The sequence below is a fragment of the Novosphingobium pentaromativorans US6-1 genome (assembly GCF_000767465.1).
Taxonomy (GTDB): domain Bacteria; phylum Pseudomonadota; class Alphaproteobacteria; order Sphingomonadales; family Sphingomonadaceae; genus Novosphingobium; species Novosphingobium pentaromativorans.
Map to the genome: position 1 here is coordinate 2,267,501 of NZ_CP009291.1, position 113,559 is coordinate 2,381,059.

106 protein-coding genes and 1 tRNA gene (1 of these 107 running past the window's edge) are annotated in these 113,559 nt (G+C 65.3%); 57 read left to right on the forward strand and 50 right to left on the reverse strand.

Translation table 11 applies throughout. The features are described 5' to 3' along the window. Positions 1-172: the end of a malonyl-CoA decarboxylase domain-containing protein gene (locus tag JI59_RS10530; RefSeq protein ID WP_007012751.1), read on the forward strand. The gene continues 1,190 nt to the left of window position 1, outside the view; the window shows 172 of its 1,362 coding nt (coding positions 1,191-1,362); the start codon falls outside the window, past its left edge; its stop codon occupies positions 170-172. 26 nt (positions 173-198) lie between these two features. Here the strand turns inward: JI59_RS10530 and JI59_RS10535 are convergent, their stop codons facing one another. The 6 genes from JI59_RS10535 to pepN all read right to left on the reverse strand — a co-directional run bounded on the left by JI59_RS10535 (position 199) and on the right by pepN (position 7,235). Then, entirely contained in the window at positions 199-735 is a 537-nt protein-coding gene (locus JI59_RS10535; protein WP_007012750.1) for an adenine phosphoribosyltransferase, read from the reverse strand. A gap of 84 nt (positions 736-819) precedes the next feature. Beyond that, entirely contained in the window at positions 820-1,656 is an 837-nt protein-coding gene (locus tag JI59_RS10540) for a cytochrome c1 (protein ID WP_007012749.1), read from the reverse strand. A 28-nt stretch (positions 1,657-1,684) separates the two neighbouring features. Beyond that, on the reverse strand, positions 1,685-2,968 hold the full coding sequence (locus JI59_RS10545) for a cytochrome b (protein WP_007012748.1): 1,284 nt from the start codon (positions 2,966-2,968) through the stop codon (positions 1,685-1,687). A gap of 23 nt (positions 2,969-2,991) precedes the next feature. Then, entirely contained in the window at positions 2,992-3,525 is a 534-nt protein-coding gene (gene petA / locus JI59_RS10550) for a ubiquinol-cytochrome c reductase iron-sulfur subunit (protein ID WP_007012747.1), read from the reverse strand. A gap of 265 nt (positions 3,526-3,790) precedes the next feature. Next, positions 3,791-4,567, reverse strand: a complete 777-nt coding sequence (gene pgeF / locus JI59_RS10555) for a peptidoglycan editing factor PgeF (protein ID WP_007012746.1) — start codon at positions 4,565-4,567, stop codon at positions 3,791-3,793. Positions 4,568-4,580: 13 nt separating this feature from the next. Next, complete coding sequence (gene pepN / locus JI59_RS10560) at positions 4,581-7,235, reverse strand: aminopeptidase N (protein ID WP_007012745.1); 2,655 nt, start codon at positions 7,233-7,235, stop codon at positions 4,581-4,583. Positions 7,236-7,315: 80 nt separating this feature from the next. Here pepN and JI59_RS10565 point away from each other — a divergent pair, with 80 nt between their 5' ends. Together JI59_RS10565 and JI59_RS10570 are read left to right on the forward strand one after the other, a co-directional pair. Continuing rightward, positions 7,316-8,632 carry a M48 family metallopeptidase gene (locus tag JI59_RS10565; protein ID WP_007012744.1) on the forward strand — a complete coding sequence of 439 codons (1,317 nt, stop codon included), beginning with the start codon at positions 7,316-7,318 and terminating at the stop codon, positions 8,630-8,632. After that, entirely contained in the window at positions 8,629-9,411 is a 783-nt protein-coding gene (locus JI59_RS10570) for a Rossmann-fold NAD(P)-binding domain-containing protein (RefSeq protein WP_007012743.1), read from the forward strand. The genes JI59_RS10565 and JI59_RS10570 overlap by 4 nt, the downstream gene beginning before the upstream one ends. On the opposite strand, the gene JI59_RS10575 is transcribed toward JI59_RS10570, so the two are convergent. Both JI59_RS10575 and JI59_RS10580 read right to left on the reverse strand, forming a co-directional pair. Beyond that, positions 9,388-10,305 carry a DMT family transporter gene (locus JI59_RS10575; RefSeq protein ID WP_007012742.1) on the reverse strand — a complete coding sequence of 306 codons (918 nt, stop codon included), beginning with the start codon at positions 10,303-10,305 and terminating at the stop codon, positions 9,388-9,390. The genes JI59_RS10570 and JI59_RS10575 overlap by 24 nt on opposite strands. After that, positions 10,302-11,297: a threonine aldolase family protein gene (locus JI59_RS10580; protein ID WP_038577465.1), complete on the reverse strand. Its 996-nt coding sequence runs from the start codon at positions 11,295-11,297 to the stop codon at positions 10,302-10,304. Before JI59_RS10580 ends, JI59_RS10575 begins: the two co-directional genes overlap by 4 nt. A 79-nt stretch (positions 11,298-11,376) precedes the next feature. Between JI59_RS10580 and JI59_RS10585 the strand changes: the two genes are divergently transcribed. After that, positions 11,377-11,667 carry a GNAT family N-acetyltransferase gene (locus JI59_RS10585; protein ID WP_007012740.1) on the forward strand — a complete coding sequence of 97 codons (291 nt, stop codon included), beginning with the start codon at positions 11,377-11,379 and terminating at the stop codon, positions 11,665-11,667. On the opposite strand, the gene JI59_RS10590 is transcribed toward JI59_RS10585, so the two are convergent. Genes JI59_RS10590 through JI59_RS10600 form a run of 3 tightly spaced genes read right to left on the reverse strand, consistent with a single transcriptional unit; the run spans position 11,664 to position 17,923 of the window. Continuing rightward, entirely contained in the window at positions 11,664-15,284 is a 3,621-nt protein-coding gene (locus tag JI59_RS10590) for a hydantoinase B/oxoprolinase family protein (RefSeq protein ID WP_007012739.1), read from the reverse strand. The genes JI59_RS10585 and JI59_RS10590 overlap by 4 nt on opposite strands. A gap of 26 nt (positions 15,285-15,310) precedes the next feature. Further along, complete coding sequence (locus JI59_RS10595; protein ID WP_007012738.1) at positions 15,311-16,528, reverse strand: M20 metallopeptidase family protein; 1,218 nt, start codon at positions 16,526-16,528, stop codon at positions 15,311-15,313. Positions 16,529-16,573: 45 nt separating this feature from the next. Then, positions 16,574-17,923 carry a lipopolysaccharide biosynthesis protein gene (locus JI59_RS10600; protein ID WP_038576002.1) on the reverse strand — a complete coding sequence of 450 codons (1,350 nt, stop codon included), beginning with the start codon at positions 17,921-17,923 and terminating at the stop codon, positions 16,574-16,576. Between the two features lie 149 nt (positions 17,924-18,072). Here JI59_RS10600 and JI59_RS10605 point away from each other — a divergent pair, with 149 nt between their 5' ends. Further along, positions 18,073-18,831, forward strand: a complete 759-nt coding sequence (locus tag JI59_RS10605; RefSeq protein ID WP_007012736.1) for a phosphocholine cytidylyltransferase family protein — start codon at positions 18,073-18,075, stop codon at positions 18,829-18,831. A 100-nt stretch (positions 18,832-18,931) separates the two neighbouring features. Here the strand turns inward: JI59_RS10605 and JI59_RS10610 are convergent, their stop codons facing one another. Continuing rightward, on the reverse strand, positions 18,932-19,357 hold the full coding sequence (locus JI59_RS10610; RefSeq protein WP_038576004.1) for an HIT family protein: 426 nt from the start codon (positions 19,355-19,357) through the stop codon (positions 18,932-18,934). A gap of 2 nt (positions 19,358-19,359) precedes the next feature. Continuing rightward, on the reverse strand, positions 19,360-20,496 hold the full coding sequence (locus JI59_RS10615; RefSeq protein WP_007012734.1) for a CDP-alcohol phosphatidyltransferase family protein: 1,137 nt from the start codon (positions 20,494-20,496) through the stop codon (positions 19,360-19,362). A gap of 163 nt (positions 20,497-20,659) precedes the next feature. On the opposite strand from JI59_RS10615, the gene JI59_RS10620 reads away from it, so the two are divergent. The 3 genes from JI59_RS10620 to JI59_RS10630 are packed head-to-tail and all read left to right on the forward strand — an operon-like array spanning position 20,660 to position 23,405. After that, a complete protein-coding gene (locus JI59_RS10620; RefSeq protein WP_007012733.1) occupies positions 20,660-21,703 on the forward strand; it encodes a diacylglycerol/lipid kinase family protein in 1,044 nt (347 codons plus the stop codon). An 11-nt stretch (positions 21,704-21,714) separates the two neighbouring features. Continuing rightward, positions 21,715-22,629, forward strand: coding sequence for a hypothetical protein (locus JI59_RS10625; RefSeq protein WP_007012732.1), 915 nt, complete (start codon positions 21,715-21,717; stop codon positions 22,627-22,629). Beyond that, positions 22,626-23,405: a nucleotidyltransferase family protein gene (locus JI59_RS10630; protein WP_038576007.1), complete on the forward strand. Its 780-nt coding sequence runs from the start codon at positions 22,626-22,628 to the stop codon at positions 23,403-23,405. Before JI59_RS10625 ends, JI59_RS10630 begins: the two co-directional genes overlap by 4 nt. Positions 23,406-23,480: 75 nt before the next feature. Here JI59_RS10630 and JI59_RS10635 read toward each other — a convergent pair whose 3' ends face one another. Further along, the gene (locus JI59_RS10635; protein ID WP_420798895.1) at positions 23,481-24,005 is read right to left on the reverse strand and encodes a DUF2141 domain-containing protein; all 525 of its coding nucleotides are present in this window, start codon (positions 24,003-24,005) and stop codon (positions 23,481-23,483) included. 342 nt (positions 24,006-24,347) lie between these two features. On the opposite strand from JI59_RS10635, the gene rpe reads away from it, so the two are divergent. Then, a complete protein-coding gene (gene rpe, locus JI59_RS10640) occupies positions 24,348-25,025 on the forward strand; it encodes a ribulose-phosphate 3-epimerase (protein ID WP_007012729.1) in 678 nt (225 codons plus the stop codon). A 4-nt stretch (positions 25,026-25,029) separates the two neighbouring features. After that, a complete protein-coding gene (locus JI59_RS10645; RefSeq protein WP_007012728.1) occupies positions 25,030-26,919 on the forward strand; it encodes a heparinase II/III family protein in 1,890 nt (629 codons plus the stop codon). A gap of 23 nt (positions 26,920-26,942) precedes the next feature. Here the strand turns inward: JI59_RS10645 and JI59_RS10650 are convergent, their stop codons facing one another. Further along, positions 26,943-27,551, reverse strand: a complete 609-nt coding sequence (locus JI59_RS10650) for an HNH endonuclease (protein ID WP_013831562.1) — start codon at positions 27,549-27,551, stop codon at positions 26,943-26,945. A gap of 167 nt (positions 27,552-27,718) precedes the next feature. On the opposite strand from JI59_RS10650, the gene gluQRS reads away from it, so the two are divergent. The 5 genes from gluQRS to JI59_RS10675 all read left to right on the forward strand — a co-directional run bounded on the left by gluQRS (position 27,719) and on the right by JI59_RS10675 (position 30,766). Then, positions 27,719-28,564, forward strand: coding sequence for a tRNA glutamyl-Q(34) synthetase GluQRS (gene gluQRS / locus JI59_RS10655; protein WP_007012726.1), 846 nt, complete (start codon positions 27,719-27,721; stop codon positions 28,562-28,564). Beyond that, entirely contained in the window at positions 28,561-28,794 is a 234-nt protein-coding gene (locus JI59_RS10660; protein WP_007012725.1) for an HIG1 domain-containing protein, read from the forward strand. Before gluQRS ends, JI59_RS10660 begins: the two co-directional genes overlap by 4 nt. Before the next feature lie 16 nt (positions 28,795-28,810). Further along, positions 28,811-29,380, forward strand: a complete 570-nt coding sequence (locus tag JI59_RS10665; RefSeq protein WP_007012724.1) for a cob(I)yrinic acid a,c-diamide adenosyltransferase — start codon at positions 28,811-28,813, stop codon at positions 29,378-29,380. An 86-nt stretch (positions 29,381-29,466) separates the two neighbouring features. Continuing rightward, positions 29,467-30,336: a 3-hydroxyacyl-CoA dehydrogenase family protein gene (locus JI59_RS10670; RefSeq protein WP_007012723.1), complete on the forward strand. Its 870-nt coding sequence runs from the start codon at positions 29,467-29,469 to the stop codon at positions 30,334-30,336. A gap of 112 nt (positions 30,337-30,448) precedes the next feature. Then, a complete protein-coding gene (locus JI59_RS10675) occupies positions 30,449-30,766 on the forward strand; it encodes a hypothetical protein (protein ID WP_007012722.1) in 318 nt (105 codons plus the stop codon). A 15-nt stretch (positions 30,767-30,781) separates the two neighbouring features. Here the strand turns inward: JI59_RS10675 and JI59_RS10680 are convergent, their stop codons facing one another. Both JI59_RS10680 and mutS read right to left on the reverse strand, forming a co-directional pair. Then, positions 30,782-30,976 (reverse strand): hypothetical protein, encoded by a 195-nt coding sequence (locus JI59_RS10680; RefSeq protein ID WP_238532504.1) that lies wholly within the window; start codon positions 30,974-30,976, stop codon positions 30,782-30,784. A 26-nt stretch (positions 30,977-31,002) separates the two neighbouring features. Beyond that, positions 31,003-33,606 (reverse strand): DNA mismatch repair protein MutS, encoded by a 2,604-nt coding sequence (gene mutS / locus JI59_RS10685; protein ID WP_174888127.1) that lies wholly within the window; start codon positions 33,604-33,606, stop codon positions 31,003-31,005. Between the two features lie 115 nt (positions 33,607-33,721). Here mutS and JI59_RS10690 point away from each other — a divergent pair, with 115 nt between their 5' ends. Then, positions 33,722-35,983: an NADP-dependent malic enzyme gene (locus JI59_RS10690; protein WP_007012719.1), complete on the forward strand. Its 2,262-nt coding sequence runs from the start codon at positions 33,722-33,724 to the stop codon at positions 35,981-35,983. A gap of 97 nt (positions 35,984-36,080) precedes the next feature. Here JI59_RS10690 and trmB read toward each other — a convergent pair whose 3' ends face one another. Continuing rightward, entirely contained in the window at positions 36,081-36,797 is a 717-nt protein-coding gene (gene trmB / locus JI59_RS10695) for a tRNA (guanine(46)-N(7))-methyltransferase TrmB (RefSeq protein WP_038576011.1), read from the reverse strand. 153 nt (positions 36,798-36,950) lie between these two features. Here trmB and JI59_RS10700 point away from each other — a divergent pair, with 153 nt between their 5' ends. Next, complete coding sequence (locus JI59_RS10700; protein ID WP_007012717.1) at positions 36,951-37,331, forward strand: CidA/LrgA family protein; 381 nt, start codon at positions 36,951-36,953, stop codon at positions 37,329-37,331. After that, on the forward strand, positions 37,328-38,020 hold the full coding sequence (locus tag JI59_RS10705) for an LrgB family protein (RefSeq protein ID WP_007012716.1): 693 nt from the start codon (positions 37,328-37,330) through the stop codon (positions 38,018-38,020). The genes JI59_RS10700 and JI59_RS10705 overlap by 4 nt, the downstream gene beginning before the upstream one ends. Before the next feature lie 16 nt (positions 38,021-38,036). Here the strand turns inward: JI59_RS10705 and JI59_RS10710 are convergent, their stop codons facing one another. From JI59_RS10710 to JI59_RS10725, 4 genes are all read right to left on the reverse strand, one after another. Next, the gene (locus JI59_RS10710; protein WP_238532503.1) at positions 38,037-39,224 is read right to left on the reverse strand and encodes a PepSY-associated TM helix domain-containing protein; all 1,188 of its coding nucleotides are present in this window, start codon (positions 39,222-39,224) and stop codon (positions 38,037-38,039) included. 174 nt (positions 39,225-39,398) lie between these two features. Then, positions 39,399-40,094 carry a response regulator transcription factor CtrA gene (gene ctrA, locus JI59_RS10715; RefSeq protein ID WP_038576013.1) on the reverse strand — a complete coding sequence of 232 codons (696 nt, stop codon included), beginning with the start codon at positions 40,092-40,094 and terminating at the stop codon, positions 39,399-39,401. A gap of 202 nt (positions 40,095-40,296) precedes the next feature. After that, positions 40,297-41,664 carry a putative O-glycosylation ligase, exosortase A system-associated gene (locus JI59_RS10720; protein ID WP_007012713.1) on the reverse strand — a complete coding sequence of 456 codons (1,368 nt, stop codon included), beginning with the start codon at positions 41,662-41,664 and terminating at the stop codon, positions 40,297-40,299. Beyond that, a complete protein-coding gene (locus JI59_RS10725; protein WP_007012712.1) occupies positions 41,657-41,845 on the reverse strand; it encodes a hypothetical protein in 189 nt (62 codons plus the stop codon). The genes JI59_RS10720 and JI59_RS10725 overlap by 8 nt, the downstream gene beginning before the upstream one ends. A 66-nt stretch (positions 41,846-41,911) precedes the next feature. Between JI59_RS10725 and JI59_RS10730 the strand changes: the two genes are divergently transcribed. From JI59_RS10730 to JI59_RS10745, 4 genes are all read left to right on the forward strand, one after another. Beyond that, a complete protein-coding gene (locus tag JI59_RS10730; protein WP_038576016.1) occupies positions 41,912-43,153 on the forward strand; it encodes a TIGR04063 family PEP-CTERM/XrtA system glycosyltransferase in 1,242 nt (413 codons plus the stop codon). A 27-nt stretch (positions 43,154-43,180) separates the two neighbouring features. Further along, the gene (locus JI59_RS10735; protein WP_007012710.1) at positions 43,181-45,385 is read left to right on the forward strand and encodes a hypothetical protein; all 2,205 of its coding nucleotides are present in this window, start codon (positions 43,181-43,183) and stop codon (positions 45,383-45,385) included. Positions 45,386-45,706: 321 nt separating this feature from the next. Beyond that, on the forward strand, positions 45,707-50,347 hold the full coding sequence (gene gltB / locus JI59_RS10740; protein ID WP_038576018.1) for a glutamate synthase large subunit: 4,641 nt from the start codon (positions 45,707-45,709) through the stop codon (positions 50,345-50,347). 21 nt (positions 50,348-50,368) lie between these two features. Then, positions 50,369-51,802, forward strand: coding sequence for a glutamate synthase subunit beta (locus tag JI59_RS10745; protein WP_007012707.1), 1,434 nt, complete (start codon positions 50,369-50,371; stop codon positions 51,800-51,802). 221 nt (positions 51,803-52,023) lie between these two features. On the opposite strand, the gene JI59_RS10750 is transcribed toward JI59_RS10745, so the two are convergent. Beyond that, entirely contained in the window at positions 52,024-52,713 is a 690-nt protein-coding gene (locus JI59_RS10750; RefSeq protein WP_038576020.1) for a uracil-DNA glycosylase, read from the reverse strand. Between the two features lie 92 nt (positions 52,714-52,805). Between JI59_RS10750 and JI59_RS10755 the strand changes: the two genes are divergently transcribed. Genes JI59_RS10755 through JI59_RS10765 form a run of 3 tightly spaced genes read left to right on the forward strand, consistent with a single transcriptional unit; the run spans position 52,806 to position 54,607 of the window. Further along, on the forward strand, positions 52,806-53,429 hold the full coding sequence (locus tag JI59_RS10755; RefSeq protein ID WP_007012705.1) for a ribonuclease D: 624 nt from the start codon (positions 52,806-52,808) through the stop codon (positions 53,427-53,429). Positions 53,430-53,435: 6 nt separating this feature from the next. Beyond that, positions 53,436-54,083 carry an LPS export ABC transporter periplasmic protein LptC gene (gene lptC, locus JI59_RS10760; protein ID WP_007012703.1) on the forward strand — a complete coding sequence of 216 codons (648 nt, stop codon included), beginning with the start codon at positions 53,436-53,438 and terminating at the stop codon, positions 54,081-54,083. Beyond that, positions 54,080-54,607, forward strand: coding sequence for an LptA/OstA family protein (locus JI59_RS10765; protein WP_174888123.1), 528 nt, complete (start codon positions 54,080-54,082; stop codon positions 54,605-54,607). The genes lptC and JI59_RS10765 overlap by 4 nt, the downstream gene beginning before the upstream one ends. 94 nt (positions 54,608-54,701) lie before the next feature. Here the strand turns inward: JI59_RS10765 and JI59_RS27650 are convergent, their stop codons facing one another. From JI59_RS27650 to JI59_RS10790, 5 genes are all read right to left on the reverse strand, one after another. Continuing rightward, positions 54,702-56,099, reverse strand: coding sequence for a sugar transferase (locus JI59_RS27650; protein WP_007012701.1), 1,398 nt, complete (start codon positions 56,097-56,099; stop codon positions 54,702-54,704). Between the two features lie 154 nt (positions 56,100-56,253). Continuing rightward, entirely contained in the window at positions 56,254-57,297 is a 1,044-nt protein-coding gene (holA, locus tag JI59_RS10775) for a DNA polymerase III subunit delta (RefSeq protein ID WP_007012700.1), read from the reverse strand. Further along, a complete protein-coding gene (gene lptE, locus JI59_RS10780) occupies positions 57,294-57,791 on the reverse strand; it encodes an LPS assembly lipoprotein LptE (protein ID WP_007012699.1) in 498 nt (165 codons plus the stop codon). The genes holA and lptE overlap by 4 nt, the downstream gene beginning before the upstream one ends. Next, entirely contained in the window at positions 57,788-60,307 is a 2,520-nt protein-coding gene (gene leuS, locus JI59_RS10785) for a leucine--tRNA ligase (protein ID WP_007012698.1), read from the reverse strand. The genes lptE and leuS overlap by 4 nt, the downstream gene beginning before the upstream one ends. Positions 60,308-60,381: 74 nt before the next feature. After that, entirely contained in the window at positions 60,382-60,846 is a 465-nt protein-coding gene (locus JI59_RS10790) for a DUF3576 domain-containing protein (RefSeq protein WP_038576023.1), read from the reverse strand. A 334-nt stretch (positions 60,847-61,180) separates the two neighbouring features. Between JI59_RS10790 and JI59_RS10795 the strand changes: the two genes are divergently transcribed. The 3 genes from JI59_RS10795 (at position 61,181) to JI59_RS10805 (ending at position 63,195) form a co-directional block, all read left to right on the forward strand. Next, entirely contained in the window at positions 61,181-61,939 is a 759-nt protein-coding gene (locus JI59_RS10795; protein ID WP_038577472.1) for a hypothetical protein, read from the forward strand. Positions 61,940-62,086: 147 nt separating this feature from the next. Continuing rightward, entirely contained in the window at positions 62,087-62,809 is a 723-nt protein-coding gene (gene phbB / locus JI59_RS10800) for an acetoacetyl-CoA reductase (RefSeq protein ID WP_007012695.1), read from the forward strand. Positions 62,810-62,955: 146 nt separating this feature from the next. After that, entirely contained in the window at positions 62,956-63,195 is a 240-nt protein-coding gene (locus tag JI59_RS10805; protein WP_007012694.1) for a ribbon-helix-helix domain-containing protein, read from the forward strand. A 64-nt stretch (positions 63,196-63,259) separates the two neighbouring features. Here JI59_RS10805 and JI59_RS10810 read toward each other — a convergent pair whose 3' ends face one another. From JI59_RS10810 to murA, 3 genes are all read right to left on the reverse strand, one after another. Beyond that, the gene (locus JI59_RS10810) at positions 63,260-63,463 is read right to left on the reverse strand and encodes a hypothetical protein (protein ID WP_007012693.1); all 204 of its coding nucleotides are present in this window, start codon (positions 63,461-63,463) and stop codon (positions 63,260-63,262) included. A 327-nt stretch (positions 63,464-63,790) separates the two neighbouring features. Next, complete coding sequence (locus JI59_RS10815) at positions 63,791-64,015, reverse strand: hypothetical protein (protein WP_007012692.1); 225 nt, start codon at positions 64,013-64,015, stop codon at positions 63,791-63,793. 67 nt (positions 64,016-64,082) lie between these two features. Further along, positions 64,083-65,366: a UDP-N-acetylglucosamine 1-carboxyvinyltransferase gene (gene murA, locus JI59_RS10820; protein WP_007012691.1), complete on the reverse strand. Its 1,284-nt coding sequence runs from the start codon at positions 65,364-65,366 to the stop codon at positions 64,083-64,085. A gap of 145 nt (positions 65,367-65,511) precedes the next feature. On the opposite strand from murA, the gene JI59_RS10825 reads away from it, so the two are divergent. Continuing rightward, positions 65,512-66,393, forward strand: a complete 882-nt coding sequence (locus tag JI59_RS10825) for a UTP--glucose-1-phosphate uridylyltransferase (RefSeq protein ID WP_007012689.1) — start codon at positions 65,512-65,514, stop codon at positions 66,391-66,393. Positions 66,394-66,463: 70 nt separating this feature from the next. Here the strand turns inward: JI59_RS10825 and JI59_RS10830 are convergent, their stop codons facing one another. The 4 genes from JI59_RS10830 to JI59_RS10845 all read right to left on the reverse strand — a co-directional run bounded on the left by JI59_RS10830 (position 66,464) and on the right by JI59_RS10845 (position 71,324). Further along, a complete protein-coding gene (locus tag JI59_RS10830) occupies positions 66,464-67,078 on the reverse strand; it encodes a lytic transglycosylase domain-containing protein (protein WP_038576026.1) in 615 nt (204 codons plus the stop codon). A 110-nt stretch (positions 67,079-67,188) separates the two neighbouring features. After that, positions 67,189-68,280, reverse strand: coding sequence for a phytase (locus tag JI59_RS10835; protein ID WP_238532502.1), 1,092 nt, complete (start codon positions 68,278-68,280; stop codon positions 67,189-67,191). Further along, positions 68,280-71,042, reverse strand: a complete 2,763-nt coding sequence (locus tag JI59_RS10840; RefSeq protein ID WP_007012686.1) for a TonB-dependent receptor — start codon at positions 71,040-71,042, stop codon at positions 68,280-68,282. The genes JI59_RS10835 and JI59_RS10840 overlap by 1 nt, the downstream gene beginning before the upstream one ends. 207 nt (positions 71,043-71,249) lie before the next feature. Continuing rightward, positions 71,250-71,324: transfer RNA gene (locus tag JI59_RS10845), tRNA-Thr, on the reverse strand. Positions 71,325-71,452: 128 nt separating this feature from the next. On the opposite strand from JI59_RS10845, the gene JI59_RS27380 reads away from it, so the two are divergent. From JI59_RS27380 to JI59_RS10890, 9 genes are all read left to right on the forward strand, one after another. Continuing rightward, on the forward strand, positions 71,453-71,614 hold the full coding sequence (locus JI59_RS27380) for a hypothetical protein (protein ID WP_162829758.1): 162 nt from the start codon (positions 71,453-71,455) through the stop codon (positions 71,612-71,614). A gap of 135 nt (positions 71,615-71,749) precedes the next feature. Next, a complete protein-coding gene (gene gpmA, locus JI59_RS10855; protein WP_007012684.1) occupies positions 71,750-72,442 on the forward strand; it encodes a 2,3-diphosphoglycerate-dependent phosphoglycerate mutase in 693 nt (230 codons plus the stop codon). A gap of 31 nt (positions 72,443-72,473) precedes the next feature. Continuing rightward, positions 72,474-72,929 (forward strand): 5-(carboxyamino)imidazole ribonucleotide mutase, encoded by a 456-nt coding sequence (gene purE, locus JI59_RS10860; protein WP_174888124.1) that lies wholly within the window; start codon positions 72,474-72,476, stop codon positions 72,927-72,929. Positions 72,930-72,987: 58 nt separating this feature from the next. Next, the gene (locus JI59_RS10865) at positions 72,988-74,046 is read left to right on the forward strand and encodes a 5-(carboxyamino)imidazole ribonucleotide synthase (RefSeq protein WP_007012682.1); all 1,059 of its coding nucleotides are present in this window, start codon (positions 72,988-72,990) and stop codon (positions 74,044-74,046) included. Positions 74,047-74,060: 14 nt separating this feature from the next. Continuing rightward, the gene (locus tag JI59_RS10870) at positions 74,061-74,546 is read left to right on the forward strand and encodes a dihydrofolate reductase (protein WP_007012681.1); all 486 of its coding nucleotides are present in this window, start codon (positions 74,061-74,063) and stop codon (positions 74,544-74,546) included. A gap of 11 nt (positions 74,547-74,557) precedes the next feature. Beyond that, entirely contained in the window at positions 74,558-75,490 is a 933-nt protein-coding gene (locus JI59_RS10875) for a bifunctional riboflavin kinase/FAD synthetase (RefSeq protein WP_007012680.1), read from the forward strand. A 203-nt stretch (positions 75,491-75,693) separates the two neighbouring features. Further along, entirely contained in the window at positions 75,694-78,561 is a 2,868-nt protein-coding gene (ileS, locus tag JI59_RS10880) for an isoleucine--tRNA ligase (protein WP_007012679.1), read from the forward strand. 8 nt (positions 78,562-78,569) lie between these two features. Beyond that, positions 78,570-79,076: a signal peptidase II gene (lspA, locus tag JI59_RS10885; protein WP_007012678.1), complete on the forward strand. Its 507-nt coding sequence runs from the start codon at positions 78,570-78,572 to the stop codon at positions 79,074-79,076. A gap of 4 nt (positions 79,077-79,080) precedes the next feature. Then, positions 79,081-79,497 carry a DUF3035 domain-containing protein gene (locus JI59_RS10890; RefSeq protein WP_007012677.1) on the forward strand — a complete coding sequence of 139 codons (417 nt, stop codon included), beginning with the start codon at positions 79,081-79,083 and terminating at the stop codon, positions 79,495-79,497. A gap of 104 nt (positions 79,498-79,601) precedes the next feature. Here JI59_RS10890 and JI59_RS10895 read toward each other — a convergent pair whose 3' ends face one another. Continuing rightward, complete coding sequence (locus JI59_RS10895; protein ID WP_007012676.1) at positions 79,602-80,936, reverse strand: hemolysin family protein; 1,335 nt, start codon at positions 80,934-80,936, stop codon at positions 79,602-79,604. Between the two features lie 195 nt (positions 80,937-81,131). Between JI59_RS10895 and JI59_RS10905 the strand changes: the two genes are divergently transcribed. The 6 genes from JI59_RS10905 (at position 81,132) to JI59_RS10930 (ending at position 86,526) form a co-directional block, all read left to right on the forward strand. Next, positions 81,132-81,806 (forward strand): YiaD family glycine zipper/OmpA-like lipoprotein, encoded by a 675-nt coding sequence (locus tag JI59_RS10905; protein WP_013831521.1) that lies wholly within the window; start codon positions 81,132-81,134, stop codon positions 81,804-81,806. A gap of 164 nt (positions 81,807-81,970) precedes the next feature. Then, positions 81,971-83,218 (forward strand): murein hydrolase activator EnvC family protein, encoded by a 1,248-nt coding sequence (locus JI59_RS10910; protein WP_007012674.1) that lies wholly within the window; start codon positions 81,971-81,973, stop codon positions 83,216-83,218. A 144-nt stretch (positions 83,219-83,362) separates the two neighbouring features. Then, a complete protein-coding gene (locus JI59_RS10915; protein ID WP_038577482.1) occupies positions 83,363-84,727 on the forward strand; it encodes a S41 family peptidase in 1,365 nt (454 codons plus the stop codon). A 28-nt stretch (positions 84,728-84,755) separates the two neighbouring features. Further along, on the forward strand, positions 84,756-85,262 hold the full coding sequence (locus tag JI59_RS10920; RefSeq protein WP_007012672.1) for a disulfide bond formation protein B: 507 nt from the start codon (positions 84,756-84,758) through the stop codon (positions 85,260-85,262). A 22-nt stretch (positions 85,263-85,284) separates the two neighbouring features. Beyond that, positions 85,285-85,809, forward strand: coding sequence for a demethoxyubiquinone hydroxylase family protein (locus JI59_RS10925; protein ID WP_007012671.1), 525 nt, complete (start codon positions 85,285-85,287; stop codon positions 85,807-85,809). Positions 85,810-85,929: 120 nt separating this feature from the next. Further along, entirely contained in the window at positions 85,930-86,526 is a 597-nt protein-coding gene (locus tag JI59_RS10930) for a hypothetical protein (protein ID WP_007012670.1), read from the forward strand. 109 nt (positions 86,527-86,635) lie between these two features. On the opposite strand, the gene fabI is transcribed toward JI59_RS10930, so the two are convergent. The 3 genes from fabI to JI59_RS10945 form a co-directional block, all read right to left on the reverse strand. Then, entirely contained in the window at positions 86,636-87,439 is an 804-nt protein-coding gene (fabI, locus tag JI59_RS10935; RefSeq protein WP_007012669.1) for an enoyl-ACP reductase FabI, read from the reverse strand. Further along, positions 87,436-88,419 (reverse strand): YihY/virulence factor BrkB family protein, encoded by a 984-nt coding sequence (locus tag JI59_RS10940; RefSeq protein ID WP_052117967.1) that lies wholly within the window; start codon positions 88,417-88,419, stop codon positions 87,436-87,438. Before JI59_RS10940 ends, fabI begins: the two co-directional genes overlap by 4 nt. Before the next feature lie 72 nt (positions 88,420-88,491). Beyond that, a complete protein-coding gene (locus JI59_RS10945; protein ID WP_007012667.1) occupies positions 88,492-89,451 on the reverse strand; it encodes a DnaJ C-terminal domain-containing protein in 960 nt (319 codons plus the stop codon). Between the two features lie 238 nt (positions 89,452-89,689). Between JI59_RS10945 and pdxH the strand changes: the two genes are divergently transcribed. Together pdxH and JI59_RS10955 are read left to right on the forward strand one after the other, a co-directional pair. Further along, the gene (gene pdxH, locus JI59_RS10950; RefSeq protein WP_007012665.1) at positions 89,690-90,316 is read left to right on the forward strand and encodes a pyridoxamine 5'-phosphate oxidase; all 627 of its coding nucleotides are present in this window, start codon (positions 89,690-89,692) and stop codon (positions 90,314-90,316) included. Between the two features lie 16 nt (positions 90,317-90,332). Further along, positions 90,333-91,274 (forward strand): cation diffusion facilitator family transporter, encoded by a 942-nt coding sequence (locus tag JI59_RS10955; protein ID WP_007012666.1) that lies wholly within the window; start codon positions 90,333-90,335, stop codon positions 91,272-91,274. A gap of 10 nt (positions 91,275-91,284) precedes the next feature. Here JI59_RS10955 and JI59_RS10960 read toward each other — a convergent pair whose 3' ends face one another. Next, positions 91,285-92,427, reverse strand: a complete 1,143-nt coding sequence (locus tag JI59_RS10960; protein WP_007012664.1) for a serine hydrolase domain-containing protein — start codon at positions 92,425-92,427, stop codon at positions 91,285-91,287. A 32-nt stretch (positions 92,428-92,459) separates the two neighbouring features. Here JI59_RS10960 and JI59_RS10965 point away from each other — a divergent pair, with 32 nt between their 5' ends. Then, positions 92,460-92,831 carry a hypothetical protein gene (locus tag JI59_RS10965; RefSeq protein WP_007012663.1) on the forward strand — a complete coding sequence of 124 codons (372 nt, stop codon included), beginning with the start codon at positions 92,460-92,462 and terminating at the stop codon, positions 92,829-92,831. Positions 92,832-92,843: 12 nt separating this feature from the next. Here the strand turns inward: JI59_RS10965 and mnmA are convergent, their stop codons facing one another. Next, positions 92,844-94,019 (reverse strand): tRNA 2-thiouridine(34) synthase MnmA, encoded by a 1,176-nt coding sequence (mnmA, locus tag JI59_RS10970; RefSeq protein ID WP_007012662.1) that lies wholly within the window; start codon positions 94,017-94,019, stop codon positions 92,844-92,846. A gap of 136 nt (positions 94,020-94,155) precedes the next feature. On the opposite strand from mnmA, the gene JI59_RS27385 reads away from it, so the two are divergent. The 6 genes from JI59_RS27385 to JI59_RS11000 all read left to right on the forward strand — a co-directional run bounded on the left by JI59_RS27385 (position 94,156) and on the right by JI59_RS11000 (position 101,592). Then, positions 94,156-94,488, forward strand: a complete 333-nt coding sequence (locus tag JI59_RS27385) for a hypothetical protein (protein WP_007012661.1) — start codon at positions 94,156-94,158, stop codon at positions 94,486-94,488. Between the two features lie 2 nt (positions 94,489-94,490). Further along, on the forward strand, positions 94,491-94,790 hold the full coding sequence (sciP, locus tag JI59_RS10980; protein WP_007012660.1) for a CtrA inhibitor SciP: 300 nt from the start codon (positions 94,491-94,493) through the stop codon (positions 94,788-94,790). Between the two features lie 302 nt (positions 94,791-95,092). Further along, entirely contained in the window at positions 95,093-96,292 is a 1,200-nt protein-coding gene (locus JI59_RS10985) for an efflux RND transporter periplasmic adaptor subunit (protein ID WP_007012659.1), read from the forward strand. A gap of 9 nt (positions 96,293-96,301) precedes the next feature. Beyond that, complete coding sequence (locus JI59_RS10990) at positions 96,302-99,742, forward strand: efflux RND transporter permease subunit (RefSeq protein ID WP_007012658.1); 3,441 nt, start codon at positions 96,302-96,304, stop codon at positions 99,740-99,742. A gap of 96 nt (positions 99,743-99,838) precedes the next feature. Further along, complete coding sequence (locus JI59_RS10995) at positions 99,839-101,059, forward strand: DUF445 domain-containing protein (RefSeq protein WP_007012657.1); 1,221 nt, start codon at positions 99,839-99,841, stop codon at positions 101,057-101,059. Beyond that, entirely contained in the window at positions 101,050-101,592 is a 543-nt protein-coding gene (locus JI59_RS11000; RefSeq protein ID WP_038576033.1) for a GNAT family N-acetyltransferase, read from the forward strand. The genes JI59_RS10995 and JI59_RS11000 overlap by 10 nt, the downstream gene beginning before the upstream one ends. An 83-nt stretch (positions 101,593-101,675) precedes the next feature. Here JI59_RS11000 and JI59_RS11005 read toward each other — a convergent pair whose 3' ends face one another. The 3 genes from JI59_RS11005 to sucC all read right to left on the reverse strand — a co-directional run bounded on the left by JI59_RS11005 (position 101,676) and on the right by sucC (position 104,790). Continuing rightward, positions 101,676-102,605: an electron transfer flavoprotein subunit alpha/FixB family protein gene (locus JI59_RS11005; RefSeq protein WP_007012655.1), complete on the reverse strand. Its 930-nt coding sequence runs from the start codon at positions 102,603-102,605 to the stop codon at positions 101,676-101,678. A gap of 2 nt (positions 102,606-102,607) precedes the next feature. Beyond that, positions 102,608-103,354: an electron transfer flavoprotein subunit beta/FixA family protein gene (locus tag JI59_RS11010; RefSeq protein WP_007012654.1), complete on the reverse strand. Its 747-nt coding sequence runs from the start codon at positions 103,352-103,354 to the stop codon at positions 102,608-102,610. Between the two features lie 236 nt (positions 103,355-103,590). Continuing rightward, the gene (sucC, locus tag JI59_RS11015) at positions 103,591-104,790 is read right to left on the reverse strand and encodes an ADP-forming succinate--CoA ligase subunit beta (protein WP_007012653.1); all 1,200 of its coding nucleotides are present in this window, start codon (positions 104,788-104,790) and stop codon (positions 103,591-103,593) included. 174 nt (positions 104,791-104,964) lie between these two features. Between sucC and JI59_RS11020 the strand changes: the two genes are divergently transcribed. Beyond that, positions 104,965-105,759 (forward strand): 3'(2'),5'-bisphosphate nucleotidase CysQ, encoded by a 795-nt coding sequence (locus tag JI59_RS11020; RefSeq protein WP_007012652.1) that lies wholly within the window; start codon positions 104,965-104,967, stop codon positions 105,757-105,759. Between the two features lie 17 nt (positions 105,760-105,776). Then, positions 105,777-105,956 carry a hypothetical protein gene (locus JI59_RS11025; RefSeq protein WP_007012651.1) on the forward strand — a complete coding sequence of 60 codons (180 nt, stop codon included), beginning with the start codon at positions 105,777-105,779 and terminating at the stop codon, positions 105,954-105,956. A 6-nt stretch (positions 105,957-105,962) separates the two neighbouring features. Here the strand turns inward: JI59_RS11025 and JI59_RS11030 are convergent, their stop codons facing one another. From JI59_RS11030 to JI59_RS11045, 4 genes are all read right to left on the reverse strand, one after another. Further along, positions 105,963-106,388: a 23S rRNA (pseudouridine(1915)-N(3))-methyltransferase RlmH gene (locus JI59_RS11030; protein ID WP_013831502.1), complete on the reverse strand. Its 426-nt coding sequence runs from the start codon at positions 106,386-106,388 to the stop codon at positions 105,963-105,965. Between the two features lie 123 nt (positions 106,389-106,511). Next, positions 106,512-106,910 carry a ribosome silencing factor gene (gene rsfS / locus JI59_RS11035; protein WP_174888122.1) on the reverse strand — a complete coding sequence of 133 codons (399 nt, stop codon included), beginning with the start codon at positions 106,908-106,910 and terminating at the stop codon, positions 106,512-106,514. A 113-nt stretch (positions 106,911-107,023) separates the two neighbouring features. Beyond that, positions 107,024-107,692, reverse strand: a complete 669-nt coding sequence (locus tag JI59_RS11040; RefSeq protein WP_007012648.1) for a nicotinate-nucleotide adenylyltransferase — start codon at positions 107,690-107,692, stop codon at positions 107,024-107,026. 29 nt (positions 107,693-107,721) lie between these two features. After that, positions 107,722-109,011: a glutamate-5-semialdehyde dehydrogenase gene (locus JI59_RS11045; RefSeq protein WP_007012647.1), complete on the reverse strand. Its 1,290-nt coding sequence runs from the start codon at positions 109,009-109,011 to the stop codon at positions 107,722-107,724. Between the two features lie 294 nt (positions 109,012-109,305). Between JI59_RS11045 and JI59_RS11050 the strand changes: the two genes are divergently transcribed. Further along, positions 109,306-110,442, forward strand: coding sequence for a M23 family metallopeptidase (locus JI59_RS11050; protein WP_007012646.1), 1,137 nt, complete (start codon positions 109,306-109,308; stop codon positions 110,440-110,442). A gap of 1 nt (position 110,443) precedes the next feature. Further along, on the forward strand, positions 110,444-110,854 hold the full coding sequence (locus JI59_RS11055) for a bactofilin family protein (protein ID WP_007012645.1): 411 nt from the start codon (positions 110,444-110,446) through the stop codon (positions 110,852-110,854). Between the two features lie 52 nt (positions 110,855-110,906). Here JI59_RS11055 and JI59_RS11060 read toward each other — a convergent pair whose 3' ends face one another. Both JI59_RS11060 and JI59_RS11065 read right to left on the reverse strand, forming a co-directional pair. Beyond that, a complete protein-coding gene (locus JI59_RS11060) occupies positions 110,907-112,592 on the reverse strand; it encodes an AMP-binding protein (protein WP_038576035.1) in 1,686 nt (561 codons plus the stop codon). A 129-nt stretch (positions 112,593-112,721) separates the two neighbouring features. Next, entirely contained in the window at positions 112,722-113,423 is a 702-nt protein-coding gene (locus tag JI59_RS11065) for a DUF1013 domain-containing protein (RefSeq protein WP_007012643.1), read from the reverse strand. Between the last annotated feature and the right edge of the window lie 136 nt (positions 113,424-113,559).

Sequence of the window (113,559 nt, forward strand, 5' to 3'; positions counted from 1 at the left end):
GGTCAATTACCTCTACGATCTCGACGAGATCGAGGCGAACTACTTCGCCCTGACGGAAGTCGGCACCGTCGCCCATTCGAAAGCGGTGCAGGCCCTGCTGGAAGAGACGGAAACCAAGAAGGGCGGCAAGAAGCGCAGCGGCGCCAAGGGCAAGGATTCCCTCCCTGCCTGACACGGGGGCCTTCGCCGGCGCGCCGGTCAGTGCCCGGGAAAGTCGAGCAGCGCCTCCACGGCCACGCCGGCTTCGCGCAGGCGTGAGGCACCGCCAAGCTCGGGCAGATCAACAAGGAAGAGTGCCTCCTCGACGATACCGCCCGCCTGACGGATCAGTTCGAGCGCAGCCATCGCGGTTCCTCCGGTCGCGATGAGATCGTCCATCAAGACAATCCGTGCGCCGTCAGCAATCGCACCCGGATCAACTTCAAGCGTATCGGTTCCGTATTCGAGGGCGTAATCGATCGCGAGCACCGGGACGGGAAGCTTGCCGGGCTTGCGCACCGGAATGAAGCCCACACCGCAGTGCGCCGCGACCGCCGCCCCAAAGATGAAACCGCGCGCCTCGATTCCGGCAATGGCTTGTGCGCCGGCAGCTTCAACGCGCTGCGCCAGCATCGCCACGGCAGCCGCAAAGCCCGGGCCGTCGCTCATGAGGGTCGTGACGTCGCGAAACAGGATACCCGGCTTCGGGAAATCCGGGATCGAGCGCACGAGCGCCTTGAGGTCATCGGGACTCACGGTTTTTCACTCCTTCAAATGCGAAGCGCCCCTGCCATCCGGAGATGGAGGGGCGCCTGCGTTCCGGTCCGGAAGACCGGGTTATCAGTGCTTCTTGTCGGCCCAGATGTTCCGGTACGACATGTAGCCCAGGATGGTGGCGAAGAGCAGGAAGCCGAGGATCGGCCAGCCGGTCTGCTTGCGCTTTTCCAGCTTGGGCTCTGCAGCCCAGGTCAGGAACGCCGCGACGTCCTTCGACATCTGGTCGACGGTCGACTTGGTGCCGTCGCCGTACTCGACCTGGCCATCGGCGGTGAGCGGCGGAGCCATCGCGAGGTTCAGGTTCGGGAAGTACGGGTTGTAGTGCAGGCCCGACGGCGTCTTGGCATCCGGGAACTCCTTCAGGAGTTCGGCGGGCTGGTCCTGGAAGCCGGTCAGCAGCGAGTACACATAGGCCGGGCCTTCGTGGCGCGCCTTGGTGATCAGCGAGAGATCCGGCGGAACCGCGTTGTTGTTCGCAGCGCGAGCCGCCACGTCGTTGGCGAACGGCGACGGGAAGTAATCCGTCGGCGCGCCCGGACGCATGGTGGATTCACCGGTGTTCGGGTCAACGCCCGGAACCGTGAAGCCGGCCGCGATCGCCTTCACTTCAGCTTCGGTGTAACCGAGCGCGGCAAGGTCGCGGAAAGCGACATGCTTGAGCGCGTGGCAGGCCGAGCAGACTTCCTTGTAGACCTGGAAGCCGCGCTGAAGCTGCTGGTTGTCGAACTTGCCGAAGGGGCCGTCGAACGAGAAGTGCACTTCCTTGGGCAGGAGGTGGAATTCATGCTCGGCCGTGGGCGGCGACGGATCAGTCGCAGCCGTGATGGCGCCGAGCACGAAGGACCAGGCCAGGGCTACCGTGAAGAACAGCCCGACGAGGATCGAGAGAATGCGTGCCATGTCTTTCGTCTTTCGTTCTAGCTGTTGATCACGCCGAGGGAGCGAGCTTGGCAGCCTCATCCTCGCCGAGAACGGACTCGGTGATGGAATAGGGCAGCGGCAGCGGCTTCTCGATGGCCGAGACGATCGGCAGGATGATCAGGAAGTGCGCGAAGTAGTACAGCGCGGCGATCTGGCTGAACATGACGTAGGGTTCTTCAGCCGGCGCACCGCCGCAGTAGAACAGGACCGCCATGGCCGGGATCAGACCGAACCAGAAGAACTTCTTGTACAGCGGGCGATAGGAGCCCGAACGCACCGGCGACTTGTCGAGCCACGGCAGGAAAAACCAGACCAGGATCGCGCCGAACATCGCCAGCACGCCCATGAGCTTTGCCGGGATGAAGAAGAAGTCCTGGGTGAACGCGCGCAGGATCGCGTAGAACGGCCAGAAGTACCATTCGGGAACGATGTGCGCGGGCGTGCTCATCGGGTTGGCCGGAATGTAGTTGTCCGGGTGACCCAGGGCGTTCGGGAAGAAGAACACCATCGCGCAGTACAGGAACGCGAAGACGCCGATCGCCCAGCCGTCCTTGGCAACGTAGTAGGGATAGAACGGAACGGTGTCGCTCTCGCTCTTCACTTCGACGCCGGTCGGGTTCGAGGAACCCGGGATGTGCAGTGCCCAGATGTGCAGGATCACGACGCCCAGGATCACGAACGGCAGCAGGTAGTGCAGCGAGAAGAAGCGGTTCAGCGCGGCATTGTCCGGCGCGAAGCCGCCGAGCAGCCACTGCTGCAGCGGTTCACCGACAAGCGGAATTGCGGAGAACAGGCCGGTGATGACCTTGGCGCCCCAGAAGCTCATCTGGCCCCAGGGAAGCACGTAGCCCATGAAGGCGGTCGCCATCATCAGCAGGAAGATCACGACGCCCAGCAGCCACACCATTTCGCGCGGCGCCTTGTACGAACCGTAGAAGAATCCGCGGAAGATGTGGATGTAGATGACGACGAAGAATGCCGAGGCGCCGTTGGCGTGCGCATAGCGCATCAGCCAGCCCCAGTTCACGTCGCGCACCGTCATCTCGATGGTGTCGAATGCCACCGCGGTGTTCGATGCATAGTGCATCGCCATCACGATACCGGTGACGATCTGCAGCACGAGGCAGAGCCCCGCGAGGAAACCGAAGTTCCAGAAATAGTTGAGGTTGCGCGGAACCTCGTAGCCGCTGCCGACAGCGTTATAGACGAGGCGCGGCAGGGGAAGCCGGTCGTCCATCCACTTCATGAAGGGATGGGAAGGCTTGTATTCCTTGGCCCAGGGAAAGCTCATGATCGTGATCCTCTCTCTTGGCCTTAACCGATCTTGACGACGGTATCGGAGGTGAATTCGTACTCCGGAACCTCGAGGTTCTTGGGCGCGGGGCCCTTACGGATGCGGGCGGCGGTGTCATAGGAAGAACCGTGGCAGGGGCAGAAGTAACCGCCGAACTCGCCGCGGTTCTCACCCTCGCCGGCACCCAGCGGCACACAGCCGAGGTGGGTGCAAACGCCCATGGTGATAAGCCAGTTTTCCTTGCCTTCCTTGGTACGCTCTTCCAGCGTCTGCGGATCGCGCAGGGTCGAGACGTCGACCGCGTTCGCTTCCTTGATCTCCTTGGGAGTCAGGTTGCGCACGAAGACCGGCTGCTTGCGGAAAATCGCCTTGATCGCCTGCCCCGGCTGGATCGCGGAGATATCGACTTCGGTCGACGAAGCCGCAAGAACGTCGGCCGATGCCGACATCTGGCTGACCAGGGGAATCACTACCCCAACGCCAGCGACACCCGCCGCGCTTACCGCGGCGATATTGATGAAGTCGCGCCGCCGCACGCCATCTACTTCTGCCATGTTTGCCCTTGCCTTGCTTTCGACAACCCACTGCCGGGGGACCGACAACGAGCCATCAGCTTACCAATGGTACGCTTGGTATCCCCCTTCGACGGCACGCAGTCCGGACGTGCTCCGGGCCGATACCGACTTGGCGGGCCTGATATACACGAAAGTCCGCCGTGCCAACCGCCTTTTTGGTCTGGCACAAGGCGCAGGAAACCTTGGCGGTTTTGATGCGCCCAGTCCCGCTGCAAGCTGGCTTGCTGCGGCAAGTGCCGCAGGTTCAGCCCAGCCCGATCAGCGAAAGCTCGCGCCCATAGGCGGGTTCGTTGCGGTGCGTGGCCAGGCGGAAGGAAAAGAATCGGTCCGGTTCGGCATAAGTATCGAGACGCAGACGCTCCACCGCGGCAAGCCCTGCAGCCTCGAGACGCGCGGCGACATAACCTTCCAGATCGAAATGATGATGCCTTTTCCGGCCCGCCACGAAGAATCGGACGTTTTCGGAATCGTCCTTGCAGAAGCGGTCGAAGAAGGACTGGTCCACTTCGTAGGACGCCTGGGCGATGCAGGGACCGACAGCAGCAACGATCCGGCCCGCCTTTGCCCCGAGCGTCTCCATGGCCTCCACGGTGCGGTCGGTGACGCCGCCGATGGCACCTTTCCAGCCGGCATGGGCAGCGCCGACGACGCCCGCTTCGCGGTCGGCCAGCAGGACCGGCGCGCAGTCGGCCGTGACGATCCCGAGCAGCAGCCCCGGACGATCTGTGACAAGGGCATCGGCATGCGGGCGGGCGTCATCCATCCACGGATCCCCGCCCACGACGACGCAGTCGGGCGAGTGGACCTGATAGACCGAGACCAGCCGCGCGCCAGGCTTGACCGCGGCGACGGAGCGCGCGCGATTCTCGGCCACGTCGTCCGGGTCGTCGCCCGAGCCGAGCCCGACGTTCAGCCCTGCAACCGCGCCACGACTCACGCCGCCGCGCCGGCCGAGGAACCCGTGCGGCAACCCCTCCAGCAGTGCAGCCCGGTTGACTTCGACCGCTGCGGCGCCGGTCATCTCTGGCTCGCTGTCAGCCAAGGCTCTTGGTCACCTGTTCGCGCACGTCGCGCGACAGATCCGGCAGCGATGCAATCTTCTCGAGCTCTGCCTTCATCAGGTGGGCGCGCTCCACTTCGATTCGCCGCCAGCGCCCCAGGGCCGGGACGAAGCGCGCCGCAGTCTGCGGGTTGATCGGATCGAGCCGGCGAATCAATTCGCCGATGGTGCGATAGCCTTCCCCGCCGGCATCGTGGAATGCCTTGGGATTGACCGCCGCAGACATGTAGAGCGCCCGCACCCGGTTGGGATTGGACATCGTGAAATCCGGGTGCAGCGCCAAGTCGCGGATGTGGTCGAGCACCAGCGGATGGGTGGATCCGGCCTGAAGCGCAAACCACTTGTCGATGACGAGCGCGTTGCCTTCATAGCGCTTGTGGAAGTCGTCCAGCGCCTGCTTGCGCTCGGGCACGTCAAGTCCGCACAGCACGCTCAGCGCACTCTGGCGATCGGTCATGTTGTCCGCCGCCCAGTACTGCGTATCGGCCCGGCGCGCCCCTTCGGCCGGATCGGCCGCGGCAATGTAGATCAGCGCCTGCGCCTTGCACTTGCGCGCGCCGCGCGCGCCGGCATCACGGCTGTATGGTATCGCGGAAACGCGGTCGTGCAGCGCCCGCAGCGAGGCGGAAAGCTCCCGGCCCAGCCATGCCTTGAGATCCTCGCGCGCCTCGTAAAGTGCGCTCGGGTCGGCGACCAGCAGCTGCTCGGCCAGGTAGGAGACCGGCGGCAGCATCAGCAGTTCACCGCGCATCAGGTCATCGAGGGCGACATCGTCGAGCACGGCGGCGAAGGCGCGCTTCACGGCGTTGCGCTCTGCGGCCTTGGCCGATGCGCTCATGGCGTCCGACACGGCCGCGATCAGGTGGCGAACGACAAGGCTCTGCATCGCCTCGTATCGTGCAAAGGGATCGTCGTCGCTGGCGGCGAGGAACACCAGGTCCTCGACCGGCCGCTCGACATCGAGGGCGATCGGCGCGGAGAAGCCGCGGTTGACTGAAAGCACCGGGGCCTTGGCATATCCCTCGAAGCGGAAAGTGTCGCTGGCCTTGTCGAGGATGATGAGCCGTTCGCCGTCGTGGCTGGCCGTATCGCGGTCGAACAGGGCGATCCGCAGGGGAATCGGCATGGGCTGCTTCATCGCCTGCCCCGGGGTGGAAGGAACGGCCTGGCTGACCGTGAGGGTCACGGCATCGCCTTCATGGGCCATGCGAACCTGCACTTGCGGCGTTCCGGCCTGCGAGTACCAGAGGCGGAACTGCTCGAGGTCCAGTCCGGCACCTTCCTCGATCGCCTTGATGAAATCCTCGCAGGTCGCCGCTTCGCCGTCATGGCGTTCGAAGTAGAGATCGGTGCCTTTGCGGAAGCGCTCCGGCCCCGCCATGGTCCGCATCATGCGGATGACCTCGGCGCCCTTGTTATAGACCGTCGCGGTATAGAAGTTGGAGATCTCCTGGTAGGAATCGGGCCGGATCGGGTGCGCCAGCGGGCCCGAATCCTCGGGGAACTGGGCCGAGCGAAGGACGCGCACGTCCTCGATCCGCTTGACCGGCTCCGACCCCATGTCGGCACTGAACAGCTGGTCGCGCAGCACAGTGAAGCCTTCCTTGAGCGAAAGCTGGAACCAGTCGCGGCAGGTGATCCGGTTGCCGGACCAGTTGTGGAAGTACTCGTGCCCGATCACGCCTTCGATCGCATCGTAATCGGCATCGGTCGCCGTGTCCGGATCGGCCAGGACATAACGGGTGTTGAAGATGTTGAGGCCCTTGTTCTCCATCGCCCCCATGTTGAAGTCGGAAACGGCGACGACATTGAACAGGTCGAGGTCGTATTCGCGCCCGAAGGTCTGCTCGTCCCACTTCATCGAGGCGATCAGCGAATCGAGCGCGTGCTGGGTGCGGCTCTCGTCTCCGGGACGCACCCAGATGTTCAACGCGACCTTGCGGCCGCTGCGGGTCGTGTAAGCGGCACTGTTGGCGACGAGATTCCCGGCGACGAGCGCGAAGAGATAGCTCGGCTTGGGCCAGGGATCGTGCCACTCGGCCCAGTGGGTACCGTTCTCCCCTTCCCCCTGCGCGGTACAGTTGCCGTTCGAGAGCAGGATCGGGAAAGCCGCCTTGTCGCCGGCCATGCGCACCGAATAGACCGAAAGCACGTCAGGCCGGTCGGGAAAGAACGTGATCCGGCGGAAGCCCTCTGCCTCGCACTGCGTGCACAACATCCCATGGGAAGCATACAGGCCCATCAGCTGGCTGTTGGCGATCGGCTTGATCAGCGTCTCGATCTCAATCTCGTGGGCCTGGCCGTGCAGTTCGATCAGCAGGTCCGGGCCGTCTAGCCGCCAGTCGTTGATCGCCTCGCCATCGACCCTCACCGAAAGCGGCGCAATCTGATCGCCATTCAGGCGCATCAGGTCCGATCCGTTCCCGGCCGGATTGCGCTGCACCGAAAGCTTCGAAGTGACGTGCGTCTCATCGACGCCAAGTGCGAACTCCAGCGCGATCTGCGGCACCAGCCAGGCGGGCGGCAGGTAGTCTTCGCGGTGGATGACCGGCGGCGCCTGTGGCGGCGGCGCGGCGTCGGCAACCTGCATGTTGGCTTCGGAGTCGGCGGGAGTGCTGGCGATGTCCATGCCCTAGATTTAGAGGCTTACCTTGCGATTGCCAGCCGTTGCGGTACGAATTTACCCGGAGTCTGGTGGGATAAGACCGAATGATGCATGGCAAGCGCGCAGTGATAATGCTGGTCGCGGGGTTGGCGATCCTTTCGGGCCCGGCCATGGCGGCAAGCGCGCCGCAGTCCGGGTTCGACGTCGACCTGGCGACGCGGCTCTGGCTCGACACGCTGCAAGGCCCCGCCCGCGCCCGGTCCGACGCCTATTTCGAAGGCGGTTACTGGCTACCCCTGTGGGGCACGCTGATCGCAGTGCTGATCGACTGGGCGCTGCTTCACTTGCGCCTGTCCGCCCGGTTCCGGGACTGGGGCAGCCGGATTTCGCAGCGCCCTTCGGCCATTGCGGCGGTAACCGCGCTGCTCTACCTGCTCGCCGGTTCCGTGCTCACGCTGCCCTGGACGATCTACAGCCAGTTCATCCGCGAACGCTCCTACGGACTGATGAACCTTTCATTCGGCGGCTGGCTGGGCGAACAGGCGATCTCCCTTGCCTTCAGCCTGGTAGTGGGAACCGCCGTGCTGGTCGCGCTCTATGCCGCGATACGGCGCTTCCCGCGCCGCTGGTGGGTACTTGGCACCGGCATCGTCGCTGTCTTTGCGTTTGTCGCGCTGCTGCTGGCGCCGATCTATCTATCGCCGCTGTTCAACACCTACAGGGAAATGCCGCAGGGCCCGCTGCGCGACCACATCGTCGCCATGGCGAACCGGTTCGATGTCCCGGCAAAGCACATCTACGTCTTCGACGCGAGCAAGCAGAGCGACCGGATTTCCGCCAATGTTTCCGGCATCGGTCCGACGATCCGCATCAGCCTCAACGACAATCTCCTCAACCGCTCGACGCCCGAGGAGATCGAGGCGGTGATGGGCCATGAGCTGGGCCACTACGTACTCGGCCATGCCTGGCGCAACATCGCCTTCTTCGTTGTCCTTGCCGCCCTGTGCCTGTTCGTCGTGGCGCGCATCGCCCCGTGGCTTATCGCCCGGTATGGCCAGAGTTGGGGTGTTCAGGATCTTTCCGATCCGGCATCGGTTCCGGTGATGATGATCTGCATCTCCATCCTCTCCCTGCTGGCGACACCGCTGACGAACAGCCTGATCCGGATCGACGAAAGCGAGGCGGACGCCTTCGGCCTCGACGCCGCACGCGAACCCGACGCCTTCGCCTCGGTAGCGATGAAGCTGGCCGACTATCGCAAGATCGAACCGGGCCACGTCGAGGAAATGCTGTTCTTCGACCATCCCTCCGGAGCGACGCGGGTGCGCATGGCGATGCAGTGGAAGAAGGACCATGTGCCCGATGCCCGGATGGTCCATCCCGCCCCCCTGCCCCAGCACTTCGGAGAACATCGCAAGTGAAGCGCCGCCTGTTCATCTTCGGCCTCGGCTATACCGCCGGTTACATCGCGGACCGGCTCGAAGCAGCAGGATGGGAAATCGTCTCCACCGGCCGCGACGGTACCCTCTCCTTCGAAGACGAGGGCAACGTGCGCATGGCGCTGGCCGACGCCGATCACGTGCTCTCCTCGGTCCCGCCGGGCAGCGAGGGGCTCGACCCGGTTCTGGAGCGCTATGGCGATGCCCTCGGCGCAAAGAGGCTGTCCTACCTGTCCTCAACCGGCGTCTATGGCGATGCCGAAGGCGCGTGGGTCGATGAAGGCGCGCCGACGGGAACCGGCCGCCGCGTCGCCAGGGCCGAAGCCGACGCCGCCTGGCTCAGGCGCGGCGCGCGCGTCTATCGCCTGCCCGGGATCTACGGTCCGGGCCGGTCGATCTTCGAACGGCTCGCCGAAGGGCGTGCCCATCGCATCGATCTGCCTGGGCAGGTATTCAGCCGCGCCCATGTGGAGGATATCGCCGCAGGGGTCATCGCCGGTCTCGATGCGGCCCCGGGGGCCTATAATCTCTCTGATAACGAGCCCTGCAGCCAGAACCGGCTCGTCGAGGAAGCCTGCGCGCTGCTCGGCATCGCACCGCCGCCGATGCAGTCGCTCGAGGAGGCGAACCTGTCGCCGATGGCACGCTCGTTCTATGCGGAGAACCGCCGGGTCGCCAACGGCAAGGCCAAGCGCGTGCTCGGCTGGCAGCCCCGCTATCCCAGCTTTCGCGAAGGCCTACGTGCGCTTCGCCCGCGCTGACAGCGCAAAGAGCAGGCCGACGAGTGCGAGCAGCGCGCCACCGCCGGCAAGGGCGGTCCAGCGATAGTCCTCGAAAAAGGTCGACAGCACCATGGCGACGACCGGAACGGCCACGCCGTTGTAGGCTGCCCGGCCCGCACCCAGCGTACGGATCAGCACGAAGTAGAGCGGGAAGGAGACCACCGACCCGAAAATCGCCAGATAGGCGATCCCGGCAAGATAGCCCCAGCGCATGTCGACCACCGGCGGCCCTGCCGTGACGATGCTGAACAGCGCGTCGGCAAGCGTGCCCCAGACCATTGCCCAGGCAAGCAGCGGCACGACTAGCTGGCGTCGCCCGGCGGGCGTGGCCTGCAGCACGTTGGCAGACGATGCACTGAACAATCCGGCGCAAGTCAGCGCAATGCCCAGTGCAATGCGGCTGTCGGGCGGCGCATCGCGAAATTCATGGATCAGCAGCAGGGCAATCCCCGCGATGGCGATCAGCGAGCCGAAGACGAAGCGCGGCTTCACCGTCTCCTTCAGGAACAGTCGCCCCAGCAGCGTATTGGGTACCATCAGCAGCGCATAAAACACGGCGACCAGCCCCGAGGTCAGGTGCATTTCAGCGCGGTACACGAACTGGAAGTTCAGGAAGAACTGCGAGAGACCCACGAAGACCGAGAGGATCATCCCCTCGCGCGAGAGGCGCAGCGGATCGCCGCGCAGCTTCGCGAAGATGAACATGCCGATGCAGGCGATGGCGAAACGGTAGGTGATCGACCAGCTGGCCGGAACGAGGCCGACCTGGTCCTTGATCACCAGCCATGTCGACCCCCAGATCGCAGTCACGATCAGGAAGGCGGCCACGACCTTGGCCTGCGAAGCGGCCGCTTCGGTATTGCTATCGCTCATAGTCCGGCAATCGCCCGGGCCAGCGCGGCAGCCGCTTCGGGCCGGGTGTCCCACGCGGTTACCAGCCGCGCCGCGTCCATGCCCCAATCGTAGAACTCGTAGCCCTGCGCGCGCAGCGCCTCTCGCTCGGCGGCGCTTGTCTTAAGAAACACTTCGTTGGCCTCAACCGGGTGAAGCAGGCGCCCCTCGGCCGCGGCAGCGATCTCGGCCGCAGCGGCATTTGCGGCCCGCGCATTGTCGAGCCACACATCGTTGTCGAGCATGGCAAGGATCTGCGCGGCAAGATAACGGCCCTTGGACTGCAGGTGCCCTGCCCGCTTGCGGCGATAGCGCGTCTGGCGCGCAAGCTCGGGATCGAAGAAGACGATCGCCTCCGCGCCCATGCCCCCGTTCTTGACGAACCCGAAGCTGAGCGCATCGGCGCCCAGCGCCGCCTCTGCCGGACTGCAGCCCAGAAACGCCACGGCATTGGCGAAGCGTGCACCGTCGATATGCAGCGCCAGCCTGCGTCCCCTGACATAGTCGGCAATCGCCGAAAGCTCGCCGGGCCGATAGGCACAGCCATATTCGCTCACCTGCGTGACCGAAACCGCATGGGGCTGGACCTGGTGAACATCGTCGCGGATCGGCTCGACGACCGCGGCAATCGCCTCCGGCGTCAGTTTCGCGCTTTCGCCCTCTGCCAGCATGAGCTTCGCACCGTGCATATAGAAGCCGGGCGCACCGCACTCGTCGACCTCGATATGGGCTTCCCGGTGGCAGACCGTGCCGCCGTGCGGGGGCACCATCGCCGAAAGGGCAAGGCAGTTCGCCGCCGTGCCGGTGGCCACCCACAGCGCCGCGCAGTCACGCCCGAACAGCGCGGAGAAGCGCGCGTCAAGCTCGCGGCTCAGTGCATCGTTGTCATAGGGCGCATCGGCCGCGTCCGCAGCCATCATCGCCTTCCAGACCGCGGGATGAACGCTGGCAGCATTGTCGGAGAGGAACTTCATGGCCATATGCCCTGCTTGGGCTCGCGCCCTGCGTCAAGCGCTTGCATGGCGCTGCCATTCACGCACCGGAGAATGCCGCATGGTCGGAGTGACCATAACCAAGCACGAGAAGGATACGCGCGGCGAATATGTCGCCCATGTCGCGGACAGCGATGCCGTCGGCCGCCTGACCTGGGTGGAGCGCGAGGGCGTCCATTTCGCCGACCACACCCTGGTCCCGCCGGAGATCGGCAATCGCGGCGTCGCCATGCGGCTGGTCGAGGCGATGGTGGCCGACGCGCGCGAAAACCAGTTCAAGGTCGCCCCGGTCTGCAGCTATGTCGTGGCCGCGTTCAACCGCCACCCCGACTGGAACGACGTTCGGGCCTAGTCAGGCCTGCCGTAACCGCCGCCGCCGGGTGTCTCGATCACGATGACGTCGCCGGCATCGACATGCGCCGAGCCGGTCGAGCCCAGATCCTCGACGCTTCCGTCAGTACGCTCCACCCGGGTTCGCCCGGGGGCCGCATCTTCACCGCCCGCGAGACCGAAAGGCGCAACCTTGCGCCGCTGGGCAAGGATGCCCGCCTGCATCGGCTCGAGGAAGCGCAAGCGGCGCGTCGCTCCGTCGCCGCCCTGGTGCAGCCCGTTGCCGCCCGACCCGCGCCGGATCGAGAACTCTTCGAGCAGTACCGGAAAACCGGTCTCGAGCACTTCGGGATCGGTCAGGCGGCTGTTGGTCATGTGGGTCTGGACAACGCTGGTGCCGTCGAAATCCGGGCCAGCCCCCGAACCGCCCGCAATCGTCTCGTAGTATTGCCGCCGCGAATCGCCGAAGGTGAAGTTGTTCATCGTCCCTTGAGACGCCGCCATCGCGCCGAGAGCCGCGAACAGCGCATCGGTGATGGCCTGGCTGGTCTCGACATTGCCGGCAACGACAGCAGCCGGTGCGCGCGGGTGCAACATCGATCCTTCGGGCACGATCAGCGCGATCGGGCGCAGGCACCCCTCGTTCATCGGCACCGCATCGTCGATCAGCGTGCGCACGACATAGAGCGCCGCTGCGCGCACGACCGGGAGCGGCGCATTGAAGTTGTCGGCAAGCTGTTCGCTGGTGCCGGTGAAGTCGATAGTCGCGCCGCGGGCCTTGCGGTCGATGCGCACAGTCACGCTGATCTGCGCCCCATTGTCCATTTGCACGCGGAACGAACCGTCGGCCAGCCTGTCGATCAGCGAGCGGACCGCAGCTTCGGCGTGGGCCTGTGCATGGGCCATGTAGGCGTCGACGATCCCGCGCCCCTGCTCGCGCGCGATGCGGCGCAGTTCCGAAGCGCCGCGCGTACAGGCGGCGACCTGCGCCCGCAGGTCGGCGATGTTCTGGTCGATCGCCCGCGAAGGATAGGGTCCCGAGGCCAGCAGGGCGCGCATAGCCGCTTCCTGCAACTCGCCGCGGTCGACCAGCAGCACGTTGTCGATCAGCACGCCTTCCTCGCCTAGCGAGCGACTGCGCGGCGGCATCGATCCCGGGCTGATCCCGCCGACGTCGGCATGGTGCCCGCGTGCCGCGACGAACCAGGCCGGGGCGCTCTCGTCATCATGGGCAAAGACCGGCATGACCACAGTGATGTCCGGCAGGTGCGTGCCGCCATCGTAGGGCGCATTGAGCACGTAGGCATCGCCCGGCAGCAGACCGCGCCCGTCCTTCGCATCGCCGCGCCGCGCCAGGATCGTGCGCACGCTCTCGCCCATCGAGCCCAGGTGCACCGGCATGTGCGGCGCATTGGCGACAAGGCTGCCCTCCCGGTCGAACACGGCGCAGGAGAAGTCGAGACGCTCGCGGATATTGACCGAGCTGGCGCTGAACTGCAGCGCTGCGCCCATCTCTTCGGCAATCGCCATGAACAGCGCGCCCATGATCTCAAGGCGCACCGGATCGCAGGCGGTGGTCCGCGCCTGCGCCACCTGCAGCGCGTTGACCCGGGTGAGCAGCAGATTGCCGAACCGGTCGACACGCACCTGCCAGCCGGGTTCGACGACCGTGGTCGAAACGTCATCGACCACGAGCAGCGGACCATCGGCCTCGAAACCGTCGGCCAGATCGGCGCGCAAGTAGAGCGGCACACGGTGCTGCGATCCACCGGTGAAGATATCGACATGATCGGCAGGTGGGCCGGAGTTGCCGGGAAGAGCCAGCGTCACGCCGCCTGCATCCTGCGCGGCGGAGACCGCCTCGATCCGCAAGGTCTCCGCGATCAGGTCGCTGCCCGCGCCGAAGCCGAAGCGGTTCAGCCAGCCTTCGCGGAAGGCTTCGCGCATGACGGCAAGGCTGCCCAGGCGCACCTCGATGGCATTCTCGCTGCCCTTGGGGCGCACCGCCAGGGTAGCCTCCAGAGTAATGGTGTCGAGCGCGACACCCTGCGCGACCAGATCGCCGCGTGCCTGCGCGCCAAGCGCCTCAACCGCGCGCCCGATATCGTCCATGCTGCGCGCCTCGAGCGGCAGCGCCAGCGTCCGCTCGTGCAGCACGCGCCGGTCGGCAAGGCCCATTCCATAGGCGGACAGCACACTTGCCAGCGGATGGCACAGAACCGTGCCGACCCCGAGCGCATCCGCCACCTTGCAGGCATGTTGCCCGCCGGCCCCGCCGAAGGTGACGAGCGCAGCGCGCGTCATGTCGTGCCCGCGGCGCAGGGAAACGGTCTTGATCGCATTGGCCATGTTGGCGACCGCAATCTCGAGGAAGCCTTCCGCCGCCTCTTCGCGCGACAGGGCCCTGCCGGTTGCTGCACGCACCTGCTGCAGCACTTCGTCCATCTTATGCTGCGCAGCATGGAGCGATAGCGGCTCATTCCCGTGAGGGCCGAAGACCCGGGGAAAATGCTGCGACCGAAGCTTGCCGAGCAGGAGGTTGCAATCGGTCACCGCCAACGGGCCGTCCCGCCGGTAGCAGGCCGGACCGGGCACGGCACCTGCGCTTTCCGGCCCGACGAGGAAGCGCGCCCCGTCGAAATGACAGATCGACCCGCCGCCCGCGGCAACGGTCTCGATCCGCATCATGGGCGTGCGAACGCGGACACCGGCGACGCGCGTCTCGCTGTCGCGCTCGTATTGTCCGGCATAATGCGAGACGTCGGTGGAGGTCCCGCCCATGTCGAAACCGATGACATGATCGAAACCGGCCTCGCGCGCGATTGCCGCCATGCCGACGATACCGCCCGCAGGCCCGGACAGGATCGCGTCCTTGCCGCAAAATGCTGCGCCGGTCGCCAGCCCTCCGCTCGATTGCATGTAGAGCGCCGTCACCTGCGGCCCGAGCCCCGCTTCGAGCCCCGCGACATAGCGGTCGAGCACCGGCGAAAGATAGGCATCGACGACCGAGGTATCCCCGCGCGCGATGAGCTTGATGAGCGGTGCGACCTCGTGACTGACCGAGACCTGCGTGAAGCCGACCTCGCGCGCGATCCGCGCCAGCGCCGCCTCGTGGGCGACATGGCGATAGCCGTGCATGAGGACGATGGCGATGGCGCGCAGGCCACGATCGAAGAAATGCTGCAGCCCTTGACGCGCAGCATTTTCATCGAGCGGCCGGTACACGGCCCCGTCCGCACCGACGCGCTCGTCGACCTCGATCACCGCGCCGTGCAGCGGTTCGGGCCTTACTATGTGCCGTGCGAAAATGTCCGGGCGCTCCTGCGTGCCGATGCGCAGGGCATCGCCGAAGCCGCGTGTGATGGCGAGCAGAACCGGCTCGCCCTTGCGTTCGAGCAGGGCGTTCGTCGCCACCGTGGTACCAAGCCGAAGCTGCGCCGGCGGCAGCTCACCCTCTCGCACGCCGGTCAGGCGGCGCATCGCCTCGACCGCAGCATCGTCGTAGGCGCCGGGACTTTCGGAAAGCAGTTTCAGGCGCTTGAACCGGCCGCCGGGCGCCCGGGCCACGACATCGGTAAAGGTGCCGCCCCGGTCTACCCAGAACTGCCAGAGACCGGCTTCCCGATTGCGATTGCTCATGACGTGGCGTCCGCAGCCCTGCTGCCTCAGGCGAAACCGCGATCGAGGAAACCCTCGGCGAGCCCGGCAAGGTAGGCCGCGCCCTGCGGCATGACGGTTTCGTCGACGATCATCCTGGTCGAGTGAATGCCGCAGCAATGCTGCCAATCCGCCCCTTCGTGCGCCACGCCGAGGAAGAACATCGCGCCGGGCACCTTTTCCAGCACATAGGCGAAATCCTCAGCCCCCATGATCGGATCGGGCAGGCGCAGGAACGCCTGCTCGCCGAACATCCGGCGCGCGACGTCTTCGCCGAAGCCGACCGCCTCTTCATGGCAGACCGTGACCGGGAAGCCCTCGACCGTGTTCAGTTGCGCCGTCATGCCGTGCGCCCCGGCGATACCGGACGCCAGCACGGCAAGGTCCTTCTTGAGGCGCGCCCGGTTCTCTGCCGAAAGGCTGCGCATCGTCCCTATCATTCGGGCCTCGTCGGCGATGACGTTGTGCGCGGTGCCGGCCTCGATCTTCGCGATCGTGACCACTACCGGGTCGAACACGCTGAACTTGCGCGCGACCATCGCCTGGATGGCAGTGACGATCTCGCAGGCGACCGGCACCGGATCGAGCGTCTGGTGCGGCATCGAGGCATGGCCGCCGCGCCCGGTCACCACGATCTCGATCTGGTCCGCCGCGGCCAGCAGGGGCCCGCTACGACCGCCGATCAGGCCGTGGGGGGCATTGGGCATGACATGCAGGGCAAAGGCGGCGTCGGGCAGCGGCCGGTCGAAACCCTCGCCGCCCAGCAGTCCGTCCTGCAGCATGAAGCGCGCGCCGTGATAGCCTTCCTCGCCGGGCTGGAACATGAAGCGCACCTCGCCTGCGAGGCTATCGGACTGGGCGCAGAGGATCTCGGCCGCGCCGGCCAGCATCGCGACATGGGCATCGTGCCCGCAGGCATGCATCGCGCCCGGCACTTTCGAGGCGAAATCGAGGCCGGTTTCCTCGGGCATCGGCAGGGCGTCCATGTCGCCGCGCAGCAGCACCGAGCGGCCCGGCCCCGCCCCGCCCTTCAGCGTGGCGACAAGGCCCGTCGTCGATGGGCCTTCCCTCCAGTCGAGCGGCAGGTGCGCCAGCGCTTCGCGGATCTTGTCGCGCGTCAGGGGCGTGTGCAGGCCGATTTCGGGCTCGGCGTGGATCGAGCGGCGCAGCGAAACGATGCGGTCGGAAATGCGGGCGGCTTCGGCAATCAGGGAACTGGGAGGCATGGTGCCATGATAGACATGGTCACCCGCCTGTCGAGCCGGCTTTACTCATGCTTCCGGCTTGTCGACCAGTTCGATTTCGTGGCGCCTCAGCTTCTGCAGCGTGCGCCAGGACATCAGGCCCATGGCGAGATAGGAGATCGCCCCGCCCAGCGCCACGGCCCATGCCGCGCCCGCAGGCCCGATGGGGATGAACAGGTAGAGCCCCACGGCCAGACCGGCGACGGCAAAGAGCCGTGCCACCAGCGAGAGGCGCGCCCGCCCGGTCGAATGGAGAACCGGTTCGAAGGCGACGCTGGCAAGATCGAAACTGGCCGCGATTGCCAGCGGCACGAGGATCGCCGCGCCCTGCTCGAAGTCGGGCCCGGCGATCAGCTCCAGCAACTGACGTCCGATCAGCAGAGCGATCACGACCACCACGAGGCCCGCAGCGCCCGCGATAAGGCTGGTCTGCAGCGCCAGCTTGCGGAATTCGGCAAATTCGGTCGAGACGCGGGCACGGGCGACTTCGGCATAGACCGAGCGCGTGAGCAGCGTCGAAAGCTTGCTCAGGGACTGCGATAGCTGCGAGGCAAGACGATAGAGACCGGCCGCGCGCGTGCCGACGAAGGCACCGACGGCAAGCAGCGGCCCGTTCTTCATGGTCGCCTCTATCGTCGCTCCGGCGTAAGTCACCATGAAGAAATGCCCGACGCCCTCGTTCTCGGCGAAGGCCTGGCGCCACTTGGCAAGGTTCGAAAGGCGCACGGCCTGCGGACAGAGGCGGCGGGCCATGGCCCAGTACAGAATCGCCTCGAGGACATCGATAGCGGCCCAGGCGAAGAGGAATCTTCCCACGCTCGGCCCGGTGGCCCAGATCGTGAGCGCCGCAATCAGGCGCCCGGTCGGCACGACCGCCTCGACATAGACCGCCATGTCGAAACGGTGCAACGCGCGCACGATCCCGGTCGGCGCCGATACCAGCGCCCACAGCGATCCGCAGGCAAAATAGAATGCGATGTCGATATAGGCGGGGTTGAGTTCGAGAACGCCGGAAAAGCCATAGATCAGGATCGCCGCCAGGCCGCAGCCGATGACCGCACCCACCGCGTCCAGCATCCCGCACAGCATGCCCAGGCGGCCGAACTTGCCCCAGTCCTCGGCATGCACATGTTCGCTGCCGTAGCGCACGACGACGCGCCAGGTCTGGAAGCCCGCAATCGCAATCAGCGCCTGCGCCGTTCCGAAGATCAGCGAGAAGTGGCCGAAGTCTTTCAGCCCCAGCGTTCGCGTCAGGATCGCAAGGTAAGCGAGGCCGCAGACGGCACCGAATCCCTTGCCGCCGAGCAGCCAGGCCGTGTTCTGAAGTATCCGCCGGAGGGGAGAAGCATTCTCGAGGCGGTCGCGTTTGGCGGACATCACGGGTGCATTTGGACGAGCACCGTTTCACTTGCAAGGTTTCACGAGATGCAAATAAGGCAAAGCGTGCCGCGATAAACCGGCACCTTTCTATTTTTCCCCTTTGGGGCTAGAGGGCGCGGCTTGCCCCAACCAGCCAAGTTGAAACCATGATCGAACACGCCATCCTCCTCAGCGCCGGCCAGGGCTCGCGCCTGCTTCCGCTCACGGCCGAGCGACCGAAGTGCCTGATCGACTTCTCCGGCAAGTCGCTGATCGAGTGGCAGATCGAAATGCTTGCCCGCGGCGGCGTGAAGCGGATCGACGTCGTCACCGGCTTCATGACCGACATGCTTGAAGAGCACCTCATGGCGATCCGCGATCCGCGCGTTGAAATCTCGATCCGCTTCAACCCGTTCTACAAAGTCGCGGACAACCTCGGTTCCTGCTGGATCGCGCGCGAGGCGATGCGCGGCGACTTCCTGATCCTCAACGGCGACACGCTGATCTCAGAGGAGATCGTCCAGCGCGTGCAGCAGGGCGCGACGGACAGGGACGGCAAGACCTGGCCCGTGGCCGTGACCGTCGACGTCAAGCCGGAAGGCTATGACAGCGACGACATGAAAGTCGAACGCGAAGCCGACGGCCGCCTCGTCCATATCGGCAAGACGCTGACCGCCGAGCAATCCAATTCCGAATCCATCGGCTTTCTCGCCTTCCGCGGCGAAGGCGCCGAACTGTTCCGCGAAACCGTGCGCCAGGCGATGCGCACCCCCGAAGGCGTGCAGCACTGGTACCTCAAGGTCATCGATTCGATTGCGCCCACCGGCAAGGTCGGCACGGTTTCGATCGAGGGCCTCGACTGGGCCGAGGTGGACTTCCTCAACGACATCGAGATCGCGACCAAGCTGACCGACACCTGGGCCTGATCGACTGGGGCCTGATCGACTGGGGCCTGATCCATCGGAGGCCTGATCCATCGGGGGCCTGCACTGAGGCGGGCCCCGTCCTCCGGAGCAAGTCCGGAGCCTAGAAGAAGCCCTTGAGCCAGCTTACCAGAGCGGCCAGATCCTCGCCTTCGAGCGCTACCGCGTGCCCGAGGTCGGGCACTTTCGGCCAGCCGCAGTCGACGAATTCACGGCCCTGCCATTCGCGCGATCCCTCGTAACGGGGGATCACGTGGAAATGGACGTTGGGATCCACCATCATCAGCATCAGGTAGTTGAGCCTGGCATATCCCACCGCCTTGCCCAGCGCCGCCTCGATGGCGCTTGTCGCCTGCTTGAGCTCGGCGTGGGCCGCGGCCGGCAGTTCGCCAAAGGCGGTAACCTCGGACTTGGCGGCCAGCACCAGCGAACCGAGCGTCGGCTGCGCCGCACGGGCAAGGACGACCCAGTGGTCGAACTCGGCGACCAGCGTTGCCGGGTAGCCGAATTTCTCCATCGTCACGTTCATCGTCAGTCCTCCGAAAGCCACGAAGTGATCGTACCGCCCCTGGCCCGCACATTCCATGCCTGCACGAGGCGGATCGCATGGACCAGGCAGGATAGCGCCGTCCACCAAGCCACCGCGATCAGGCCGATGTCGGGCCGCGCAAAGAGCATGGCGACGAAGAGGATCACCATGTTGGGATTGCGGCGCGCAGTGATCAGGCGGAACCGGCTGTCGAAGCGGCGCCACACGTGGATGTGCATCATGCCGTTCTGGCGCATGAACACGCCTTCGATCAGACGCTGGACGACATAACCGCCCTGGATGGCGCCCTGCACCCACCAGAAGGTCGCCGTGTCGTAGGCCAGGCCCCAGCTGGCAAGGCCGGTGGCCCAGAACCACCACCAGAACGGCGGATGAACGAGGTCCATGCCGTGATCGAAGATATTGCCCCAGTAGGAAGAGGTGATCGTGCACCGGGCGAGCTTGCCGTCCACGGTATCCAGCACCATGAACACCAGACCGGCCGCCATGCCCGACCAGTAATGGCCCTGTGCGAACAGGACCGTCGCGACCACGCAGAACACCGCGCCGACGAAAGTCACCATGTTCGGGGTGATATGCAGCCTGGCGCAGATGCGGGTCAGCACCAGGGCCCATTCCGGCCAGAGGTACTTGGTGAGCAGGTCGGTCACGCCCTTGTAGGCGCCGAAATAGCTGGCACGCTCGAGCTGGCGGACGGTATCCTTGCGCAGCGGGAGCAGGAAAGGCGTTTCGCGCTTGCGAAGCTGCTTGTTCTCGATGGTCGGCCCGGTCTCGAAAGCGACCACCGTCATCCCTGCGGTGTCGGCCAGCGGCACTCCCGCCGCCATGGCCTCGGCGATTCGGCGCGTCTGGTTCGCATCTGCAGCATGCGCGAGCGCCGGAACGCCCCCGAGGGTAAGCACCATGCCCGGCTGGGTGACGATGTGCCGGAACCATGCCGGGTCCCAGGCGAAGGCGGCCGCGGACAGGATCGCCGCCTCTTCGGGCACCGTGTCGGCAGGTGTGAGCCTGGAAGCCCGCGCAATCCGGGCCACGCGTTCGGAGACATCCAGTCCCCACAGCTTTACGGGGTTTTCGCCGATCGTGACGACCGGCAGCACTTGCGAATTTTCGACCATGGGGTCCCGAACTAGTCGAGGCCGCCGGGGCTGGCAATCGCCGTCGTCGCCAGCCGAGCGCATGCTCACGCGACGGTGCACCTTCGCCACAGAAGTGTAACTTTCCTGTGTCAAACCATGTTTCATAGTGATTTTCGGCTCGGGCGGCATTACATAGACGCCCGTGTACGGATCGATTTACGAGTTTGAATCGCTGCCGAGCTTCGGCAAGCAGGGAAGTGAGAGTCATTCTCGCTCCACTTCGCGCGTCCGCCGTGGACGTGCCGTCCCGCTGGTCGGGATCGTCCGGAATCCGCGCAGCCACCGCAACAAGGGCATCGCGCCGGAAATGGCAGATTGCTCCAACATCCTGACCGAGACGCCCCGCACCCGCGAGGATCTCCACCATACGCTCGCGGAATTTGCGCGGCGCGGCATAGACTACCTCGTGGTCGATGGCGGCGACGGTACCGTGCGTGACGTGCTGACCTGCGGCGCCGACATTTTCGGCAACGACTGGCCTACGCTGATGGTCCTGCCGAAAGGCAAGACCAACGCGCTGACCGTCGATCTCGGCCTGCCCAATCACTGGTCGCTGGCCGAAGCGCTTGCTGCAGCGCAGAACGGCAATACCGTGACCCGCCGGCCCCTGCGCGTCTCCCCGGCGGATGGCTCGGGCGGCTGCATCCAGGGCTTCATCTTCGGCACCGGCACTTTCTCGCTGGCGACCGAGGCAGGCCAGGAAGCGCATCGCCGCGGCGCCTTCAACAGCTTCGCCGTGGGCCTCTCGATCCTCTGGGCCGTCATCCAGGCGCTGTTCGGCGGCGCCGGCAACCCGTGGCGCGCATGCACCCCGACCCGCCTCGTCGACCGCTTCACCGGCCGCGCCCTGCCGCGCACAGGCCCGGGCAGGGACGACGAGCGGCTCATGACCTTTGCCACGACTTTCGAGAAGTTTCCTCTCGGCGCGCGGCCCTTCGGCAGCAATGTGCCTCCCGGGATGAAGCTGGCCGTGGTCGACTGGCCGGTACGCTGGGTGATCATGCTGGTCCCGGCCATGCTCTTCGGCTTCTACGGACGTTTCCTCAAGCGCGCGGGCGTACATCGTTTCTGCGCCAGCGACGTCGACATCGACCTCGGCGGAACGTTCATCCTCGACGGCGAGGCCTTCCCGGCCGGCCGCTATATCCTCGACGAAGGCCCGCAGCTTACCTTCGTCGTCCCGTGAGCCGCTGAGCAATGAGCGAGGATCTCGCTGGACGCGTGACGGCCGCTCTCAACCGGCCCGTCGAACCCGAAGTACGCGCCTTCGCCGAACGCCTTGGAAAAGAGGCCGGCGCACTGGCCGTCCTGTTCTACGGCTCCAACCTCAGGACCGGCTCGCTGGAAGGCGTGCTCGATTTCTACGTCCTGACGGCGGGGCCGCAGGTGGAGAAGATCTGGCCGCGCGTCAGCTATCACGAATGGGGCCATACCGGCGTCACGCTGCGCGCCAAGGTCGCGACGATGGCGCTCGAGACGTTTCGCGCCGCGGCTTCGGGCGAATTGCTCGATACGACGATCTGGGCCCGCTTCGTCCAGCCCAGCGCCCTGGCATGGCAACGCGATGAAGCGGCCGGCGCGGCCATGGCCGAGTCCATCGCCCTGGCGGCACGGACCGCCGCCCGGCTGGCGGTTGCCCTGGGTCCAGAGACCGGCACTCCCGAAGACTATTGGCGCGCCCTGTTCCGTGCGACTTATGCCGCCGAATTCCGGGTCGAAAAAGCCGGTCGCGAGGATTCCATCCTCTCTGCCAACCGCACCCATTTCGATGGCCTCCTGCCGCTGGCACTCGTGGCCGAACGGATCGACTTCGCCCGAGCTGCCGACAGCGTCATCCGCCCGGAACTGAGCGCCGCCCGCCGGGCCCGCCTGCTCGGCTGGTGGAAGAAACGGCAACGCATGGGCAAGCCCTACAACTTCATGCGCCTGCTCAAGGCCTCGACCACTTTCGACGGCGCAGCGCGCTATGCCGCCTGGAAGATCGAGCGGCACACCGGCATTCATGTCGCCCTTACGCCCTGGCGCGAGCGTCATCCGGTGCTTGCCGCACCCGGCGTGCTCTGGCAGGTTTGGCGTGCGAAAAAAGCCGCCAACGCCAAAGAAGCCGCGTGAGCATAACCCAAGCCCCTGTATCAGCCCTCATTCTTGCCGGATCGCGCCCCGGAGTGCCCGACCCGGTAGCCGGCGCCGAAGGCGTCAGCCACAAGGCCCTTGTCGAGATCGACGGCAGGCCGATGCTCGCCCATGTCGTCTCCGCGCTGCGGGATGCAGGCATCGCGCGCCTGGCCGTGGCGACGAACGATGCTCAGGTAATCGCCCTGGCGTCCGAGCTGGGCTGTGAGGCCGTCCCAGCCGCCGCCGGACCGAGCGCCAGCGTCGAAGCCGGTTTCGCGCAGCTGGGCGCACCGATGCTGGTCACGACTTCAGACCATGCGCTGCTGCGTGCGGAATGGGTTTCCGATTTTCTCGCCGATACGCCCGGCAATGCCGACGTCGCCATCCTGCTGGCCCGGCGCGAGGCGATCGAGCGCGCCATGCCCGGGAGCAAGCGCACCTACTTGCGCTTCGCCGATGGCTGGTGGTCGGGCTGCAACCTGTTCCTGCTCGCCCGAGACAATGCCAATGCCGCGATCCGGACCTGGAAAATGGTCGAGGCAGATCGCAAGCGTCCCTGGCGGATCGCCGCGAAACTGGGGATCGGCATGCTGGTGAACTATGCGCTGGGGCGCCTGACGCTGGCGGCGGCCATTGCCCGAATGGGCCGCCGGGTCGGCATCGAGGCCCGGCTAGTCGCCGCGCGCGACGGCCTGGCCGCGGTCGACGTCGACAAGCCTGCAGACCTCGCCGATGCCCGGGAAATCATGGCATCGCGAAAGATGGCGCAGTAAGCCGGGAAAAGCGCACCGTCCCGCCATACGGGGCAAGGAAACCTTGAAAAGTTTCGATCCGCGCAGGCACACCGATCACATGTACTTCATCTCGATCCGGATCGACTTCACGGTGTCGCCGACGGGAACGCCGACCTTGGTGTAGCTCGGCTTGCCGAGGTTGAAGATGTTGATCGACGGGTTGTTCGACATGCCGCCGCCGTCGCTCATGATGTCTGTCTTGCCGTTGCCGTTGAGGTCGTGGCGCACGGCAACGCCGTACGTGCCCGATTCAGGCACGGGCAGGCAGAAGGTCATCGTGCCCGCCTTGGCCGGAACCTCGATGCGCGAAAGCCACTTGCCCTTTGTCAGCCACTCCGACGAATTGGCCCGGTAGCTCTGGATGCGCAGCTTGCCCTGCGACGCCTTGACGCCATCGACGGTCACCATGACCGCCGGTCCGGAACCCGCAGTACAACGGCTCATATCGTTGTGAATCTCGTTGCGGTACTGCGCGATGGCCGGCGAAGCCGTCGCCAGGCCGATCGCGGCGAGAGCGCCGAATCCCGCAGTCAGTCGTTTCTTCATTCCGATCGATCCCTTCGGGAAGGTCGTGTTCATTTCCGCTTCCATGTAATGGACTGATTTCGCTCCATTCGCGGCGGTATTGCCGCAAGAGCAAGGCGATGTCATCTCCACCTTTTCTTGGGGCCAATCTGGCCTGTCCGCCGTGAATGCGAACTGAATTGTCGCGCAAGCCTCCAGACAGGCGGCAGTTTCGCGCAAGGACGCATCGCGAAGAAAAATCCGACCCGGCCCGCGAAGTTCCCATTTCGCATCGCGGCAACTGTCCCTATTCGGGCCTTGACCCAATATCGCGTGTGGAAAACGGGCTTCCTCGTCCTTGTCCGCACAATATCTGGTGCTTTATTCATCGTTATCCAAGGAGCCTCGATTTCCCTCATGACTGCCCCCCTGATCTCGCCCTCGATCCTGTCCGCAGACTTTTCGCGCCTGGGCGAGGAAGTGCGCGCCATTGACGAAGCGGGCGCCGACTGGATCCACGTCGACGTGATGGACGGCCACTTCGTGCCCAACATCACCATCGGCCCGGCCGTGGTGAAGGCGCTGCGTCCGCACACCGCCAAGACCTTCGACGTCCACCTGATGATCTCGCCGGTCGACAGCTACCTCGAGGCTTTCGCCGACGCCGGCGCGGACATCATCACCGTCCATCCCGAGGCAGGCCCGCACGTGCACCGCACGGTGCAGACGATCAGGAACCTCGGCAAGAAGGCCGGAATCTCGCTCAACCCGGCAACGCCGGCCAAGATGCTCGACTATCTGATCGACGAGATCGACCTCGTCCTGGTGATGAGCGTCAATCCCGGCTTCGGCGGCCAGAGCTTCATCTCCAGCCAGCTTCGCAAGATCGAGGCGGTGCGCAAGATGATCGACAAGTCGGGCCGCGACATCCGCCTCGAAGTCGATGGCGGGGTCGATGCGAAAACGGCGCCGCTGTGCGTCTCCGCAGGCGCCGATGTGCTGGTGGCTGGCTCCGCCACCTTCCGCGGCGGCCCCACGAAATATGCGTCCAACATCCGGACGCTGAAGGGCCTCGCCCCGGACAATACGGACTGACACGGTGACACTGGACACGCACAACGGTTCCCAGACCTGGAACCCGGATGAAGACCGGGCCATTCCACTGGCTGAAGCAACCGAAGTGGGTGTCGTGAACAAGACGGTGGACGAAACGCCTGCCCCTCAGCTGCGCGAGGACGCGCCCGTGGCGACCGGCGAGCAGATCGAGCCGGGGCGCGCCCTGGCGCTCGTCGACTTCTCGCCGCCGGCCCTGGGGGCAGGCGCACGCCTGATCCGGTTCGCCTATCGCCTTGGCGTGCCGGGCACGATGCTGACCGCACCGATGGGCAAGAAATCGAAGACGCGGTTGCTGGCCACGGTGAACAACACCGTACCGGGCAACCGCATCGCCGGAACGGCCCTGCGCGCGGGGCATTTCCTGGTCCACGGTGCCAAGACGCCGATCGCGCAGGTCGATTTCCATGGTGCCGCGCGGGTCACGCCGCCGCTGGAAGCGGTGGTCCACAGCTTCTCGTGGTTGACCGATCTCGAAGCCTGCGCCCCGCGCGAACAGGGCGTGCCGGTGGCCGAGCGGATCCTGACGTCATGGCTCCAGGCCAACCCCAAGCCGCCGGCCAAGCCCGGCAAGGGGCCTGCATGGAATGTCGGCCACACCGGCATGCGGTTGATGAACTGGCTGGTCCATGCGCCGCTGATCCTTTCCGGCGAGAAGGCCCTGCGCCTGCGCACCCTGCGCCACATCAACGAAACCGCGCGCTGGCTCGACCGGCAGGTCCACCACGCCGAGGACGGTCTTGCCGAAGTGGCCGGCTGGTGCGCGGTGATCGCCGCCGGTCTGCTCCTTCCCGACGGTCGTCCGCGCCGCCTCTACGGCGAAGCCGGCCTGATCCGTGCGCTGGGCGAACTGATGGGCGACGACGGCGGCGTGCTGTCGCGCAGTCCGCTGGCACAGATGGAAGCGATCGCGCTGCTGGTGCGCCTGCGCAACTGCTACCAGGCCACCCGGCGCGATCCGCCAGACGCGATCGAGCGGGTGATCGAAATGCTCGTTCCGCCGCTCCTAGCGCTGACCCATGGCGACGGTTCGCTGGGAAGCTGGCAGGGCGCCTGGGCGATCAACGGCGATGACGTGAGCGCCCTGGTCGCCGCGAGCGGCGTGCGAGCCCGTCCTTTGCGCGACGTGCGCCAGTGGGGCTACCAGCGCGCCGTCGCGCAGAAAACCATCCTGCTGTTCGACACCGCGCCTCCGCCGATGCCGAGCCATGCCCGCTACGGCTGCGCCTCGACGCTTGCCTTCGAGATGTCCCACGGCGGCCATCGCCTGATCGTCAATTGCGGCGGCGCCGCCAGCGGCGGCGGGCTGGTACCGGTCCGGCTCGAACAGGGCCTGCGCGCGACGGCGGCGCATTCGACCCTGACCATCGACGATGCCAATTCCACCGCGATCCTGATCAACGGCATGATCGGATCGGGTGTCAGCCAGGTCGATATCGACCGCAAGACGCTGCAGAATGAAAACGGCTCGAACGCCACCCGACTCGAAGCCAGCCACAACGGCTATGCCGCGCGTTATGGCCTGACTCACCGCCGCATCCTCATCCTGCGCGACGACGGGACGGAACTGCGCGGCGAAGACCTGCTACTGCCCTCGGGTCGCAAGGGGAAGCGGGGCAAGGTCGGCTATGCGCTGCGCTTCCACCTCGGCCCCGAAGTCGACGTCGCCCTGACCGAGGATGGCCAGGGCGCGGGCCTTGCACTGCCCGATGGCAGCTACTGGCAATTCCGCAGCGGCGGCGGTGATGTCTCGATCGAGGATTCGCTGTGGGTCGACGGCCATGGCCGTCCCCAGGCGACGCAGCAACTCGTCGTCCAGGGCCTCGTATCGCGGGGCGGCGGCAATTTCGGGTGGCTGCTCAAGAAGATGGGCTGACGCTCCGCCCAGCGGCGCGGGCCCTATTCTTCCAGTTCGATATCCCAGTAAAGCCAGTCCCGCCAAGTCTCGTGCAGGTAGTTAGGCGGGAAGCCCTTGCCCCGTTCCTGCAACTGCCAGCTCGTCGGCCGGATCGGCGGCACCAGCGGCGGCATGTTCGCCTGCTTGGGCGTGCGCCCCCCCTTCTTGAGATTGCACGGCGCGCAGGCGGTGAGGATGTTTTCCCAGCTCGTCCGGCCACCCAGGCGGCGCGGGATCACATGGTCGAAGGTCAGGTTATGCGGGCTGCCGCAGTACTGGCAGCTGAAGCGATCGCGCAGGAACAGGTTGAAGCGGGTGAAGGCCGGAAATTCGGAAGGCTTCACATATTGCCGCAGCGCGATCACCGAGGGGATCTGCATCGTCCAGCTCGGGCTGTGCACCGCGCGGTCGTAACTGCTGACGATATCGACCCTTTCCAGCACGACCGCCTTGATCGCGGTCTGCCAGGGCCAGAGGCTTAAGGGGTAGTAGGAGAGCGGTGTGTAATCCGCATTGAGAACCAGCGCAGGGCAGTCCGAAAGACTTCGGGAGGGATCTTCCTCCGCGCTGCGGAACCGGGCCGCGCGCTCGATCAGCTCCGACTTGAGCATGGCCTCCTGTCGCAGGCCGTCATTACGGTTTGATGGCAGCGCATGCCGGTAATCCAGCATTTGCGCGAGTCGCCGTCAAGCCTGCGTGCAATGCAGTATAATCGACAATCCACAGCTTGCGAACGCACCTTGTCGCGCGCGCCAATGCGGTTAGGACATTCCCCGCAATGTTCCGCACACGCTTTGCCCCCAGCCCCAACGGCCCGCTGCACCTGGGCCATGCCTTTGCCGCCGTGGTCGCCCATGACCTTGCGCGCGAAAGGGGCGGGCAATTCCTGCTGCGCATCGAGGACATCGACGGCGCGCGCAGCCGCCCTGAATTCATCGACGAGTTCTTCCGCGACCTCGAGTGGCTCGGCCTGCCGTGGGACGGCGAGGTCGTGTACCAGTCCCGCCGCCTCGACCGCTACATAGAGGCCGGGGAAGCGCTCAAGCACATGGGCCTGCTCTATCCGTGCCGCTGCACCCGCGCCGAGATCGCAGCCGCCGCAACCGGCAGCGGACCTGATGGCCCCGTCTATCCCGGCACCTGCCGCGGCCGCGCGGTGGATCCCGAGGGCGCAGCATGGCGGATCGACATGGCCCGGGCCACCGCACTGGCAGGCCCGCTCACCTGGGTCGACGAACTGGCTGGCGCGCAGATTGCCCAGCCCGAGCGGTTCGGCGATGTCGTCCTGCTGCGCAAGGACCTGCCCGCCAGCTACCACCTCGCCGCCACGCTCGACGACGCTGCGGACCGCATCACCCTCGTCACGCGCGGCGCGGACCTTTTCGCGGCAAGCCACGTTCACCGAATGTTGCAGGCGCTGCTGGGACTGCCGGTTCCGACCTGGCACCACCATGCCCTGCTGGTCGAACCCGGCGGCAGGAAGCTGGCCAAGCGCCGCGGATCACCCTCGCTGGGCGACCGCAGGCGGGCGGGCGAAGATGGCCTCGCCCTGGCCGATGCCTTGCGCGCCCACCGGTTCCCGACTGGTATTTCGCTCTGCGGAGGCCTAGATAGCGAGTCATGAGCTATATTCTTGTCCCCATTATCATCGTGCTGATGATCATGGTCGTCGTCAGCCTGGTGCGCGGCATCGTCGCGTTCATCAACAGCACGAAGGAAGACCTCCACCGCGACCCGGACGCGGTCGGAGCAACGCCCAACCAGCTGTTGCAGAACAAGATGATGTTCAATCGCATCAAGTACCAGGCAGCCGCAGTCCTCGTCTGCGCCCTGCTGCTGGCGATGGCGCGCTAAGAACCGTTCGACGACCTTGGTCAGGCTCAACAGGATCTATACCCGCACCGGCGATGACGGCACGACGGGCCTCGTCGACGGCTCGCGCCTGCCCAAGCATGCCGCGCGCATGGAAGCCATCGGCGCGGTGGACGAAGCCAACTGCGCCATCGGTCTTGCCCTGTGCGCCCTGGGCGATACGCCGCATGCCGGGGCTCTCACCCGAATCCAGAACGACCTGTTCGACCTGGGAGCCGACCTTGCCACGCCCGGTGAAGACTTCACCCCCGGCGAGATGACGCTGCGCATCGTGCTTTCGCAGGTCGAATGGCTCGAAAGGCAGATCGACGCCATCAACGAACATATCGCCCCGCTGAAAAGCTTCATCCTGCCCGGCGGCAGCGAAGCCGCGGCGCGGGTCCACATCGCCCGTGCCTCCGCCCGGTCGGCAGAGCGCCGGGCCGCCGCGCTCGCTGCGGCGGAACCCGCCAACCCCGCGGCTCTGGCCTACATCAACCGGTTGAGCGACTATCTCTTCGTCCTCGCCCGGGCAGTGAACGCCAACGGCGCCGACGACGTGCTCTGGGTGCCCGGCCAGAACCGCTAGGCGCCGCTAATCCCAAGACTAGGTTCCTTCCGAGCGACAATCCCGCTAGGCAACCGCCGAATTGGGATCATCAGAGGAGACTTTCGGTGCAGTCAGTCGGTATCATCGGTGCAGGTATCATGGGTTCGGGCATCGCCCAGACCGTCGCGAGCAAGGGCATGGACGTCATCCTGACCGACGTCTCGCTCGAGAATGCCGAGAAGGGCAAGGCAGGCATTGCCAAGGGCCTGTCACGGCTCGTCGCCAAGGAGAAGATGACGCAGGCGGATGCCGACGCCCTGCTGGCGCGCATCACCCCGGTTGCCGACTATGCCGCGATGTCGGGCTGCGACCTCATCATCGAGGCCGCGACCGAGCGCGAGGACATCAAGGCCAGGATCTTCGAAGCCGCCGGCAAGGTGCTGAAGGACGGCGCGATCATGGCCTCCAACACCAGCTCCATTCCGATCACCCGCATGGCCGCCCAGTCGCCCGATCCGACGCGCTTCTGCGGCCTGCACTTCTTCAACCCGGTCCCGGTCATGGGTCTCGTCGAAGTGATCCCCGGCCTTGCCACCTCGCAGGACACCACCGGGCGCATGAAGGCCTTCGGCGAGAAGCTGGGAAAGACGGTCGTACTGGCTGGCGACGCTCCCGGCTTCGTCGTCAACCGCATCCTGTGCCCGATGCTCAACGAGGCGATCTTCGTGCTGGGCGAGGGCCTGGCTTCGGTCGAGGACATTGATGCCGGCATGCGGCTGGGCGCCAATCACCCGATGGGGCCCCTGACCCTTGCCGACTTCGTCGGGCTCGACACCCTCTACGAGATCATGAAGGTATTCCACGCGACCACCGGCGATCCCAAGTACCGTCCCGCCCCGCTGCTGCAGAAGTACGTCGAGGCTGGCTGGTACGGACGCAAGTCCGGCAAGGGCTTCTACGACTACTCGGGCGAGAAGCCGGTACCCACGCGCTGACCGCACGCCAGCGACGCATTGGCAAAGCGCCCCTGCCTCACCCGAGGCGGGGGCGTTTTTCGTGGAACGCTCCGCGCGCCCCGGCCGTTACCCAAGCGAAGGAGATATCACGATGACCCAACGCCCTGACGATCTCGCCCCAGAAACTATCAATGCCGAACAGGACGACGCCGAAGCCCAGGCGCAGTCGGTGGCCGCAGAGGCAATGAACGGTTCGCTGTCGGTGCTCGGTCTCGACCAGAGCGAAAAGCTGTCCAACAGCCTCAACCCGGCCGATACTCCCGACCTCGTCGATCACATGAAGCAGATGGACACCAGCGGAACCATCGACATGTCCGCCTATCGCGGCGAGGAGACGATGGACGATCTGGAAAACCGCTATGGCCGTGCAGGCGTGGCCGATGCCGAATTCGGCAGCGACGACAGCTAAAGCCCCTTCACCCCTTCACTGCGCCGCAGTGGTGTCCTTGGCCCAGGGATTGCGGTGTTCGGCCTTGCTGGCAGCGACCCTGGCCTTTTCGCTTTTCGCCGCCTGATCCGCCGCCGGAACCGTGCAATAAGCGGTCGCCAGGATTCCAGCTGCCCAGAACAATGCGTTCCAGCGGCTTTTGAAGACGGTGGAGATTTTCGGCCCGAGCATCATGGCGCCAGCATAGGCCGCCCGGGTTAAGTTTCGGTACCCGCCTCGCGCTTCAGGTCATAGAGCACCTCCAGCGCATCGCGCGGGCTCATGGCATCCACGTCCATGTCGCGCAGCTTGTCCCGCAGGGTGTCGCACTGCTCCTCGCGGTGGTCCTGCGCTGCGGCGAAAAGCGGCAGTTCGCCAAGGCCCGCCGCCAGCCCGCCGGTCTCAGCCCGCCCCTTTTCCAGCTTCTCGAGAACCGACTTGGCACGGCTGATGACCTTGGGCGGCACCCCGGCCAGGCGCGCCACGGCAAGGCCATAGCTGCGGTCGGCAGGGCCGTCGGCCAGTTCATGGAGCAGCACGAGGTCGCCCTTCCATTCGCGCGCCCGGACATGGTGCAGCGAAAGCGCCTCGCAGGTCTCCGCCAGCCGCGCGAGTTCGTGATAGTGCGTCGCGAACAGGCAGCGGCAGCGGTTGGTCTCGTGCACCGCTTCGGCCACGGCCCAGGCCAGCGCAAGCCCGTCGTACGTGGACGTCCCGCGCCCGACCTCATCGAGGATCACGAAGCTGCGGTCGGTTGCCTGCGCGAGGATCGCGGCAGTCTCGACCATCTCGACCATGAAGGTCGAACGCCCGCGCGCGAGGTTGTCCGAGGCGCCGACACGGCTGAACAGGCGATCGACCTTGCCGATCCGGGCCGCTGCGGCGGGGACGAAGCCGCCCGCCTGCGCCAGCAGGACGATCAGCGCGTTCTGCCGCAGGAACGTCGACTTACCGCCCATGTTGGGGCCGCCGATCAGCCAGAGACGGTCATGCGTACCCAGCCGACAGTCGTTCGCCACGAAGCGTTCGCCCTGCACCGCCAGCGCCGCCTCGACCACCGGATGGCGGCCGCCCTCGATCTCGAGGCAGGTCGCGTCGACCACTTCCGGGCGGGTCCAGCCGCCCTCCGCGGCGCGTTCGGCCTGTCCCGCCGCAACGTCGATGCGGGCAAGCGCAGCCGCTGTCTTCGCGATCTGGTGGCGAGAAGCGACGGCCCCGGCGACCAGTTCCTCGAAATGCGCTTCCTCGGCGGCAAACGCGTGGGCGCCTGCCTCGGTGATGCGGCTCGCCTCCTCGTGCAGCGCCAGCGCATTGAAGCGCATTGCCCCGGCCATTGTCTGGCGGTGCGAGAAGCCGCTGTCCGCCTCCATCAGCTTGTCGGCATGGCGCGAGGGCACTTCGATGAAGTAGCCCAGCACGTTGTTGTGCTTGATCTTGAGCGCGGCGACGCCGGTTTCGTCACGGTACTTCGCTTCGAGCGCGGCGATCGCTCGCCGGGCATTGCCCGATGTCACACGCAGTTCGTCGAGCGCGGCGTCATATCCCTCGGCGATGTAGCCGCCCTGCCCGCGTTCGGTCGGCGGCGAGGCGACGAGCGCACGGGCGAAATGGTCGACCAGTTCCCCATGGCCGCCAAGATCGGGCAGCAGGCGTTCGAGCAGGCCGGGAAGCGCATCGCGTTCACCGAGCCTAGCGCCGATCTCGCGGGCGCCTGACAGACCGTCGCGCAGCTGGCCGAGGTCGCGCGGGCTGCCGCGCCCTGCGACAACCCGCCCGAGCGCGCGTCCGACATCGGGAAGCGCTCGCAAGGCGGAACGCAGGTCTTCGCGCAGCAAGGCATCGTCATGCAGCCATTCGACCAGTTCGAGCCGCTCGGCGATGGCATTGCGATCGGTCAGCGGGGCGGACAGGTCATCGGCAAGCTGGCGCGCGCCGGCACCGGTAACGCAGCGGTCGACGGCATCGATCAGGCTGCCCTTGCGCCCGCCTTGCGAGGACTCGAGGATCTCCAGGCTCGCCCGCGTTGCCTCGTCCATCGCCAGCGCGGCTTCGCCCGAGCGCGCCTCGGGCGGCAAAAGTAGCGGGAGCGCGCCGCGCCCGACATGATCGAGGTAGGCGATGAGCCCGCCTGCCGCGGCCAGCATGGGCCGCGTGAAGCTGCCGAAGCCGTCGAGCGTGGCGACGCCGTGGATTGCCTTTAGCCGCTCTTCCCCGCCTTCCGAGGAGAACTCATGCCCCGAGCGAGCGATAGTTTCGTCGGGCGCCAGTTCCCAACCCTCGGGCACTACCAGTTCGCTCGCGCCCAGCCGCGCCAGTGCGGCGCCGAGGCGCTCGGCCGCGCATTCTTCCAGTTCCATCCGCCCGGTGGAGATGTCGCAGGCGGCAATGCCCACCGTGCCGCGCACTTCGCAGGCAGCTGCCAGCACGTTTGCGCGGCGCGGTTCGAGCAGGGCTTCCTCGGTCAGGGTACCGGCGGTGACGAAGCGGACGATGTCGCGCGCCACCAGCGCCTTGGACCCGCCGCGTTTCTTGGCTTGGGCGGGAGTCTCGGTCTGCTCGGCGATGGCGACGCGGCAACCGGCCTTGATCAGGCGGGCAAGGTAGCTCTCGGCCGAATGGACCGGCACGCCGCACATCGGGATCGGCGCGCCCTGATGCTCACCGCGCGTGGTCAGCGCGATGTCGAGAATTTGCGATGCCCTCTTGGCATCTTCGAAGAAGAGTTCGAAGAAGTCTCCCATGCGGTAGAAAAGCAGGCAGTCGCCCGCTTCTTCCCGCAGGGCGAGGTACTGGGCCATCATCGGGGTTGCGCCGGAAGTCATGCGCGTCAGCGTTAGCGCCACGCTTCGGTGCTTGTGAAGCGCAGGCAGCGATGCTTTCCCCTATCGCGTGACGGGAACATCCGTTAGGGGTCCGGGCGAGAGCTGGAGGTGCGCGTTGTCGGATAAAAGCAGGGTTCAATTCACCGAGCGCGAGGCGCTCTTCTATCACCAGACGATCCGCCCGGGTAAGATCGAGATCATCGCCTCGAAGCCGATGGCGACACAGCGCGACCTGAGCCTCGCCTATTCTCCCGGCGTTGCCGTGCCGGTGCAGGCCATCGCCGACGATCCGGCAACCGCTTACGACTATACCGCGAAGGGCAACCTGGTTGCCGTCATCTCCAACGGCACCGCAATCCTGGGCATGGGCAACCTGGGCGCGCTGGCATCGAAGCCGGTGATGGAAGGCAAGGCCGTCCTGTTCAAGCGCTTCGCCGACGTCGATTCCATCGACATCGAGCTGAACAGCGAAGATCCCGATGCGCTGATCGAAGCCATTGCGATGATGGAGCCGAGCTTCGGCGGCATCAACCTGGAAGACATCAAGGCACCCGAGTGCTTCCTGATCGAGCAGGCCCTGCGCGAGCGCATGAACATCCCGGTCATGCACGACGACCAGCACGGCACAGCAATCATCGCCGCTGCCGGCCTGATCAACGCCTGCCACCTGACCGGCCGCAAGCTGGACGAGATCCGCGTCGTGGTGAACGGCGCCGGCGCTTCGGCGCTGGCCTGCACCTCGCTGATCAAGTCGATGGGCGTACGGCATGAAAACGTGCTGGTCTGCGATACGCGCGGCGTGATCTATCCGGGCCGCGAACGGGTGGACCAGTTCAAGTCAGCCCATGCCGTGATGACCGAAAAGCGCACCCTGGCCGAAGCCATCGTCGGCGCCGACGTGTTCCTTGGCCTGTCGGCCAAGGGTGCGGTCACGCAGGACATGATCAAGACCATGGCCGATCAGCCGATCATCTTCGCCATGGCCAACCCGGACCCGGAAATCACCCCGCCCGAAGTCAAGGCGGTGCGTCCCGACGCGATCGTCGCGACCGGGCGTTCGGACTATCCGAACCAGGTCAACAACGTGCTGGGCTTCCCGTTCATCTTCCGCGGCGCGCTCGACGTCCACGCGACGGCGATCAACGAGGAAATGAAGATCGCCGCCGCCCGCGCCATTGCCGAACTGGCCCGCGAGCAGGTGCCCGAGGAAGTGGCGGCAGCCTATGGCGAATCGCAGCAATTCGGCCTCGAGTACATCATCCCTGCGCCGTTCGACCCGCGCCTGATGGAAGTCGTCCCCTCGGCGGTCGCCAAGGCGGCAATGGAATCGGGCGTTGCGCGACGCCACATCGCCGATTTCGACGCCTATCGCCAGGAACTGAAGGGTCGCCTCAACCCGACCACTTCGGTGCTCAGCCAGGTCTATGCGCAGGTCAAGGCGAACCCCAAGCGCATGATCTTTGCCGAAGGCGAGAACGAGGTCGTGCTGCGCGCCGCAATCCAGTATCGCGATTTCGGCTACGGCGAACCGATCCTGGTCGGCCGCACCCAGCACGTTCTCGACAAGATGGCCGAACTCGGCGTCGCCGATCCGGAAAGCTACCAGATCGAGAACTCGATGGTCTCGCAGCATGTCGCGCCGATGGTCGAGATGCTTTACGAGCGCCTCAAGCGCCGCGGCTTCCTGCAGCGCGACGTCCAGCGCATGGTCAATACCGACCGCAACATCTTCTCGGCCTGCCTGCTCAAGCTGGGCATCGGCGACGCGATGATCACCGGCATGACCCGGCCCTTCGCGCAGTCGATGAAGGACGTCCAACGCGTTCTCGACACCGCCGAAGACAAACTGCCGTTCGGCATCCACATGATGGTCGGCAAGAACCAGACCCTGTTCCTGGCCGACACGACCATCAACGAGCGCCCGAACGCCGAGGAACTGGCCGTCATCGCCAAGGAAACCGCGGCGGTCGCCCGACGCCTCGGTCATGAACCGCGCGTCGCCTTCCTCAGCTATTCGACCTTCGGGAACCCCGCCGGTCGCTGGCTCGACACGATCCGCGATGCCGTCCACATCCTCGACGAGGAGCAACCCGGCTTCGAGTACGACGGCGACATGGCGCCCGATGCCGCGCTCAACCCCAAGATCATGGCGCTCTATCCGTTCTGCCGCCTTACCGCGCCGGCGAACGTACTGGTCATGCCCGGGCTGCAGTCGGCCAACATCTCGGCCAAGCTGCTGCGCGAGATCGGCGGGACGACAGCCGTGGGCCCGATGCTGCTGGGCATGGAAATGCCCGTCCAGATCGTGCCGATGACTGCCATTGCCCCCGATGTGCTGACATCGGCAGTACTGGCCGCAGCCGGAATCATCGGCTGATCCAGCCGGCTCGAGCCGGACATGAAAAGGCCCCGCTGGCGATTGCCTTCGGGGCCTTTTTCATTTCGGGGCGCTATCCGCCAATCGCCAAACGTGCCTACTTGCGGCGGTAGCGAAAGTACCAGACTTCGTGGCCGTAAACGGTGCGGGCCTTGGCTTCGTAACGGGTTTCGGGCCAGCCGCCGGGGCGCTTCTGGAAATCGCCGGGCTTGTCGCAAAGCCATTCGAATTGCTCGGTATGGCGCTGCATGACCATCAGGGCATGGCGCAGGTAAACGGCATGATCGGTGCCGAAGCGGAACTCACCGCCCGGCTTGAGCTTGGCCGCGAACATGTCGACCGGGCCGTCATTCATCATCCGGCGCTTTGCGTGACGGGCCTTGGGCCAGGGATCGGGATGCAGCAGGTAAAGGAAGGACAGCGTCCCGTCGGGAATGCGCGAGAGTACCTCCAGCGCATCGCCATGATGGATGCGCACGTTCGCGATCGGCGGGTGCGCACCATTGTCGCCGCTGACGTGCAGCAGCGCCTGGGCGACGCCGTTGAGGAACGGTTCGGCACCGATGAAACCGTGGTTCGGCAGCATCTCGGCGCGATTCGCCATGTGCTCGCCGCCCCCGAAGCCGATCTCGAAATGGAGCGGGCAGTCTTCCCCGAACAAGCGCTGGGCCGTGACCGGCCCTTCGTCGGGAACTGCAATCTGCGGCAGCAGGTTATCGACCAGGGCCTGTTGACCGGCGCGCAGGGGCTTGCCCTTGGCGCGGCCATAGAGGCGGTTGAGAGTCGTGGGATCGCCGGATTTGTAAGCCGTCATGGCGCGCGCCACTGGCAGGCAAGTGCGCCGCGGTCAATGGAGGCGATCATCGCGCCATTTGCGCATGAAGCTCCGGCAATGACCGAAAACGCCATTGCAACGCAGCGCAATGCGCTGTTCTAGGTCGAAAACCGCCAAGGACACTCGCCTCCGATGCTGCCCACGATATTCCTGCTGCTCGCCTGCCAGCTCCTGGGCGAGACTTTCCACCGCCTGACCGGGCTTGCGCTGCCCGGCTCGGTGATCGGCATGATCCTGCTCTTCGCCTGGCTGGCCCTGGTCCCCCGCGAGCGTCCGACGCTGACGATTGTGACCGGCTGGCTGACTGCGCATCTGGCCGTGATGTTCGTTCCCGCCGCGGTCGGGCTGGTCAACGAGGGCGAAGCGCTCAAGGCGGACGGCGTCGGTCTTGTCGTGGCAACGGCAATCTCCACCTTCTTGACCATGGCGGTAACGGCGCTGGTCTTCCGCTGGGCACTGAACCGCTTCGGCCCCCTCGACACCGTCGAAACCGAATCGGATAGCCCTGCATGACCGGCCTGCTGGCGACATCGCTGTTCTGGCTTGCCGTGACGCTGGGCGTCTTCGAAGCGGCGGACACGGTCTCGAAGCGATCCGGGCGACGTCCGTTGCTGCACCCGGTCCTGTGGTCGACCCCAGTGCTGATCGGGTTGCTGCTGTGGACCGGCACGCCTTACGAGACCTACCAGCAGGCGACTTTCCCGATCAGCTTCCTGCTCGGCCCTGCGGTCGTCGGTCTTGCCGTTCCGGTCTGGGCGCAGCGCGCGCGCATACGCCGGCTGGCCGTGCCGATCGTCCTTGCCCTCGGCGCGGGCGCGATCACTTCCATCGTCAGCGCCGTGGGAGTCCTCTCCCTTTTCGGCGCGCCGAGCGAGATCCTGGCCTCGATCGCCCCGCGCGCGACCACCACGCCGGTTGCGATGGCCATAGCCGGACAACTGGGCGGCGTTCCGGCACTGGCCGCCGTGATCGTGCTGTTCGCGGGCGTGATCGGCGCGATGTTCGCCACGCCGCTGCTCAACCTGCTCAATGTCCGCGATTACCGTGCGCGCGGATTTGCCGTCGGCGTTGCAGCCCATGGCATCGGCGCGGCGCGGGCCTTCCAGGTCGATTCGACCGCTGGCGCGATGGCCAGCCTCGGCATGGCCCTCAACGCGGCAACGACGGCGGCGCTGCTCTCGATCCTCGTGCTGCTGGTCTGAGCGGAGTCGCCCCGCGTCAGCCGCGGCGCAGGGCCGCAGCCCGCCGGGCAGCGACACGCGACTTGCGCTTCTTCCACCAGACATAGACCCCGGTCACGCACAGCCCGGCTGTCGCCAGTCCGGAAAGGAAGATCAGCAGGATCGTGACATTGCCGCCCACCCGGCCGCTGTGCAGCGGGTAGAGCAGGCGATAGCCCGCGAGCGAACGGTTGCCGTGATAGGGGTCGTAAGTCTCGACCACGGCATGGCTGGCGCGGTCGAAGTAATAGTAGATCGGGCCGAGGCGATGGTAATTGACGGTGCCGTCGTCGGTCATCGTCACGCCGATCGTGCCCTCTTCCGGATTTGCGAGGACACTGGCGGGCTGCCAGTCGATCCCTTCGCGCACCGCATGGGCGCGCGCGGTAGCAACGGCCCCGGCAAAGTCGAGCGGCGCGTTCTTCGGCTCACCTGCGGGGGCAACATGTTCGTCGTCGCCGAAAGCTGCCTCGATCATCGGCGCATAGGCTTCATCGAAGAAATTGAGCGCCACAGACGTCAGCGCAAGTGCTGTCAGCGGGACGAAGAGCCAGAGCGCGCTGGCCTTGTGCCAATCGAGCATGAACTTGGCGAACATCGAACGGAAGCTGACTTTCCAGCTACGCTTCCAGCCCTTCCAGAACGGGCGCTTGAGCGGGAAAGTCAGGTAGAAGCCGATGCCGTGCCCGATCAGCCAGAGTACCGCAACCGTTCCCATTATCCAGCGCCCCCAGGTGCCGGCCATGAGATGGGCGTGCAGTTCCAGGACCTGTTCCATCGCCCCGCGCCGGTTCCACGCGGCTTTCGAGAACCGGGCCCCAGCGGGCTCTGCGCTGAAGCGATCGAGGAAGACCTGATCCACCGGCGGTCCGGAGAGGCCCGCGGCGCGATCGACATCGACCACGATCCGCCGCGTCTCCGCTACTGCTAGGGGAAAGCCGCGCACGACCCATTCCGGGTGGCGGGCTGCGAAGCGATCGACCAGTGGAGCCACGTCCGGCGCGGGCTTCCCCGCGGCGACGGCGGCGAGCGGCTGCGCGAAAAGGTCTGCGTTGATCCAGGCGTCGATGGGCCGCATGAAGCTGAGCACGCAGCCGGTCACCGCAGCAAGAAGCAGGAGCGGAATGGCCACAAGGCCAAGGTAGCGATGCAGCGTGATCCAGGGCGAACGCGGGACGGGTTTCAAGACGATCGGCTCTCGACTGCGGCGGGTTGCGATGGTCCCTTCATTGCCCACAATCTTACAACGCCAAAGGTCCAATTCGCGCGCCCGGACCGGGCCATCCTTACCCGGCGCATACGAAAACGGCCCACCCCGGGGGGCAGGCCGCTCGATTCATCATGAAGCGAAACGCTGGGATCAGGCCGCTTCGGCCTGCTCGTCCGGGTCGCGCAGCACGTAGCCGCGGCCCCAGACCGTCTCGATGTAATTGGCACCGCCGCAGGCGTGGCTGAGCTTCTTGCGCAGCTTGCAGATGAAGACGTCGATGATCTTCAGCTCGGGCTCGTCCATGCCGCCATAAAGGTGGTTGAGGAACATTTCCTTGGTCAGCGTCGTGCCCTTGCGCAGCGAAAGCAGCTCGAGCATCGCGTATTCCTTGCCGGTCAGGTGCACGCGGGCGCCATCGACCTCGACCGTCTTGGCGTCGAGATTGACAATCAGCTTGCCGGTACGGATGACCGACTGCGAATGGCCCTTAGAGCGGCGCACGACCGCGTGGATGCGGGCGATCAACTCTTCGCGGTGGAACGGCTTGGTCACATAGTCGTCCGCGCCGAAGCCGAACGAGCGGACCTTGGAGTCCATCTCGGAAATGCCGGAAAGGATCAGGACCGGCGTCTGCACCTTGGCGACGCGCAGCTTCTTGAGGACATCGTAGCCGTGCATGTCAGGCAGGTTCAGGTCCAGAAGAATGATGTCGTAATCGTAGAGCTTGCCCAGATCGAGGCCTTCTTCGCCGAGATCCGTCGAGTAAACATTGAAACCTTCCGCCGACAGCATGAGCTCGATGGCCCGGGCCGTGGTCGGTTCGTCCTCGATCAACAGCACTCGCATGAGGTAACCCCCTTTTTCCCCATAGTCCGCTTACGCTAACCCTGCATAAACGGACATTGCCGTGAATTAACCATATGAGCAATGAAGGTTAAAGGTAAATTTGCCGTTAATGCAAAATCGGGATTCCTTCTGAAATCACGCGATTTGTCGCAAACGCTCCCAATTACCCCCTTTGGAATTCCTCAAAAGGGTTAGGAATCGCTCAGGCCGGTTGCATCCTGCGCGGGACCTTGCGGCGCGATTCGCCCTGCCCGGCCTTCGCCGGATGGCCAACGCGCCTGAGGTAGCTCCAGAAACCGCATTGCAGGCCGACCAGCATGAGGATGAAGGGCTGGAAGGCGATGCCCACGAACAGCGATCCAATCATGTAGACCACATGCGCGAGCTGCAAAGCGTTGGCGAGCGGCGCCACCCAGGCCTCGTCCGGCCCGGTACGTCCTTTCCAGCGCCGCCGGATCATTTCCATCTGGAGAATGCCCAGGCCCTGGATCAGCAGCCACAGGAACAGACCCGGGAAGCCCTGCTCGCCCAGCATCTCGAAATAGCTGGAATGGAAGGCGCGGCCCTTCTCGACCACCTTCTGCCGCTCGACCACGACATTGCTGCCGTCCGATTCGCGGGCGACGGTGTCGTATTCGACCTCGCTCGACAGGTAGACCTCGAAGCCGCCGCCCAAGGGGTGCTCCCTGGCATAGCCCCAGGTCCACTTCCACACGCCGAGGCGAGTGCTGGCAGACTGGTCGGACTGGTGGTTCTCGATCGTGCTCATGCGCGCGAGGAAGGATTGCGGCAGGAACGGCACGGCGGCGAACAGCGCGAAGGCCATGCCCCCGGCGATCAGCACCCGGTGCTTCGCAGTGCGCAAGGAGAGCGCGCAGAGCACGCCAAGGCACATCAGGCCGGTGCGTGCCTGGGTGCCGACCGGGATCAGCGCGCAGGCGAAGATAAGAGCGCAAGCGAAGGTCCAGACCCGCCAGTCTGAAGGGAAGATCGTGCCGTGGCGGGCCAGCCAGATGATCACGGGGATGATCGAGATCGCCACGCAGGACAGGATCGAGCCTTCGAACAGGCCCGAATTGTTGTCGACGAAGATCCGCAGCGTGCCGTAACCGCCGCCGCCCATCACCGTCTTGATGCCGCCGTCGATGATCAGGGCACTGGCCGCCAGGACCATGACCAGTGCGACCGCCTCGATCCGCAAGCGGGTGCGCAAGGTAAGCGGGAGGAAGATCGCAAAGACCAGCGCCTTCCACACCCAGGCCCATTTCTCCAGCGCTTCTGCCGGATAGTCGGCAGTCAGCGTTGTCATCGCACAGTATGCCAGCAGCATGGCCAGCAGCGCCTGGCGGAAGGTGAAGCGCGAATCGCGCTTGTCGTCGAGCAGCAACCATCCGCCGAAGGCCGCAGCGAAGGTAATCAGCGAGACCGGGACGCTTGAGAGGATGCCCCAGGAAATGACCTGCGGCGAAACGATGTCGACGTAGAGATAGCAAAGCACCCACAGGAACGGACGCTTGAAGCCCATGACCAGGAAGCAGGCGAGGAATGCCGTCAGGCCAAGGTCAAGCATCCGGCTGTGCGCCTTCGCCCTGCGTCGGCACACGCATCTTGCGCCTTTGCGCGGGCCGGGCCTTGCGCCCGCCCCCTGCATCCCCGCGCCCCTCGTCGTCGAGATCGACGCGTGCCAGCAGGCGCAGCGCGGCAAGCGCGAGCAGTCCGTGAGACAGGGCAAGGGCGAAGATATCGACCATGCCTTGGGCGATACCAGCCGCGGGTTGACGGCGCGTTAAGCCTTACAAGCTAGGGATTTGCAGGTCATGACACGCATCCTCCACGTCCTCGACCATTCGCTGCCCATGCAAAGCGGCTACACCTTCCGCACCCGGGCGGTCCTCAAGGCGCAGGCCGCGATGGGCTACGAAGTGCGCGGCGTGACCGGACTGCGGCACACGGCCGAAGGGCCCGTCGCCGAGGAAGCCGATGGCCTGCTCTTCCATCGCACGGCCGGTGCGGCAAGCGGCCCTGCTGGCCTGCGCGAATGGCGCGAGATTGCGATCTTCGCGAAAGGCATCGAAAAGGTCGTGCGCGAATGGCGGCCCGACGTCATCCATGCCCATTCCCCGGCGCTGTGCGGCCAGGCGGCCCTGCGCGTCGCCCGCCGCCACGACATTCCGCTGGTCTACGAAATTCGCGCGTTCTGGGAAGACGCCGCGGTCGGCAACGGCACCGGCAGCGAAGGCTCACTCAAGTACCGGCTGACCCGCAAGCTGGAGAGCCACGTCGTCTCGCGCGCCGATGCCGTGGTGACGATCTGCGAAGGCCTCAAGGCCGATCTTGTCGGGCGCGGCACGGCGCCGGAGCGAATCACCGTCATGCCCAATGGCGTCGATCTCACCCTCTTCGGCGAGCCCGCAAGCCGCGACCCCGAACTGGCCCGCAGCCTGGGTTTCGAGGTCGGCGGCGCGCCCTGCCCGGTGATCGGGTTCATCGGCAGCTTCTACGACTACGAGGGCATCGACGTGCTGATCGAGGCCATGGCCCATCTCGCCCAGCGGCGAAGCGACGCGCGCCTGCTGCTGGTCGGCGGCGGCCCCTGCGAGGCAGCCTTGCGCGCGCAGGCCGCAGCATCGCCCGCCGCAGAGGCGATTCGCTTCGTCGGCCGGGTCCCGCACCACGAGGTCGAACGCTATTACGCTCTTGCCGACATCATGGCTTACCCGCGCAAGCGCAGTCGGCTGACCGATCTCGTCACCCCGCTCAAGCCGCTCGAAGCGATGGCGCAGGGCAAGCTGGTCGCCGCCAGCGATGTCGGCGGGCACCGCGAACTGGTCACGCATGGCCGCACGGGAACCCTGTTCACGCCGGACGATCCATTGGCCTGTGCGAACGCGCTTGCCGGGCTGCTGGAGGATCGCGCGCACTGGCCTGCCTACCGTAAGGCCGGCCGCGACCATGTCGAATCCCGGCACGATTGGGCCGTGAACGCGGCTCGTTATCAAGACGTTTACCAAATGCTGGCACTCCTGAAGCCTGAAAACAGGGGCACTGTCGCTGCATGACACTGCCTCGCGCAATTTGAGAACGGGATGGAAAACGTGGCCCAAGACACACGCAGGAAAGCCGGAGGAAAGCAGCCGATCAGCCGCCACCCGCTGTTTCCGGCCATCGTGGCCCTCTGGTTCGGCGCCCTCTTCGGTCTGGCCGGCATCGCCATCAAGCCGGCCATTGTCGAACAACTGGTCACGGCCACGCACATCGATTCGCTGGTCCCCATGGCGGCACCGCCGCTCGGCGCAACCGCGCGCATCCTGATCGCACTGGCCATGACCGGGCTTGGCGGTATCGTCGGTGCCGTAGTCGCCCGCCGCATCGCCCGTCCCGCTGCAGGCGCAGTCACTTCGCGCCGCCGCATGAATCCGGCGGCAGCTGAGCTCGCCACTCCTGCTTTTGTCGCCAACGAGATGCCTGCGCAGGCTGAAGCTGCACCCGCACCGGTCGAGGCCGCGGAAGTGCGCGAGACGGCTCATGCGGATATTGCCGAAGCCGCCGACCTCGAGCTGGAAGACTTCCAGGACGAAGTCGAGGCCGGAACTCAGGCCGCTTCCTTCGCGCCCACCGCATTCGAAGCGGATGAAATCGAGGTCGAGGACGCCGAACTCGCCGAGATCGAGGACGGCGACGCGTTCGACGTCGAAGCCCATGAGGCCGACGCCCTTGAAGCCGACGCCCTTGAAGCCGAAGCAGCAGAAATCGAGACCGCCGAATTCGAGGTCATCGAGGACGAAGAAGCGCCGTTCGCGGCCAAGGCCCCCGTCAGCAACCACCTGTTCGAGAGCTATTCGCGCGATCTTTCCGGCAGGCCGGCTGCACCGGTCGAACAGGAAGTGCGCCGCGAAGACCGCGCGATCCTCTCGATCGCCGATCTCGATGCCGAACCGGGCATCGACGCAGATCAGGCACCCGGCGCCCAGGCTCCGTTTTATCAGGCGCCCTACGACCGCTCGACGCCTTTTGCAGTGCTGACCAAAGCGATCATCGATTCCCTGGAAAAGCAGCCCGAAGCGCACGAAGAATACGAGCGGGACGAAGTGTCCGAGGCTCCTGCCGATCGCGCGCCGTCCCCGGGCGGACATAGCGCAGCGGACCGTATCGCCTCCGCCGATCTCGATTCGCTTTCGCACGTCGAACTGCTGGAACGCCTCGCCCTTGCCATGGCCAAGCGCCGCGAGGAGATCGCAGCGCAAAACGCGGCCGACCTCGTCGAAGCGCGAGAGACTTTTGCACCTGCCGCGACGCAAGCGGCTACCGTAACCCCGCTGGCCTTCAAGCCGCTCCAGTTCGAGCGCCCACAAGTCCAGCCGGCTCCGGTCGAGACCGTCACGTTCGGCGAGGCCCTGCCCGCCGAGCATGAAGAACCCGAAGCCGCACCGTTCGAACTGGCAGACGACTGCGTCGTCGAGGCCGGGATCGAGACGGCAGGATCCGAAGCGAGCGAATCCGAAGACGTCGATTTCGACGAAGCTGAATTCGACGTCGCTGCAGAGGCGAGCGAGGAAACTGCCGATCTCGTCGACTGGGAGCAGGTCGATCACAGGGGCTTCGAAGTCCCGGAAGCCGAAATCGAAACATCCCTTGCCGAGCTGGCGCAACCCCTTGAGGACGCCGAACCGGCCGCTGAACTCGAAGAAGAGATCGAAGCTCTCGCCCGGACCTGGGACGAGGAGCCTGTTGCAGCGCAGCAGGTCCCGGCAGCACTCCGCCCCGTGGGCATGGACTCCTTCGACGAGGACGAGGCCCTTCCCGGATACATTCCGCCGCGCCACATCGGCGAACTGCTCAAGACCAAGCCCGCCGCGCCTTCCGCGCCGGTCATGCACTACGACGATGAGGGCGACGGCGAGTTCGCCGAGGATCATACGGAAGCACAATACGCGGACTACGCCGAGGCGGAGGATGAGCCGGAGGACGAGGAAGAAGTGATCGAGGAGGGCTATTCGTCGCTTCTCAACATCTCTCGCGCAGCACCGCGCCAGCCTTTCGTGCGCATCGACGAGCCGGAAACCGACGACGGCATCCAGCCGATGGTCGTCTTCCCCGGTGACGAACCCGCACAGGCGGCACGGCGCTTCGATGGCACGCAGGCTCCCGAGGCAGAGGAGCAGCCGTCCATGCCCAGCGAGTTCCAGGCCCGTCGCCCGTTCGACGCCCCCGGACGGCAGGACACGGACCAGACCGAACGCGCCCTGCGCGAGGCCCTGGCCACCCTGCAGCGCATGAGCGGCGCCGCCTGAACGGACGCGGACATTCTATCGCCACCGCGATCTGACGGGAATCGGGCCTTCCGGACCCGCGCTGCAATGGCGAATCGCTGAATCGCTAAGCCCCGCTCCGGTCCTGCCGGTGCGGGGCTTCGATAATAAAATGCACCTTTTTCCAGCATAGTCGGCACCATTACTGCGCCGAAATGTGCCTTCGCGGTTGCAAAACCGGCGTTCAATCGTCATGGGGATCGTGGGGTCACTATGCCGCGTGCTGGATAGTGCGCGATTCGCGCGCGCTGGTCGTGCGCGGCTGTGCAGGCCCCGGCAAAATGACAGGATGGATTAATATCGATGGGATTTCCTAAGCCCCAGGGCCTTTACGATGCGCGCAACGAACACGACTCCTGCGGTGTGGGCTTCGTCGCCCATATTAAAGGACAGAAAAGCCACGCAATCATTACCCAGGCGCTTGAAATCCTGAAAAACATCGACCACCGCGGCGCGGTGGGCGCGGATCCGCTTCTTGGCGACGGCGCGGGCATTCTGACCCAGCTGCCCGACCAGATGTTCCGCAAGTGGGCCAAGGGCGCGGGCGTCGAACTGCCTGAAGCCGGCAACTATGCCGTTGCCATGTGCTTCCTCCCGCAGGACGAGGCCTCGCGCGATTTCGTCGTCTCCACCTTCGAGAAGTTCATCAAGAAGGAAGGCCAGACCCTCATCGGCTGGCGCGACGTTCCGGTCGCTCTGGACGGCCTCGGCAAGACGGTCATCGAATCGATGCCGGTGATCCGCCAGTGCTTTGTCGGCCGCGGCGAGAACTGCGCCGACCAGGACGCCTTCGAACGCAAGCTCCTCGCGATCCGCAAGCAGACCCAGAACCCGCTCGCGGCCCTCGCCGAAAAGCATGGCCTGCCCGGCCTGACCGAGCTCTACATGCCGAGCTTCTCGAGCCGCACGATCGTCTACAAGGGCCTGCTGCTCGCCACCCAGGTCGGCTCGTTCTACGACGACCTGCGCGATCCGGACTTCGTCTCCGCGCTCGGCCTCGTGCACCAGCGCTTCTCGACCAACACCTTCCCGAGCTGGAAGCTGGCACACCCGTTCCGCTTCATGGCGCACAACGGCGAGATCAACACGGTTCGCGGCAACGTGAACTGGATGAACGCGCGCCGCCGCACCATGGAATCCGAGCTGCTCGGCGCCGACCTCGACAAGATGTGGCCGCTGATCCCGCACGGCCAGTCGGACACCGCCTGCCTCGACAACGCCTTCGAACTGCTGCTCGCCGGCGGTTACTCGCTCAGCCACGCGATGATGATGCTCATCCCCGAGGCATGGGCCGGCAATCCGCTGATGGACGGCGAACGCCGCGCGTTCTACGAATATCACGCCGCGCTGATGGAGCCCTGGGACGGCCCCGCCGCCGTCGCCTTCACCGATGGCCGCCAGATCGGCGCCACGCTCGACCGTAACGGCCTGCGCCCGGCGCGCTTCCTGGTCACCGACGACGACCTGTGCGTCATGGCCTCGGAAAGCGGCGTTCTTCCGATCAAGGAAGACAACATCGTCCGCAAGTGGCGTCTCCAGCCCGGCAAGATGCTCCTCATCGACTTCGAAGAGGGCCGCATCATCGAGGACGAGGAGATCAAGACCCAGCTGGCCAACGAAGAGCCCTACCAGAAGTGGCTCGACCAGGCGCAGTACATGCTCAAGGACCTCGACGTGATCGAGGAAGAGCTGGACCCGCTGCCGGCCCCGAACACCACGCTGCTCGATCGCCAGCAGTCCTTCGGCTACACCCAGGAAGACACCAGCCGCTTCCTCGAGCCGATGGCCGTCAATGCCGACGATCCGATCGGTTCGATGGGCACCGACACGCCGATTCCGGTGCTGTCGAACAAGTCGCGCCTGCTCTACGACTACTTCAAGCAAAACTTCGCGCAGGTCACCAACCCGCCGATCGACCCGATCCGCGAGGAACTGGTGATGAGCCTGGTCTCCATGATCGGCCCGCGCCCGAACCTGCTCGGTCATGACGCCGGCACGCACAAGCGCCTGGAAGTCAGCCAGCCGATCCTCACCGACGTGGACATCGCCAAGATCCGCTCGGTCGAGGCCGCGCTGGACGGCGCCTTCCGCACCGCCACCATCGACATGACCTGGGATGCCGAAACCGGCGCCGAAGGTCTCGAAATGGCGATCAAGGAAATGTGCTGGGCCGCCACCGAAGCCGTGCTGGCGGACAAGAACATCCTGATCCTGTCCGACCGCGCCCAGGGCCCCGACCGCATTCCGATGCCGGCCCTGCTGGCGACGGCTGCCGTGCACCATCACCTCGTCCGCCAGGGCCTGCGCATGCAGACCGGCCTGGTCGTCGAGACCGGTGAAGCGCGCGAAGTGCACCACTTCTGCGTCCTCGCCGGCTACGGTGCCGAGGCGATCAACCCCTACGTCGCGTTCGAGACGATCGAGGACATCCGCGTTCGCAAGAACCTGCCGGTTTCCGCCGAGGACGCACGCAAGAACTACATCAAGGCCATTGGCAAGGGCATCCGCAAGGTCATGTCCAAGATGGGCATCTCGACCTACCAGTCGTACTGCGGCGCGCAGATCTTCGACGCCGTCGGCCTGTCGACCGAATTCGTCGAGAAGTACTTCACCGGCACTGCCACCACCATCGAGGGCGCGGGCCTGCTCGAAATCGCGGAAGAGGCGGTGCGCCGTCACGCCGCGGCCTTCGGCGAAAACCCGATCTACGCCAACATGCTCGACGTCGGCGGCATCTACGGTTCGCGCATCCGCGGCGAGGAACACGCCTGGACCTCGACCAACATCGGCTCGCTCCAGCATGCCGTGCGCGGCAACGTGCCCGAAAAGTACAAGGAATTCGCGCAGAGCATCAACGACCAGTCGACCCGGATGCTCACCATCCGCGGCCTGATGGAGTTCGTGCCCGCCGAAACCCCGATCTCGATCGACGAGGTCGAACCGGCCAGCGAGATCGTCAAGCGTTTCGCCACCGGCGCGATGAGCTACGGCTCGATCTCGTGGGAGGCGCACACCACGCTGGCGCTCGCCATGAACCGCATCGGCGCGAAGTCGAACACCGGTGAAGGCGGCGAAGATCCCAAGCGCTTCAAGCCCCTGCCCAACGGCGACACCATGCGTTCGTCGATCAAGCAGGTCGCATCGGGCCGCTTCGGCGTCACCACCGAGTATCTCGTCAACGCCGACGACATCCAGATCAAGATGGCCCAGGGCGCCAAGCCCGGCGAGGGTGGCCAGCTGCCCGGCCACAAGGTCGACAAGGTCATCGGCAAGACCCGTCACTCGACCCCGGGCGTCGGCCTCATCTCGCCGCCGCCGCACCACGACATCTACTCGATCGAAGACCTCGCGCAGCTCATTCACGATCTCAAGAACGTGAACCCGACCTCGCGCGTTTCGGTCAAGCTGGTGTCCGAAGTGGGCGTCGGCACGGTCGCCGCGGGCGTGTCCAAGGCGCGCGCGGACCACGTGACGATCTCGGGCTACGAAGGCGGCACCGGCGCTTCGCCGCTGACGTCTCTCACCCATGCGGGTTCGCCTTGGGAAATCGGCCTTGCCGAAACCCAGCAGACCCTGCTGCTCAACAACCTGCGCAGCCGCATTGCGGTGCAGGCCGACGGCGGCCTGCGCACCGGCCGTGACGTAGCCGTCGCCGCCCTGCTCGGCGCCGACGAGTTCGGCTTCGCCACCGCGCCGCTGATCGCGGCCGGCTGCATCATGATGCGCAAGTGCCACCTCAACACCTGCCCGGTCGGCGTCGCCACCCAGGACCCCGTCCTGCGCGCCCGCTTCACCGGTCAGCCCGAGCATGTGGTCAACTACTTCTTCTTCGTCGCCGAAGAGCTGCGCGCGATCATGGCCGAACTGGGCTTCCGCACGGTTGCCGAGATGGTCGGCCGCGTCGACAGGCTCAACATGAAGAAGGCGATCTCGCACTGGAAGGCCAAGGGCGTCGACCTCAGCCGCATCCTCTACCAGGCCCCGCTGGGCGACAGCCCCTCGCTCAACTGGAGCGAAACGCAGGACCACGGTCTCGAGAACGCGCTGGACAACGCCCTCATCGAAGCGTCGGCCGATGCGCTCGAGAAGCGCGAAGCCGTGCGCATCGAGAAGCCGATCATCAACGTCAACCGCACGGTCGGCGCGATGCTCTCGGGCGAAGTGGCCAAGCGCTACGGCCATGAAGGCCTGCCCGACAACACGATCAACGTGAAGCTCACCGGCGTTGCCGGCCAGAGCTTCGGCGCCTGGCTTGCCCACGGCGTCACGCTCGACCTGACCGGCGATGCCAACGACTACGTCGGCAAGGGCCTGTCGGGCGGCCGCGTGATCGTGCGCCAGCCCACCCACGTCGATCGCGACCCGCTGAACAACATCATCGTCGGTAACACCGTGCTTTACGGCGCGATCTCCGGCGAGGCGTTCTTCAATGGCGTGGGCGGCGAGCGCTTCGCAGTCCGCAACTCGGGCGCGATCGCGGTCGTCGAAGGCTGCGGCGACCATGGCTGCGAGTACATGACCGGCGGCGTCGTGATGGTTCTCGGCAAGACCGGCCGCAACTTCGCGGCAGGCATGTCGGGTGGCATCGCCTACGTCTTCGACGAGGACGGCATGTTCGACAAGCTGTGCAACACGGCCATGGTCGACCTGGAGAAGATCTCTCCGGAAGCCGACGAGGAAGAAGGCACCGGCCGTCCGCAGCAGCGCACCAACGGCGTCAACGATCTCGGCATGGGCGACATGCTGCGCCACGATGCCGAACGCATCCGTGTCCTGCTTGAACGTCACCACCTGCACACCGGCTCGAAGCGGGCCCGTGCGCTACTCGACGACTGGGCCAACACGCTTGGCAAGTTCGTCAAGGTGATGCCGCGCGACTATGCACGCGCGCTCAAGCAACTCGAGGCCGAGCGGCAGGAAGCCGCTTCGGTTGCCGCGGAATAATTCACGAGGATATTGCGAAAAATGGGTAAGGAAACCGGCTTCCTCGAGCTCGACCGTCAGGATCGCACTTACGGCGATGCTTCGGAGCGACTGAAGAACTACAAGGAATTCGTCATTCCGCTTCCGGCGGAAACCCTCAAGGCACAAGCGTCGCGCTGCATGAACTGCGGCATCCCGCACTGCCATACGGGTTGCCCCGTCAACAACATCATCCCGGACTGGAACCACCTGGTCTACGAGGACGACTACCGCAATGCGCTGGAAGTCCTCCACTCGACCAACAACTTTCCGGAATTCACCGGCCGCATCTGCCCCGCTCCGTGCGAGGCGGCCTGCACGCTGAACATCGTCGACCAGCCGGTCACCATCAAGTCGATCGAATGCGCGATCGTCGACAAGGGCTGGGCCGAAGGCTGGATCACGCCGAAAATCCCGGCGAAGCGCACCGGCAAGTCGGTCGCCGTCGTCGGTTCGGGTCCGGCGGGCATGGCCTGCGCGCAGCAGCTTGCCCGCGCCGGCCACTCGGTCACCGTGTTCGAGAAGAACGACCGCGTCGGCGGGCTGATGCGTTACGGCATCCCCGACTTCAAGATGGAGAAGCACCTCATCAATCGCCGCGCGGCGCAGATGGAAGCCGAAGGCGTTGAGTTCAAGACTTCCGTCGAGGTGGGTGTCTCGGTCTCGGTAAACTCGCTCAAGGAAAACTACGACGCCGTCGTTTTCGCGGGCGGCGCCGAGGAAGCGCGCCGTCTCGACATTCCGGGTTCGGAACTACCGAGCGTGCGCCTGGCGATGGAATTCCTGACCCAGCAGAACAAGCGCAATGCCGGCGACGATGAACTGCGCGCCGCGCCGCGCGGCTCGCTGACCGCGACCGGCAAGCACGTCATCGTCATCGGCGGCGGTGACACCGGCTCCGACTGCGTCGGCACCTCGAACCGCCAGGGCGCCCTTTCGGTCACCCAGCTCGAGATCATGCCCAAGCCGCCGGTCCACGAGGACAAGGCCATGAGCTGGCCGAACTGGCCGCTCAAGCTGCGCACCTCCTCGAGCCATGAGGAAGGTTGCGAGCGCGACTGGGCCGTGCTGACCAAGCGCGTCATCGGCGACAACGACGTCAAGGCGCTCGAATGCGTCCGCGTCGAGTGGAAAGACGGCAAGATGCACGAGGTCGCGGGCAGCGAGTTCACGCTCCAGGCCGACCTCATCCTGCTGGCCATGGGCTTCACCGGCCCCCGCAAGGCCGGCATGCTGGACCAGGCCGCCGTCGAGCTCGACCCGCGCGGCAACGTCAAGGCCGACACCGAGAAGTACCAGACAAACGACGAAAAGATCTTCTCCTGCGGCGACATGCGCCGTGGCCAGTCGCTGGTGGTCTGGGCAATCCGCGAGGGCCGCCAGTGCGCCCGCTCGGTCGACGAAATGCTCATGGGCGTGAGCGAACTGCCGCGCTGAGCCGGACCGGGCCGAAATCACGAAAGGGGCGTGCCGCAAGGCGCGCCCCTTTTTCGTTGGCACGAGGGCCCTTCGCCGCGATTCGCGCTGACCTCACCCGGAAATCTCCATAGAGAGCCGCGCGTGCTCATTCTGAGCCTGTCGAAGGAATCCGCAAACCGCCACTCAGGCCGAGCGGAGGGCAGCCTGGAATGGAATTGGGCGCGGTGCTCCTGCCCCCCCTACCAGTCGATCGTCCCGCGCCCGTTCTCGGCAAGGAAGGCATTGGCGCGGCTGAAGTGGCGGCAGCCGAAGAACCCGGAATGCGCCGACAGCGGGCTGGGATGCGGCGCCGTCAGCACGAGATGGTGGCTCGAAGCCAGTCCCGGGACCCGCGACGCCTTCTTCTGCGCGTGGTTGCCCCAAAGGAGGAACACGCATGGCTCGCTCTTGGCGGCAACGGCTGCCACGGCAGCATCGGTGATCGCTTCCCAGCCCTTTTTCTGGTGCGAGCCGGCCTGCCCTTCCTCCACGGTCAGCGCATTGTTGAGCAGCAGCACGCCCTGGCGCGCCCAATGCTCCAGGTTGCCGTGACCCGGCGCGGTGACGCCGCAGTCGCTCGCCAGCTCCTTGTAGATATTCGCCAGCGATGGCGGCACGCGCACCCCTTCGGGCACCGAGAAAGCCAGGCCGTGCGCCTGGCCCGCGCCGTGATAGGGGTCCTGACCGAGAATCACGACCCGCACCGCGTCCAGCGGCGTCAGTTCGAGCGCACGCAGGCGATGGCCGTGCGGTGGATAGATTCGCTTGCCGGCTTCTTCCTGAGCCTGCAGCCAGCCGATCAACTGTCTGGATTCGCGCGATTCGAGCACCTCGCCCAGCACCGGCTGCCATGCCGGGGGCACTGACTGCGCGCTTGCTGTTGCATTCATGCCCGTTCGTCCTCCGAAAGCGCCAGGGAGCCGCCCTTCGCGAACAGCGCCCATTGCGAAACACCGGCCCAGTCCCTAAGCATTTTCGGATCATGGCTGTCTATCTCCACGAAGAAGATCTCCCCGAAGGCGTCCTCGCCCCGGGCCCCGTCGCCGTCGATACCGAGACGATGGGCCTCATAACCCCGCGCGACCGCCTCTGCGTGGTCCAGATTTCCGATGGCAAGGGCGACGAGCATCTCGTCCGCTTCGGCCCCGGAAGCACATTCGATGCGCCTAATCTCAAGGCTGTCCTTGCCGATCCGGCACGCCTCAAACTTTACCATTTCGCGCGCTTCGACCTGGCCGCGATCGAACATTACCTGGGCGTGATGGCTGCGCCGGTGTTCTGCACCAAGATCGCCAGCAAGCTGGTGCGCACTTACACAGATCGCCACGGCCTGAAGGACCTCGTGCGCGAGCTTCTCGGCAAGGAAGTATCCAAGCAGCAGCAGTCGAGCGACTGGGGCGCACCCGAGCTGAGCGACGCGCAGAAGGACTATGCGGCATCGGACGTGCGCTATCTGCACGCCATGCACGAAATTCTCGTCGAGCGCCTCGCTCGCGAGAAGCGGACCGAGATCGCGCAGGCCTGTTTCGATTTCCTGCCGGCACGCGCCCGGCTCGACTTGGCCGGCTGGCCGGATCACGACATCTTCAGCCACCAGGCCGCCTGATCGACCATGTCGGTCGAGGCCACCCAGATCCGCAACCGACGCCGGCACTTCGCTGCGCCGGGCGGTTCGCATGACCGGCTTGTCGCCTTCCTCGCCAAGGCCCTGCCGGCAGGGATAGGCGTGGTTGCCGCCATCATGATTCTCATGCCCCTGTCGCCGCGCGGCGAGATCAGCTTCCTGCTTGACCGCAACAAGGTGGCCGTGACGAAGGAACGCATCCGCGTGGCCGATGCGGCCTATCGCGGCCTCGACGATCGCGGCCGGGCCTTCGTCGTCACGGCCGGAAGCGCGGTGCAGAAGTCCGCGAGCTTGCCGGTGGTGCAGATGCTGGACCTGGTGGCGCAGCTCAATCTCAACGACGGCCCCGCCAAGATCGACGCGCCACGCGGTGCGTACAATTACGATACCGAAACGATCAAGGTTGACGGGCCGGTGAATTTCGCGGCTGCGGACGGCTATCGCATGGTGACGAACAACGTCGCCATCGACGTCAAGGACCGCAAGGCCGTCGGCACGGGCGGCGTCGAAGGCAAAGTGCCCACCGGCACTTTCGCGGCGCAGACCATGAAGGCCGATTTCAACGAACGAACAGTCACGCTTGAAGGCAATGCCCGGCTGCGCATGACGCCCGGCAAGCTTAGGATACCGCAATGACCCGTCGCAGCCCGCGCCCTTTCACCTCCCGTGCCGCAATGCGCGTCGCCGTCGCCCTGCCGCTGCTGGCCGGCGCCAGCCTGATCGCGACGCAGCAGCTTGGCGCGCAAGTCTTCCCCGGCCATGACACCGATGCGCCGGTCGACTATGCCGCCGACCGCATCGAGCTGCAGGACAAGCAGAACCGCGTCGTGTTGACCGGCAATGTCGATATCAAGCAGACCGACCTGCGCCTGCGCGCCGCGCGCACCGTCGTCAATTTCACCAATGCCGATGAGCTCAAGCTCCAGCGGATCACGGCCAGCGGCGGGGTGACCGTTACCCGCGGCAACGAAGTGGCAACCGGCGATACCGCGATCTACGACTTCAACAAGCGCATCATCACGATGATCGGCAATGCCTCGCTCAAGCGCGATTCCGACACCCTGCGCGGCGGGCGTTTCGTCATCGACCTGAAGAGCGGGGTATCCTCGGCTTCGGGTGGCCGGGTCTCGGGCACTTTCAGCGTTCCCAAGCAGAACTGACGGATGCGGGGCCACAATGGCCCCCGACGCCAGCGTTCAGCGCAACTGACGCCAGGGCAACGATCGATGTAGGTCGAGGCTTCGTCCTTCGCGCTCAGAACGCGCGGTCGTGGACCAGAACGCGCAAGGTCAGGAACAGAATCTTGATGTCGCGGCCGATGGTCCAGCCCTCGAGATACTCAAGATCGGACTGAAGGCGCTTCACGAGGTCGCCCTCGTGATCGGTGGCACCGCGAAAGCCGCGCACCTGTGCCAGGCCGCTGAGGCCCGGCTTCAGGCTGTGCCGCTGCCAGTAACGGCGGTCCACTTCCCAGAAGAGCTTCTGCCCCGCCAGCGAGCCGGTGGCGTGCGGGCGGGGTCCGACTAGGCTCATGTCGCCGAGCAGGACGTTGAAGAGCTGCGGCAGCTCGTCGAGGCTGGTCGAGCGGATGAACCTGCCGACCGGAGTGATCCGCTTGTCGTCCTTCGAGGCCGAGACATTTCCGTCGCTATCGCACAGCGCCGTCGTCATGCTGCGGAACTTGTACATGTTGAAGAAGCAGTTGCCCCGTCCCATGCGCTTCTGGATGAACAGGACCGGGCCACCGTCCTGCAGCTTGATCGCCAATGCGACAACGATCAGCAATGGCGAAAGCACGAGGATCGCCGAGCCGGCGAAGGCCATGTCGAAGATGCGCTTGATCGCGCGCTGGCGCAGGCCGAGCGGCCCCGCGGAAACCATCAGCAGACCGTGATTGCCGATCGTGCGGGCGCCCTGCGCGCCCAGCCTGGCAACCTGATCGTCCAGTACTTCGCCTTCGACGTTGGCGCCCTTGAGGATCATCGCCCAATCGAGGCGACGATCCGACGGACAGCTGACGACAACCCGATCGATGTTGCGCAGGACCAGACCGACACGATCGAGATCGTCCGGGTCGTTGAGATTGGGGCGCAGGCCCATGGCCGCTGCGGAAATGCGGATGGCATTGCGGATATGCACCTGCGGTCCGCCATCATCGATGATCAGCTCGTTGATCACGCTGCGCCCGCAGCGCCACGTCACGAAGCTGCGCATCTGCAGGCGCAGCCAGGCGATCAGGGCCATGGCCAGAACGGCACCGCCACTGAAGGTCACGCGCGAAAAGTCCGCCGACGAACTGGTCAGGAACTGGACGAAGACAACGACCGCAATGGCAATCACGAATGCCAGTTCCGCTCGCATGATCCCGGACCAGCCCGATCTGAGCGCATCGATGGAATATGCCCCGTTGTAGAAGGCGATGGTCAGAAAGATCGGGAAGATCAAAGACCCGTAAAGAACGGAATCGTAGAAACCTTCCCTGGCCATATACAACTGGCCCGCAATGGCAAAACCCAGGAAAACCCCGACCACGTCACTGAGGAGTAGAGCCAGATAGCATTGCAGCTTGCGACGAACGAGCGAAGGGGCAACGAGCAGCTCGTCGAATTCCTGGCCGTTAATGAACTCGCCCTTCGTCAGCGGCGCATTCATCAGTCTCGCACTCCTCGAATCCAACTGCACAATGCCTGCTTTCTTCACAGATAGCTGGCATCGATTACACTCGATGCGATGCTGCACTGCAAAAGATACTGAAGCTTAAAAACGTGGCATGCAATTGGAAAAGCGGATTAAGTCCAACCGTTCCCTATGTCCGCTGCTTCACCGTCAAACAGGCGATTCTGGCTATTTCGAGCAGTCCTTCAGCCAAAAGGAGTTCCGCGTCCTGGCTATTCGCCAGCAACGACTGGTGCATTGCAACAAGTTTCGCGGTGAGGCGTTCGATTCGCGGACCACGCCAGATGCGCAATTGTTCGTTGAGCGCGGGCTGATCCTTCCAGAAGATACGACGCGCGCCCGCTTCGGCCTTGAGGAGCCCGGCAACGTCGCCGCCGCGGCCCAGCTTCGCGTTCAGCGCGGCCAGCTGCGCCGTCCGACGCTCGAAGGCAAGCAGCAGGCCGACCGGATTCATCCCAAGTTCGCGCATCCGCTTCAGTTCGCTCGCAACCGCATTGCGGCGCCCACCGAGCACGGTATCGACCAGGGGCGAGAAATCGTCGTCTTCCGTCTGCGCGCCCACGGAGTCGAGATCGGCCGCGGAAACCGGTCGCGGCGTCTCCGGCGAAGCATCGAGATAGAGCGCCAGCTTCTCCACTTCGGAGCGGGCGATCCGGCTGTCGAGGCCAGCGCCGCGGGCGATGCGCTCGGCCAGCTCACCGCCCATCTTGAGGCCGGCGCCATTGGCCATCGTGCGCACAGCGCCGGTCACGGCGCCGAGATCGGGCGGATAGAACATCGCCACGAGGGCATCGTCGCGGTTGATCAGCAGCTTCGCGGTGCGCGACTTGTCGGTCGCCCCGGTGGCGACAATCACGACCGGGCAGGACTCGACATCGTCCTCGATCAGGTTGCGCACCGCGTCATGGGCCTCGTCGCCCTGGGCTCGCACCCAGATGTGGCGGGTTCCACCGAACAGCGAATTGGAGCGGGCCTCGTCACCCAGGCGCACCGGGTCCCTGCGCAGTTCCGCGCCGGGCAACTCGATCCGCTCGCCCGGATCCGCCAGCAAAGAGACCAGCTTGTGCGCAGCATCGAGCGCGCCGGATTCGTCCGGGCCGCAGAAAAAGGCAACGCGCACATCGCGAGCTGCGCGTGAAGCGATCCCGGCGAAGTCTTTCTGCGTCGCCTTCACTGGCTCGTATCGCCGCGCAGACGCAGCGCGACATTGGTGACGATCCGGCTGGCGACGTCCTTGGCGAGGTTCTCCAGCGCCGCCTGTTCGGCTGCGATCGTCGCATAGTCCGAGGAGACCACGTCGATGCCCGCGTCCGAACCGGCGGAGGCGTCGAGGACGATCTCGTCGCTGTTCAGGTCGACGAGCTGGTAGCGGGCCCGCAGCGTGCGCCGTTCACGGCCGACGGTGTCGTCGGACAAGAGCGCGAAGCCCTCCAGCTTGTCATCGAGCCGGACATCGAGGCGATAGCGCGGCGTCGAGCCAGCCTGTCCCTTGCCCAGCTGGTCGACCAGAGCATTGCGCACGAGCCAGCCCGCGCGCCCTTCTATCGCGGCCACCTGGATGTCGGACAGGCCGCGCGCCACGGCGCCGCTGCCGCCACCGGCATACATCGGCTGCAACCCGCAACCGGCGAGCATCAGTGCTCCGAACAGGGCCAGGGCGCGTTTCACGCGACGAGGTTCACCAGTCGGTCGGGCACGACGATCACTTTCCTCACCTCGGCACCATCGAGCGCACGCTGCACTTTCTCGCTGGCGAGAGCAAGCGCCTCGAGTTCTTCCTTCGCCGTGCCCTTGGCCACGGTGATGGTGTCGCGCAGCTTGCCCTTCACCTGGATCGCGACGGTCACTTCGTCCTCGACCAGCAGCGCCGGATCGACTTCGGGCCAGGCGGCCTCGGCCACAAGGCCCTGACCGAAGGTGGCAAAAGCCTCTTCGGCGAGGTGCGGCATCATCGGCGCCACGAGCAGCAGGACCTTGCGGATCGCTTCCGAACGGCTGGCCGATGGCTTTGCCTTCTCGATCACGCCGGTCAGTTCGTAGATGCGCGCGACGGCCTTGTTGAAGCCGAGCGATTCGATGTCCTGGGCTACGGCGGCGACGGTCTGGTGCGCCTTGCGGTCGACCGCCTTGTCCTCGCCCTCGGCCGAGGCGTCGTACTGGCCGAACAGACGCCACAGGCGCTGCACGAAGCGCGCGCAGCCCTCGATACCCGCTTCCGACCAGGGCAGGTCGCGCTCGGGCGGGCTGTCGGACAGCATGAACCAGCGGATCGCGTCGGCGCCGTAAGTCGCGACGATCTCGTCGGGATCGACGACGTTCTTCTTGGACTTCGACATCTTGATGACGCGGCCGATCTCGACCGGCGCGCCATCGGCCTTGAGCGTTGCCCCCTCGGCCGTGCGTTCGACATCGCCCGGAGCAAAATAGACCGGCTGGCCGTTCTCGGGATTCCTGCGCTCGTAGGTCTCGTGCGTGACCATGCCCTGCGTGAACAGGCTGGCGAAGGGCTCCTTCACCTCGACCTTGCCGATGCGGGCAAGTGCGCGGGTCCAGAAACGAGCATAGAGCAAGTGCAGGATCGCGTGCTCGATGCCGCCGATGTACTGCTCGACCGGCAGCCACTGCGCAATCTTCGCCGGATCGAACGGCCTGTCGCCGGGCTGGCTGGCGAAGCGCAGGAAGTACCACGAGCTGTCGACGAAAGTGTCGAGGGTATCGGTCTCGCGCCGGGCAGGCTTGCCGCACTGCGGACAATCCACATGCTTCCAGGTCGGATGGCGGACCAGCGGATTGCCCGGGGTCGAGAAGTCGACGTCCTCGGGCAAGGTCACCGGCAGGTGCTTCTTGGGCACCGGCACGACGCCGCAGACTTCGCAGTGGATGAACGGGATCGGCGTGCCCCAGTAGCGCTGGCGCGAAACGCCCCAGTCGCGCAGGCGCCAGACCGTCTTGCCTTCGCCCCAGCCGCCGCTTTCGGCACGGGAGATAACGTCCGCCTTCGCCTCGGCAACGCTCATGCCGTCGAGGAAGTCGGAATTGACGATGACGCCGTCACCGCTCTCGGCCTCGCCGTCGAAGGGCGTGTCGGCCTCTTCCAGGCTTGCCGCGACGACGCGCGGGATCGGCAGTGCGTACTTGGTCGCGAACTCGAAGTCGCGCTGGTCGTGTCCCGGCACGGCCATGACCGCGCCGGTGCCGTAGTCCATCAGCACGAAGTTGGCGATGAAGACCGGAAGCGCGGCGCCGGTGAACGGGTGCCTTGCCGTGATGCCGGTATCGAAGCCCAGCTTCTCGGCGGTTTCCAGCTCGGCCGCGGTCGTCCCGCCCTGCTTGCACAGCGCGATGAAGTCCTGAACTTCCTGATTCCCCGCAGCCACGCCCTGCGCGATCGGGTGATCGGCGGCGACGGCTACGAAACTGGCACCGAAGATCGTATCGGGGCGGGTCGAGTAAACTTCGACCGTGCCGCCGTCAGAGAGGTCGAAGCGGAACTGCAGGCCCTGGCTCTTGCCGATCCAGTTTTCCTGCATCGTGCGGACTTTTTCCGGCCACTTGTCGAGGCCGGAGAGGCCTTCGAGCAATTCGTCGGCAAAGTCGGTGATCTTGAGGAACCACTGGTTGAGCTTGCGCTTCTCGACCAGTGCACCCGAACGCCAGCCGCGCCCGTCGATGACCTGCTCGTTGGCCAGCACCGTCTGGTCGACCGGGTCCCAGTTCACCGCCGATTCCTTGCGGTAGACGAGGCCGTGTTCGTACAGGTCGAGGAACAGCGCCTGCTCGTGGCCGTAGTATTCCGGCTCGCAGGTGGCGATCTCGCGGCTCCAGTCGAGCGCGAAGCCCAGCCGCTTGAGCTGCGCCTTCATGTTCGCGATGTTCTCGCGCGTCCAGCCGCCCGGATGCACGCCCTTTTCCATGGCCGCGTTCTCGGCCGGCATGCCGAAGGCGTCCCAGCCCATCGGGTGGAGCACTTCATGCCCGGTCATGCGCTTGTAGCGCGCCAGCACGTCGCCCATCGTGTAGTTGCGCACGTGGCCGATGTGGATGCGCCCCGAGGGATAGGGGAACATCTCAAGGACGTAGCTGCGGGGCTTGGACGAAGTGTCGTCCGCCTTGAAACACTGGGCTTCGTCCCACGCCGCCTGCCAGCGGGTATCCGCCTGAGCCGGATCGAACCGCTCACTCATGTCAGTCTAGTCTCCTGCGGGTCAGCCGACCCGCGAACCTGTGGTGGGCCGGCTGGCCCGCCAATCCATGGGTATCAGCCGCCCACCGAGTTGCGACGCAGGTCGCGGGCACGGGTGAGGATGATGTCTTCGAGCTTCTGCACGGTCGCAGCCTCGACCGGCGCGGCGGCCCAGCCGCCATTGGCCGCGACTTCGCGGGCGGCGGTGACGCGCAGCGCGTCGGCGCGCAGGTCCTGGTCGAGGATCATCACCGTGACCTTCATCCGCTCGCCGGGATTCTTGGGGTTGGTGTACCAGTCGGTGACGATGACGCCGCCCGCGCTGTCCGACTGGAGCAGCGGCATGAACGAGAGCGTATCGAGGCTGGCGCGCCAGAGGTAGCTGTTCACGCCGATGGTGGTCACCTGCGAGGGCGCCATCACCGCGGCGGTCTGCTTCTTGCCGCCACAGCCCGTCAGAGCGAGTGCCGCCGCGGCGCAGAGGCCGACGCGGACCATGTTGCGAGCAGTGAAGAGGCCGGTATCGGTGCTGCCTGTCATTGTCGTTCCCAATTCCTGAATCCTGGTGGCGAAAAGCGCTGTCACGAAACCCGCCGTCAACGCCTCTATAGCTGCCAACACACTTGCGGCAAGAGCGCCGGCGTTGACGGACCGGCCTAAGCGGGGACAGCCTAAACGCGACCTGAACGCCCGGCACGCCGACAGGCCGCATGGAACGCTTCTGTCTCCCCCCGCCGATCAGACTGTGTTAAGCTCTCTTTCGGCAAGGACAGGGAAAATGTGCGAAGCGATTCCGGCGGCTGCCAAGCCGGCCATCGCAGGGCGCGGCAACGGGACCGATTGGGGTCAGACAGGTATCTGGCGTGAGTTTGTGATGAGTTCGGGGAGCAATCTGGCCGCGAGAGGCGGCATCAAGACCGGCATATTGCTTGCATGCTGCGTCAGTGTGCTCGCCCTGCCCAGCGCCGTGCTGGCTTTCACCGCTACGATCCGGGCCGCAAACTTCAGCGCGCCGGCCCTCGAATCGCTCGATCCCGAATCCTCGGAAGAAAACCTGTCGCGGGCCGTTGCCATGCGCTCGCTGGCGAAAGGCCAGCAGTTCCCCTTTACTCCGGCCGGCACGCCCAATCGTCCCGACCGGGCCGTGACCGTTGCAGTTCGCGTCGATCCCGAAGCGGCCAAGGCCATCATCGTGCGCCACCACACGCCGGTCGCCAAGGCCGACCAAGAGCCCGGCAACCTGCGCATGGCGCCGACCGGCTTCAATCTGGGCGTGGCGCGCGGCTACCAGAATTTCGCCCAGAATCTCGTCCAGCCCCCGGCCAGCCGGAACCCTGCGGAAATTCCCGATCTCCAGAAGTTCAGCCTGTCGCCCGGGGCGTCCGCAACCGATACCGATTCGCGCTTCAGCCCGCGCATCTCGATCGATGAGAAGCGCGCGGCGGGGCGTGCTCCGCGAACCTTTGCGGGCGATGCCGGCGAAGTCGATCTGGGGGGAGCCTATCGCGTGACCGACAACCTCAACGTCACGGCCGGCGTGCGCTATTCGCAGGACCGCGAGCGCCTCCTGCCGCTGACCGACGGCAAACAGGACAGCCAGGCCGTGTACGTCGGAACCCAGTTCAGATTCTGACGACAACCTGACGCTTCAAAGTAATATTACAGTCCTATTAAGGCGATGGAAGAAAATTCATCGACCGATGACTACGCGCCCTTGCTCTGCCCCCACGCATTTCCTAGCAAAGACGAGGTGGAGCCAAACTCATGCGAAAGGCACTCTATGGCACGCGTTGCAATTGTTACTGGCGGGACTCGGGGTATCGGAGAGGCAATTTCACTCGCATTGAAGGATCGTGGGCATAACGTCGTTGCGAATTACGCAGGCAATGACGAAAAGGCGATGGCTTTCACGGAACGGACTGGTATTCCAGCCTATAAATGGGACGTGGGCGACCATGAGGCCTGCCTCGACGGCTGCGCAAGAGTGGCCGAGGAAGTCGGCCCGGTCGACATTGTCATCAACAATGCCGGCATTACCCGCGACGGCGTGCTCCACAAGATGAGCTTCGAAGACTGGAACGAGGTGATGCGAATCAACCTCGGCGGTTGCTTCAATATGGCCAAGGCCACCTTCCCCGGAATGCGGGACCGCGGTTGGGGCCGTATCGTCAACATCGGCTCGATCAACGGCCAGGCCGGGCAGTACGGCCAGGTCAACTACGCCGCCGCCAAGTCGGGTATCCACGGATTCACCAAGGCGCTGGCGCAGGAAGGCGCCAAGTACGGCGTGACCGTCAACGCCATCGCGCCCGGCTACATCGACACCGACATGGTTGCGGCCGTGCCGCCGCCGGTGCTGGAAAAGATCGTCGCCAAGATCCCGGTCGGCCGCCTCGGCCACGCTTACGAGATCGCCCGCGGCTGCGCGTTCCTCTGCTCGGAGAACGCCACTTTCGTCACCGGCTCGACGCTGAGCATCAACGGCGGCCAGCACATGTACTGAACCCGGCGTATGGAGCGATCGGGCCACCGCTCGTTCGCTCCATACGGATGCCCGGTTCCGGCGGCCGTTTGACCGACACGCACGCGCCGCCGCCGCGCCGTGCCGGGAAATTGCTCCCTCGGCACGATAAGCAGCAAGGTCGCGCAATGCCCTCCCCCTATCATCCGCCCGTCAAGCGATCGGTCGAAATCGCCGGGCACAAGACCTCGATCAGCCTGGAACCTGTGTTCTGGGACCTGCTCAAGGACAGGGCCGCGGCGGAAAAGATCCCCGTCAACGCCCTCATCGCGCGGATCGATGCAGAGCGTCTCGAAGCCGACACCCCGCCAGGACTTGCCAGCGCAGTCCGCGTGTGGCTGGCACTGGCCTACCGGCAGCCGATGTAGAAAGGGCCGGACGTGAGGCCTTGCCCGGATCCCGTCGCCCGATAAGTCGCGCTCTTCCCGGCGATCAGTCGAATTGCCCCACGGGCATCTCAACGGGTGTGCGGTCAGCCAGTTGCTGGCTCACCGCCTGAGGGTTTGCTTCATACTTGCGCCAGTGCACCGCCCGCTCGGCATCGACCGAAGGGCGGCGTCCACGCGAGCGCGAAAACAGCCCCTTGATGCTCTTGACGATCCCCATACTTTCAACCTCATCGAGATGAATCACCATCCGCGTTAACCTTAACACGAATTTGGCGCCTCTATATCAAAAGACATATGCCTCATCCGAAAAAGAAGCTAACCAAATCCTGCTTCGAAGCGCGGAAATCCCGGCTTTCCGCAGCAAGTGCACTGATCCACACCCGACATCTGCGGCGAACGCCTTGATCTTAAAGCGTTAATCCTTGGATCGCTTTTGCGCCCGGCGAACCGCACACCGCGAACCGGAAAGAGCACTGCGGCGCCACGATCTTAACCAAAAGGGGCGGTCACCACCCGGCGCCGCCCCTTTCGAGTCTCCCGAATGCTATCGGGACAAATTGCTCCACGTGGAACTTCAGTAGGTTGCCGGCGGATCGCTGGCCGGGAAGCTCTCGTCGCTCGCCTCGTCCACCTTGTTCCATGTCGACGGACGATTCTTCATCGCACTTGGCCCTGCTTCGCGAACTTGCGAGAAATTCTCGTCGCCACCAGCGTAGGCCGTCTCTTCCTTCTCGCGTGTCGCATATTTGTAGAGCGCGTAACCGGCCGCGCCGGCTGCAGCCATCTTGATCAGGCCCATTGTTCAACTCCTCTCGTCTATACGAGGAAGTAATGCATGGGGACTGCCGGTGGTTGCCGCCTGCGGCTCAGTCGCCGCCGACCCGTTCGACCTGAGCGCCGACCAGAGCGAGCTTTTCCTCGAGCCGCTCGTACCCGCGATCGAGGTGATAGAGGCGGTGCACCTGGGTCTCGCCCTCGGCAGCCAGGCCGGCAATGACGAGGCTCATCGAAGCGCGCAAGTCGGTTGCCATGACTTCCGCCCCGGTCAGCCTAGGAACACCGTGGACGATGGCCGTGCGGCCCGAAGTCTCGATATGCGCGCTCATGCGGTTGAGTTCGGGAACGTGCATGTAGCGGTTCTCGAAGATGGTCTCGTTCAGAACGCTGGTACCCTCGGCCCGGCACAGCAGCGCCATGAGCTGGGCCTGCATGTCGGTGGCGAAGCCGGGATAGGGCGCAGTGGACAGGTTGACCGGGCGCAGCTTTCCGTCGGACGCAACATGGATGCCGCCCGCGCGCGGCTCGACGGAAACGCCGGCATCGCGCAGCGCTTGCACGGTCGCTTCCATGTCCTCGATCCGCGCGCCCTTGAGCATGACCTCGCCCCCGGTGATCGCCGCGGCGCAGGCATAGGAGCCGGCCTCGATGCGATCGGGCATGACCATGTAAGTGGCACCGTGCAGGCGCGGCACGCCATGAATGGTGAGGTCGGACGTGCCGATACCCTCGATCTGCGCGCCCATCGCCACGAGCAGGTTGCACAAGTCGACGATTTCCGGCTCGCGCGCGGCATTGTGCAGCGTCGACTTGCCGTTCGCCAGCACTGCCGCCATCAGCGCGTTCTCCGTGGCGCCGACCGAAACGACCGGGAAGGAATAGCGGCCGCCGGGCAGGCCGCCATCGGGCGCGATCGCCTTCACGTAGCCCGCGGCCAGTTCGATCTGCGCGCCGAAAGCCTCCAGCGCCTTGAGGTGCAGATCGATCGGGCGATTGCCGATGGCGCAGCCGCCCGGCAGCGAGACGGTGGCTTCGCCCATGCGCGCCAGCATCGGGCCGAGGACGAGAATCGACGCGCGCATCTTGCGCACGAGGTCATAGGGGGCGACCGAGCTGGTGATGCGCGTCGCCTGCAGGGTCATGACGCGGCCGAAGTCTTCCGGGCGCGATCCGGCGATCATCGTCGAGACGCCGAACTGGTTCATGAGGTGCTGGAAACCGTCGATATCCGCCAGACGCGGCAGATTGCGCAGGGTCAGGGGTTCGTCGGTCAGCAGCGCGCAAGGCAGCAGCGTAAGCGCGGCGTTCTTTGCACCAGATACGGGAATCGTTCCGGAAAGGCGCTTTCCGCCTTCAATGATGATCTTGTCCATTTAGTGCCATTTAGTGGAATTCGTCAGGGCGGCAAGCATCGCACGCAACCTTCCGGTCGCCGAAGAATTAGGCTTACTCATGTTGCACTGCCGCATCCAAGGCGCTTTAATCGGCCTGCAACAAAACGAGGCGAAGACTTAGTCCATGTCAGACAACAATTTCCGCAAGCCCGTCCGCAAGGCCGTCTTTCCTGTTGCCGGTCTGGGCACGCGCTTCCTGCCCGCCACCAAGGCGATCCCCAAGGAACTGCTTCCGGTGGTCGATCGCCCGCTGATCCAGTACGCCGTGGATGAGGCGCGCGAGGCGGGGATCGAGGAGTTCGTCTTCGTCACAGGTCGCGGCAAGACCGCGATCGTGGAGCATTTCGATACCGCCTACGAACTGGAAGCGACGATGAATTCGCGCGGAAAGTCGCTCGATCCGCTGGATCCGACGCGCATCCAGCCGGGTAATCTGGTCACCGTGCGCCAGCAGGTGCCGATGGGACTGGGCCACGCGATCTGGTGCGCGCGCGCCGTCGTCGGCGACGAGCCCTTCGCGATCTTCCTTCCCGACGAGCTGATGTACGGCTCACCCGGCTGCATGGCGCAGATGGTCGAGGCCTACAACACGGTCGGCGGCAACCTCGTCTCGGTGATCGAAGTCCCGCATGAGGAAGTCTCGAGCTACGGCGTCATCGCGCCGGGCGAAAGCAAGGGCAACCTTACCGAAGTGAAGGGCCTCGTGGAGAAGCCCAGGGCAGAAGACGCCCCTTCGAACAAGATCGTCTCGGGCCGCTACATCCTCCAGCCCGAGATCATGGGCCTGCTCGCCAACCAGGGCAAAGGTGCAGGCGGCGAAATCCAGCTGACCGATTCGATGGCCAAGCTGATCGGCGCACAGCCCTTCCATGCCGTGACTTTCGATGGCCGCCGCTTCGACTGCGGATCGAAGGTCGGCTTCGTCGAAGCGACCCTCGCCATCGCGCTCGACCGTGAGGACATGGGCGCCGAAGTGCGCTCGATGATGCAGGCCATGCTCGGCTGAGAGACAGGACGGGCGCGCTGCAGCTGCGGCGCGCCGCCTAGGCCGTCACGGCCTGAACCGCCTAGCAGATTTACTGGCGGACCGGATCGGCCAAACGCGCCATGATCGCCGCGACATAGGCCTGCGTCTCGCGAATGCGCGGGATGCCACCGGCCTGCTGCACGCGCATCGGCCCTGCATTGTAGGCCGCCAGCGCCTTCTCGATATCGCCGCCGAAAGCGTCCAGCTGCATGCGCAGGTATCGCGCGCCGCCTTCCAGATTCGCCATGGGATCGGCGGCATCGACCCCCATCTGCCGCGCGGTGCCGGGCATGAGCTGGGCGAGACCGCGCGCGCCGACGGGGGAAACCGCCTTTTCGTTCCAGCGGCTTTCCTGCCAGACCACGGCTTCGAGCAGGCTGGGGCTGATGTCATACTTCGCCGCCAGCTCGGCCACGCGTGTCCGCCAGCGCGAAGGCCCGGCGGCATCGAGGGCATGGGTGATCGACTGGGGCTCCAGCCCGGCGTCGAGATGCTCGGGAACCGCTAGTGCTTCGCCGGCCAGGGCCTCCTGCCCGGGAAGCTGGACCGGACCGCCTGCAATCCAGGTGAAGCCGCCCTCGCCCACTTGCAGGACATCGGCGCAGGCAACGCCCGGGATGGCCAGAATCGTGGCACCCAGGGCAGCAATGATCGCATTACGCATGTCCAAAGGTCACGATTCCCTCGCCAGTCCCGGCCCCATACCGCAATTGCCGCCCGAGCCTCAAGCGGATTGCACCATGGCGGCCGGGTGCGGCGAGCGCCCGGCTCGGGTCAGTCGAGGCCGAGCGCAGTGCGGATCGCGCGCCAGGAGAGCAGCTTGAAGTTCTGCGCATCGGGGGCGTTGTCCCCGTCCTGCGCAATGAACAGGCCTTCCGGGAACTGCGGACCGAAATCGCCGAGCACCACCTCGATCCCGTCGGTATCGCTGGTCCCGTCGATCGCCCCGCCATTGATGCGGAAGCGGCCTGCGAGCTTGCCCGAAGCCGGATCGAACACGGCATAGGCATTGTCGCCCTGGCTCGAAGCCACCAGCCAGCTGCTGCTGCCGCCCGGTTTCTGGGCAATGGCAAGTCCCTCGACATCGTCGACCAGCCCGTCTTCGGCCCCGACGCGCGCGAACGGCGCGGCTTTCAGTTCGCCCGTCAGAGGCACGCGCCAGATGCCGACGTCCTCTTCGGCGATGTAGAGCGTGTGTGTCGCATCGTCGACGACGCAGCCTTCCGACTGGCTGGCGAACTTCACCTGCCGCAGATAGTCCGGCACGATCCGGCCATCCTTTTCGTACAGGCCGCTTTCGGCGACGGTCCCATCCTTGAGCACGACATAGGCCCGCGCCAGCTCGTTCGGGCCGAGCGCACCGCCAAGGCAGAACCCGTAGGCCTCGGCCGGTGCATGACCGGCAGGCAGGAAGGTATCCGAACCGATTTCCGTCAACTTGCCCGTCGCACCATCGAGCCAGAACAGGGCAATGCGCGGCTGCGCCTTGTCGGTGCGGTCGCTGGCAGCCACGAGGATACGCGTGCCGCCATCGGCCATGCGCACCTCACGCAGGTCGACATTGTTGATCGCCCCGGCAGCAAGGAAATCGCGAACCTTGCCGTCAAGATCATAGACATAGAGACCGGCCTTCTTGTCGGTGCCGACGATCAGGCTCGCCGCGGGATCGGCCGCATTGCGCCAGATTGCCGGGTCGTCGGCGGCATCGGCATGGGCCGTACCCACCGGCAGGGTTTCGGCCTGGGCCGGAACGTCGATGGCAGGCAGGTAGGGCCGCGGCGCCTCGCCGGTTGTCGCGCAACCGGCGAGGAGGACGGCCGGGAGCATCACTCCCGACCCGGCCCCGAGGATGGTCCGCCAATCCATCAGAAGTTCATCCTTGCACCGAACTTGAAGGTCGGGCCGTACTTCTCGAACTGCAGCAGGCGCTGCGCACCGGCGAAGTTCTGGTAGGCGAAGTACTTCGCGTTGTTGATGTTGATGACGTCGAGCGTCAGGCGCAGGTTGTCGGTCACCTTGAGCTTGCCCGAGAAATCGAGCTGGAAGTGATTGTCGACGAACCTGTCTTGCGTCGCATCGTCACCCACTTCATCGAGGTACTTGTCACGATAGGTCCCGGCCAGACGCAGGTCCACCGGACCCTTCTCATAGCCAAGCACGACGTTGAAGGTGTTCTTCGAAGAGCTGGGCAGCGAGATCTTGCGACCGTCGGCCAAGGTGCCGTTGGCGTAAGTGTAGGTGTAGTTGAGCTGGGTCAGCAGGCCGTCGAAGGGCGCCGGCAGCATCGAATAGACCTGGCTGAAGCTCGCTTCGAAACCGACTATTTGAGCGCTGTCGCCGTTGATGGTGGTCTGGAACTGGTCGTAGAGCGTGCCGTTGTAGGTGAAGTCGTCGAAGGTCTGCTTGACAGCGTAGTTGCTGATATCCTTGTAGAAGCCTCCGAACGAGATCGCCCCGTTGCCCGAGAAGTAGTACTCGAACCCGACGTCGGCGTTCCACGCTTCGTAGGGCTTGAGATCGGGGTTGCCGAATTCAGCCTCGTTGTCCTCGTTCACCGTGTTGCGCGGCGCCATTGCCGAGAGCTTGGGACGCACGAGACTCTTGTAGCCTGCCGCGCGGAACACGAGGTCGTTCTGCGGAGCCCAGCGGACCGTCAGGCTCGGCAGCCAGTCGGTGTAACTGCGTTTGAACCGGACCGGATCGACGGCAACGGTATCCCCGTCATCCGTGACGATGTTGCCGTTGAGCACATTGCGGGTGTGCTCCATGCGCACGCCGCCGATGACGCGCAGGGCATCGCTGTCCCAACGGGCCAGGGCATAGCCGGCGGTGATGTCTTCCTTGACCGAATAGTCGTCCGTCGCCGAAGCGAGCGCGGTCTCGTAGTCGTCGATCTCGAAACCGTCGCGGTTGGCGAGCAGGAAGTCCTTGGGGCCGGTCTTGCTGGCGACGGGGCCAAGGCTGATCCCGTCGAGCCGGTAGGTCTGCTCGCCCAGCACGTCGGCAAGCGTGTAGTCGCCGTCGTAGTCACCGTAGTAGATCATGTCGAAGTTGTAGGACTTCTTACGCCAGCGTGCCTTCGCGCCCGCCTGGATCGTGAAGTCGCCGCTGTCGGTCGCGAAAGTCCGCGCCAGGTCGGCCTTCACCGCATATTCCCGGTCCTGGCTGTCCGAATTCGTGGTCAGCTCGGTGCGGTTGAACTTATAGAGCGTAGGATCGTTGACGAGGTCGGCCCCGCTGGCAATCGAATAGTGCGGAACCCGCGGATCGCTGTAATCCCAGTCGATCGCCACGCCATCGTCGTCGAAACGGGCGCGGAAGCGGGTCGGGTCGACGGAGAAGTCTTCCTTCTCGGTCGACTTGGCATAGCTGGCCGACCAGTTGAACTTCCAGGTCCCGGTATCGGTGTCGCTGCCGATCGCGACGGTGCGGATGCGCTGGCGCTCGAAGCGATCCTTGAGGTCGCGGCGCACTTCGATGCGATCGTCTGAATCGCGGAACGATGCACTGGCATCGTCGCCGGCAAAGGGCTCGGCGTCGAAGATGAAAGTCGTGCGGCGGCGATACTCGTGATCGTCGAACTGGCTCCAGTTGCCGCGCACATAGGCGGTCGTCGTGTCGGACACGCGCCAGTCGAAGTTGAGCGTCGCGTTGAGGCGCTTACGCGTGACGTCGTAGTCGCGGTATTCCAGTTCGGGCGAATAGGCGATGCCGCCGTCGGTAACGTCCCAGTTGTCCGATTCGACGTTATCCGTCTCGAACTTGCGCTCGTAGTAGCTCACGCCGCCCGAAACGCCGAAGTCGTCGCCGATGCGCGTCGAGAAGTCGAAACCGCCCTTGGGCGTGACCTCGCCCGAGTAGTCGTTGTAGCTGCCCTCGGCGCGGACCGCGTAGTAGTCCTTCTTGCGGTCGAAGGCGCTGGTGGTCTTGATCTCGATCGAGGCGCCGATGGTGTCGGCGTCCATGTCCGGTGTCAGCGACTTCTTCACTTCGATCGATTCGATCGTGTCAGAGGAAATGACGTCCAGCGCGACCTGACGGGTATCCGATTCCGGCGCAGGCACGCGCACGCCGTTGAGCGAGGTGGCGTTGAGTTCGGGATCGAGGCCGCGCACGGAAACGAAGCGGCCTTCGCCCTGGTCGTTGAGAATGTTCACGCCCGGCAGGCGGCGCAGCGATTCGGCGACGTTCTGGTCCGGGAACTGGCCGATGGCATCGCGCGTCAGCACCGATTCCACCCCGTCGGCGGCCTTCTGGCGCGAGAGCGAGCTGGACAGGTTGGCCGCCTGGCCGACGACGAGGATGTCGCCCCCGCCGATGCCGCGCAGGTCGAAATCGCCCGAAACGCTGCCCGTCTCCGGCACTTCGATCGTCCGCGATTCGATCTCGGCGCCGACATAGCGCGCTTCCAGCGTGTAGGTGCCCGCCGGAATGTCGGCGATGATGTAATTGCCGCTGCGGTCCGTCTCCACCGAACGGTCCAGTTCGACGATTCTGACCGAGGCCGACTGCAGAGCGCGCGTGCCGGTGGCGTCATAGACGTTACCGGAAATTTCGCCTGCATGGGCAATGGAGGCAAAAGAGGCCGAAGCAAGCAGCCCCGCAAGGAGGCGAGCAGTGGAGTTCATGGTGGAGAGTTCCCTGTGACTTTTCTGATGTCGCGGGGCGCCCACTAGGCACGAACGATGACACTGCCGTGCCAATCCGACGACAGTTTGATGACAATAGGTTGCAAAACAGCAACTTAGGTTAAAGCTCTGAACAGGGAAAAACGGCGCAAGTCCGCGCCTTCAGCACCGACAGCACTTACATTCGACATGGCGATGAAAGAATAATGGTGCTGCTGGGGAGGATTGAACTCCCGACCTCACCCTTACCAAGGGTGCGCTCTACCACTGAGCTACAGCAGCGCCTGCAACCGGCAAAGTCCGGCGCCGTCTCCCCGGCGATGCGGGGCAGGGGCGCGCTATTGTCTGCGTGCGGACCAATTGTCAAGCGTCGCTTGCGCTTTCCCGATCATGGATGCATTGCGCATGCCATGAACGACGATGTCCGCAAACCCCAGGCATCCCCCGCAGCCGCGCAGACTCGCGAGGAAAGGCTGGCTGCCAAGCTGCGCGAGAATCTGCGCCGCCGCAAGGCCCAGGCCCGGGCCCTGGGCGCCCCCGGCGATGCCGCGAGCGATGCGCAGCCCGATTGAGCCGCGCGCGAAAACGAATCGGGCAGGCTTTCCAAATCGCGCCCGGAAAGCTAGGGGCTGCGGCCTGAAAGTTCAGTCCGACCCTTTCGAAGGTACCGCCACGGCCAAGACGCCGCCAAATAAAGGATATCCGCCTTGCCTCGCCTGATCCTCGTTCGCCACGGCCAGAGCCAATGGAATCTCGAGAACCGTTTCACCGGCTGGTGGGACGTCGACCTCACCGAGAAAGGCGAAGCAGAGGCCCGAGCGGCCGGCGCGCTGCTGAAGGAAAAGGGCATCCTGCCGACCGTCGCGTTCACCTCGCTGCAGACCCGGGCGATCAAGACGCTGCACTTCGCGCTGGAGGCCGCGGGCATCCTGTGGATCCCGGAAACCAAGGACTGGCGCCTCAATGAGCGTCACTACGGCGGGCTCACCGGCCTCGACAAGGCCGAGACCGCGGCCAAGCACGGCGAGGACCAGGTGAAGATCTGGCGCCGCAGCTTCGATACGCCGCCGCCGGTCCTCGAACGCGGCAGCGAGTTCGACCTGTCCTCCGACCCGCGCTATGCCGGAATCGACGTGCCGCAGACCGAGAGCCTCAAGGACACCATCGCGCGCGTCCTGCCCTATTACCAGAGCTCGATCGTCCCCCACCTGCGGACGAGCTCGGATGCCACCGTGATCGTTTCGGCCCACGGCAATTCCCTGCGCGCGCTGGTGAAGCACCTCTCCAACATCTCGGACGAGGAAATCACCGGACTGGAAATCCCGACCGGCCAGCCGATCGTCTACGACCTCGACACCGACCTCAACGTGGTCGACCGTTACTACCTGTCGGAGCGTTGAGGTGAGCGAACAGCCGACTGTCGCGATCATCATGGGCAGCCAGTCCGACTGGCCGACCATGCAGCGCGCCGCCGCCATGCTCGACAAGCTGGGCGTGCCCTACGACGCGCGCATCGTTTCCGCGCACCGCACGCCCGATCGTCTCGTCGCCTTCGCCAAGAGCGCCGAGGACGAAGGCTTCAAGGTGATCATCGCCGGAGCGGGCGGCGCGGCGCACCTGCCGGGCATGGTCGCATCGATGACGCACCTGCCGGTGCTGGGCGTGCCGGTCCAGTCGAAAGCGCTTTCGGGGCAGGACAGCCTGCTCTCGATCGTACAGATGCCCGCCGGCATTCCTGTAGGCACACTGGCGATCGGCGAAGCGGGCGCGGCCAACGCCGGCCTCCTTGCTGCCTCGATCCTGTCCACCGGCGATGCCGAGCTGGCCGAACGCCTCAAGGCGTTCCGCGCCGAGCAAACCGAGAGCGTGGCCGAGCGCCCGTCCTGACCGGCAAGCGAAACGCATTCCTCCCAACCCAAGACCAAGAAAGCACAGTCCCGGGCCAATGATCCCACCAGGCGAAACGATCGGAATTCTCGGCGGCGGCCAACTGGGCCGGATGATCGCGGTGGCGGCCGCGCAGCTCGGCTATCGCTGCCATATCTTTGCACCCGAAGCCGATTCGATCGCTGCAGAAGTAAGCGCGGCGTTCACCTGTGCGGACTGGCACGATGCCGAAGCCCTCGCCCGCTTCGCCGCGGACTGCGCAGTGGTGACCTACGAATTCGAGAACGTGCCGGTCGCGCCGCTGCTGCAGCTTGGCGATACCGTCCTCCATCCCCACCCGCGCGCCCTGGAAACCGCGCAGGATCGCCTCAACGAAAAGACCTTCGTCACCGATCTGGGCGGCGCTCCCGCGCCCTTCGCCCCGGTCGATTCGGCGGCCGACCTCGACGCGGCCATTGCCGCCATCGGCGCGCCGGGCATCCTCAAGACCCGCCGCGACGGCTATGACGGCAAGGGCCAGTGGCGGATCATGACGGCCGAGGACGCCAGGGGACTGGACCTGCCGGCCAAGCCGCTGATCTACGAAGGGTTCGTGAACTTCTTCGCCGAATTCTCGGTCATCCTGTGCCGCGGCGAAGACGGCGACATCCGCTATTTCGATAGCGCCCAGAATATCCATGAGGGCGGCATTCTCTCGCTCAGCACGGTCCCGGCCAGCGCCGAAGTCGAGGCGCAGGTCCCCGCCGCGCGCGAACTGGCGGCCAGGGTCGCCGACGCGCTGGGCTATGTCGGGGTGCTCACGCTGGAATTCTTCGCGACCAGGGACGGCCCGGTCTTCAACGAGATGGCGCCGCGCGTGCACAATTCGGGGCACTGGACCATCGAAGGCGCGGTCACCAGCCAGTTCGAAAACCACGTCCGCGCGATCTGCGGGCTGCCGCTGGGCGGCACCGGCCTTGCCGCCAGGGCCGTGGAGATGCGCAACCTGATCGGCGACGAGGCGCACGACTGGCCCGCGATCCTCTCCGATCCGGCCAACCACCTGCACCTCTACGGCAAGGCGGCCGCGCGCCCCGGCCGAAAGATGGGCCACGTCACCCGCCTGACATTCGACTGAGGGCACGAAACGGGGTGAAGCAGGACATCTTCCTCATCTATGCCCGCGCCGCCAATGGCGTGATCGGGCGCGACGGCCAGTTGCCGTGGCGCCTGCCCGCCGATCTCAAGCGCTTCAAAGCCATGACCATGGGCAAGCCGATGATCATGGGCCGCAAGACCTTCGAGAGCTTTCCCAGCCCCCTGCCCGGCCGTCGCCACATCGTCCTGACCCGCGATGCAAGCTGGCAAGCTCCCGGCGCCGAAGTCGCCCACTCGGTGGAAGAGGCGCTTGCGGCAGCGGGAGAAGGCGACGTTGCAGTGATCGGCGGCGCAGAAATCTACGCCTTGTTCCTGGACAAGGCCACGCGCATAGAACTGACCGAAGTCCATGCCGATTTCGAGGGCGACACCTTCATGCCGCCGGCGGGACCGTCATGGCATGAAGCGGCGCGCGAGGAACACCCGGCCGAAGGCGCGTATCCCGCACACGCTTTCGTGACGCTTCTCCGCCACGTATAGGCCCAGACGACATGATTCGCCTCGACAACCACAATCCCATCCCCGAATCCTGCCGCGGCGCGATCATCGCGCTGGGCAACTTCGACGGATTCCACCAGGGCCACCAGGCCGTGGTCGGCGAAGCGATCGCCTGGGCCCGGGCGGAAGGCCGCCCGGCCGTCGTGGCGACATTCGATCCGCATCCGGTGCGTTATTTCCAGCCCGAAGCCGAACCGTTCCGACTCACCACCCTCGCTCAGCGGCAGGAACTATTCGCTGCAGCCGGGGCCGATGCCATGCTGGTGTTCCACTTCGACGCGGCAATGGCGAACACGACGGCTGAGCACTGGATCGAGGAAATCCTCGCCGGTCAACTCGGCGCTGCCGGCGTCGTGACCGGCGACGACTTCACTTTCGGCAAGGGCCGCGGCGGCAATCCCTGCATCCTGCGCGAAATGGGCCCGCAATTCGGCATCTCCTCGCGCTCGGTGGGCGCGGTGCACGACGATGAAGGCCCGATCAGTTCCAGCCGCATCCGCGACGCGCTGCGCGCGGGCGAGTGCGAGACGGTCAAGCGCCTGCTGACCCGCCCCTTCGCCATACGCGGCATCGTCCAGCACGGCGATAAGCGCGGCCGCGTGATCGGCTTCCCGACCGCGAACCTCGACCTCGGCACATACCTGCGTCCACGTTACGGCATCTATGCAGTGACCGGACACCTTCCCGACGGCCGCACGGTGCTCGGCGCTGCCAACATCGGCGTGCGCCCCACCTTCGATCCGCCGCGCGAACTTCTCGAGCCGCATTTCTTCGACTTTTCCGGTGACCTCTACGGCCAGGAAATCGAGATCGCCTTTCACCACTATCTGCGAGCCGAAGCGAAATTCGATTCGCTCGACGCCCTGGTCGCGCAGATGACCCGCGACTGCGACAAGGCCCGCGAACTGCTTTCCGATCTGGCCTGAGAGTTTCTCCGGGGCATCCCCAGATCAGCACGGCACACTCCGCGCATCCTGAGCGGGATTGATAATCCTCGCTCGCAGGCGGCTGTCACGGCGCAAAGGGACGTACAGGTCCGTCCGATTCTGCTCCAATCTGGCGGAACTGGCGCCCGACACGAATGCGCACCCTTTTCCGATGGCGCAGATTGCTCTAACGCCCGCCGATCATGACCGAACAGCGCGATTATCGTAGCACCGTCTTCCTGCCGAAGACCGATTTCCCGATGAAGGCCGGACTCCCCCAGAAGGAGCCGGGCATTCTGGCGCGCTGGCAGGAACAGGACATTTACGCAAGAACGCGCGAGGCCCGCTCGGGCCGCGACAAGTTCATCCTTCATGACGGCCCGCCCTACGCCAATGGCGACATGCACATCGGCCATGCGCTCAACCACATCCTCAAGGACATGGTCGCGCGCACCCAGACGCTGCTGGGCAAGGACGCGCCCTACGTTCCGGGCTGGGACTGCCACGGCCTGCCGATCGAATGGAAGGTCGAGGAGCAGTACCGCAAGAAGAAGAAGAACAAGGACGAAGTCCCGGCCGAGGAATTCCGCGCCGAATGCCGCGCCTATGCACAGAGCTGGGTCGACGTGCAGCGCGAACAGCTCAAGCGGCTGGGCGTCAACGGCCACTGGGACAAGCCCTACCTGACGATGGACTTCGCCGCCGAGGCGACCATCGTCACCGAACTGCTCAAGTTCGCCGAGAACGACATGCTCTACCGCGGCGCCAAGCCGGTGATGTGGAGCCCGGTCGAAAAGACCGCGCTGGCCGAGGCCGAGGTCGAGTACGAGGACATCGTCTCCACCCAGATCGACGTCGCCTTCGAGATCGTCGAAGCCGAGGACGAGGACCTGCTCGGCGCCTCGGTGGTGATCTGGACGACCACGCCCTGGACGATCCCGGTCAACCAGGCGATCGCCTATGGCAAGCACATCGATTACCACATGATCGAGGTCGAGGGCGGCGCGCGCTACATGGTCGCCGAACCGCTCGTCGAGAACTTCCTCAAGCGTATCGGCGCCGAGAGCCACAAGCTGCACTTCTTCATCAAGGGCGCGTCGCTTGCAGGCACCAAGGTGCGCCATCCGATGCACGCGCTGGGCGGCTTCTTCGCCGAACCGCGCCCGCTGCTCGACGGCTCCAGCTTCGTCACCACCGAAAGCGGCACCGGCTTCGTCCACATGGCGCCCGACCACGGCGAGGACGACTTCGAGCTGTGCAAGGCGAACGGGATCAATCCCAAGTTCGCGGTCGAGGGCGACGGTCGCTATCGTGAGGACTGGGGTTGGCTCGGCGGCCAGGGTTCGGTCATCAACCCGAAGTTCAACGCGCCCGACGGCCCGATCTGCAGCGACCTTCGCGAAGCCGGCGGCCTGCTGGCGGCCAGCGCGGACTACAGCCACTCCTATCCGCACTCGTGGCGGTCCAAGGCCAAGGTGATCTTCCGCTGCACGCCGCAGTGGTTCGTGCCGATGGACAAGGCGCTGGGCCACCTGCCCGCCACCACCCGCGCTGAGCAGCGCTGGGAAGGCGAAGGCGGCGCGGTCGACCAACTGGACGAGAGCGAGGGCGCTGCCCCGACGCTGCGCCAGGCCGCCGTGCAGGCAATCGCCGCTACCCGCTTCGTTCCCGAAAAGGGCCGCAACCGCATCGGTTCGATGGTCGAAGGCCGCCCCGACTGGGTCCTGTCGCGCCAGCGCGCCTGGGGCGTGCCGATCACGCTGTTCGTCAACCGCGAGACCGGCGAATACCTCGTCGACGCCGAAGTCAACGCCCGCATCATCAACGCGATCCGCGAATCGGGTGTGGATGCCTGGAGCGAAGCGCGCGCGCAGGAATTCCTCGGCCCGGACTACAAGGCCGACGACTACGAGCGGGTCACCGACATTCTCGACGTCTGGTTCGATTCCGGCTCGACCCACGCCTTCGTCCTCGAAAGCGGCAAGTGGCCCGAACTGGCCCCGCACGAGGATCACGTCGGCCCGATCGCCGATCTCTACCTCGAAGGATCGGACCAGCATCGCGGCTGGTTCCAGTCCTCGCTGCTCGAAGCCTGCGCGACGCGCGGCCATGCGCCCTACAAGGCCATCCTCACCCACGGCTTCACGATGGACGCCAAGGGCATGAAGATGTCCAAGTCGCTGGGCAACACGGTCAGCCCGCTCAAGGTCATGGAGCAGTACGGCGCCGACATCATCCGGCTCTGGGCGCTTTCGGTCGACTTCACCGAAGACCACCGCATCGGCGACGAGATCCTCAAGGGCGTGGCCGACCAGTACCGCCGCCTGCGCAACACGTTCCGCTACATGCTGGGCGCGCTCGCCGACTTCGACGAAGCCGAACGCCTGCCGGTTGCCGAAATGCCGGAACTGGAGCGCTATGTGCTCGCCCTGCTCGGCAAGCTCGACAGGAAGCTGCACGAAGCGGTCCGCGACTACGACTTCAACGAGTACGTGCGGTCGCTGATCGACTTCTGCAACGAGGACCTTTCGGCCTTCTTCTTCGACATCCGCAAGGACTGCCTCTACTGCGATGCGCCGACGGATCCGAAGCGGCGCGCCTATCGCACCGTCCTCGACACGCTGTTCCATGCGCTGATCCGCTATGCCGCGCCGGTGATCGTCTTCACCACCGAGGAAGTCTGGGGCACGCGCTATCCCGATGGCGACAGCGTCCACCTGCTGGAATGGCCCAAGGTGCCCGAGGTCGAGGCCGACCTGGCGCGCTGGGATGCCCTGCGCGACCTGCGCGAGAAGGTCACCGAAGCGATCGAGCCGCTGCGCCGCGAGAAGATCGTCGGCTCCAGCCTTGCCGCCGAAGTGACCGTACCGGCATCGGCTCCCGAAGCGGACTTCGCCGAACTGTTCATCACAGCGACAGTGACCCGGGGGCAAGGCGAAACAGTGTCCGCGTCCCCGACCTCCCACCACAAGTGCGGCCGCTGCTGGCGCCACCTTCCGGAAGTGTCCGAGGACGGCGCGCTGTGCGATCGCTGCGACGATGTCGTCGGCGCGATGGAAACCCCTGCGTGAGCAGTCCCATGCGCAACCGGCTGCTGGGCCTGCTGATCGCGGCCGTGGTCTTCCTTATCGACCAGGGCTTCAAGTCCTGGGTGGTGAACGGCCTCAACCTGCGCGAAGTGCGGGTCATCGAACTGTTGCCGTTCTTCGACCTCAACTGGACACAGAACTTCGGCGTCTCGCTGGGCCTGTTCACTGCCGGGTCGACCGAGGGCCGCTGGGCGCTCGTGGCGATGACCGCGGCAATCGCGACTTTCGTGTTCGTCTGGCTGCTGCGCGAGCGCAAGATGGCCGACATCGCCGCCCTGGCCCTCGTGCTCGGCGGTGCGCTCGGCAATATCCGCGACCGCTTCCTGCTCGGCTACGTGATCGACTATGCCGACTTGCATTTCGGGGAATTTCGCCCCTTCCTGATCTTCAATATCGCCGATGCCGCCATTACCATCGGCGTCCTGATTATCCTTGCCCGATCCCTGCTTTCGCGCGAGAAGCCTGATTCAACGGTCGAAACGGCCCCGGAGAGTTGATTTGATGCCCAAGATGAAAACTGGCGCCCTCGTTCTCGTCACTGCAGGCGCCGTGTTCCTGTCCGGCTGCGGCAGCACCGGCCTGTTCAATCGCAATCGTCCCGACGAATTCGCGGTGCAGCGCCAGTCGCCGCTGGTCGTACCGCCCGATTTCTCGCTGAGCCCGCCCAAGGAAGGCCAGCCGCGCCCGACCGACGGCACCCTGCAGCAGCAGACGCTCGACGCGATGTTCGGCGGCCCGCAGGCCCGCAGCGAGATCGAGAAGACCACGCTGGGCATGGCCGGCACGCCCGACCCGGCAATCCGCTCGACGGTTGGCGATCCCTCGACCTACACGGTCGCCAAGGGCCAGGTCACCCGCCAGATCCTCTCCGCCCCCGAAGGCGACGGACGCGACGCGCAGACCGCCATCGGCGGCTGATTTGCCACGACAGATCGCGAAAAGGCCGGGGCGATTGCTCCGGCCTTTTTGTTTGCGGACGGCCGATTGAGCTCCGGCGAAGGCATCCAAGGCCCGGCCGAGCGTCAGCCGTCGCCGGAAACCCCGTCGTCCCCGCCGTCGACCGCCTCCATCTCGACCAGGAGCTTGTCGATGCGCAGGCCGTCCATGTCGACGACCTCGAAGCGCCAACCCTGTTCGGTGAAGACTTCACCCTCGCGGGGGACTTTCTTGAGAACCGCAAGCACGAAGCCGGCCACGGTCGCATATTCGCGGTCATGGGACAGATCTATGTCCAGCCGCTCGGCAAAGGCGTCGGCCGGCATCGAGCCGGAGACGAGCAGCGAACCGTCGGCGCGTTCGATAACCATCGGCTCGTCGCCTTCGTCCTGGTGGCTGACGAAGTTACCGGCAAGGGCCGCAAGCATGTCCGAAGGCGTCACCACGCCTTCGAGATGGCCGTACTCGTCATGGACCACCGCCATCGAGACTTCCGCCACCTGCAGCTTGCGCAGCGCATCCATCGCATCGAGCTGGTCGGGAATGACTTCGGCCTTCTTCATCATGGCGCGGATATCGACCTCGCGCCCCTCGACGAGCGCGGCCAGGACCTCGCGGACCTTGAGGATGCCCAGCACCTTGTCGGGTACGTCCTCGTCCGCCACGGGCAGCAGCGAGTGCGGCGATCCGGCAATCCGCGCGCGCAGTTCCTCGCTGGTGGAATCGACGTCGATCCAGTCGATCTGGTTGCGCGGGGTCATCAGTTCGCGCACCGGCCGGTCGGCCAGCTTCATGACCCCTGCCATCATTGCCCGCTCGTCCTCGTCGATCGCGCCCGAACGGGTCGCCTCGGCGAAAATCATGTGCAGTTCCTCGGCGGTCAGCTGCTCTTCCCCGCCGCGGCGCACCGCCAGCAGGCGCAGGATCAGGCCCGAGGACTTGTCGAGCAGCCAGACGAAAGGCGCCATGATCTGCGCCAGCAATGCCATCGGCCGGGCCATGATGATCGCCACCGGCTCCGCGGCGCGCAAGGCCAGTTGCTTGGGCACCAGTTCGCCGATCACGAGGCTGCCGTAAGTCGTCGCGATAATGACGAGCGCGAAACCGATCTGGCCCGAGAGATGGCCCGGAACGCCCAGCATCGCCAGCCTCTCGCCCACCGGCTCGCCCAGGCTTGCCCCCGAATAGGCGCCCGCGATGATGCCGATCAGGGTGATGCCGATCTGCACCGTGGAGAGAAACTTGCCCGGGTCCGAAGCAAGATCGAGCGCAGTCTGCGCAGCTCTGCTACCTTTTTCCGCGGATACCTTGAGCCGGGCCGCCCGAGCCGACACGATCGCCAGTTCGGACATGGAAAACAGGCCGTTGATCAGGATCAGGCCGGCGATGATGAGGAGGTCTGTCCAGGGAAAGGGCGTCACAATATCCCTGCGCTAGCAGAGATTTCCGCAATAGCGAAGCGCTGCGTGAAGCGGCAACAAATGCTCACAAGCGAACGTGCCTCTGGAACATAGGCGGGCAACAAGCGTTTGGCCGACATCATCAATTTGCCATTCATGTTCACTATCACACAGATGAATGCGCAGACAGAGATATACAGAGGAAGGGCCAAGACCATGAAACGAACTCGCCTGTTCACGGCAACAGCCGCCGCCATTTCGCTGATCGCAGTGTCCGGCTGCGTCACCGATCCGAACACCGGCGAACGCAAGGTCTCGCGCACGGCCATCGGCGGCGTGGGCGGCGCCGGGCTCGGCTATCTTCTGGGCAGCGTGATCGGCGGCAAGACCGCGCGCATCGTCGGCGCGGGCATCGGCGGCGTCGCCGGTGGCGTGGTCGGCTACCAGATGGACAAGCAGATCAAGGAACTGAAGGAACAGACCGCCGGTTCCGGCGTCGACGTCAGCCAGGAAGGCGACGGTATTCTCGTCAACCTGCCCGACGTGACTTTCGCCGTGGATTCCACCGCGATCAGCCCCTCGTTTCAAGCGACGCTCGACAAGGTCGCGCAGAGCATGATCCAGTATCCCAACAGCCTGATCGACGTGTACGGCCACACCGATTCAACCGGCTCGGACGCGTACAACATGGACCTGTCCAAGCGCCGTGCCGATTCCGTCGGGCGCTACCTGATTTCGCGCGGCGTGTCGTCGGCTCGCATCCAGACCCAGGGCATGGGCGAGAACTACCCGGTAGCCGACAATTCGACCGCCGAGGGCCGCGCGCTCAACCGCCGCGTGGAAATCAAGATCACCCCGGTGACGACCGACGAGGCTGCCGCCGCACGCTGATTGCACACCCCGTAGACGGGATCGGTAGAGGGGTCGGCGCGTGGGAACGCCGGCCCCTTCTTCGTTGGCGCCCACTGCACGATGGGCAGCCCGCGTGAATCTTCCCCAGTTCGGCCTTGCGCCGGTCATTTCCTTTTGCGCATGGGCGCTCTAGTTAACCGGGTGTGACGCCCGCTTCGCGCAAGATCCTGCTCGTTTCCGCTGCCGGCCTGGGGCTGTGCGCCGCCATGGTGGCAGGCCGCGGGCTGAGCCAGGTGGGTGCATTCGCGGTGCTCAATCCCGCGGTCGACGCCACCCGGGCGCAGGAAGACATGCTGGCCGCGCGCCGCGAGGGCGATGCCGCTCGCGAGCGCGCCGAAAAGCTCGAAAAGCAGGCGCGGCAGGTAACCCAGCAGGCCGAGAAGACCGCGCGCGAGGCCGCTGCGGTCGCCGCCCGCATCCAGCAGACCGAAGCAGCCATTGCGGTACAGGCGGCGAAAGTCCGGCTGGTCGCCTCGCAGAGAGCCGAGCTGCGCGCGCGTCTGGCCGAGCGGCAGGCACCGCTGGCCGGGCTGACCGGTGCGTTGCAGCGCCTGTCGCGCCGACCGCCCCTGCTCGCCCTGCTGCGGCCGGGATCGGTGCGCGATGCCGTTTACCTTCGCGCCCTGCTCGATACGATGCTGCCCGAAGTGCAGCGCCGCACCGCCTCACTGCGCAGCGAGATCGAGCGTGGCCGGGCGCTGGAGCGCAATGCCCAGGCCGCGGCCAACGACCTGAAGATGGCCGAGGCGGAAATGCGCCGACGGCGCGGCGAACTGGCAACCCTGGAAGCACGCCAGCGGCTGGCCAGCCGCGAGGCTACCGGCGTCGCCGCGCGCGAAAGCGAGCGCGCCCTGGCCCTGGCCGAAAAGGCCCGCGACCTGAGCGATATCGTCGACGAGATGGGGCGGCAAGGCGAACTGCGCCAAGAGCTGGCCGCACTGCCCGGACCGATCATGCGTCCGCCGCGCCCCGAGGAAGCGCAAGTGATCGCCTCCTCGCAGTTCGTCACCCCGCCCGAGGGTCTTCCCACCTACATGCTTCCCGTCACCGGCCGCGTCGTGACCGGATTCGGAGAGGATGCTCCCGGGCTCAACCGTTCGCGCGGCATCACCCTGGCGACCCGGGCCAATGCCCAGGCCGTCGCCCCTGCGCCGGGACGCATCGCCTATGCCGGGCCCTACCGCGGCTACGACCGCATCGTCATCATCGAACACAGCGGCGGCTGGACCTCGCTGATCACCGGCCTCGCCCGCCTTGACGTCGATGTCGGCGAACGGGTGGTGGCCGGATCGCCGCTGGGCATGACAGGGCCCGGCCAGCCGCAAGTCCTCGTCGAACTGCGGCGCGAGGGCGAACCCGTTAATCCCCTGCAATATATCCGCTCGCTATAGTGCAGTGACGAGGATCGCTGCTTCACACCGTGCCGAGGGCCAAGGCCGCATCGCTGGCAATTGGCGCAAAGGCCCGGTAATATGCGCGATCATGTGCCAAGACCGGCTGCGGCCGGCGTGACGAACGAGAGGCAGTCAAGCCCGATGAAGATCAGATCCATCCTGCGCGCGACCATGCTGGTTTCCGCCGTAGCGGTCCTGCCGGTGGCAACGTCCGGCCTGTCGGCCGTCGACAGCCGCGTGAATCCGGGTTTCGACAAGCTGTTCACCATCTACGAACTGGTGAAGCAGAACTATGTCGACCCGGTCGACGACGACAAGCTGCTCAAGGGCGCCATCGACGGCATGCTCGCCAGCCTCGATCCGCACTCCAACTATCTCGACGGCCCTTCGCTGCAGCGGCTCGAGACGATGATCGACGGCAACTATTCCGGCCTCGGCCTTTCGGTCGTGGAGGATGACGGCGCGGTCAAGGTGGTCTCGCCGTTCAAGGGCAGCCCGGCGGAAAAGGCCGGAGTGAAGGCGGGCGACTACATCACCCACCTCGACGGCGTGCTCTACTACGAACGCGACCTCGACGAGGCCGTGTCCAAGATGCGCGGCCCGGCCGGCACTTCGATCCGCCTGACGATCTATCGCCCCGGGCGCGACGAACCCTTCGACGTCACCGTGACTCGCGGCGTCATCGAGCTCGAGCCGGTGACCTGGGAGCTCAAGGACGACATCGGCGTCATCTCGGTCAACGAATTCTCGCGCGATGTCGGCAACGACGTGAACAAGGCGATCGCCGACCTCAAGAAGCAGGCGGCAACGGCGGGCGGCAAGCTCGACGGCCTCGTGCTCGACCTGCGCTCCAATCCGGGCGGTTCGCTCGACGAAGCCGTGGCGCTCTCGGACCTGTTCCTCGACAAGGGCGTGATCGTCTCGCAGCGCGGCCGCATCGCCAGCGAGAACCAGTATTATCGCGCCGAAACCATGTTCCGCGGCGACGTCGTCAAGGGCATGCCGGTGATCGTCCTGGTCGACGCGGGCTCCGCCTCGGCCTCGGAAATCGTGGCCGGCGCGCTGCAGGACCAGCACCGCGCTGTGGTGATGGGCGAGCGCACCTTCGGCAAGGGGTCGGTCCAGTCGTTCATCCAGCTCGACAAGAACAGCGCAGTCAAGCTGACGACGGCGCGCTACTTCACGCCTTCGGGCCACTCGGTGCAGGAAGGCGGCATCGTGCCCGACATCAAGGTGCCGCAGATGTCCGATCCCGATGCAAGGGCCCGCGCCGAACGGGCAGTGCGCGAATCCGACCTGCGCGGCCACCTGATCAACGAGGCCGCGCTTGAGGACAAGGACCTCGAGAACGACAAGATGGACGATCCGCGCTTCAAGGTTTCGGCCGAGGAGCTGAAGGAAAAGGGCATCGACGACTTCCAGCTTCACTACGCGATCGCGACGCTGCAGCGCACCGCCGGCAAGCCGGCGCTCGCAACCAATGCGCCATCCGACAAGAAGAACTGAGCGGGCCGGACACGGGAAAGCTGAACATATGACCGTCGCCGTCGCCACGCCCTTGCGCGCCGCCCGCCTGCTTGCGCTCGCCATTCCGCTGGCTTTGCTGGGCGGCGCCTACCTCAGCCAGTACGGCTTCGGCCTCTACCCTTGCGAGATGTGCTGGTGGCAACGCTATCCGCACATGATCGCGATACCGTTCGCCCTGCTTGCCTTTTTCTGGCGACCGGTCGCGCCGCTGGTGGCGATCGCCGCGCTGGCAGTGCTCGTTTCAGGCCTGATCGGCGGCTTTCACGCCGGAGTCGAGTATGGCTGGTGGCATGGCGTCACCGCCTGCACCGCCAGCGTGTTCGACGGCGGCGGCGATCCCCTTGCCGCGATCATGAAGGCCCCGGTGATCCGCTGCGACGTGGCGCCCTGGGACCTGTGGGGCATTTCGCTGGCGGGCTGGAATTTCCTCATTTCCACCGGCGGGGCCCTGCTTGTCTTCACGCTGATCGCGATGAACGGCAAAGTACAGCTCACGGCGCCCGAAAAGGTATAAGGCACAAGGTTTGGACACAGGCATGGACGCGAAATCGGAACGCAACGCCCGGATCCTCAGGGTCGATCAGGCCGGCGAATATGGCGCCACGCGCATCTACGCAGGCCAGCTCGCGGTCATGGGTACCCGCGCCGAGCATTCGAGCGAGATCGCCGGCATGGCCGAGCAGGAAGCCGATCACCGCGCCCGCTTCGATGCGATGATCGCCGAGCGAGGCGTGCGCCCCACCCTGCTCCAGCCGGTGTGGTCCGTCGCCGGTTATGCGCTGGGCGCGGCAACCGCACTGCTGGGCCCCAAGGCCGCGATGGCCTGCACCGCCGCAATCGAAACCGAGATCGACCGCCACTACACCCAGCAACTCGAAGAGCTGGAAGGCGACGACGACACTGAACTGCGAGAGACGATCCGCGAATTCCGCGATGACGAGCGCGAGCATCGCGACGCCGCACTGGCCGCCGGGGCCGAGCAGGCGCCCGCCTATCCGCTGTTGTTCAACGCCATCCGGCTGGGCTGCCGCGCGGCCATCAAGCTGTCCGAGCGCATCTGACGCTTCGCAGGAGAAATTGATCCGCGTCAGGGCTTTCTTCCTGGCTTCACCTACCGTTCAAGGCCGGTCTGGCCTATATCCTGACCGATAACGATCAATCCGATGCATGGAGCATAACCGATGGCCCGCCTCCTGACTGCCGCCGCAGCCCTCGCCGCCCTTTCCGCGGGCCTGACTTTCGCAGCCGCTCCTGCCACCGCGCAAGAGGACGATGGCGAGAAGGTCAACCAGGTCATCGTCTTCGGCGACGATCCCTGCCCCGAATCGTCGGGCAACGAGATCACCGTCTGCGCGCGCAAGGCCGAAGCGGAACGCTACCGCATTCCCGAACCTCTGCGCGGTGTGGATTCGCCCAAGTCCGAAGCCTGGACCAACCGGGTGGAAGCCTACGAAACGGTCGGCGCGTTCGGCACGATGAGCTGCTCTCCGGTCGGCGGCGGTGGCGCGCTAGGCTGCACCCAGAAGCTGATCGACCAGGCCTATGCCGAGAAGGCCAACGCCTCCGACGTGAAATTCAGCGAACTGATCGCACAAGAACGCGCCAAGCGGCTCTCGACCATCGATGCCGAAGCGGCCGCGCAGCAGAAGCGGGTCGAGGCGGCCGAAAAGGCCTATCTCGAGCAGAAGCAGCGCCAGCAGGCGGAAACCGATGCCGCCGAAGACAAGAGCGGCACCGCGACCATTGCTACGCCGGTTGATGAATCCGAAGACAAGTAAGCGCGGCCGGTCCGCCCTTCGCGGCGGGCTGCGGCGTCGAACATGAAAAAGGCCGGGATCGCTCCCGGCCTTTTTACTTTTCGGTTCGCGTTCCGATCTTGCCCGAAACTCAGGTCAGGGCAATGTCGGGAGCATCTTCCTGCTTCATGCCCACGACGTGGTAGCCGGCATCGACATGGTGCGTCTCGCCGGTCACGCCCGAGGAGAGGTCCGAGAGGAAATAGAGGCCCGAACCGCCGACGTCCTCGATCGTGACGTTACGGCGCAGCGGCGAGTTCAGCTCGTTCCACCTTAGAATGTAGCGGAAATCGCCGATGCCGCTGGCAGCCAGCGTCTTGATCGGACCGGCCGAGATCGCATTGACGCGGATGTTCTGCGGGCCGAGATCGTTGGCAAGATACTGCACCGAAGTTTCAAGCGCGGCCTTGGCCACGCCCATGACGTTGTAGTGCGGCACGACCTTTTCCGCGCCGTAATAGGTCAGTGTCAGGATCGAGCCGCCATTCGGCATCATTTCCACCGCCCGCTTCGTCACCGCGACGAGGCTGTAGGCGGAGATGTTCATCGTCATCAGGAAGTTTTCAAGGCTGGTATCGACGTACTTGCCGCGCAGCTCGCTCTTGTCCGAAAAGCCGATGGCGTGGACGATGAAGTCAATCGTGTCCCAGCGCTCGCGGATCTGGTCGAAGCACGCGTCGACCGCTTCCATGTTCGCCACGTCGCATTCGACGAGAAAATCGCTGCCAAGGCTTTCGGCCAGCGGCTTCACGCGCTTGGCGAGTGCTTCCCCCTGATAGGAGAAGGCCAGCTCGGCGCCGTGTTCATGCAGCTTCCTGGCAATGCCCCAGGCCAGCGACTTATCATTGGCTAGGCCCATGATCAGGCCGCGTTTCCCCTGCATCAGACCGGTCATTCGTGTTCATCCTGTACTTCGTTATCGTCCTGGGCCGAGGACGCCCGCGCCCGCCTGAGCAATTCGCGCTCTTCCGGCGATTCCGCGAGCGCCGCATTGAGTTCGGCGCCCACGACCATCCCTAGTCCGACAAGCCAGAAAAAGAAAAGCGCGATCATCACTCCGGCGAGACTTCCGTAAGTCAGATCGTAAACGAAGAAATTGCGCAACACCTGCGGGAGCAACCAGACGACAAGCAGCCACCAGACGGTAACGAGCGCGGCGCCGGGCCACTTGGGATAGATCCCGCGCTGGTAGGCCCGCGGCGTCAGCAGGTAGAAAAGCGTGTAAATTGAACCGAATAGCGTGGCGGTCGAGATCGTGCGCGAGACCATGATCTGGTCGATCACCGAATCGAGGCGGGGAAACAGAACCAGAAGGACTTCCTCGATCGCCCCGATCAGGACCTGCGATGACAGCGAGACCAGAAGCAGGATCACCGAGCCGAAAATCAGACCGGTGGAAAACAGGCGGTAGCGCCAGAAGGCCCTGTCCTTGGCCATGCCGTAGGCGCGGTGGAGAATGTCGCGGATCGTCTCGATCAGGCTGGTCGCGGTCCACAGGCCGAACAGCCCGCCGACCCAGAGCAGCCAGCCATGCCGGGCCGCCACGACGTCGCGCGCGACCGGGTCGATCACTTCGGCCACGCGCGGTGGCACCGCGATCAGCAGGGCATCGATCGAAGCGTCGAGGCGACCCTGCTCGCCAAGCGCCGAGAAAATGGCGGCCAGGGCGATGAAGAAGGGAAACAGCGCCAGCAGGGTCATGTAGGCAAGGTTGCCGGCGTGGATGAAGCCGTCGTGCCACGCCCCCGACAAAACCCGCCGCAGGACGGCGAAAAAGCGCGATCCGGGCCCGGCCCGGCGCCGCAGCTCATCCTTGATCCGGTCACGCCGCCGTAGCGCCTCGCGCCGCCGGGACTCTGGCGAGAGGTCCGCCATGACCCGGTCCAGCGGGTCATCCTGTTCTATAGGCTGTTCGACCTGCACCGGGCAGTCATAGGTCCTGGGCCGTCACACGCCAAGTTTGCCGCGCACGTCACGGTTGTCGCGCCAGCCCTCCAGCCGCTTGGCAAGGTCGCTGTCGTTTTCCGGCAGTACGATCTCGAGGGTAATGAGCTGGTCCCCGCGCGATCCGTCCTTGCGGCTGAAGCCCTTGCCCTTGATACGCAGGACCTTGCCCGAGCTGACCCCCGGAGGGATCGAGAGCATGACCGCACCCGATGCCGTGGGTGCCTTGACCTTGGCTCCGGCGATCGCCTCGTCCAGCGTGATCGGCAGATCGATCCGCAAGTCGTCGCCGTCGCGGTGGAAGAACGGGTGATGCTGGATATGCACCGTCACGGTCGCATCGCCGGGGCCGCCCGGCCCCTGCTCGCCCTTGCCGGCAAGGCGCATCTGCGTGCCTTCCTCGACTCCGGCGGGCAGCTTGAGGTCGATGGTCTTGCCATCGGAAAGGGTAATGCGCTGGTCCTTGCGTTCGGCCGCGTCGGTCAGCGAGACGGAAAGCCGGTAGGACACGTTGGCACCGCGCGGCGCCCGCCCGCGACCTCCGCCCATTCCTCCCATACCGCCCATACCGCCCATACCGCCGGCGCCGCCGCGTGGGCCGCCACCGCCGAAGATCCCGCCGAACAGGTCTTCGAGGTCAATGCCGTCGTTGCTGCCGAAGCCTCCGCCGAAACCGCGCTGGCCGCCCGGTCCGCCGCCGAAACCACCGCCCGGGCCGCCGAAGCCGCCCATCGTCGGATTGCCGTCGGCATCGATCTCACCGCGATCGAACTGCGCGCGCTTGGCCTTGTCGGAAAGCAGGTCATAAGCCGCGGTGACCTGGCTGAAGCGGTCAGCGGCCTTCGGATTGTCCTTGTTGGCGTCGGGATGAAACTCCTTCGCAAGCTTGCGATATGCGGACTTGATGTCCTTCTCGCTCGCCCCGCGCGAAACGCCTAGAATGGTATAAGGATCTGCTGCCATGGTGACATTTAGCTAGGTGTCCAATTGGATTACGGCAAGCGCTGTCTGTGCGGCAGCGTCTCTGGCGACTTTCCCACGGGGGGACAGGCCGCTATTGGCATTCCCATGCCAAGCATTGCGCGCCCCGATTGTCCCCGATCAAGGCAGGATGCCCTCGCTTGCTCCACAAGGACCGGGGCAACCCCGACCGCAATCGTCGCAGCGGCATTCGTTGAATTCAACCTGACAGGATATTTCCATGGAAGCTGAACAGGCCCGCGAGGTCATCCCCCACGGCGACCCCTTTGCGCTGTTCACGGCCTGGTACGACGAGGCCCGCGAAACCGAGCCCAACGATTCCAATGCCATGGCCCTGGCCACCGCGACGCCCGAGGGCCTGCCGTCGGTGCGCATGGTCCTGCTCAAGGGCTACGGCCCGGATGGCTTCGTCTTCTACACCAACGGCCACAGCCGCAAGGGCCAGGAGATCGCCGCCAACCCCAACGTCGCGCTGCTGTTCCACTGGAAGAGCTTGCGCCGCCAGATCCGCATCGAAGGCCGGCTCCAGCCGGTCAGCGATGCCGAGGCCGACGCTTATTTCCACTCGCGCGCGCGCGATTCCCAACTGGGCGCGGTCGCGTCCGACCAGTCGGCCCCGCTCGACAGCCGCGAGACCTTCCTGGCCCGCTACGAAGCCGCGCGTGACAGGTTCGCTCATGGCGAAGTCGACCGCCCGCCGCACTGGGGCGGCTTCCGGGTGGTGCCCAGCGCCATCGAATTCTGGCATGATCGCCCCTATCGCCTGCACGAGCGCCGCCGTTTCGTGCGCGATGTCACGTCTCATGGCCATGCCGGTGCATGGTCCAGCACCCTGCTCTACCCGTGAGGTCCAGCACTTGAGCTTGAATCACGATCACGAATCGGCCGGACTGAACCGCAGCGCCGCTCTTGCCAGCATCGGCGCGGCGTTTTTCCTTCTGGCGCTCAAGTCGTGGGCCGCGTGGTCGACAGGCTCGATCGCGATGCTCGGCAGCCTTGCCGACACCACGCTCGACCTCGTTGCCAGCTTGGCCACGCTCCTGGGCGTGTGGATCGCATCGCAGCCCGCAGACGACAAGCACCGCTTCGGCCACGGTAAGGCCGAAGCCATCGCCGCCCTGTTCCAGATCCTGCTGATCTCGATCTCGGCACTGGGCATCGCCACCCGCGCGATCGAGGAATTCCTGTCCGGCGGGCGGGTCGAAGCAGCCGACATGGGGATCGGCGTCTCCGTAGTGGCGATCGTGGTCACTTTCGCGCTGCTGTCCTGGCAGCGCTACGTGATCCGAAAGACCAAGAGCCTCGCGATCCATACCGACAGCGTCCACTACCAGTCGGACCTGCTCCTCAACGTCGCCGTGATCGCAGCGCTCGTGCTCGACCAGTACGCGGGACTGCGCGGCGCTGACCCGGTGTTCGGCCTGGGCATCGCCCTCTGGCTGGGGTGGGGCGCCTGGAACGCTTCGAAGGCCGTGCTGAACCAGTTGATGGACCACGAATGGCCAGAGGAAAAGAAGCAGCGCGTGCTGGAGCTGATTGCCCACAATCCCGACATCAGCGGGGTCCATGACCTGCGCACGCGCGTTTCGGGCAACAAGCACTTCGTGCAATTCCACGTCTGGGTCGACGCCAACATGACCGTGCGCCAGGCCCACCGCGTGATGGACGACATCGAGGGAACCATTCACGCCGAATTCCCCGAAGTGGAGATCCTGATCCACACCGACCCGGACGGCCTCGTCGACGAAGTGGGCAGTGCGGGCAAGGACGTCCTGCCCCCTATCCGCGTCGAAGCCACGAAATAGGCGGCCTGCCTCAGTTCGAGGGGAACAGCGCCAGCAGGGCGCCCAGTTCGTAATGCAGCGCCTGTTCCTGCTGCGCGTCGCTGGCTCCCAGCCGCACCACCGTCAGCAGCTGGCTTGGCGAACCGATGACGTACTGGCCATGTTCGCCAAGACAGGCGAAAACGTCGGACTTGGCAGTGCCGGGATAGAGCCTTGCGTTCTCGCCCGGTTCGGCCCGGTTGAGCCAGACCCCGGCGCCATAGCCCGGATTGCGCGGGCTCGGCGCCAGCATGAACTGCACCCAGCGACGCGGCAGGATCTGCGCGCCCTTGACCGAACCGTTGTGGCGCAGGAACTCGCCCAGGTTCGCCCAGTCGCGTGCCGAGGCATCGACCATGGCCGCACCGATCATCGTGCCCGCCCGGTCATACTCGACGCGCATGGTCTTTAGCCCAAGCGGGTCGAGCACGCGGTTGTCGAGGTATTCTTCCACGGCCCTGCGACGGCGGCCCGGATCGCTGTCGGGCGAAAGCACCCGCGCGGCGAGGTCGGAAAGGATCACCGCGCTCGCGGAGGAATTCTCGAAGACCTGTCCGGCCGGCGCTTCGAGCGGCTGCGCCTCGGCATAGGCCGCCATGTCGTCGCGGCCATCGAGGAACAGCATGCGGATGCGATCCGACTGGCGCGCGACATCGCCTTGCCCGGCATCGCCGGTCTCACTGTGGCGCAGGCCCGAACGCATCTGCAGCAGCTGCTTGAGTGTGATTTCGCCGCGCGGATCGCCCGGGCGCTGCCATGCGGGCACCGGAGCCGATTCGTTCAGCCGCAGGCGTCCGTCGCTGACGAGCTGGCCGATCATCAGCGCCGTCACGCACTGGCCCATGGCCCAGCCCTGCAGCGGCGTCGTGGCCGAAACGCCCTGTCCATAGCGCTCGGCAATCACCGAGCCGCGCTTCATGATCACCAGTGCGTCTGTCCGCCCGACCGCATCGTCGTCGAACAGGCGGTCGATCGCGCGGCCAAGGGCATCGCGGGGCGCGCCGCCTTCGTCCTTGATCGCGGCCTGCGCCTGCGCGCTGGGAGGCGGCGGCGCATCTGCTCCACCGTTACTGCAGCCCCACAGGGTTGGCACGGCAAGGAAGGCGAGGATATGGGAGAGGCGGCGCACCGTCATGATGCGCGGTGTAGTGTGCGAGGCGCGAGCGGATGGCAACAGCCAAGGTAAATACGACTGGTGACAGGCAGCCTTCGCGCTGGAAGCGCAATCTCGTGCTGCTGGTGCTGGCCGTTGCGGGCACCGCCCTCGCCTTTTCGTGGAACAGCCTGGGCGCGCAGGCTCGGATCACCACGGCCTACGGCGCGCGCGTCGGCTGCGTGTGCCGCTTCGTTTCGAATCGCGAACTGAACAGCTGCAAGGGCGATATCGCCGCCGCGGGTCTGGGACGCACCGCCAGCCTGATGTTCCTCTCCGACGATGCCGAGACCAAGTCGCTGACCGCCAGAGTCCCGCTCTTGGCAAGTTCGAGGGCAACCTATAGCCAAGAACGCGGCTGCCAGCTGGAACCGTGGGACGACTAGGCTGTCTGCAGGTCAGGCCGGAATGACTTCAGCCGCCTCGGTTTCCTCGATCCAGCCGCCACCGACGATGCGCTCGCCGCAATAGATCACTGCGGCCTGCCCGGGGGCTACGCCATATTCCGGGCTGGCGAAGCGGATCACGGTGCCCGCGCCTTCGCCCAGCGGACCTTCCAGCGTAACCGGAACCGGCTTGGCCAGCGAGCGCACTTTGGCGGTCAGCGGCGCGTCGGGCAGCGGCCCGATGCGGTTGGTCTCCGAAAGCCGTGCCGCAGCAACGCCGAGCAGCCGGCGCGGGCCGACCAGGACCCGGCGCGTCTCGGCATCGAGGCGTACGACATAGAGCGGCTCGGGCTGTCCGCCGATCTCGAGCCCCCGGCGCTGGCCGACGGTATAGTGAATGATCCCGCGATGCTCGCCCAGCACTTCGCCGCTGGTGGCGTGTACGATCTCGCCCGGCGCTTCGCCCTCGGGACGCACCTGGCGCACGATCCTGGCGTAGTCGCCGTCGGGAACGAAGCAGATGTCCTGGCTGTCCGGCTTGGCCGCCACGCGCAGGCCCGCCGCCTCGGCCAGCCGGCGCGTCTCCGTCTTCGGCAAGCCGCCCAGGGGAAAGCGCAGGAAGTCGAGCTGTGCCTCGGTCGTGCCGTAAAGAAAATAGCTCTGGTCGCGTGCCGGATCGACTGCGCGGTGCAGCTCGGACCCGGCCGGGCCGAGGACGCGCTGGACGTAGTGCCCGGTCGCCAGACAATCGGCGCCCAATTCGCGCGCCATCGTCAGCAGGTCGGTGAACTTGGGCCCCATGTTGCAGCGGATGCAGGGGATCGGGGTCCGGCCCGCAAGGTAATCGTCGGCGAAGCGCTCGACCACTTCCTCGCGAAAGCTGCTCTCATGGTCGAAGACATAGTGGGCTATGCCCAGCCGGTCTGCCACCGCGCGCGCATCGCGGATATCGTCGCCGGCGCAGCAGGCGCCCTTGCGCCCGGTCGCCGCGCCGTAATCGTAAAGCTGCAGGGTGACGCCGATGGTCTCCGCGCCCGTCGCAGCCGCCAGCGCGGCCACGACCGAACTGTCCACGCCGCCAGACATCGCCACGACGATACGGCGCTCGCAAAGCGGTTCGGGCAGCTGGAACAGTACGGACGGATCGAGCCTGTCGAGCAGTCCGGCAATATCGGGAGTCGCAGTCATGCGTGGCCCCATACAGGGGTATGCGCGGTTTTCCTACCTTTCAGCGCGATTTCGAAACCGCTGGCCCGGAAACGGGACGCAACTGCGCAGAGGCTTCTTTACCCTCCCTTCACCATGTCTAGCGTATGGCAGTTCCATGAACATCGCCTTTGATCATGAGACCTGCAAAGCAGGGCATGCGCTGGGTCGCAGCAGCGAGGAGTTCACGGGGTTCCCGTCGGCTCCCGATTGGAATGACCTGAGGACGCGTCTGTTTGCAGCCCATGAAGTGCGGACAATCCTGACCGGGCAAGGCACGCCGGTCCGCTTGCGGACGCGCGGCAGCTTCGCAGGCGAGGCGGCATCATTGCTGAATACTTACGGGCTACGCTCAAGCCCTGTTAACCTTGAAGTTTCAACCAATGGCAAGCCTGACGGGGCCAAGGTCGCACGAGTTGCCGGCGACAACAATGCCGGCGAACGAGGGTAACGATGATCGAGAACCAGAAGATTCGCCCAGCCCAGGTGATCGGGCCGCTTGGTGAGCCGCTGACGATTGAGTCGCTGCCGCCCCCCAACACGACCCGCTGGGTCGTGCGCCGCAAGGCCGAAGTCGTCGCTGCCGTCAATGGCGGCCTGCTGACGATCGACGAGGTCTGCGAACGGTACCAGCTTACGCTGGAGGAATTCGCATCCTGGCAAAGGGCGGTCGATCGCTCAGGCATGCAGGGCCTGCGTGTGACGAGAATTCAACACTACCGCGATCTCTACGAGCGTCAGCAGAAGTATTGACAGTTTCTCTTCAGGTTCGCTGAAATCATTCGGAAACGGCGGTAAACAAACGGTTTGCCGCCGTTTCTGATTCCAGCAAGTCAAATTTACGGTTCGAGCGCAAGGCATTAGCCGCTCGACGCCCGTCGAGCGATATATGTCGTGAAGCGGGTGAAAGTTGCCAGCCGGTCAGCGCACGTATATGTCGGCACCCATGAAATTCTGCCGCAGGTGCGGCCCGGATCGTCGTATCCCGGCTCTATAGCGGCAAATCGCTCCGCACCGGACAGGAGTGTTCGGAGAGGGGTTATTGCGGTGAACCGATGAATTACGACACCAAGATTGAATCGATACCGGAAGAAGACGCCCTCGCCGCAAGTGAATTGTTGTCTGGCGACGACGACCAGGACCGGATCATGCGCCGCCGCATCTGGGTGGCGGCCGCCATTGCGCTCGTCCTGATGGTCGGCATCTGGGCCCTCACCCACTTGCGCGGCGGCTCCGACCTCACCGACGAGTCCGACATACAGACGCCCGTCGTCACTGTCGTCGTGCCGGGCAAGACCACAGTGCAGGGCGAAATCAGCGCTACCGGCACCCTCGCCGCACGCCGCGAGATGCCGGTCGGCTCGGTCGGCGAAGGCGGCGAGATCCGTCAGGTCCTCGTCGAGCCGGGCGATTGGGTCGAACGGGGACAGGTCCTCGCCATCGTCGACCGTTCGGTGCAAAGCCAGCAGATCGCCAGCCAGACCGCACAGGTCGATGTCGCCCGCGCCGATGCCCAGCTTGCGCAGTCGAACCTCGAACGCGCGCTCAAGCTCGTCGACCGCGGCTTCATCTCCAAGGCCGACGTCGACCGGCTGACTGCCGAACGCAATGCGGCCAATGCGCGCGTTCGCGTGGCGCAGGCCACGCTCGGCCAGCTCAAGGCCCAGGCCGCGCGCCTCAACATCGTCGCCCCCGCCGCGGGCCTCGTGCTCGAACGCAATGCCGAGCCCGGCCAGGTGGTCGGCGGCGGCACCGGCGTCCTGTTTCGACTGGCCAAGGCCGGCGAGATGGAGCTGCTCGCCGATCTGAGCGAAGACGATCTCGCCAAGCTGAGCGTGGGCGTGACCGCGCAAGTCATCCCGGTGGGCTCGAACAAGACATTCACCGGCCAGGTATGGCAGATCTCGCCCGTCATCGATCCCGACAACCGCCAGGGCACCGCGCGCATCGCGCTGTCCTACGCCAAGGAACTGCGTCCGGGCGGCTTCGCCTCGGCAACCATCGAGACCGGCGCCGTCGTCGCCCCGATGCTGCCGGAATCGGCGATCCAGAACGACGAAAAGGGCGCCTTCGTCTATGTCGTGGGCAAGGACGACAGGGTCCAGCACCGCGACGTGAAGACCGGCCTGGTCACTGCCGACGGCATCGCCATCAAGTCCGGGCTCAACGGCACGGAGAAAGTCGTGCTGCGCGCCGGCGGGTTCCTCAACAACGGCGACAAGGTCCAGACCAAGCTTGTCACCGAGAAGAACTGAACCGGACGCATGAGCCTGCGCAACATCTCGGCATGGTCGATCCGCAATCCGATCGTCCCCATCGTCTTCTTCGTCGGCGTGATGATCGCCGGCATGGTTTCGTTCTCGCGGATGGACGTGAACAACATGCCGGACATCGAGTTCCCGGGCGTTCACGTGCTGGTCACCCAGCCAGGTGCCGCGCCGAGCGAAATCGAAACGCAGATCACCCAGAAAATCGAGGCAGCGACGCGCTCGGTCCCGGGCGTCGAGGAAATCCAGTCGACGGCGTCCGAGGGCAGTTCCTCCACTTTCGTGATGTTCTCGATCGGCACCGATCCGGACGTCGCCACCAACCAGGTCAAGAATGCGGTCGACCAGATCCGCAGCGACCTGCCCGATGGCATCCTCGAACCGCAGGTCGCCAAGGTCGAGGCCGGCGGCGGCGGTAGCCTCGCGCTCTTCGCGGTCAGCGCCGACGACATGACGATGGAGCAGCTCAGCTGGTTCATCGACGACACCATCGCCAAGAAGCTGCTCTCGATCGAAGGTCTCGCCGCGGTGTCGCGCCAGGGCGGCGTGGACCGCGAGATCCGCGTGGTCGTCGATCCCGACAAGATGGCCGCGCTGGGCGTGACCGCGCGCGACGTCAACAATGCCCTGCGCCAGGTCAACACCGATGCGGCCGGCGGCCAGGCCGAAATCGCCGGTTCGCGCCAGTCGGTCCGCGTGCTCGGCAATGCCGACAACGCGTTCGACCTCTCGCAGACCCGCATAAACCTGGGTGGCGGCCGTTCGATCAAGCTGTCGGACGTCGCCAAGGTCTATGACGGCTATTCCGAGCAGACCCGCATCGCCAAGCTGCATGGCCGCGAGGTAGTGACCTTCGGCTTCGAACGCGCACTCGGCGCCTCTGACGTGACCGTCTACGACGCGGCGATAGAGGCGCTTGAGAAAATCAAGCAGGACAACCCGCGCGTCCACGTCACGCAGCTGTTCTCGCAGGTGGACTACACCAAGGAACAGTACACCAGCTCGATGGAAGCGCTGGTCGAAGGCGCAGTGCTGGCCATCGTCATCGTCTACCTGTTCCTGCGCGACTGGCGGGCAACCTTCATTTCCGCCATCGCGATCCCGCTCTCGGCCATCCCGACCTTCTGGTTCATGGACATGATGGGCTTCACGCTCAACTTCCTGTCCCTGCTGGCGCTCAGCCTCGTCGCAGGCGTTCTGGTCGACGACGCGATTGTGGAGATCGAGAACATCGTGCGCCACATGCGCATGGGCAAGTCGGCCTACCAGGCCTCGATCGACGCTGCCGACGAGATCGGACTCGCCGTCGTCGCCACCACATTCTCGATCGTCGCGGTATTCCTCCCCGTCGGCCTCATGCCCGGCATTCCCGGCCAGTTCTTCAAGGCATTCGGCCTGACCGTCGTCGTCGCGGTGCTGATGAGCCTTGCCGTCGCCCGCCTCATCACGCCGATGGTGGCCGCCTACTTCCTCAAGGCCCACGGCCACGCGGAACACGGCGAAGGCCGCGCGATGGACCTGTACATGAAGGTGCTGGCCTGGACTCTGGACACCACCGAGGCGAAGCGCCGGCGCGCGCAGATCGCCGAAGTCCCCGCGCAGATGTGGTACTACCCGGTCGGTGCGCTCGCCATTGTCCTGATCATTGCCTTGGGCGCTGGTGCAGCCACTGCGGTCTACTACCTTCTGCACCTGGTGTTCACGTCGGCCGGGCTCAAGAACGGCGCCGTGATCATCGCCGCCCTGATCGCACCGCTGGCCGTGCCGATGGTCGCCTTTGTTCTGGGCAGGATTGCCTCTGGCACCGCCGCGGGCTTCGGCCATTTCGGCCGTTGGTATCAGACACTTTCCGCGCGTCTGTCCGCCCGCTCGCGCGACCACCGCTTCTATGCTTTTTGCGCCGGGCTCTACGCGCTTGTCGTCACGGCCGCCCTGCTCGTGGGCTCGCAGCAGCAGTTCCAGCCCAACGAGAACAACAATACCAGCCAGATCAATATCGAGATGGTCCCCGGCACGACCATCGAGCAGACCTCGGCCCTCTCGGACCAGGTCACCCGCCTCATCGAAAAGCAGCCCGAGGTCGAACGCGTCCTCGAAACCTCACGCGAAGCGGCCGCGACGCTCTACGTCTCGCTGAAGCCGGCCAAGGAACGCGACACGACCAGCAAGCAGTTCGAACAGCGTCTGGCGCCCCAGCTCCAGAAGATCGCCGATGCCCGCGTGACCTTCGCCAGCCAGGCCGGCGGCTTCGGTACCGGTCGTGACATCTCGGTCATGCTCTCGGGTAACGATTCAGACCTGCTCAATGCCACTGCGCAGAAGCTCGTCGAGCAGATGCGCAGCGTCAAGGGTGTGGTCGCCCCGCGCATTGCCGCCGACCTCAAGCGCCCGGAGCTGGTCATCGTGCCCAGGCTGGACCTTGCCGCCCAGCTAGGGGTGACGACGACGGCCCTGAGCCAGACGATCCGCATCGCTACCCTGGGCGAAATCGACCAGAACGCCGCCAAGTTTTCGCTCAGCGACCGCCAGATCCCGATCCGGGTGATCCTGCCGCGCTCCTCGCGCCGCGATCTCACGACGATCGAGAACCTGCCGGTGCCCACCGCGACCGGCGGCTCGGTACCGCTCAAGCGCGTCGCCGAGATCCGCTTCGGCGCCGGTCCGACCCAGATCCAGCGCTACAACCAGTCCCGCCGCGTCTTCGTCGGCGCCGATCTCGGCGAAGGCCAGGTCAAGGGGCCGCTGATGGAGCAGATCCAGAAACTGCCGATCATGCAGCACCTTCCGGCAGGCGTCTCCAATGCCCCGGTGGGCGAGGACAAGTGGCAGGCGGAGATGATCAGCGATTTCGTCATCGCCGTCATCAGCGGCATCTTCCTGGTCTTCGCGGTGCTGGTGCTGCTCTACAAGCGCTTCGTCTCTCCGCTGGTGAACATGGCCTCGCTGCTGCTTGCCCCGCTGGGCGGCATGATCGCCCTCACCATCGTCGGCCAGCCGGTGTCGATGCCGGTCTATATCGGCATTCTCATGCTGCTGGGCATCGTCGCCAAGAACTCGATCCTGCTGATCGACTTTGCGATCGAGGAAATGGCGAGCGGCGTCGACAAGCTCCACGCGATCATGGACGCAGGGCACAAGCGTGCGCAGCCGATCATCATGACCACCGTAGCCATGACCGCGGGCATGGTGCCGACCGCAGCCTCCCTTTCAGGCGACGGTGCCTGGCGCGCACCCATGGGTATCACCGTGATCGGCGGCCTGCTGCTTTCGACGTTCCTGACGCTCATCATCGTCCCGGCGGCATTCAGCCTGGCGGACGGCTTCGAGAAGCGGATCGGCCCGCGCCTGCGCAAGTCCCTGCTCACCTTCGAACCGCATCACGCGCACGAGACACGTCATCCCGGCGACAAGGACGGCGCGGCCGTCCCTGCCGAGTAGGCAGCCTGGGCAAGGACACAGGGAACCTTGCAGGGCGCGGCGCGTAAAACTGAAGTGGTGACACAGGACAGACAGAGGCAGGATCGCGCGAGGCGCATGCGCCTGTTCGCGACGGGGCTGCTGCTGCTGATGGCCGGGTCCTTCATCGCGCTGCGGCGTCTCGCGGTGCTTCACCCCGCCTGGGACCCGGTGCTGGGCTATGCGATCGCTTTTACCGAGGCGGCGATGGTCGGCGGCCTCGCCGACTGGTTCGCCGTCACTGCACTGTTCCGCCGGCCGCTGGGGCTGCCGATCCCGCACACCGCGATCATCCCGGTCAACAAGGACCGTATCGCCGATTCGATGGCGACCTTCCTGCGCGACAACTTCCTGACGCCGCAAGTGGTGGCCCGCCGCCTGAACGGCTTCAACCTCGCAGCCAGTGCCGGGGCCTTCCTCGCCGATCCGCGTCGCGACGAACAGTCGCGCCTACGGGCCGGCGCCGCGGGCCTCTTCGCCGACATCCTGGAATCGCTCGACCCCGACCAGATGGGCGGCATGGTCAAGGCCGGCTTGCGCAAGCAACTCTCCCGCATCGATCTCGCCCCCCTGCTCGGCCAGATCCTTGCCAATGCCATTGCCGACAAACGCCACCTGCCGGTGCTGGCGTCGGTCCTGCGCAAGATCGGCGAGGCCATCGAGGCAAACGAGCCGATGATCCGAGAGATGATTCACCAGCGCGCCAACGCAATCATGCGCTGGACCGGGCTGGACGAACGCCTTGCCAACGGTGTGCTCGACGGCGCCTATCGCCTGCTGGCCGAAGTGATCGTGCAGCCGGACCACCCCTTGCGCGCCAAGATCGACGAGGCGCTCGGCCGCCTTGCCGACGATCTGCGCCACGATCCGGCAATGCGCACCAAGGTTGAGCGCATCAAGACAGAGTTGATCGAGAACCCGGCCATGGCGGCCTGGCTCGATGCCATGTGGGAACGCGCCCGCGAGGCGCTCCTGCGTGCAGTCCGCAACCCCGACAAGGCGCTTTCGGGCAGCCTCGGCGATTCGATTTCCCAGCTTGGCCTTGCCCTCGGCGAGGACCGGCGCCTCCAGGCCCTCGTCAATCGGTTCGCCCGCAGGACGCTGGTCGGCGTAGCCTCGCGCTATGGCTCGGAAATCGTGCGACTCGTATCCGAAACCGTGAAGCGCTGGGATGCCAAGACCGTTTCGGACCGGATAGAAGGTGCCGTGGGCCGGGACCTGCAGTTCATCCGCATCAACGGCACCCTTGTCGGCGGGCTCGTCGGCATGGCAATCCACACCGTGGAGCGATGGCTGTGAACGCCAGGAAACCCCTTCTGACCACCGGGCGCTACGACTTGTGGCAACCCCGGCCGGGCGATCTGGACGGGCTGGTGCGCCTGCTCGAAGGCAAGGACATGACCCGTTTCCTGGGTCCCGCGCGCGCGGACCACTTCTCGCAGTTCGAACGGCTCAGCCGCAACACCGGAAGCTGGGCGCTCTACGGCTACGGCACGTTCTATGTCCGCAAGCGCGGCGAGGCCGACCTCATTGCCAATTGCGGCATTTTCCATTCCTGGCGCGGCTTCGGCAAGGGCATGGACGACGTGCCCGAAGCAGGCTGGATCGTGCGCCAGGACCACTGGGGCGAGGGCCTCGCCGGCGAAGTCATGGCTGCGGTTCTGCCCTGGTTCGACCGGGTCCACGGCAAGCGCCGGATCGCCTGCATGATCGAGGAAGGCAACACCCCTTCCGAACGCCTTGCCGCCCGCCTCGGCTTCAGACCCTACGGGCAGCACTTGGCGGAAGACGACAAGACGATCCTCAACCTCTTCGAGCGCCTGCCCGCCTGATCCGGGGTTCTGCAGCAGGCATACAAAAAACCCCGAAAGCAAGCTCTCGGGGTTCCTTGTCATGAATTCAGCGACTTCGAGCTTCAGAGCTTGCCGGTCAGCTCCGGCACGGCCTTGAACAGGTCGGCGACGAGGCCGATGTCGGCGACCTGGAAGATCGGCGCGTCCTCGTCCTTGTTGATGGCGATGATGGTCTTGGAGTCCTTCATGCCGGCGAGGTGCTGGATCGCGCCCGAGATGCCGACGGCGATATAGACTTCCGGCGCCACGATCTTGCCGGTCTGGCCGACCTGGTAGTCGTTGGGCACGTAGCCGGCATCGACTGCCGCGCGCGAAGCACCCACGCCTGCGCCGAGCTTGTCGGCGAGCGGCATGATGTATTCCTCGAAAGTCGCCGCATCCTTGAGCGCACGGCCACCCGAGACGATGATCTTGGCGCTGGTCAGTTCCGGACGTTCCGACTTGGCCAGTTCGGCTCCGACGAAGCTCGACAGACCGGCCTCGCCCGGTCCGGCGACATCTTCGATAGCAGCCGAGCCGCCGGTGGTGGCGGCCTTCTCGAAGGCGGTACCGCGCACGGTGATGACCAGCTTGGCATCGGTGCTTTCGACCGTGGCAATCGCGTTGCCGGCATAGATCGGACGGGTGAAGGTCTTCTCGCCTTCGACCGAGAGGATGTCCGAAACCTGCATCACGTCGAGCAAGGCGGCGACGCGCGGCGCCACGTTCTTGCCGGTGGTGGTTGCCGGGGCGAGGAAGGCGTCGTGATCGGCCATGAGATCGGCGATCAGCGGCGCGACGTTCTCGGCCAGGCCATGCTCGTAGGCCGCATTGTCGGCCAGGTGGACTTTGCCCACGCCAGCGATCTGCGCGGCCGCTTCGGCGACGGCGCGGCAGCCCGAACCGGCAACGAGGAGGTGGACTTCACCCAGCTTGGCAGCCGCGGTAACAGTGGCGAGCGTCGCGTCCTTGAGCGACGCGTTGTCGTGTTCGACCCAAACAAGCGTCTTCATGATCAGGCGACTCCCATTTCCTTGAGCTTGGCGACGAGGGCATCGACGTCCTCGACCTTGATGCCCGCCTGGCGCACCGGCGGTTCGGAGACCTTGAGGGTCTTGAGACGCGGAGCGATCTCGACGCCGTAGTCGGCCGGCGACTTGCTATCGAGCGGCTTCTTCTTCGCCTTCATGATGTTGGGCAGCGAAGCATAGCGCGGTTCGTTGAGGCGCAGGTCGGTGGTGACGATCGCCGGCATGGCGAGCTTCACGGTCTCCAGACCGCCGTCGACTTCGCGAGTCACGGCAACGCTGTCGCCGTCGATCTCGACCTTGCTGGCGAAAGTGCCCTGCGGGCGGCCCAGCAGCGCCGCGAGCATCTGGCCGGTCTGGTTGCTATCGTCGTCGATGGCCTGCTTGCCGAGGATGACGAGGCCTGGATTCTCTTCGCCAACGATGGCCTTGAGGATCTTGGCAACGGCGAGCGGTTCGACTTCTTCGTCGGTCTCGACGAGAATCGCGCGGTCCGCACCCATGGCGAGCGCCGTGCGCAGTGTTTCCTGTGCCTTGGCCGGGCCGACCGAGACCGCGATGATCTCTTCGGCCTTGCCGGCTTCCTTCAGGCGGATGGCTTCCTCGACGGCGATTTCGTCGAAGGGGTTCATGCTCATCTTGACGTTGGCAAGGTCAACGCCCGTGCCGTCGGACTTCACCCGCGGCTTCACGTTGTAGTCGATCACCCGCTTTACCGGGACGATGATTTTCATGCGATTCGGTCCTCTCTAAGGTCGGGACGGCAAATTTAACCGCGCAATTAAACTATAACGGGCTCGCTATTGCGCCCCCCGGACTTCCCGTCAAGCCCCTCCAATAAACTGAAGATCCATAGAACGTAGACAGGAGGTCGCGGATCGGGTGCCGGGAAAGCTACGTACGCAAACGGCGGAGGTTATCGAACCCCCGCCGTCAGCTAGTGCGTCATGCCAAAATGGGCCTGAAACGATCAGGCCGCGTTCTTGACTTCCGCGACGATCTTCTTGGCGGCATCGCCCAGGTCGTTGGCGGGGACGATCGGCAGGCCCGAATTGGCCAGGATGTCCTTGCCCTGCTGGACGTTGGTGCCTTCGAGACGAACCACGAGCGGCACACCCAGGTTCACTTCCTTGGCCGCAGCGACGATGCCTTCCGCGATGACGTCGCACTTCATGATGCCGCCGAAGATATTCACGAGGATGCCCTTCACGTTGGGGTCCTTGAGAATGATCTTGAACGCCGCAGTCACCTTCTCGGTGGTGGCGCCGCCGCCCACGTCGAGGAAGTTGGCCGGGAACGAGCCGTTGAGCTTGATGATGTCCATCGTCGCCATGGCGAGGCCGGCGCCGTTGACCATGCAGCCGATATCGCCGTCGAGCTTGATGTAGGCGAGGTCGTACTTGCTCGCTTCGATCTCGGCCGGGTCTTCCTCGGTCTCGTCGCGCAGGGCGAAGACGTCGGGGTGACGGTAGAGAGCGTTCGAGTCGAAGCTCATCTTGGTGTCGAGGACGAGCAGCTGGCCGTCCTTGGTTTCGACCAGCGGATTGATCTCGAGCATGTCGCAGTCAAGCGCCATGAAGGCCTCGTAGATCTGCTTGGCGATCTTCTGGGCCTGCTTGTTGAGGTCACCGTCCAGCTTGAGCGCATAAGCGACCGCGCGGCCGTGGTGGGGCTGGAAGCCTTCGGCGGGGTCGATGGTGACGGTGGTGATCTTTTCGGGAGTCGAGTGCGCGACTTCCTCGATGTCCATGCCGCCCTCGGTCGAGGCGATCATCGCGACACGGCCCGAGGCGCGGTCGACGAGCATCGAGAAGTAGTATTCCTTGGCAATGTCGACGCCGTCGGTCACGTAGAGGCGGTTGACCTGCTTGCCGGCTTCACCGGTCTGCACGGTAACGAGGGTGTTGCCGAGCATTTCCTTGGCGAAGGCTTCGACTTCCTCGATCGACTTGGCAAGGCGAACGCCGCCCTTCGCGTCGGGGCCGAGTTCCTTGAACTTGCCCTTGCCACGGCCACCGGCATGGATCTGGGCCTTCACGACATAAAGCGGACCAGGCAGCTGCTTGGCGGCGGCGACCGCTTCTTCGACCGTGAGGGCGGCGATGCCGGCGGGAATGCCCACGCCATACTTCGCAAGCAGTTCCTTCGCCTGATATTCGTGAATGTTCATATGAAGAATCGCTTTCTGCTGGAGTGTCCTAGGGAAGGCGCGGGGAGCCCCGTATTTTGCCGCGCCGCATAAGCACATCCCTGCGCGCTTGAAAAGTCCCGATCCCTGCGCAATTTCATAGGTGGGACGCAACACACTCGGGAAACATGATTCCCGGCAACCGATTGTTCAAAGATGATAGACCGCAGCAAACTGGAATCCATCGTGCGCGAGGCTGGCCGCCTTGCCCTGGCCGGCTGGCCGGGTGACGGGCATGACCTCAAGCACTGGGAAAAGACGCCCGGGAGCCCGGTGTGCGAAGCGGATCTGGCGGTGGACGCCTTTCTCAAGAGGGAATTGTCTGCCCTGCTCCCGTCGGCCGGCTGGCTTTCCGAGGAAACCGCCGACGCACCCGACCGCCTGCAGGACCAGCTGGTGTGGCTGGTCGATCCGATCGACGGAACGCGCGATTTCATCGCCGGGCGGACCGGCTGGGCCATTTCGGTCGCGCTCGTGAACACGCGCCGCCCGCTTTTCGGCTATCTCTATGCCCCGGTCCGCCGCCGCGACGAAGGCGGGGAGTTCTGGCATGCCGAAGCGGGCAAGGGCAGCTGGCGCAATGGCCGGCGACTCGTCGCGAGCGATTGCAAGTCTCTCCTGGGGGCGCGGGTTCCCGCGAAGAAGCTGGCCGCCGAGGACACCGATCTCACCCTTGTCGACCAGCCCAATTCAATCGCGCTACGCATGGCCATGGTTGCCGCGGACGAGGCGGATCTGCTCGCCACGCTGCGCTGGGGCTATGAGTGGGACATCGCCGCCGCAGGCCTGATCGCGCGCGAGGCCGGCGCCACGGTCACCGACGCCTTCGGCAAGGCGCTCAATTACAACAAGCACGACCCGCGCGCCTTCGGCGTGCTCGTCACTTCCTCGGCGATTCACGCTGATGCCGTGACCCGACTCGCGGATCGCGCCCGCCGATTCTCGGCCTGAGTCGCAAAAGCCAGTTCATGTTCGCCATCGGTTGCCTGCTGCCCGTCCTGCTCTTCGTCGCCGGTGCCATTCTGGGGGCCATGCTCGGCGGCAATGCGGGTTCGATCTGGGGCGCGGCGATCGGCTTTGCGGTGGGGGTGATCGTTCCGGTGCTGTTTCTGCTCATCGCCCGAAAGGGACGCAGGCGCGGCGGCTGACCCCGCTCATCCGGAGCGGTGATAGGGATGTCCTGCCAGAATCGCGGTCGCACGCCAGAGCTGTTCGGCCAGCATCGCCCGGGCCATGAGATGCGGCCAGGTCATCTTGCCGAAGCACAGCAGGTGGTCCGCCCGGGCCCTCGCCTCGTCGCCGTGGCCGTCGGCGGCGCCGATCAGGAAACGGCATTCCCGCACGCCTTCGTCACGCCAGCGACCCAGCAGCGCGGCGAATTCTTCGGACGACATCGCCTTGCCCCGCTCGTCGAGCAGGACCTCGCGCACGGGCGTCTGCACCGGGGGCGGAACCTTGCCGCCGGTGTCGGGCAATTCGCTGTGCTTGAAAGGCCAGGTGATCCGCTTGGCATAGCGATCGAGCAGCTCGGCTTCCGGCGAGCGGGCGATCTTGCCGCGAGCGATGATATGCAAAAGCATGGCGTTGGCGCGCACTGCCCCATGGGACGCAGGCGCGTCTCAAGCTCCTTTCGCGAGCCCGGCCGGTAGTCTTCCGGACCGGGTCTATCCTCTCAAACCGTCTTCAACGGACCGAATCGACCCTCAGGCTGCGCCCGAGGGACCGTCGAAACCCCACATCCGTTCAAGGTTGTAGAAGCTGCGTACTTCGGGACGGAAGAGATGGACGATCACGCCGCCTGCGTCGACGAGTACCCAGTCGGCTGCCGGCAGGCCCTCGACGCGGGGATTGCCGAAGCCGCCCTGTTTGAGGCGTTCGCCGAGTTTCTGGGCCATCGCGGCCACTTGCCTCGTCGACCGGCCGGAAGCGATCACCATGTAGTCGGCGATGCTCGACTTGCCTTCGAGATCGATCGTAACAAGGTCCTGCGCCTGGTCGTCATCCAGGGACTGCAGGACCAAGGCCAATTGCGGGTCGTCGCTGTCGACCATGGCCGGGGGCGTTGCGCCGGTTGAAGCCGGCTGTATCTGTGCCTGTGGCATCTAGTTCGGTACTGCTCCTTTCAATGACCGTCCCGGCGCGATGGCAAACATCCCGCCGCAGACAATCAGGTTTTCGAGGGGATGGATTCGCAGCAAAGACGGGCGAGGCCCAATCACGCTGCATCTCCGGTAATCGGGCGGTGCGTGACACCGTCCCGATAGCGACCGTTGCGCGAAAGTCCGTTCGACGGCTTCCGGGCCCAGTCCGGATCGGCCCGGCGTATCGCCGTTGCCGACCGCGTATCGGGGTCGAATCGCAATGTCACCAGCGCAGGTGCGCTCCACCTTTCCGGACCTCTGAGACTGGATTGGGGTCTCCGGAACTTCCCCAGCCAGGCCATCGCGGGGCTCGCGAGGGCAGCGCCATCATACCCCGGACGCGCAATTACCGCAATCGGCATGAGTCGGGCGAGATTGCGCCAGTCCTTCCAGCGGTGCAGCTGGGCGAGATTGTCCGCGCCCATGAGCCAGACGAACCGGCGTTTCGGATAGCGCCGAAGCAGCTTCCCGAGCGTGTCGACGGTATAGCGAGTCCCCAGTTCCCGCTCGATCGCAGTCACGCGGATTCGCGATCTGCGCGCCTGCCGCCGGGCCGAGGCGACACGCGCCGCCAGCGGCGCCATGCCCGCCGTCGGCTTGAGCGGATTGCCTGGAGAGACCAGCCACCAGACCTCGTCCAGCCCCAACGCGTCCATCGCGAAGAGGCTGATGCGCCGATGAGCGCCATGCGCCGGGTTGAAACTGCCGCCCAGCAGACCGGTGACCGGCCCCGTGCGGCCCATTCGGGTTGCCTTTCTCAGGGCCGTCTCACTCAGGGCCGGGCCTGCCCGTTCCCGCGCACCTGCCACTTGTAGGTCGTCAGCCCTTCGAGCGCGACCGGGCCGCGCGCATGAAGGCGGCCGGTGGCAATGCCGATCTCCGCGCCGAGACCGAACTCCCCGCCGTCGGCGAACTGGCTCGAGGCATTGACCATGACGATGGCGCTGTCGGCTTCGGCAAGGAACCGCTCGGCCACGTCCTCATCGGCCGTGATGATCGCGTCGGTATGATGCGAGGAATGCGCCGCGATGTGATCGAGCGCAGCATCGAGGCCGTCGACGACGGCAACCGAGAGCACCGCGTCGAGATACTCGGTATCCCAGTCTTCCTCGGTCGCAGGCAGGATCCGCGGATCGAGCGCGCGCGCACGGGCATCGCCGCGCAGTTCGCAGCCGGCATCGAGCAATGACGTCACGACGTCGCGCGAACCGGGGAACTGCGTATCGAGCAGCAGGGTCTCCATCGCCCCGCAGATACCGGTCCGCCGCATCTTGGCGTTGAGCGCGACGCTACGGGCCATTTCCGGATCGGCAGCAGCATGGACGTACGTGTGGCAGATGCCGTCGAGGTGGGCGAGCACCGGCACGCGGGCATCGGCCTGGACCCGCGCGACGAGGCTCTTGCCGCCGCGCGGCACGATCATGTCGATCAGGCCGGCCGCGGTCAGCATGGCACCGACGACCGCACGGTCCTGCGTCGGTACGAGTTGGATCGCCGCTGCAGGTATGCCGACACTCTCCAGCCCCTTGGCCATCGCGGCCTGGATCGCTCGGTTGGAATGGAGCGCCTCGCTGCCGCCGCGCAGCAGCACGGCATTGCCTGAGCGCAGACACAGGGCTGCGGCATCGGCGGTCACGTTGGGACGGCTTTCGTAGATGATACCGATCAGGCCGATCGGGATACGCACGCGGCTGAGTTGCAGGCCGTTGGGCCGCTCGGTCCGTTCGATAACCTGCCCGACGGGATCGGGCAAGGCGGCGACCTGCTCGAGGCCATGGGCAATGCCTTCGAGACGCGCCGGGTCGAGCCGCAGGCGATCGAGCAGGGCACCGGTCAGGCCCTTGGCTTCACCTGCAGCGATGTCGAGAGCGTTCGCCTCGAGGATTGGCCCTTCCGCCTCCCGCAGAGCCGCAGCCGCAGCGCGCAGGGCCTCGGCCTTCCTGGCATCGCTGAGCCGGGCAAGGACGCGCTGGGCGGCGCGTCCGTCACGGGCGATGCGCGCAACGAGCATTTCGGGCGATTCGGTATCGGTCGTACCGGCTATCGTGGTCTCTACGGTCATGGGCGCGAACTAGCACCGAAGCGGCCGCCTGTCACCGATCCGCATCACTAACCAGATCGGTGCGACTCGGATAAATGGTTAACCGCTTACGGAAACAGGGCAACCATTCTTGACAAGAACTGCGCAAACCCGGGGCTTGGGTCAAAGGGCGGTTCCATCAAGTCATCGCACCGGGCGCTCAACTCACCCCGATTCTGCAGCCCTTTAAGGCCAGTCGATTCGCAATTTGCCCCCTCCCCTGCTACCTGCCGGCGCCGGGACTGGGAAAACAACAGTTTAGCGAGCGGGGTCGTTTTGAATTTCACATCAGCCGGGGCGTGGCTTTCACGCCTCAGGGCCAAATTTCCAGATCGCGAGTTCATCATGCGGTCAGACGGACAGGTCCGATTCATCCGCATTTCCTCTGCCATGCAGCTGAGTGCCGTCGGCGGCGCAGTGTTGCTGGCGACGGCCTGGTGCGGCTCGATGGGCGCAGTGGCGTTCGAGCGTTGGTCCGCGACGAGCGAACAGGCCGAACTGCTCGACCGTGAAGCCAAGGTCGCCACGGCCGAAAGCCGAGTCGCCAAGTATCGCGACGGCCTCGATGAAGTGACGTCCGACCTCTCGCGCCGCCAGAAGTTCATCGAACAGATGGTCGAAGCGCACATCGGCGACCTCCCCGAAGACAAGGCCGAAGACGAGACCGTTTCCGACAGCACGCCGGAGACCGCCAAGTCCGTCTCCAAGGTCAGCGCCGTCCTGCCCGAGGCTTCGGAACTGACCCGGATCGAGTCCGAGCAGCTCGCCTTCGTCGAACGCCTGACCCGCTATGCCGACCGCCGCTCCGAATCGGCCTCCAACGCCATTCGCAAGCTCGGTCTCAATCCCAGCACGATCATCGCCGGCTCGCGCCGCGCTGAAGGTGGTCCGCTGCTGCGCCTTGCCACCGGCAAGGACGGTTCGCTGGACCCGCGCTTCAAACGTCTGGGCGTCAGCCTCGCCCGGATGGACGCCCTGGAAAACGGTCTCGCGTCGATCCCGCAGGTAAAACCCGCCAGGGTCGCCTACGTTTCCTCGAGCTACGGCTATCGTGCCGACCCGTTCACCGGCGCCGCCGCTTTCCATGCCGGGCTCGACTTCCCCGGCCCGAAAGGATCGCCGATCTACGCTGCGGCCAAGGGCAAGATCACTTTCGTCGGTCGCCGCCAGGGCTACGGCAACTGCATCGAGATCAGCCATGGCAATGGCCTGATGACCCGCTACGGCCACCTTTCGGCCTTCAAGGCCAAGGTCGGCCAGAAGGTCGACGCCGGAACCGTCATCGCCGCCATGGGCAGCACCGGTCGCTCGACCGGTTCACACCTCCACTTCGAAGTCCGCGTCAATGGCCGGCCGGTCAACCCGCGCCCGTTCCTCGAGGCTGCCACCAATGTTCAGCAAGAAGCCCGCTAATATGGCCAAGTCGAATGCAGGCCTGCGTCCGTCGAATGGTTCGACGTTCTCGATGCTGGGCGCCGACACCAATATCGTCGGTAATATCGAGGCTTCGGCAGACCTGCACATCGACGGCCGGATCGAAGGCGACATCACCTGCAATGCCCTGGTCCAGGGTGAGGCGAGCGAAATCGTCGGCGCCGTGAAGGCGGAAACGGTCCGCATCGCCGGCACCGTGCGCGGGACCATCGCCGCACGCGAGGTCGTCGTCCTCAGGACCGCGAAGATCGACGGTGACGTGGCCTACGATGCCCTCACCATCGAACAGGGTGCCCGCCTAGACGGACGCCTGAGCCCGAGCGGTGGCCACATGCCACCCGCCTTCGGCGCTGCCGACGAAGCGCAAGTCGCGCTCGAAGCGGCCGAATAATCGCAATTCCGTGATGTGAAGCAGGCCGCTCGCTCAGGAGCGCCTGCTCTTTCTACTTGCCCAGCACCTCGGCACGCAGCGCCTTGCGGTCGAGCTTGCCGACCATCGTCTTTGGCAGCGAATCGCGCAGGACCACCTTGTCGACGCGCTCATGCTTGCCGACCCGCTCGTTGAGCCAGGCGGCGATGTCTTCGGCGCTCGCAGCCTCACCGCTTTCGGCGACCACATAGGCGCGCGGGACTTCACCGTGATACTCGTCGGGCACGCCCAGCACCATCGCTTCGCGCACGGCGGGATTGGCGAGGAGGATTTCCTCCACCTGGCTGGGAAAGACCTTAAACCCGCCAACGGCGATCATGTCCTTGCTGCGGTCGATAAGGTGGACATAGCCGTCCTCATCGATCGTTGCGATGTCACCGGTGCGCAGCCAGCGCTTGCCTTCCAGTTCGACGAAGACCGCGGACGCGGCCTCGGGCCGATTCCAGTAGCCGGCCATGACCTGCGGACCATTGATCGCCAGTTCACCCGGCTCGCCTGAGGCTGCCGCACGCGTGGGATCGTCCTTGTCTAGCAGGCGCAGGTCCGTGCCGGGCATGGGATGGCCGATGGTTCCCGGTCGTTCCGGCCCGTCGAAAGGATTGGTGGCGACAACCCCGGCGGCCTCGGTCAGCCCGTAGCCTTCAACCAAGGTCGCGCCACTCGCCTGCTCAAAGCGCGCCTTGACCGGGCCCGGCAGCGGCGCCCCACCGGAAATGCAGGTGAACAGGCTTGAGAAATCGGTCCGGGCCATGTCGGGATGATCGAGCAGGGCCTGGTACATCGTCGGCACGCCAGGCATCGCCGTCGCTTTCACCCGCTGCAGCGTGGCCAGGCATTGCCCGGCATCGAAGCGCGGCAGCATGGCGATGGTGCCGCCATCATAGACCGTGCGGTTCAGCACCGTCGCATTGGCAAAGACATGGAAGAAGGGCAGAACGCCGACGATCACGTCGCGCGCATGGGCGTGGGGATCGATCTCTTCGATCTGCCGCGCGTTCACCGTGAGATTCTGGTGGGTGAGCATCGCGCCCTTGGGTGTTCCGGTCGTGCCGCCGGTATACTGGAGCATCGCAAGGTCGGTCATCGGCTCGATATCGACCGGCGCAAGGTCACCTTCATGCAGCACGTCGGTAAATTCGAACACGCCTTCTTCGCGCGGGATAGCGGCGATATCCTTGCGGCGAAGCAGGCGCAGGCCAAGGCTTTTCCAGAACGGCAGCATGCTGGAGAGACGCGCGACCACCAGCCATTCAAGCGCCGATTCGCGGTGCACCTTGCAAGCCGTCGGCAGGAGAGCGGGAACGTCGAGCGTCACCAGCAGGCGCGCCCCGGAATCGGCAACTTGCGCTTCCAGTTCCGTAGCCGTGTAGAGTGGTGAGAAGTTGACGACGGTAACGCCAGCCATGAAGGCGCCGAAGTAGGCCGACAGGTAACAGGGCACGTTGGGCAGGAAGAGCCCGATCCGGTCGCCCTTGCCCAGCCCCAGCGATTGCAAGCCGCAGGCGAAGCGACGCGCCTCTGCATCGATTTGCCGATACGTGAACGTGCGCCCGAGAAAGTCGGCGAGAACCCGCTCACCGTAAGCCGCCACACTGCCCGCGAACATCTGCGGCATGGCAAGCGGGGCGAAATCCTGCTGCCAGTCGCAAGGGTGCGCATAGCTTTCCCGCCAGGCCCTGGGACCGATCCTCTCATCCATAATTGCAGTGTGAAGCGTCACTGGTCCCACGGCAAGGGCAGTGCAGCTCATGCAAACGATTACAGCGGGAACGGCCTTTCGGTCATCCCCGCTGTTGGAATTCTCGTCCGTTCTGGAGGTAGAGTCGGCTTACTCGCCGTTCTCTGCCTCGGCAGCGCGCTTGGCTTCGAGCCAAGCGGCGGCTTCGGCTTCCTGCGCGGCCTCGCTGGCGGCCTTGGTGGCGGCCTCGCGCTCGGCGCGCAGTTCCTCGATCAGCGCCTCGCGATCGTCGACCAGACGCTCGTCGCCGGCGACCTCTTCCTCGATGCCGGCCTTCTTGGCGGCCTTGGCAACGATCGCATCCAGCTCGCGCTGCGAGCACAGGCCCAGCGTAACCGGATCCTTCGGCGTGATGTTAGCAATGTTCCAGTGCGAACGGTCGCGGATCGCGGCGATGGTGTTGCGAGTCGTTCCGATCAGCTTGCCGATCTGCGCGTCCGACACCTCCGGGTGGTTGCGCAGGATCCAGGCGATGCCGTCCGGCTTGTCCTGGCGCTTCGAGACCGGGGTGTAACGCGGGCCCTTGGTGCGACTGACGGTGACGGGCACCTTGTGCATCTTGAGCTTGTACTCAGGGTCCTGCTGGCCCTTTTCGATCTCGTCCATGGTCAGCTCGCCGGCGCGCACAGGATCGCGGCCAGTGTACTTGCTGGAGGCCAGGTCATCGGCCATCGCCTGCACTTCGAGCATGTGCAGGCCGCAGAATTCGGCGATCTGCTCGAAAGTCAGGGCAGTATTGTCGACCAGCCAGGAGGCGGTCGCATGCGGCATGAGCGGTGTCGGCTGGCTCATTGTTCTGGATCTCCGACGAACTTTGGCAAGTAGCGCAAATAATAAGGGCCGCCCCTTCGCGGAGCGGCCGTTCCCGACCCGATTTAGGTGAAACTTCCGGATTCGGCAAGCACGATGCCCGAGAATCGCGCATTCT

Excerpts from the sequence above, each read along its gene's own strand:
- JI59_RS10805 (WP_007012694.1), top strand. The coding sequence starts at position 62,956 with ATGCCCTCCCCCTATCATCCGCCCGTCAAGCGATCGGTCGAAATCGCC.
- JI59_RS10790 (WP_038576023.1), bottom strand. The coding sequence starts at position 60,846 with ATGACAGGCAGCACCGATACCGGCCTCTTCACTGCTCGCAACATGGTC.
- JI59_RS11055 (WP_007012645.1), top strand. The coding sequence starts at position 110,444 with ATGGCCAAGTCGAATGCAGGCCTGCGTCCGTCGAATGGTTCGACGTTC.
- gltB (WP_038576018.1), top strand. The coding sequence starts at position 45,707 with ATGGGATTTCCTAAGCCCCAGGGCCTTTACGATGCGCGCAACGAACAC.
- JI59_RS10545 (WP_007012748.1), bottom strand. The coding sequence starts at position 2,968 with ATGAGCTTTCCCTGGGCCAAGGAATACAAGCCTTCCCATCCCTTCATG.
- phbB (WP_007012695.1), top strand. The coding sequence starts at position 62,087 with ATGGCACGCGTTGCAATTGTTACTGGCGGGACTCGGGGTATCGGAGAG.
- JI59_RS10610 (WP_038576004.1), bottom strand. The coding sequence starts at position 19,357 with ATGAACGTGACGATGGAGAAATTCGGCTACCCGGCAACGCTGGTCGCC.
- JI59_RS10945 (WP_007012667.1), bottom strand. The coding sequence starts at position 89,451 with ATGGCAGCAGATCCTTATACCATTCTAGGCGTTTCGCGCGGGGCGAGC.
- JI59_RS11060 (WP_038576035.1), bottom strand. The coding sequence starts at position 112,592 with ATGGATGAGAGGATCGGTCCCAGGGCCTGGCGGGAAAGCTATGCGCAC.
- JI59_RS10605 (WP_007012736.1), top strand. The coding sequence starts at position 18,073 with ATGATCGAACACGCCATCCTCCTCAGCGCCGGCCAGGGCTCGCGCCTG.
- rpe (WP_007012729.1), top strand. The coding sequence starts at position 24,348 with ATGACTGCCCCCCTGATCTCGCCCTCGATCCTGTCCGCAGACTTTTCG.
- JI59_RS10720 (WP_007012713.1), bottom strand. The coding sequence starts at position 41,664 with ATGCTTGACCTTGGCCTGACGGCATTCCTCGCCTGCTTCCTGGTCATG.
- leuS (WP_007012698.1), bottom strand. The coding sequence starts at position 60,307 with ATGAGTGAGCGGTTCGATCCGGCTCAGGCGGATACCCGCTGGCAGGCG.
- JI59_RS10700 (WP_007012717.1), top strand. The coding sequence starts at position 36,951 with ATGCTGCCCACGATATTCCTGCTGCTCGCCTGCCAGCTCCTGGGCGAG.
- sciP (WP_007012660.1), top strand. The coding sequence starts at position 94,491 with ATGATCGAGAACCAGAAGATTCGCCCAGCCCAGGTGATCGGGCCGCTT.
- JI59_RS10815 (WP_007012692.1), bottom strand. The coding sequence starts at position 64,015 with ATGGGCCTGATCAAGATGGCTGCAGCCGGCGCGGCCGGTTACGCGCTC.
- JI59_RS10965 (WP_007012663.1), top strand. The coding sequence starts at position 92,460 with ATGGCAACAGCCAAGGTAAATACGACTGGTGACAGGCAGCCTTCGCGC.
- lptC (WP_007012703.1), top strand. The coding sequence starts at position 53,436 with ATGTCGGTCGAGGCCACCCAGATCCGCAACCGACGCCGGCACTTCGCT.
- JI59_RS27380 (WP_162829758.1), top strand. The coding sequence starts at position 71,453 with ATGAACGACGATGTCCGCAAACCCCAGGCATCCCCCGCAGCCGCGCAG.
- JI59_RS11010 (WP_007012654.1), bottom strand. The coding sequence starts at position 103,354 with ATGAAAATCATCGTCCCGGTAAAGCGGGTGATCGACTACAACGTGAAG.
- JI59_RS10600 (WP_038576002.1), bottom strand. The coding sequence starts at position 17,923 with ATGTCCGCCAAACGCGACCGCCTCGAGAATGCTTCTCCCCTCCGGCGG.
- JI59_RS11025 (WP_007012651.1), top strand. The coding sequence starts at position 105,777 with ATGTTCGCCATCGGTTGCCTGCTGCCCGTCCTGCTCTTCGTCGCCGGT.
- gluQRS (WP_007012726.1), top strand. The coding sequence starts at position 27,719 with ATGTTCCGCACACGCTTTGCCCCCAGCCCCAACGGCCCGCTGCACCTG.
- JI59_RS10940 (WP_052117967.1), bottom strand. The coding sequence starts at position 88,419 with ATGGCGGACCTCTCGCCAGAGTCCCGGCGGCGCGAGGCGCTACGGCGG.
- JI59_RS10725 (WP_007012712.1), bottom strand. The coding sequence starts at position 41,845 with ATGGTCGATATCTTCGCCCTTGCCCTGTCTCACGGACTGCTCGCGCTT.
- JI59_RS10650 (WP_013831562.1), bottom strand. The coding sequence starts at position 27,551 with ATGCTCAAGTCGGAGCTGATCGAGCGCGCGGCCCGGTTCCGCAGCGCG.
- ileS (WP_007012679.1), top strand. The coding sequence starts at position 75,694 with ATGACCGAACAGCGCGATTATCGTAGCACCGTCTTCCTGCCGAAGACC.
- JI59_RS10830 (WP_038576026.1), bottom strand. The coding sequence starts at position 67,078 with ATGCGTAATGCGATCATTGCTGCCCTGGGTGCCACGATTCTGGCCATC.
- JI59_RS11030 (WP_013831502.1), bottom strand. The coding sequence starts at position 106,388 with ATGCTTTTGCATATCATCGCTCGCGGCAAGATCGCCCGCTCGCCGGAA.
- JI59_RS10825 (WP_007012689.1), top strand. The coding sequence starts at position 65,512 with ATGTCAGACAACAATTTCCGCAAGCCCGTCCGCAAGGCCGTCTTTCCT.
- JI59_RS10730 (WP_038576016.1), top strand. The coding sequence starts at position 41,912 with ATGACACGCATCCTCCACGTCCTCGACCATTCGCTGCCCATGCAAAGC.
- JI59_RS10735 (WP_007012710.1), top strand. The coding sequence starts at position 43,181 with ATGGAAAACGTGGCCCAAGACACACGCAGGAAAGCCGGAGGAAAGCAG.
- JI59_RS10660 (WP_007012725.1), top strand. The coding sequence starts at position 28,561 with ATGAGCTATATTCTTGTCCCCATTATCATCGTGCTGATGATCATGGTC.
- JI59_RS10765 (WP_174888123.1), top strand. The coding sequence starts at position 54,080 with ATGACCCGTCGCAGCCCGCGCCCTTTCACCTCCCGTGCCGCAATGCGC.
- JI59_RS10990 (WP_007012658.1), top strand. The coding sequence starts at position 96,302 with ATGAGCCTGCGCAACATCTCGGCATGGTCGATCCGCAATCCGATCGTC.
- mnmA (WP_007012662.1), bottom strand. The coding sequence starts at position 94,019 with ATGACTGCGACTCCCGATATTGCCGGACTGCTCGACAGGCTCGATCCG.
- JI59_RS10915 (WP_038577482.1), top strand. The coding sequence starts at position 83,363 with ATGAAGATCAGATCCATCCTGCGCGCGACCATGCTGGTTTCCGCCGTA.
- JI59_RS11045 (WP_007012647.1), bottom strand. The coding sequence starts at position 109,011 with ATGACCGTAGAGACCACGATAGCCGGTACGACCGATACCGAATCGCCC.
- JI59_RS10705 (WP_007012716.1), top strand. The coding sequence starts at position 37,328 with ATGACCGGCCTGCTGGCGACATCGCTGTTCTGGCTTGCCGTGACGCTG.
- JI59_RS10595 (WP_007012738.1), bottom strand. The coding sequence starts at position 16,528 with ATGCCTCCCAGTTCCCTGATTGCCGAAGCCGCCCGCATTTCCGACCGC.
- JI59_RS10840 (WP_007012686.1), bottom strand. The coding sequence starts at position 71,042 with ATGAACTCCACTGCTCGCCTCCTTGCGGGGCTGCTTGCTTCGGCCTCT.
- JI59_RS10625 (WP_007012732.1), top strand. The coding sequence starts at position 21,715 with ATGAGCGAGGATCTCGCTGGACGCGTGACGGCCGCTCTCAACCGGCCC.
- pdxH (WP_007012665.1), top strand. The coding sequence starts at position 89,690 with ATGGAAGCTGAACAGGCCCGCGAGGTCATCCCCCACGGCGACCCCTTT.
- JI59_RS10810 (WP_007012693.1), bottom strand. The coding sequence starts at position 63,463 with ATGGTGATTCATCTCGATGAGGTTGAAAGTATGGGGATCGTCAAGAGC.
- JI59_RS10995 (WP_007012657.1), top strand. The coding sequence starts at position 99,839 with ATGCGCCTGTTCGCGACGGGGCTGCTGCTGCTGATGGCCGGGTCCTTC.
- JI59_RS11000 (WP_038576033.1), top strand. The coding sequence starts at position 101,050 with ATGGCTGTGAACGCCAGGAAACCCCTTCTGACCACCGGGCGCTACGAC.
- rsfS (WP_174888122.1), bottom strand. The coding sequence starts at position 106,910 with ATGCCACAGGCACAGATACAGCCGGCTTCAACCGGCGCAACGCCCCCG.
- JI59_RS10575 (WP_007012742.1), bottom strand. The coding sequence starts at position 10,305 with ATGAGCGATAGCAATACCGAAGCGGCCGCTTCGCAGGCCAAGGTCGTG.
- JI59_RS10875 (WP_007012680.1), top strand. The coding sequence starts at position 74,558 with ATGATTCGCCTCGACAACCACAATCCCATCCCCGAATCCTGCCGCGGC.
- pgeF (WP_007012746.1), bottom strand. The coding sequence starts at position 4,567 with ATGACCGGCGCCGCAGCGGTCGAAGTCAACCGGGCTGCACTGCTGGAG.
- JI59_RS10590 (WP_007012739.1), bottom strand. The coding sequence starts at position 15,284 with ATGAGCAATCGCAATCGGGAAGCCGGTCTCTGGCAGTTCTGGGTAGAC.
- trmB (WP_038576011.1), bottom strand. The coding sequence starts at position 36,797 with ATGACGGCTTACAAATCCGGCGATCCCACGACTCTCAACCGCCTCTAT.
- JI59_RS10680 (WP_238532504.1), bottom strand. The coding sequence starts at position 30,976 with ATGCTCGGGCCGAAAATCTCCACCGTCTTCAAAAGCCGCTGGAACGCA.
- JI59_RS10930 (WP_007012670.1), top strand. The coding sequence starts at position 85,930 with ATGGCCCGCCTCCTGACTGCCGCCGCAGCCCTCGCCGCCCTTTCCGCG.
- JI59_RS27385 (WP_007012661.1), top strand. The coding sequence starts at position 94,156 with ATGAACATCGCCTTTGATCATGAGACCTGCAAAGCAGGGCATGCGCTG.
- murA (WP_007012691.1), bottom strand. The coding sequence starts at position 65,366 with ATGGACAAGATCATCATTGAAGGCGGAAAGCGCCTTTCCGGAACGATT.
- fabI (WP_007012669.1), bottom strand. The coding sequence starts at position 87,439 with ATGACCGGTCTGATGCAGGGGAAACGCGGCCTGATCATGGGCCTAGCC.
- JI59_RS27650 (WP_007012701.1), bottom strand. The coding sequence starts at position 56,099 with ATGAATGCGCCGCTGACGAAGGGCGAGTTCATTAACGGCCAGGAATTC.
- JI59_RS10745 (WP_007012707.1), top strand. The coding sequence starts at position 50,369 with ATGGGTAAGGAAACCGGCTTCCTCGAGCTCGACCGTCAGGATCGCACT.
- ctrA (WP_038576013.1), bottom strand. The coding sequence starts at position 40,094 with ATGCGAGTGCTGTTGATCGAGGACGAACCGACCACGGCCCGGGCCATC.
- JI59_RS10985 (WP_007012659.1), top strand. The coding sequence starts at position 95,093 with ATGAATTACGACACCAAGATTGAATCGATACCGGAAGAAGACGCCCTC.
- JI59_RS10675 (WP_007012722.1), top strand. The coding sequence starts at position 30,449 with ATGACCCAACGCCCTGACGATCTCGCCCCAGAAACTATCAATGCCGAA.
- petA (WP_007012747.1), bottom strand. The coding sequence starts at position 3,525 with ATGGCAGAAGTAGATGGCGTGCGGCGGCGCGACTTCATCAATATCGCC.
- pepN (WP_007012745.1), bottom strand. The coding sequence starts at position 7,235 with ATGGACATCGCCAGCACTCCCGCCGACTCCGAAGCCAACATGCAGGTT.
- JI59_RS10585 (WP_007012740.1), top strand. The coding sequence starts at position 11,377 with ATGGTCGGAGTGACCATAACCAAGCACGAGAAGGATACGCGCGGCGAA.
- JI59_RS11065 (WP_007012643.1), bottom strand. The coding sequence starts at position 113,423 with ATGAGCCAGCCGACACCGCTCATGCCGCATGCGACCGCCTCCTGGCTG.
- JI59_RS10615 (WP_007012734.1), bottom strand. The coding sequence starts at position 20,496 with ATGGTCGAAAATTCGCAAGTGCTGCCGGTCGTCACGATCGGCGAAAAC.
- mutS (WP_174888127.1), bottom strand. The coding sequence starts at position 33,606 with ATGACTTCCGGCGCAACCCCGATGATGGCCCAGTACCTCGCCCTGCGG.
- lspA (WP_007012678.1), top strand. The coding sequence starts at position 78,570 with ATGCGCAACCGGCTGCTGGGCCTGCTGATCGCGGCCGTGGTCTTCCTT.
- JI59_RS10835 (WP_238532502.1), bottom strand. The coding sequence starts at position 68,280 with ATGGATTGGCGGACCATCCTCGGGGCCGGGTCGGGAGTGATGCTCCCG.
- JI59_RS10755 (WP_007012705.1), top strand. The coding sequence starts at position 52,806 with ATGGCTGTCTATCTCCACGAAGAAGATCTCCCCGAAGGCGTCCTCGCC.
- JI59_RS11040 (WP_007012648.1), bottom strand. The coding sequence starts at position 107,692 with ATGGGCCGCACGGGGCCGGTCACCGGTCTGCTGGGCGGCAGTTTCAAC.
- JI59_RS10865 (WP_007012682.1), top strand. The coding sequence starts at position 72,988 with ATGATCCCACCAGGCGAAACGATCGGAATTCTCGGCGGCGGCCAACTG.
- JI59_RS10905 (WP_013831521.1), top strand. The coding sequence starts at position 81,132 with ATGAAACGAACTCGCCTGTTCACGGCAACAGCCGCCGCCATTTCGCTG.
- JI59_RS10960 (WP_007012664.1), bottom strand. The coding sequence starts at position 92,427 with ATGACGGTGCGCCGCCTCTCCCATATCCTCGCCTTCCTTGCCGTGCCA.
- JI59_RS11020 (WP_007012652.1), top strand. The coding sequence starts at position 104,965 with ATGATAGACCGCAGCAAACTGGAATCCATCGTGCGCGAGGCTGGCCGC.
- JI59_RS10925 (WP_007012671.1), top strand. The coding sequence starts at position 85,285 with ATGGACGCGAAATCGGAACGCAACGCCCGGATCCTCAGGGTCGATCAG.
- JI59_RS10750 (WP_038576020.1), bottom strand. The coding sequence starts at position 52,713 with ATGAATGCAACAGCAAGCGCGCAGTCAGTGCCCCCGGCATGGCAGCCG.
- purE (WP_174888124.1), top strand. The coding sequence starts at position 72,474 with ATGGGCAGCCAGTCCGACTGGCCGACCATGCAGCGCGCCGCCGCCATG.
- JI59_RS10920 (WP_007012672.1), top strand. The coding sequence starts at position 84,756 with ATGACCGTCGCCGTCGCCACGCCCTTGCGCGCCGCCCGCCTGCTTGCG.
- JI59_RS10795 (WP_038577472.1), top strand. The coding sequence starts at position 61,181 with ATGAGTTCGGGGAGCAATCTGGCCGCGAGAGGCGGCATCAAGACCGGC.
- JI59_RS10580 (WP_038577465.1), bottom strand. The coding sequence starts at position 11,297 with ATGAAGTTCCTCTCCGACAATGCTGCCAGCGTTCATCCCGCGGTCTGG.
- JI59_RS11005 (WP_007012655.1), bottom strand. The coding sequence starts at position 102,605 with ATGAAGACGCTTGTTTGGGTCGAACACGACAACGCGTCGCTCAAGGAC.
- sucC (WP_007012653.1), bottom strand. The coding sequence starts at position 104,790 with ATGAACATTCACGAATATCAGGCGAAGGAACTGCTTGCGAAGTATGGC.
- JI59_RS10565 (WP_007012744.1), top strand. The coding sequence starts at position 7,316 with ATGATGCATGGCAAGCGCGCAGTGATAATGCTGGTCGCGGGGTTGGCG.
- JI59_RS10890 (WP_007012677.1), top strand. The coding sequence starts at position 79,081 with ATGCCCAAGATGAAAACTGGCGCCCTCGTTCTCGTCACTGCAGGCGCC.
- JI59_RS10540 (WP_007012749.1), bottom strand. The coding sequence starts at position 1,656 with ATGGCACGCATTCTCTCGATCCTCGTCGGGCTGTTCTTCACGGTAGCC.
- JI59_RS10635 (WP_420798895.1), bottom strand. The coding sequence starts at position 24,005 with ATGAACACGACCTTCCCGAAGGGATCGATCGGAATGAAGAAACGACTG.